The organism is Rubricoccus marinus (genome assembly GCF_002257665.1).
Taxonomy (GTDB): domain Bacteria; phylum Bacteroidota; class Rhodothermia; order Rhodothermales; family Rubricoccaceae; genus Rubricoccus; species Rubricoccus marinus.
In genome coordinates this window covers 1,403,712-1,489,730 of the sequence record NZ_MQWB01000001.1, presented here as the reverse complement: position 1 = coordinate 1,489,730, position 86,019 = coordinate 1,403,712, and the positions used below count along the sequence as shown (strand labels likewise).

Genomic DNA, 86,019 nt, shown 5'->3' with positions numbered 1-86,019 from the left:
CCCTACCGCGATGTCCTCCGCGAAGCCTCGCCAGAGGCCGCGCCGGGCCCGGGTGCGCAGGCCTCTGGCGGGCACCGCGGCGCCGGCGCGCCGTACGCGCCTTTTCCCCCGCGCCTTGCGCCCCGCCATGCTCGTCGTACTCGCCACCATCACCGCCCAGCCCGACCACGCCCATGCGGTCCGCGACGTTCTCAGCGCGCTCGCGAAGACCTCGCGCCAGGACGACGGCTGCGAAGGCTACACGCTTACCCAGAGCGCGGACGATCCCGCCGTGTTCGTCACGGTCGAGCGGTGGCGCGACGCTGCGGCCTTGGAGGCCCACATGAACACGCCCCACATCGCGAAGGCGTTCGAGCGCGCGGGCGGTATGCTCGCGGCCAAGCCGGAGATCAAGCAGTACACGCCTGTCGGGTAAGCCTCTGGCGCGCCGCTCCTGCTGGCCTCTGGCGACAGTTCTGCGCCAGAGGCCGAACGCCTGCCTTCGCCAGAGGCTAGGCGCCGCGGTCCTGCGCCACGAGCAGGCGCCGGAGGATCTTGCCCGAAGCCGACTTCGGGATCTGGTCCGTAAAGGCCACCTGGCGCACCTTTTTGTACGGCGCGATGTTGTCCGCCGTGAACGCGATCACGTCCGCTTCGCTCATCTTGTGGTCCGGCTTGAGCACGACGTAGGCTTTGGGGATCTCGCCCGCCTCTTCGTCCGGGACAGGGATGACCGCGGCGTCCGCAATGGAATCGTGCGACAGCAAGAGCGCCTCCAGTTCGGCAGGTGGCACCTGGTAGCCCTTGTACTTGATGAGCTCTTTGACGCGGTCCACGATCGTGAAGTCGCCATCGGCGTCCGCGACCGCGACGTCGCCGGTGTGCAGCCAACCGTCGGCGTCGAGGGTGTGCGCCGTCGCCTCGTCGTTGCCGAGGTAGCCGCGCATCACGTTCGGCCCGCGCACCCAGAGCTCGCCTCTGGCGCCAGAGGCCACTTCCTCGCCCGTGTCAACATCAACCAGCATTGCGTCCATGCCGGCCACGACCGGCCCGACCGAGCCGTACTTGGTCCAGTTCTGCACGTCCGCCGGCACGAAGTGCGTCACGGGGCTGGCCTCGGTCATGCCGTAGCCCTGCTTGACCTCGCAGCCCAGCCGCTTGTGAACGGCCCCGGCGAGGTCTTCGCCGAGCGGCGCGGCGCCGGAAACGATGCGCTGGAGCGAGGACAGGTCGTACTCGGCCACGAGCGGGTGCTTGGCCAGCGCGACGAGAATCGGCGGGACCAGAAACGCCTTGGTCACCTTGTGATCCTGCATTAGCTGCAAGAACTCCACCAGGTCGAACCGCGACATCGAGACGACGGTCTGCCCGTTTCGCAGCGCGGCGTTGACGAGCAACGTCATGCCGTAAATGTGGAAAAACGGCAGGACCGCGATCAAGACGTCCTCTGGCGTCGCGTCGTCCACCGCCTCGAACTGCACGACGTTGGCGACGAGGTTGCGGTGCGAGAGCATCACGCCCTTTGGAAGCCCCGTCGTGCCCGACGAGTACGGCAGCGCCGCGAGCGCCTCGCGCGGGTCCAAGCCCGACAGGTCCGGCGCCCCGCTCGTCTCCCCCATCAGTTCCGCAAACGGCGTCGCGCCAGAGGCCTCGCCGAACACGAACACCTCCTCCACGCCTGCGCGGTCGGCGGCCTCTCGCGCCGTCTCCAGGAACGGCGGGACTGTGAGCAGAAAGCGCGCGCCCGAGTCCGCGAGCTGGTGCGCGAGTTCGTCGGCGGACGAGAGCGGGTTCATCGTCGTCGCGGTGCCGCCCGCGCGGAGCACGCCGTGGAACGCGATGGGGTACTCCGGCAGGTTCGGACTCAGGATGCCGAACACGTCGCCCGGCCCGAAGCCTCTGGCGGCGAGCCCGGCCGCCACGCGCTCCACGCCAGAGGCGAGGTCGGCGTACGTCACCGTCCGGCCGCTGGCGCCGTCGATGAGCGCGGGCTTGTCCCCGCGAGAGGCCGCGTCTTCCAGGACAAAGGCGTGGAGGAGTGCGTCGGGGACGGAGATCGGGGCGCCGGAATACATCGCGGGAGGGGTAAAGAGAAACAGAGCCGGGCTCGGCCGTCCGACCTCCGGCGTCGCGCCAGAGGCCTCTGGCGGGCTACCCGCGCAGCGCGGAGGCGAAGATGCCCGGCAGCTTGAGAGGGCTGGGACTCGCCGTAAAGTGCGTGAGGCGGCGCGCGGTGGTCTCGGCGGTCTCGTTGGTGACGAACCACAGCGGCTTGGGCGCCGTGTGGGTCTCGCCCAGGAGGACGGAGCGCGGGAATGGCGCGAAGGTGCCTTTCAGGACGGTTTTCTGCGGGCGCGAGAAGAGGTAGGAGTTGTGCACCACGCCCACGCCGCTCTGGATGTCGTCGCGCGTGTGTCCCGGAAACGCGCCCCAGGTGCCCTGCGCCATGAGGAAGCCGACGCCGCTCCACGCGTTGACGCCCACCGTGCCGTAGCGGAGCCGCGCGATGGCATCCCAGAACCGGTCACCCAGTTCGCTCAGCGTGCGCGGGTGGATGAGGATCGACACGCCGAGCGTGCCGACGACCTCGTCGTTGCAAAAGTCGACCGCGCGGTCCAGCCAGTCCCCGGCGTCCTCGCCGCCGGGCAGCGACGTGACGGCGAGGGCGCCGGCGAAGACTTCCTGCTGGAATGCGTACTCGTCGTCGTGCGGGACGTCGGCGATAAAGGCGCGCTCGCCAGAGGCCCCGAGGCGCTCGGCCGTACCGGGGTAGGCCTCGACGATGTCCTCCAGCCGGCCTTCGGCCCCGGGGTAGTACGCCGGGCGGTCGGGCAGATCACCGAGCACGCGACGTACGGACGAGAGGAAGGCGCTGCGCTGCGGCCACGCCTCGGGCAGGATCATGACCTGGCTCGCGATGCAGTTGAACCCCCCGTTGTGCATCTTCTGCGTCGCCACGTGCTCGGCCTGGAAGTCCAGGTCCGGCTCGCTCCAATGCCCCGGCACGACGATCACCGGCGAGACGCCGCCCAACTCACTCGTCATCCGCTTGTGGTTGATGGGCTCATCGCGCCTCTTGCGGGCCGCGCCCTCCTCCCCCGTTCCATACACGATGGCGTCGTGCGTCTGCGCGCTGCCGGTCATGTGGATCTCCTCCACCGCGTCGTGGCCAGTGAGGTACGCGCCAACATCGGCCCCGCCGTAGGCGAAGCGGACGTAGCCCGCGTCCACGAACTCGGCGAAGATGTCCTCGAAGATGGGGCCGAGGTAGCTGTTGACCGGGTTCATCTTGAGCAGGCACACCTGCCCTTCGGCGTACAGCTTGTAGAGCACGTCCAGCGGCGGGATAGACGCGATGTTGCCCGCACCGAGCACGAGCGCGACGGCGCCAGAGGGGTCTTCCTCCTGGTAAAACGTCGCCATCGTGCCCGGCACGTCCTCGGGCGTGACGCCTGGTTCCATCCACACATCCACCTCGGTCCCGCTGAAGAGCAGGTGGTCGTAGATGCCGTCCGGGACGACGCGCACGACGGTCTGCCCGTCGGGCCTCTGGCGCGTTTTCCCCTCCACCATCTCCGCCAGCGTGCCGGAGCGGACGTGCTCCAACGTCGCCTTGAGCGGCGCGATGTAGGAGACGAGCGCCCACGGCCCGCTTACCCACTCCTCGCCACGCAAGGACGACCCGATGGGCAAACCCTTTGCGCGAGAGGCCGCCGTTACCCACTGCCCCGCTACGCGGTCGATGCGTGCACGGAGACGGTCGAGGAGGTCGATCTTGCTCGCCAGAGGCAGGCGTGCCCACTCGGTCCGGTGCGCCACGAGATCGCCCAGCGCGGCGTCGATGGTGGCGTGGTCGGTGTCTGGGGGCGTCGGGACGAGTTCCATGGGGGCGGGGTGCGGTGGGGCCTCTGGCGCCAGGGGCTTGGCGCATGCCGCCGGAATCCTCTGGAAGGGGTGCCGGCGCAGAGGGCCGGTAAACGCCCGGGAGCACGGCCACAGTTCCGCCGCACCGTTCCTGGAAACGCGCCGCAGGGATGCCCTTTCACCCACCGGGCTCCTGCTACGGGAGCCGAGCGGTAGCACGGAAGTGCTACACGATGGCCTCTGGCGGGAACGCCTCGGGGTCGAACGTGGGGGCCGGGAACTGCGGGTCCATCTCCTCCAGCGCCTCGCGGACGATCTGGCTCACGATCGCGTTGCGGAAGTCGCGGTTTTCCGCCGGGACCACGTACCACGGAGCCTCTGGCGTGGAGGTCCGCGCAAGGGCCGTCTCGAAGGCGGCCATGTAGTCGCCCCACAGGGCGCGTTCCTTGAGATCCTCGGGGTTGAACTTCCAGTGCTTGTCCTCGCGCTCCAGGCGGCGCACGAGCCGCTCCTTCTGGTAGTCCTTCGAGATGTGGAGCATGATCTTGACCACCTTCGTACCGCCAGAGGCAAGCAGCCTCTCGAAGTTGACGATGTGGTCGTAGCGCGCCTCGATGGTCTCGCCAGAGGCCCAGCCGTGGACCTTGACGATCAGCACGTCCTCGTAGTGGCTCCGGTTGAACACGCCGATGTAGCCCGCTCCCGGCGCATGCTTGTGGACGCGCCAGAGGAAGTCGTGGGAGAGCTCTATGGGCGTGGGCTTTTTAAAGCTCCACACGCGCACGCCCTGCGGGTTGATGGGGCCGAAGACGTGGCGCGTGGTGGAGTCCTTCCCGCCGGCGTCCATGGCCTGGAACACCACGAGAAGCGACTGCTTGCTCTCGGCGTAGAGCCGCTCCTGCAGTTCCTCCAACGCCTCGGCGTTGCTGGCGAGGATCGCCTCAAGCGCGTCGTCGTCGAGCCCCTGGCTAACGTCGGTGGGGCGCGCGGCGAGGTCGACGGTCTCGCCGGGGGCGATGCGGAAAGGGGCGGTGTCCATGGGCCAGTAGTGTAGAGCGAGGCGAAAAAGGCGGCGCGGGCCTCTGGCGGGAGCAACGATGTGCCGACGCCAGAGGCCCGCCGCTCGCTAGCGGCCGAACAGCTTGCCGAGCGCGGCGCGTCCCGCCTGCGCGATCAGGTCGTCCTGGATGCTGCCGTCGCCGTCCTGGTCGAGGAAACCGGAGAGGTGGCCCAGGATGCCCTCGGGTGCAGCCTGGCGGGCGCGCTGGCTCTCGGCACCGAGGATGCCCGAAAGACCGGTCGAGTCCAGGTTGGACTGCCGCTGGCGCTTGGCGAGCGCTGCCATCACGATAGGCGCGAGCGTCATGAGCAGTTTCGCGACCTGCCCCTTGTCCAGTCCAGAGGCTTGGGCGACGCCCTGCTCTACGGTGTTCGCCTGTCCACCGAGGATGTGGCCGAGGATGCCCGCGCCGTCGGTGGCCTTGGAGCCGCCCATCGCGCCGGAGAGGAAGCCTCCGAGGTTGTCGAGCAACGAGCCGTCGTGGTCGCGCTGGAGCGCGTTTGCGAGGCTCTGCGCGCCCTGCGTGTTGTTGGTGTTGCGGTTCATCGCCGCGAGGATCGCGGGAAGCGCGGCGGCTACGGCCGTCTGCGTTTTGTTCTGGTCCGCGCCGATGGCGTTGGCCAACTGGCCCATGTTCTGGCCGCCGAGGTTGGCGGCGAGGAGGTCGAGGATTCCAGCCATGTCAGTGATTCAGAGGAGTAGTGGGAGATGCGCTCACGGGTCGCGAGCAAGAAGGTTCACAGGCATCACGCCTCGAACCGCGTTGGTGAGCAGGATAGCATCGGCCGTATGCAGGTCCTCTGGCGCCAGAGGCGCCTCACCCGCGCCGTCTGCGATCAGCCTCTGGCGCATTACGCCTCCCAGCCCTCCCGACGAGAGCGGCGGCGTGAGGAGCGCGTCGCCACGGCGGACGAACACGTTGGAGCGCGCGCCCTCCATGACCTCGCCTCTCGCGTTGATCAAAATGGGTTCGTCCACGCCCACGCCAGAGGCCCACGCGAGGGCACGGTCGTAGTGCGCGCGGGCGGTCGTTTTCGACGTGCAGCGCCACGTCCCAGCCTCGGCGATGGGCTCGGGGTACACGGCAACCGTTGTCCAGACCTCTGGCGGCAACGGTGAGGCCGCGACCTCGTGCGTGCCATCGCGCCAGAGGCAGAGCCGGAGCCGGGCGGGCTCTCCAAAGGCAGCGGTGCGTCGGACGCTTTCGGTCACGGGCGCGAGGTCGAGCGCGAAGCCCAGCTCTCCAGCCGAGCGGGCAAGCCTTGCGAGGTGGAGGTCCAGCAGGGTCACTTCTCCCCTCTCGGCGCTCATCGTTTCCAGCAGGGCCGTGCCAGGGGGAACGCGTGGGGATGGTGCTTCTGGCGACGGGATCACGGGGCGTTCGCGCCAGAGGCGAGATCGGTGAGCGGGCGCGCTTTAAGCCAGCACTCGGCCCACTCGCTCGCGGCGTCGGAATCCCACACGACGCCGGAGCCCACCCGGTATTCGCCGCGGGCGCCCCGGAACGTGGCCGTGCGGATGGGCACGTTGAAGGCGGCCCAGCCCAGGCCACCGCCAGAGGCCGGGGCGGCGTACCCGATGGCGCCGCAGTACACGCCGCGCGGCGTGTCTTCGAGGTCGCGGATGATCTCCATCGCGCGGAGTTTGGGCGCGCCGGTGACGGAGCCGCAGGGGAACAGCGCGCGGAACACGTCCGAGAGCGCCGCCTCTGGCGCGAGGTCGGCCTGGACCGTCGAGGTCATCTGGGTCACGGTGGGGTAGCGCTCGGCGTGGAACAGACGCGGAACGCGCACACTGCCAGGAGCCGCAACCCGGCCCAGGTCGTTGCGCAGGAGGTCGACGATCATGAGGTTCTCGGCGCGGTTTTTTTCGTCGGCCGTCAGGCCCGCAGCGAGCGCGTCGTCGGCCTCTGGCGTGGCGCCACGAGCGGCGGTGCCTTTCATGGGGCGCGCGGTGATCGTCCGCCCGCCGCCAGAGGCCTGGATGCGGAAGAACAGCTCGGGCGAGAGTGAGAGCACGTCGAGATCTCCCGAGCGGACGAGGGCACCGTAGGCCGTCGGCTGCGCGGCGCGGAGCGCGCCGTAGAGGCCGAGCGGGTCCCCCTCGGCCTCGAACGCCAGAGGCCACGTGAGGTTGATCTGGTACACGTCGCCGTCGCGGATGTGCTGCCGCACGCGGCCGATGCGCTCGGCGTATGTCGCCTCGCGGAGCCCCGCCGTCAGGTTGGCCACCTTGCCTCTGGTGCCCAGCGCGCGGTCCAAATCGTCCGGCGCGACCTCGGTCGGCGCGTCGTACACGCCGAACCACGCCAGAGGCGCATGGTAGTCCGCGCCGGAGAAGCGCTCCGACTCGAACGCGTACCCGGCTTCATACGCCAGCCAGCCTGCGACGTGGTGGCCTCCGGCGAGCGCGTTATCGACCTGCGCGAGCACCGGCTTCACGTCGGCAAGGGTATCCGCGCGGAGCACTTTGTGCGGGTCCGCGAACAGCCACGCGCCCGCACGGCCGGTGTCGGCATCCGCCAGAGGCCCGTCGAGCAGAACGGTGCCGGTCCTGCGTAGGGTCTCCGCCAGAGGCGTCGGGAGCGCGCGCGTCATGGGCGGTTCACGGCGAGCGCTGCCGGTCCGTTCCCGCCTCTGGCGCAGGAGGCGCGCGCCGGCGAGCGGGCACAAACAAGAGCGGCGCGAGCCCACTGCAGCGATGCCGCAGACAGGCCCGCGCCGCCTCTCTCCTTCGCCTGGAGATCGGGGGCACCCGCGGGTGCTATTGGAGGTTGTCCCAGTTTGGCATCACGTCCGACTCGCCGGAGTCCGGGCCGGTGAGGTTGGCGAGCGCGGGGCCGAGCGCCGCGCGGAAGTCGCGGGCGCGCATCCGTTCGAGGACGTCGCCACGGCCTGCGCAGTAGCCCAAGAGCGCGTGCGGACGCTGCATCTCTTTGAGTCCCTCGCGGACGATCCACACGTGCCACGGACGGCAGTCCTCGGTATCGAACGGGCCGAGCAGCCGCGCATACAGGCGGTTGGCCGCGCGCTCGACAGAGGACTCGTCGGTCAGCTCTCCCATTTCGAGCAGCCGCTGCAGGCCGCCCCAGATGTACCCCGCCAGGAAGTCGTGCTGACCGTCGGAGAGGTCCAGCCGGGAGTGCGGGCCCGAGAACCCGAGGTCTTCAAGCGGCCGCTTGATGCACGCCTCGACATGGGCCACCGCTTCGCGGATCATGGCCTCGACGTATGCGGGGGATTTGGGAGCGCCAGACGGCATCGGATGTGGTGGGCAGAGAGGGAAAACAGGCAACTGCGGTCTCCCCTTGACAACACCCCGCCCCCTCCGCGCCCAACCCATTCAACCGCCACGGATGTCACGCGAGCGTTCCACCACCAGGCCTCTGGCGTGGCACCGTCCCGTTTTGGGCCCAGCTCCCATACGTGAGACATACGGCCACCTCTGGCGGCACCGCGCCAAAGGCGAGGCCGCTGCGCCAGAGGCCGGTGGTTCGCGGCACGGCCTCTGGCGCGATGCTCTACATGTTGCGCCGGTACTGCCCGCCGACCTCGAAGAGCGCGCTCGTGATCTGCCCCAGCGAGCAGACGCGGACGGCCTCCATCAGCTCCGGGAAGACGTTCTGCCTCTGGCGGGCCGCGGCCTGGAGGGCGGCGAGAGCCTGGGGGGCCGCGTCGGCGTTGCGCGCGTGGAAGGCACCGAGGTTGGCGAGCTGGTGCTGCTTCTCCGCATCGGTCCCGCGCATGAGTTCGACGCCTGCGTCGCCGTCGCCAGAGGCCTCTGGCGCGAGAAACGTGTTGACGCCGATGACGGGAAGCTCACCGCTGTGCTTGCGGTGCTCGTACAGCATCGACTCCTCCTGGATTTTGCCGCGCTGGTACATCGTCTCCATCGCGCCGAGGACGCCGCCGCGGTCGGAGATGCGCTCGAACTCGCGGAGCACGGCCTCTTCGACCAGATCGGTCAGCTCGTCCACGATGAACGCGCCCTGGAGCGGGTTCTCGTTTTTGGCGAGGCCGAGTTCGCGGTTGATGATGAGCTGGATCGCCATCGCGCGGCGCACGCTCTCCTCGGTCGGGGTCGTGATCGCCTCGTCGTAGGCGTTGGTGTGGAGCGAGTTGGTGTTGTCGTAGATCGCGAGCAGCGCCTGGAGCGTCGTCCGGATGTCGTTGAACTGGATCTCCTGCGCGTGCAAGCTCCGGCCACTCGTCTGGATGTGGTACTTGAGCTTCTGGGACCGGTCGCTCGCGCCGTAGAGGTCGCGCATGGCGACGCTCCAGATGCGCCGCGCGACGCGCCCGATGACGGTGTACTCGGCGTCCATCCCGTTCGAGAAGAAGAACGAGAGGTTGGGCGCGAAGGCGTCCACGTCCATGCCTCTGGCGCGGTAGGCCTCGACGTACGTGAAACCGTTGGCGAGCGTGAACGCGAGCTGCGAGATGGGGTTGGCGCCCGCCTCGGCGATGTGGTAGCCCGAGATGCTGACCGAGTAGAAGTTGCGCACGCCCCAGTCGATAAACGACTGCTGCACGTCGCCCATGAGCTTGAGCGAGAACTCGGTCGAGAAGATGCAGGTGTTTTGCGCCTGGTCCTCTTTGAGGATGTCGGCCTGGACCGTCCCGCGCACCTTCGTCAGCGTTTCGGCCTTGATGCGCGCGTAGGTGTCGGCGTCCAGCACGCCCCACTCGACGAGTTGGGCGCCCGACGTGCCCAGGAGTCCGAGCCCGGACCCGTCGTGGCCTTCGGGCAGACCGTCGGCCAGTCCGTTGGGGCCGTACGGGACGTACTGCGGCCGATCGTCGCCCAGACGCTTCTGAATCTCGGCGTCAGCATCTCGCCATAGGCCTTCAGCTTTGAGGTACGCCTCCACCTGCTGGTCGACCGCGGTGTTGAGAAACATCGCGAGGATCGTCGGCGCGGGGCCGTTTATCGTCATGCTCACGCTCGTCGTCGGCGCGGCGAGGTCGAAGCCCGAATAGAGCTTCTTCATGTCGTCCAGCGTGCAGATGCTCACGCCAGAGGTGCCGACCTTGCCGTAGATGTCGAGGCGCGGATCGGGGTCGCGGCCGTAGAGCGTGACGCTGTCGAACGCGGTCGAGAGGCGCTTTGCGGGAAGGCCGGTGCTGACGAGGTGGAACCGGCGGTTGGTCCGCTCGGGCGTGCCTTCGCCGGCGAACATGCGCGTCGGGTCCTCGCCCTCGCGCTTGAGCGGGAAGACGCCTGCCGTGAAGGGAAAGAAGCCGGGCAGGTTATCCAGGAGAGCGAACCGCAGGCGCTCGCCCGGCGCCTCGGTCTTGGGCAGCGCCACGCGGGGGACCTTGAGGCCGCTCAGGGTCTCGCGGTAGAGCGGCTGCCGGATGTCCTTGCCGCGGACGGTGTAGACGTACTCGTCCTGCGTGTACTGGTGCGCGAGGGCGTCCCAGTTGTCGAGGATGGCGCGGGAGCGTGGGTCCAGTTTGTCCCACCAGTGCGCCGCCATCTGGTCCAGGCGCTCGGCCAGCTGCTCTTTGTCCTCTGGCGCCCAGTCCTCGACCTGGGCACGGGCGCCAGAGGCCTCGCCCCACTTTTTCGCGATCTCGGCCTGTGCCTCTGCCCACGTCTTGTAGTCGCGGCACGTGTCCGCGATCTCCGCCAGGTAGCGCTGGCGCGACGGCGGCACGATGGAGAGCCCCGCGGGATCGACCTCGGGAAGCGTCTCGGCGTCGAACAGGTTGCTGGCGTGCGTCCAGCCGTGCTCCTGCATCTGCGCCAGAAGCCCGAGGTAGAGGCGCGAGACGCCGGGGTCGTCGAAGCGGGCCGCCATCGTCGGGTAGACGGGCATGGCCTCTGGCGAGACGGAGAAGGCGCCGCGGTTGCGCTGCACCTGCTTGCGGATGTCGCGCAGGGCGTCCTCGGCGCCGCGCTTCTCGAACTTGTTGAGGGCGACCAAGTCGGCCGAATCCAGCATCCCGATCTTTTCCAACTGCGTCGGCGCACCGAAGTCGCTGGTCATGACGTAGAGGCTCACGTCGACCAGGTCCGTCACCTCGGTATCGCTCTGGCCGATGCCTGCCGTCTCGATGATGACGAGGTCGTAGCCCGCCGCGCGGCACACGCCGACGGCCTCACGGAGCGCGGCACTCGTGGCCTTGTGCGCCTGGCGCGTCGCGAACGAGCGCATGTACACGCGGTCGGCGTGCTCGCCATAGAGCGAGTTCATGCGGATGCGGTCGCCGAGGAGCGCGCCGCCCGTCCGCTTGCGCGTCGGGTCGACGGAGAGGACCGCCAGCTTCAACTCGGGGAAGTCGCTCAGGAAGCGCCGCACCAGTTCGTCGGTGAGGGTGGACTTGCCCGCGCCGCCCGTGCCAGTGATGCCGACCACGGGGGCTGGGGACTGGGGACCGGGGACTGCAAGCCGCGCCTCTGGCGCCGCACCATCGCCAGAGGCCACATTGCTCGCCTCAACGGCCGTCAGCGCGCGCGCGACGGTCTGCACGCCCGCGCCAGAGGCCACCGCAACGTCCGTCTCGCCTCTGGCGCCAGAGGGGTCCTCCCCCCCAGTCCCCAGTCCCGATTCCCCGGCCCCCCGCCGGCGCCCCTCGGCGTCGGCGACCCCGATCATGTGCTCGATCATGCCCTCCAGGCCCATGCGCATGCCGTCCTCTGGCGCGTAGATCTTCGCCACACCGTGCGCCTCCAACTCGCGGATCTCGTCGGGAACGATCGTCCCGCCACCGCCACCGAAGACCTGGATGTGACCTGCGCCGCGCTCCTTGAGCAGGTCCACCATGTACTTGAAGAACTCGACGTGGCCGCCCTGATACGACGAGATCGCGATGCCCTGCGCATCCTCTTGGATGGCCGTGTCGACGATGTCCACCACGGACCGGTCGTGGCCGAGGTGGATCACCTCGGCGCCCTTGGCCTGCAAGATGCGCCGCATGATGTTGATGGCGGCGTCGTGCCCGTCGAACAGGCTGGCGGCGGTGACGAAGCGGACGGGAGAGTCAGGCATGGGAGATCTGGAAGCGCTTTGCAAGCTAGAACGCCTCTGGCGAGCCAGCGGTCCGGGCGCGCGGGAGTCGTCTGGAATCCACGCGCAGTCCTCCAGCACAGAACGCCGCCCGCGCAGATGTCACTACCCCGCGAGAGCAAGCGACACCCACACGTCTCCGCGCCGCTCGTAGCGCAGGCGCCAGAGGCCCCCGCCCCCGTCGCGCGCGACGAGCCGCTGGCGCGACGCGTCGTGCTCCGAGAGCGTCACCGAGCGCATCCCCGCGCGCAGCCCCGTCTGGCAGCCTTTGAGGACCGCTTCCTTCAACGACCACAGCAGCGTTTGCGCCTCGTCCGTTGGCCCGCCCAGGGCGTCCAAAAGCGCGTGCTCCTCCGGCGCCAGCATCCGTCGCCAGAGGCCCGGGTGACGCGGCAGAATGCGTTCGAGGTCGAACCCGACCGGCGTCTCCGCGAGCACCGCCCCGCCGATGGCCTCGCCACGTCCCGCGTGGCCGATGGAGACGTACAGCGGTGCGCCCACTACCACTGGAGCGCCCGACGCGGCGACCGCCAGCGGCGCGGCCTCTGGCGCTACCCCCAGCGCCTCACCGATCAACGTGCGCGCCGCCGTACGGCCGAGCACGAAGCCGATCCGCCGGTCGGGGTGCACGAACTCCTCCAGCCGCTCCCGCTCGCCGGGCGAGAGCACGTCGGGCCTCGCGCCAGAGGCGCCGAGCAGGCGGAGGGAAGGCAGGCGGTCCATGGCGCAGAGTACCGCCGCCAGAGGCCTCTGGCGAACCGATCCCGTAACAGGCGAACCCTGACCCGCGCCGTGCGTCACAGCGTTAGCATCCCCACTTCCGACGGCGCCTGTGACGACGGAGGTCGCATGCGAAGGTCGCCGGCTCTATCCCTACATTATGGACATGCCTTCTCGCTCCAACCCGAAGTCCGTCACCGACTACCTCTCGGAGGTGGTCCGCCCTGCGGCCCAGGACGCCGCCGACCGTGCCCGCTTGCGCTGGGATGAGACGACGGGGAAATGGAGCGAGCGCTGGGACGAAGCCAAAGGCGGCGTCCGCGCCACCATCGATGAGGCCTCTGTGGGGCTGAGCGGCTACCTGGACGAGTACCGCGGCCGCTTGCGCAACCTTTTCGACTCGCGCTTGGACCTCGACACCCTCGCGCTTCAGCGCGGCCTCCCGCCGTTCGCGATGCGCGAGATTCGCGGCTCGCGTGCGCTGGCCGATCTCCACGCGCTCGCGGACGATCCTCTAGCGGCCTACATCCCCGCGGAGTACGGCGGGCGCGGCGCGCACATCAAGGAGGGCTTGGCGGTTCTGGAGGCCACAGGCTACGAGTCCCTCCCGCTCTGCCTGATGGTGGGGATCAACGGCGGCCTGTTCCTGCAGCCCGTCGCGAAGTACGCGGACGAGACGTTCAAAAAGGAGGTCTTCCGCCGCTTTCTGGACGGAAAGAGCATGGGCGGGCTCATGATCACCGAGCCCGACTACGGCTCGGACGCGCTCAAGATGAAGACGACCGCCACGCCCAACGGCAACGGCGGCGTGCACATCCAGGGCACCAAGCACTGGGCCGGCCTCACCGGCTGGGCCGACTACTGGCTCCTCACCGCCCGCCCGACGGGCAAGAACGGCGAGCCCGGCCGCGACATCGGTTTCTACGTGGCCGACGTGACGCAGCCCGGGCAGCGAATCACCGTCGAGGAGACGTTCGCCAACCTCGGGCTCTACATGATCCCGTACGGCCGCAACAAGCTCGACCTCACGGTCCCGGCCGTCCAGCAACTCCAACCCACCTCGACGGGCATCAAGATGATGCTCGATATCCTGCACCGCAGCCGCCTCCAGTTCCCCGGCATGGCCATGGGCTTTCTCCGCCGCATGCGCGACGAAGCCCAGCTCCACGCCGAGGAGCGGTTCGTAGGCGGAAAGGCACTGGCGGACTACGATCAGGTGCAGGCCCGCCTCGCCAAGCTCCAGGCCGACGCGACGATCTGCGGCGCGATGTGCCTCTACACGTCTGAGAACGCGGGGCTCGAAGTGGACTCGTCGTCCATGTCGCTGGCGGCCAACTCGTTCAAGACCACGATGTCGGACGCGATGCACGACGCGGCGCAGTCCTACCTCCAGCTCTCGGGCGCGAACGGGTACCGGCAGGACCACCTCGCCGGCCGCTCCGTCACGGACAGCCGCCCCTTCCAGATCTTCGAGGGCTCCAACGACATCCTGTACGAGCAGGTCGCCGACGCCGTGCTCAAGGGCATGCGCAAGGCCAAGATCTCACGCCTCAGCACCTACCTCGCCGAGCGCGAGCCGCTGACGCAGAAGGCCTCTGGCGCGATGAGCGACCTCTTTGACTTCGACGTGGACCTCACCATCTCGCAGCGCAAGACCGTCGACCTCGGCCGGGCGCTCGCTAAGGCCGTCGCCATCGGGACGGTTGTCGAGATGGGCGACCGCGGCTACCCGACGGAATTGATCTCCCAGGCCGTCGATAGCCTCCGTGATCGCATCCAGGGACACCTCGCGCATTTCCACTCGCCAGAGGCCCCCGGTCTCGTGGCGGGCGCGACCTCGTCGCCGTCGTGGCTCGGTTTCGTGCAGTCGTAAAGGGCCCGTAGGGAGCGTTCACGGGGCATCCCCGGGTCCCCTACCGGGGCGGGCCTGAACGTCCGTCAGGGCCGGCGTTTGCCGGACCCGAGAGCGTGCCTGCGCGTGAAGGAGAGGCCCTTCTCCTCCTTCCGTATGCACGTGCACGCCCCGCCGTTAGACCCCGGCAACTGGACCTACGACGTCCGCCCGATGGTCAGGACGAAAACTGTTTTCGTCCACGTCCCCAAGACAGCCGGACTGGCCATCGCGCGAGCCGTCTATGGCTCGGAAGGTGGTGGACACCGGACGGTGCGGGAGTACGAGGAGGAGTTTGGCCCAGAGCTCTTGGCGGAGATGTTCACGTTCGCTTCCGTCCGCGATCCTGCCGAACGCGTCGCCTCTGCTTACCGCTATCTCAAACGCGGGGGAATCAACCCGGCCGACGCGCGAGAGGCCGCCGAGACCGTCGATGGGTATGAGAATCTCGAAGCGTTCGTGCTCGATCCCGAGGGGCTGAAAGCGTCGCTTTCGCATCTCCACTTCCGGCCGCAGCATGAGTTCGTGTGCGCCAGCGGCGGAGACCTGGCGGTGGATCATCTGATCCGCTACGAAAGCCTCCACGACGACTACGAGCGGGTTCGGCGCCGCGTCCGAGGCCGCTCGCTGTTCCACCTGAACGGCACGCATGGCTCCTCCGCCGACGACGCCCAGGCGCTTTCGCCTCTGGCGCGCTGGACCATCGCCGAGGCGTACGACGCGGACTACCGCCTCCTTGGATACGACTTGCCGATATGACCGGACCTCTTCGCATCGGCCTTCTCGCTACGGCCCGGTACCCGATCTGCGAGCCGTTCAACGGGGGCCTCGCCTCCCACGTCGCCACGCTGGCTCGCGGCCTCGCCCGCCGGGGCCACGCCGTCACGCTTTTCGCCGCCGAGGGATCGGACGTAGGCCCGGGGGTACCGGTCCAGTCGCTCGGCCCCGCCAGCGGCCTCGCGTTCTCGGAAGCCGCCAAGCGCGACATCTCCATGCTTGCGGGCCCGTTTATGCAGGAGCACCACGCGTACCTGTCTCTCCTGACGGACCTCGCCAGCGCGGACAGCTTCGACATCATCCACAACCATAGCTTTCACTACCTCCCCATCACGATGGCGCCGGCCATCCGAGCGGGCCACGTCACGACGTTCCACGCGCCGCCGACGCCGTGGCAGGAAAGCGCAGCGCTCTGCTTGCCTCCTCACGAGCGACCGGAGTTCCTGACCGTCTCGGGCTCCAACCAGCGCGCGTGGTCTGCCTCGCTCTCCGGCGTCGGCGTCGTGCCCAACGGGATCGACCTTTCGGATTGGCCGCTCTCGTCGACGGCCTCTTGCGAGCACGCGGTGTGGACCGGCCGTTTGGTCCCAGAGAAAGGCCCGCACTACGCCATCGACGCCGCGCGGCGGGCGGGATTCAAGGTGGTTCTCGCCGGTCCGGCCTCGGACCCGGACTACTTCGAGGCCGAGATCCGCCCTCGTCTTGGCGTCCACGTCGAGTTTGCAGGCCACCTCACGCAGCGAGAGCTCGGGGGCCTCATCGGCGAGTGCGGGGTGGCGCTGAGCACGCCACGGTGGGAAGAGCCGTTCGGGCTCACGACCGTGGAAGCGCTCGCGTGCGGAACACCCGTTGCGGCGTTCGACCGCGGCGCCATGCGCTCCCTGCTGTGCGACCGCAGCGGCCGGATCGCCGCGCCGGACTGCATCGACTCCCTGGCCGCTGCGGCGCTTGAAGCGGTTGGCCTCTCGCGCGAAGACGCCCGGGCTCGCGCCGAGCAGATCGCTTCGGTGGACGGCATGTTGGACGGCATCGAGGCCGTGTACCACCGCGCACTTGGACGCCTTGACTGAGCCCGCGCGGATCGGCTACTACGCGCACCACCACGGACGGGGGCACGTCGCGCGTGCGCTCGCCATCCTCGCCCGGGTCCGCGCCGCGGCCACGTTGTTCACCTCGGCGCCGGTTCCTACCGACGCCCTCCCGCCCAACGTCGGGGTTTGCGTGCTCCCCCCTGACCTCCCTCGCCCTGGCGGTGAAGAGCCCCCTCCGGGCGGCCTCCATTACGCGCCTCTGGCGCACCCAGGAGTTTGCGAGCGGATGGCGGCCATCGCGGCGTGGGCCGCCAGAGGCCCCGCGCTGATGGTGGTGGACGTATCGGTTGAGGTGGCCGTTTTCGCTCGGCTGCTGTCCCTGCCCGTCGTCGTGGTGCGGCAGCATGGAGAGCGGACGGACGCGCCGCACCAGGCGGCGTACGAAGCGGCCGTCGCCTGCCTCGCGCCGTTCCCGGAGGCGTTGGAGTCCCCCGGCACGCCAGAGACCGTCCGGCGCGCGACGGTCTACGCCGGCGGTCTCAGCCGCTTTGCGGGGCGCGCGCGTCCTCAGACGTTCTGCCCGCGCACCGTCTGCCTGGTGGGCGGAGGCGGGAGCGGAGGCCCGGAGTCCAGCCCGGCATGGACCTCCCAGGATGTCGCCGACGCGGCGCGCGCCACACCGGGCTGGACATGGACGTGGGTGGGCGGCGACGCCAGCACCGACACCCCCGCATCGCTCCGCACGCCCGGCTGGATTGACGACCCGTTCCCGCTTCTGGCGAGCTCGGAGGTCGTAGTGGCCTCTGGCGGGCACAACGCCACGATGGAGGCGGCGGCGGCCGGGCGTCCGCTCGTCGTGATCCCCGAGGCTCGGCCATTTCAGGAGCAAGTCCGCAAGGCGGAAGCTCTCGCACGGGCAGGCGCCGCGACGGCCCTGGAGCGCTGGCCGGCGCCAGAGGCCTGGGCGGACATCCTAGACCGCGCCTCCCGGCGTGACCCCGCCCCATTGCGTGCGCTGGCCGATCCCGACGCGCCCGCTCGCGCGGCCCAGCTTTTAGACGATCTCGCCGTGCGCTACGCCGTTTGAGCGTCCCTAAATGGCCGCGCCAGCGTGAACCTCGCGGCCTCGATCTCTTCTTCGGTGGGCTGGCGCACGAGCGTGGCGCGCTCGGCCTCTGGCGACCACTCGACAAGGCCGAGGTCGACGTAGCCCTGGAGCCATCCCTCCATGGGCCAGCGTCCCCACTTGTCGCGGAAGCGCTGCGCGTTGGCGAGCGTGGCCTCAACTTGCTGCACGGGAGGCTCGAACACGTCATGGTGCCGGTGGAACACCGTGGCGCCGCCGACGACCGCGAGAGGCACGCCTGCCTCTCGTGCGGCGACGGCTAGGTCCGTGTCCTCGCCGGCGTAGCCGCCGTAGCCCTCGTCAAAGCCGCCGAGCCGGGTAAACGTCTCGCGTCGGAACGCCATGCACAGGCCCCAGGCGAGTTCGTGCGCGTCGCTCAAGCGCCAAAGGCTCTCCGGTGGGACAGGCCGGGCGGGGTGAGGCCGGCTTTCAGCGTAGAGCGCATCTACGTCCCGAAGGTCGTGCTCTCCAGGCGGGAGGTAGCGGACTTCGGCGATGGCGAGGGCGTCGACGGCGCGCAGCGTGTCGTCCAGCGCGGAGAGTGTGCCGGGGGCCGGCAGGCAGTCGGCGTCGAGGAAGAGGATGTGGTCGGACGTGGCGGCGCGGGCGCAGGCGTTCCGCGCGTGGCTGTACGGGATGCGGTCGCCGTCGCTGCCGATGTCCAGCAGGCGGACGGGGAACGGCGTCTCAGGAAGGTGCGGTGTGGGGTCCTCCCCTCCGCATACGGCCACGACGACCTCGGCGGGGGGATCGGGCGCGTGCGCGAGTGAGTCGAGCAGGCTGGCGAGGTAGGCCGTCCGGTTGCGGACAAGCGTGAGGAGGCTGAGCGGCATGGGTCCGGGGCAGTTTGTGCCCCCTACGCGGGGCGCGCCACGCGGCTCCGGCGCCCGAGGCCTCTGGCGCGAGGTTCGGGGTCTGCCCGGGGAGCTCTCCCAGGCGAGCCCCCGGACGCGGGCGCTACCGGCGGAGGCGCCAGAGGCGGTAGGTTCGGCCATGATCACGCTGGACCGCGATGCCCCCCTTTCCGTCGGCGAGCAACTCGTCGAGCAGCTCCGCTTCCAGGTCGCGGCCGGGCAGTACAAGCCGGGCGACCGGCTACCGTCCACGCGCGCGCTGGGCGATCAGGTCGGCGTCTCGTTCCATACCGTCCGAAAGGCATACCAGCGGCTAGCGGACGAGAACCTCTTGGAAGTGCGCCGCGGCGGCGGCTATTTCGTGTCCCAGCCCGTCCCGCTGTCCACGGCGGAGCGGATGGAGCGCGGTTCGGCGACGGTCCAGGACGCGCTGCAGAAGCTCGTCGCTCTGGGCTTGGACGAGGAGGAGATGGACTACGTCGTGCAAGAGCAACTGGCCTACTTCGAGCGCCCCGGCGCGCGGCGTACGCTCCTGTTCGCGGGTCCGTACCGGGAGCTGGCCGAGGCCGGCGCCGAGCAGGCCAGCGCGGCGCTGCAAGAACGCGTCGAGGCCGTGTTGGTGGCCGACCTTCGCCGTCATGCGGAGGCCGACGCCGTGATCGCGCCTCTGGCGTCGATCCAGGTGGTCAAGCGCGCCGTTCCAAAGGCGGAGGTGGTGGGCGTGGACGTGCGGTTTCCGTACGACACGCTGGAACGCGTCGCGCAGCGCGCGAAGGGCGAGACCGTGGCGCTCATCACGCGCAGCCGCGACGGCGCCGCGCCCATTGAGGCCGCGTTGCGGGAGCAGTCCGGCTTCGACGGGGCGTTTATCGCCATCACGACCGACGAGGAGCGCCGCCGCATTGAGCAGGTGGTCCGCCAGGCCGACCTCGTGTTGTACACGCCCGGCGCCCGGCGCCGCGTACGCGCCCTCGCCCAGACCAACGAGCGCCCGCACGCCGAGGTCGCGCCCGTCGTCACGCAGGAATCGCTGGAACGCGTGCGGCAGACGGTGGGGCGCTAGCCTCTGGCACCAGAGGCCTACATCCAGCGCCGCTTTACGTCATCGTAGGCGTCGCCGTGTTCGTCGCGCAGCCGCTTGACCTCGCGGCGCCGACGCCACACCTCTACGATCGCGCCCACAACGCCGACCGCAGACACGACCACGAGGATCTTGAACAGGCTACTCATTGCCCGAGTCATCGCCCGAGGCTTCATCGGGACCGGCCTCTGGCGCCGTCGAGACCAGCACGCCCTGCATGTACTGGAAGTGGCCGGGGTACGTGCAGATAAACGGGTAGCGCCCGGGGGGCGGCATCGTGAAGACGACGGCCTGGCGCTCGCCCGGTCCCGCCAGAGGCGTGTTGACGACGATGGCCGGGTCCTCCGGGATGTTGTCCGCCGCCCCCGCTGCAGCCTTCCCCACGCGGTCGATGGCGGCGGCCGTGTTGAGCACGACGACGTTGTGGATCATCGCGCGGCTCGTCGTCTCCGTGTTGTCCATCACGAGGCGCACGCGGGCGCCCGCCGGAGCGGAGATCTCGCCGACCGCGTAGGCCATCGCGTTCTTCTCCGCGGGCACGACGAGTTCGACGTCTACCGTATCAGCGAAGATGGCTTCCTGATCCGGGCTCGGGGTCACCTCGCCCCCGCCGCAGGCGGAGAATGCAAAGAAGGCTGTCAGGAGGAGAAGCGCGCGCATGAGCCGTCTGTGGAGTGAGACGGGGAAGGTTGCTGCCTCTGGCGCCAGAGGCAAGGCGCGGCGCTCGAAATCGCGGGGAAAGGGGCGCGACGCCAGAGGCCTCTGGCGGGACTACACGGACGACGTTTGCTCCGCGGCGTTCTTGATCTCCCGACCGCGCGCCGCGATGAGCCGAGCGAGGTACGGCCGGAGTACGGCGCGCTCTACTGCGAGGCCGAGCGGCCACAACGGCGCGGCGAACTGGAGCCGGTCGCGCATGAGCGTTCCGCTCGCCGATGGCTCGAAGATGTGGTCGTGCGCGAACGAGCGGAATGCACCACGCACCATCACGTCGCGAAACTGGTGGGGCTTCTCGAACGACACGATGCGCGCGCGGAGGCGCTGTCGGACGCCAAGGTGCCGTCCCTCGAACTCAACCTCATCCCCCAACTCCAGCAGCGAGTGCTCCGGGCGGTGTGTGACGCGCTCCCCGGTGTGAGCAAGCGAGCGGGCGTGGAAATCGACGTCACGGGCGAGGTCGAAGCAGACCTCGGGCGGGGCGGCGATGTGCGTCTGGACTTCCAGATTGATCATGGGACAAGGCCTCTAGACAGTTGCGGCCCGGTCTCAGTAGTCAACGACCGGTGACGATCGTCTCATGACTCCAGCGGTGTTGATGCTGAGGGACTCATTGCGGTACCAGATGCTACGGCAGCCGAAGAAGAGGCTTACCGCCCATAGAATGACAGCGATTCCAAGCTGAAGAGGTACTTGTAGTCCTCCATTGAGTAGCCGTCAGAATTCAGCATCTAGGCAGCATATCGCAGGGCCGTTTCGCCGCGCCAGACGGCGGCGCCGCAAGGATGAGTGTTGGATACGCCGACGCCCAGACGATCCAGCAATGCTCGCGCCTGGCGTCGGCCTACAGCGGCGGGTTCTAAGCCGCCTTACTCCTCGCCTGCCGCCCCGAAGACACTTCCTCACAACCCTAGCCCGGCGTCTCTCCACGGTCCAGCATGCCCATGAACCCCTCGAACCTCCTCCGTCGGGTCTCGGGCCTCTTCGCCGTCATCAGCCCGATCGCGATGGTGTAACGGCTCGACTTGTTCAGCGTCTCGAACACCCGCTTCGCCTCCGGCCGGTCCTCGAGCGCCGCCACGAAGTCCGCAGGGACCTCTGTCTCGCTCGGTGGCGCGTAGGCGGCCTCCCACCGGCCGTCCGCTTTCGCGTCTCGGACACACCTGAGCCCCGGTTCCTCCATCCGCCCCTCGGCCGTCAGGCGAGCCACGTGCTCCGTGTTCCTCTTCGACCAACGGCTCCGGGCTGTCCTCGGGGTGATCCGTTGGAGATAGGCCTGATCGTCGAACGACTTCTTGATTCCGTCAATCCAGCCCCAGCACAGGCTCTCCGCCACGATATCGTCCCAGGTGACGCTCGGGACCCCGGACCTCTTCTTGAACACCTTGACCCAGAGCTCGCTCTCGGTGGCATGGTTGGCCCTGAGCCACCTACCGAGGTCTCCCGACGAAGCGAAAGCCAGCGTTCTTGCGGGGTCGACTTCAGGCATAGTGCGGACCTGGCGGTAGAACAGTTGGCGGCTCAGCCGCCCAGGGCAGCGACCGCGAGGGTTGAACGAAGCGAAAGTAGCGCCGACGCCCGGACGAGCCGAGGACGCTGGAGCCCTGGGTCGGCCTGCAGCCGCGGGTTATGCTGCCGTGGATTTAGCGATGACTGCGTTGTGATACCTGACGGACTCAGTCGAGAGACTTGGGTGCCGATCAGGATCAAGTTTGACCGCGCCGTAATCGAGGAGGACGTGACAGTTCGGGCAAACGCAAAGGATGTTGTCTCGCACATCGAGGCCAGAGTGAGAGCCACCGAGCGGCCTGACGTGATGAGACTCCGCATATGGTTTTCCTGGACCGAGCAGAAGCCGGATGCCGCAAAGTCCGCACTCGTAGCCTGCCGCCTCCTTCACCGACTTTGCCAGCGCAGTGTCCCGGATGATGCGCTCAGTTACAGAAAGGGCGCGCGGAGGAGGCTCCGCGACGCGACCTCCAATATCAGGCAGCGAATAGTCGCTGGGCTCGGAAGCGGGAGCGTCCGGGTCTGAGTCGCTGCCAAAGAGAGGCTCCCAACGGTTGTAGAACTCACTAACGCGGTGCGTGGACCGCGCCCTACCTGCAGGCTCGAACTCGTGGGTGTCCACGTAAAGCGTGAAGTTCGGCACCTGCTTTTGACCTCCGAGGCTAGCTCCGTCAATCATTCGGGCGAAGTCCTGAACCGGAAAGATGTATGCAGCGGCAGCGGACCCGCAGGCGTAGACGAAGAAGTCAACGGTCGGAGCCTCGTAAAACTCAGGTGTCACATCGAACCAGTACTTGTCCGCCGACTTCTGGCTAGCAGCCCGAAGGTTGACGACATGGAGATCATTGACTCTGTAGTTGAGGGCGCGGCCCGGCATACGGATTACGCTGTCAGCACCGCTGCGGAGTCGGTGAAGAACGTCCTCTCTAATCTCTTTTGCGCTCTGGATTCCGTGAGGCATCTTCTTTCGGTTCGGGCCTGATAGTATCGGCACGACGTGTAGGTGTTCAAGTCACGCAGGGGCGAGGCAGCATAACAAGTGTTAGCAGGCGCCTCGCCGGATAAACCCGGCATAGCGTGCCAGATAATACTTCTCTATTCGCGCCCAGTAATCCGCCACGCAGGAGACCGGGGTTTGTCCCGCCTCCCGCCGGATAGAACAAGCCGCGCCAGAGGCCCGACGCGGCGCCCGTCTGTCACACCGCGAAGGAGGCGCACACGCCAGAGGCCTCTGGCGCTACCCCGCGAGGCTCCACACGCGGTCGTTCTCGGCCGTCCGGCGCCGGGCGCGGTGCATCAGCGTGTCGTGCAACGCGCGGATCGGGTCGCCGGGGGCGGGCTGGCGCTGGGTGTAGCGGCCGTCCGGGCCGAGGTCCCACGCGAGGCGGTTGTCCTCCAGGCAGAACTTGAGCGTGCGCGAGAGGCGGGCTTTGGCGTCCTCGTCCTCTACCTCGGCGATCACCTCCACGCGGTCGTCGAGGTTGCGGCGCATCCAGTCGGCGGAGCCGATGAGGATGTCGGGGTCGCCGTCGTTGTGGAAGTAGAAGATGCGGCTGTGCTCCAGAAAACGGCCGATGATGGACACCACGCGGATGTTCTCGGAGTAGCCCGGAAGGCCCGGCCGCAAGCGGCAGTGCCCACGCACGATGAGGTCGATCTGCACGCCCGCGCGGCTGGCGCGGTACAACTCACGGATGATGCCGGTATCGTCCAGCGCGTTCATCTTCGCCACGATCCGGCCGGTCCCGCTGAGCCGCTGGTGGTCGATCTCGCGGCGGATCAGCCGCACGAACTCACCCCGCAGATCGCGAGGCGCCACGTGGAGCGTTTTGTACACCTGGTCCGGCGCCAGGCCGGTCAGGTGGTGGAACAGCGCGATAAGGTCGGCGCCGATCTCCTCGCGGCAGGTCAGCAGGCCGAAGTCCGTGTATACGCGGGCTGTTTTCGGGTTGTAGTTCCCCGTCCCGACGTGGCAGTACGTGCGCAGGTCCCCTCTCTCCTCGCGCACGACGAGCGCCGTCTTCGCGTGCGTCTTCAGGCCCACAAGTCCGTAGGCCACGTGCGCGCCCGCGCGCTCCAGCCGCTGCGCCCACTCGATGTTGTTCTCCTCGTCGAAGCGCGCTTTGAGCTCTACCAGTACCGCCACCTGCTTGCCGCGCTCGGCCGCGCGAATAAGCGACTGCACGATGGGGCTGTCCTGGCTCGTGCGGTAGAGCGTCATCTTGATCGCGATGACGTGCGGATCGTCCGCGGCTTCCTGGATAAAGCGCTGCGTGCTGGCCGCGAACGACTCGTACGGGTGGTGCACCAGCACGTCACCCTCGCGGATGGCCGCAAAGATGTCGTCCTCGTCCTCGAATTCCCGGTGCCGGAGCCGGATCGGCACGACGGGCTCCCAGGGCAGGTACGTGTGCTCCGGCAGATCCAGCTTGCCCATCTCGAAGAGGCCCGAAAGGTCAATCAGACCATTGACCTCGAGCACGTCCTCCTTGTCCAGCCCCATCTCGCGCGTGAGCAGCTTGCGGGCCCGCTTGGGCATGTCGGACTCGACTTCGAGGCGCACGATGTCCGCGAAGCGCCTCTCGCGGAGTTCCTCCGAGATCATCGAGAGCAGGTCGTCGGCTTCCTCCTCGTTGCGCTCCACGTCCGCGTTGCGCGTCACGCGGAAGGCGTGCACGCCTTCCACCACCATGCCCGGGAAAAGCGCCGAGGCGTTGTGCCGGATCAGCTCTTCAAGCGCGATGAGGTGCTTGGGCTCGCCGGGCACGTTCAAGAACCGGCCTCTGGCGGTCGGCACCTTGAGCCGCGCGAAGTGCTCGGTCTCGCGCGTGGGGTGGCGCAGCGAGAAGGCGAGCGAGAGCGAGAGGTTGGAGATAAACGGGAACGGGTGCCCCGGGTCCACCGCCAGAGGCGTCAGGATGGGGAAGATCTGCGTGAGGAAGTGCCGGTCCAGCTTCTCGCGCTGCTTCTCGGTCAGAGAGTCGTAGCTGCGGATCTCGATGCCCTCCTCGGCCATGCGAGGCAGGAGCGTGTCCGTCCACACGTCGTCCAGAGCGGTCATCATCGTCCGGGCGGACTCGCGAGCGATCTCCAACTGATCGGTCGGCAGGCGGCCATCGGGCGAGAGCTGCCGCACGCGCGCGCCGATCTGCCGCTTGAGCCCCCCCACGCGCTTGCGGTAGAACTCGTCCATGTTGTTGGCCGTGATCGCCAGGAACGTGACGCGCTCCAAGAGCGGCGTCCGCTCGTCCAGTGCCTGCGAGAACACGCGCCAGTTGAAGTCCAACCAGCTCAGCTCGCGGTTGAACAACAGCGCCGGGTGGTCCAGCGGCGCCCCGTCCGGGACGGGCTGCGGCTCCACGGCCTGCGGCAGCGTGGGCTCCATCGTCGCCTTGTCGCCGAGGGCCTCTGGCGGTCCTTCCAGCAGGATCGGGGCGCTCACGTCCAGCGTCGCGACGCCCTCCCCCGCGACGGCCTCGGGCAACGCGCTCGACGCCCCCGCTTCTGCGGGCGCGCCCTCCGGCAGGGTATCGGCGCCAGAGGCGGGGGCGGGGCGGTCGGAGGGGTTCTCGGCGGATTCCATCAAGCGGGGTGGTGACATGAACGGCAGTCTACGCAGCAGCGGCCCGAGGGTGCCCCCGCACCCGCCGATCGCGCGGCCTCTGGCGCCAGAGGCGCTGCCCGGCGGACCGTGCGCCAGAGGCTAGGCGGCGGTGAGGAACTCGCCGCGGTCGATCTGGCTGCGGAGAGTCGCCAGCTCGACGACCTGCTGCTGGAGGTCCGAGGTGTCGCCGCCCAGCCGCTCGGCGTGGAGCAGGTGCCGCTTGGCGTCCTCGATGGCCTCTTCCACGCGAGCCATTTTGAGCTGCTTCATCGCGCTGTTGGCGGCTTTGAGCGGGTGCGGGTCCTTGCCTGCGATCTCCATTCCCATCTTACGCTCCCAGTTGTCCGAAGCCTGGTGCCGCTCGGCGATCGCCTCCACGACGAGCGCTCGGATGGCCTCGCCGTGCTCCCCTTGCACGAATGGCTGCGGGTCCACCTTGGCCTCGTGGAACTGCTCCAACAGCAGCTCCACGGTCTGCCGAACGGGGCCGGGCGCGAACTCCTCCAGGCTCATGTGAGTCAGCACATGCTCCACCATCATGATCCCGTGGCGGAGCATGAGGCGGAGCAGCTCGTGTTCCTGCGGACGCACCGAGACGACGACGGGCGCGGCGGCCTCTGGCGCCAGAGGCGGGAGCTCGGCCTGACGCTTTGGGCGGGGCGCGCGGGCACCGGACGTGCCCTCGAACTGCTGGCGGAGGTCGGCGTCGGGCACGTCGAGGGCCTGGGCGGCACGGCGGAGGTAGCCGTCAAGGAGGATGGGGTTCTTGACGCGGCGGACGGCGGCGAGCACCTTCTCGGCGGTCGCGAGCGTGCCCTCTGGCGTGGCGAGGGCGCCTTCGCGGCGGGCGCCGCTCACCAGGAAGTCCACGAAGTCCATCCGCTCATCGCGGAGGATGGTGCGGAACGCGTCGGCGCCGAACTGGCGGACAAACGAGTCGGGGTCGGCGCCGTCGGGTAGCGAGACGGCGTAGGGCGCGAGCCCGGCGTCCAGCGTCACCTCCACGCCTTTCCGGGCGGCGCTGCGGCCCGCGTCGTCGGCATCGAACAGGAGCACCACGCGCTGCACGTCCAGCCGCGAGAGGCCGTCCATTTGCTGCGGCGTGAGCGCCGTACCGCTCGCGGCCACGACGTTCTGGATGCCCGCCTGCCACAGCGAGACCACGTCGGCGTAGCCCTCCACGACGATGACCTCCTGCTGCGTGCGGATGTCGCGCTTGGCCTGCTTCATCCCGTAAAGCACGCGGCTCTTGTGGTACACCTCCGTCTCGGGCGTGTTGATGTACTTGGCCGGCTTGTAGTCGTCCGAGGCCGTCGGCGTGTCCGGCAAGATGCGCCCGCCAAAGCCCAGCACCTTCCCGATAGGCGAGAGGATGGGGAACATGAGCCGGTCGCGGAACACGTCGTAGTGCCCCCCGCCGTTGCGCGGTTTGGCCAGCCCCACATCTTCCAAGATCTGCGTGCTGAAGCCCGCGCCAGAGGCGGCCGTGACGAGCCCGTCCCACCCCACCGGCGCCGCGCCGATGCCAAAGGCCCGGATGGCCTCTGGCGTGAAGCCGCGGCCCTTGAGGTACTCCAGCGCGCGGGCGCCGCTCTCCTTGCTGAGTTGCTCGTAGTAGAACCGCGCCGCAAAGCGGAGCGCGGCGTGGAGCGAGGCCTTGTGGTCGTCCTCTGGCGAGGCGCCCTCTTCGGCGATCTCGATGCCAGCGCGGTCCGCCAGAAGCCGCACGGCGTCCAGGAAGCCCACGCCTTCCATCTCCTGCACGAACTTGAACGTGTCGCCGCCGCGGCGGCACCCGAAGCAGTAGTACAGCCCCTCGTTGGGGTCCACGGAAAAGCTGGGCGACTTCTCGTTGTGGAACGGGCACAGCCCCACAAACCGGCGCCCCTGCTTTTTCAGTTTGACGCGGTCGCTGATCACGTCCACGATGTCCGACGCGTGTCGGACCTCGTCGATGGTGCTGTCGGAGATGCGGGCCATGGCGGGGGTTCGGGCTTTTGAGAGTAACGCCACACGGGCGGACGAGGACGTGTCAGCCGGGTGAAAGTGAGGCCGGAATTCCACGCCGCGGCCCGTGCCTCTGGCGCCAGAGGCGCGGGGCGTGGAACCGCGAGGGCACGCCGCCGATTCGACAGGCCCCATCTCTGAACCCCTCCCGACCATGGCCGAAGACCAGACTCCCCCCACCGAACAGGACCTCCCCCCCGGCGAAGGGGGCACCATGCACTACGGCGGCACCGACGCCGCGTACGACGGCATGGCTGACAAGAACGAGGGCGACGCCGCCGACGCCGCCAACCGCGTGGACCGCACCGACATGGACGGCCTCGACGAGGACCCGGACCGGACCAACATGGAGTACCCCAAGGGCTCCGCGCCGCCGCACCCGGCCCCCGGCGACAACTCGAACGTCTAGCCCATCCCGGCACCCGTTCTCCGGCCTCTGGCGCCCCGTGCGCCAGAGGCCGCGTTGTGTTCGGACCGTTCTCCTCGCCAGAGGCACAATCCTCTCTGGCAACAGTCCGCCCCGGCGCGGTAGCTTTGGCGCATGTCCGAGACCTCGCCCGGCGCTCCTCCCCTCTCCCCCGGCGACGCCCCCAAGGCCCTCCTCATGGACGCCGCCGACGTCGGGCGCACGCTGGACCGGCTGGCCCGCCAGATCGTGGAGCACCTGGACGACGACGCCGAGCCCGCGGACCGGCTCGCCCTGATCGGGATGCAGACCCGGGGCGCGCACCTCGCGCGGCGCCTGCGCGACCGCATCGAGGCGTTCGAAGGCGTCCGCCTCCCCCTCGGCGTACTCGACGCGACGTTCTACCGCGACGACCTTCGCCTCGGGCCTCTGGCGCCAGCCGTCTCCCCGACCGACATCCCGTTCGACCTCACGGACCGTCGGCTCGTCCTCATCGATGACGTGGTGTACACCGGCCGCACCACGCGCGCCGCGCTGGACGCCCTGCTCGACCTTGGCCGCCCCGCCAGCGTCCGGCTCCTGGCGTTTATCGACCGCGGCTTGCGCGAGCTGCCCGTCGCGCCCGACTTGGTGGGCCGCGAGGTGCCGACCGAGCCCGACGAACGCGTCCGCGTGCGCCTAACCGAAGAGGACGGCGTAGACGGCGTCTGGCTCGTACAAAAGACCTCCTCTGGCGCCCCCCACGCCCCCGCCGAGACCGCATGAGCGACGCGATCCAGACTCCCGCCAGCGGCCGACTCCAGCACCGGCACCTGCTCGGCTTGGCGGACTACTCCGCCGACGAGATCCGGCTCATTCTCGAAACCGGGCGCGCGTTTCGAGACGTCTTGGATCGCCCCATCAAACGCGTCCCCAGCTTGCGCGGCGTGACGTGCGTCAACCTGTTCTACGAGTCCAGCACGCGCACGCGGCTCTCGTTCGAGTTGGCCGAAAAGCGCCTCTCGGCGGACGTTGTCAACTTCAGCGCCAGCGGCTCCAGCGTGAGCAAGGGCGAGACGCTGAAGGACACCGCGCGCAACATCGAGGCGATGAAGATCGACCTCGTCGTCGTGCGGCACCGGAGCGCGGGCGCGCCGCAGTTCCTCACGCGCTGCCTGGACTCCGTGATCGTCAACGCAGGCGACGGGCAGCACGAGCACCCCACGCAGGCGCTTCTGGACGCGAGCACGATCGCCAACCTGGACATTCCGCGCCTGCCCGGCCTCTCGCGCTTCGATTTCTCTGGGCTCCGCGTCAGCATTATCGGCGACATCGCGCACAGCCGCGTGGCGCGCTCCAACATCTACGCCCTCACCGCGCTCGGCGCCGAGGTCACGCTGTGCGGCCCCCGCACGATGATGCCGTTCGGCATCGAAGCGCTCGGCGCGCGCGTCACAGACCGCTTGGATGAAGCGCTGGAAGGCTGCGACGTGGCCATGACGCTCCGCATCCAACTGGAACGCCAGGGCGCGGGCCAGAACGGCCTGTTCCCCAGCCTCCGTGAGTACCACGACCGGTTCGGCCTTCGCGGCGATCACCTGGAGGCCAATCCGGACCTCTGGGTGATGCACCCCGGCCCGGTCAACCTCGGCGTCGAGCTCGCGGGCGAGGTCGCGGAGTCAGATCGCGCGGTGATCCTCAGCCAGGTCACCAACGGCGTCGCCGTACGCATGGCCGTGCTGTACCTCCTCGCCGGCGGGACCGCCGCGCGGATGCAGTCGGCCTCTGGCGGGGGCGAATGACGCGCGCGCTCCACTCCCTCGCCGTTCTGGCCACATTGCTCGTTGTCACCGCCGCGTGCGCGCAGCCCGCGCCGGATTCAGTATCCCCGGCCGCGTCGGCGCCAGAGGCCGGCCGCGCGATGGCGGTCACCATCGACGATCTGCCCGTCGGGCGCGGTCACAACCTCGCGTGGATGCAAAACGTCACGCGCGGCTTGCTGGCCCAGATCGAGGCCTCTGGCGTTCCCGTGGTGGGCTTCGTGAACCAGGAGAAGATCGACCGCGAGGGAGAACGCGAGGCCCGCACAGCGCTTCTCCAAGGCTGGGTAGATGCCGGGCACGAGTTGGGCAACCACACCTACTCGCACCCCTCGCTGTTCAGCACGCCTCTGGCGGACTTCCAAGACGACGTGATCCGCGGTGAGCCCCTGACGCGCGCGCTTCTCCGCGCCAGAGGCTCGGCACCCACGGACTCGCTCCGGTACTTCCGGCATCCCTACCTCAACGTCGGCCCGGACTTGGACACCAAGCGCGCCTTCGAGGCCTGGATCGGCGCCAGAGGCTACCAGATCGCGCCGGTTACGCACGACAACGCGGAGTACATCTACGCGCTGGCCTACGACCGCGCGATCGAGGCAGAGGACGCCGCCCTGCAGGCGCGAATCGCCGACGCTTATATCGCGTACATGGATACCACTGCCGCGTACTTCGAGGGCCTCTCGCGCGACCTCTTCGGCCGCGAGATTCCCGGCGTGCTGCTTCTCCACGCGAACGCGCTCAACGCGGACCACTTCAACCGACTGATGGACGCGTTTCGCGCCAGAGGCTATGCGTTCGTGCCTCTGGCGGAAGTACTGCAAGACCCGGCGTACGCATCCGAGGACACGTATACCGGCCGCGCCGGGATGTCCTGGCTTCAGCGCTGGGCCATCACGCGAGACATCCCGTTCACCTCCGAGCCGCTGCCCGACGGCTGGGTTCAGACCGTCGCCTACCCATGAGCGCCCCCCTTCCCGCCTCTGGCGCTCTCACCACCGTCGGATGGCGCGAATGGGTCGCCTTCCCCGACCTCGGCCTTCCGGCCGTCCGCTGCAAGGTGGACACTGGCGCGGCCACCTCGTCGCTCCACGCGAGCCGCATCGAAACGTTCGAGCGAGACGGCGAGCCCTGGGCGCGGTTCGTCGTGCGGCCTTTTTTCCGCCGGCACCGGCAGGTGAGGGTCCGCTGTGAAGCTCCGATCGTCGATGAGCGACATGTGCGCTCCTCCAGCGGTCACGAGGACCTCCGCATAGTCGTTGGGGTGACGCTCCGCCTCGGCGTGCGCTCAGACGCGCCGCAGTGGCCCATCGAGGTCACGCTCGCGGACCGGGCCAGCATGCAGTTCCCCATGCTCCTCGGCCGCGAGGCCATGAAAGGCCGCGTCGCCGTCGATCCCGGCGCGTCGTTCCTGCTCGGTCACGTGGAGCACGCCGCGGCGCTTTACGAGTAGCCTCTGGCGCCAGAGGCCCGGGCCGCCTACCCAATTCGGCAGGATCCGCGACGCGGCGACCTATGGTTCAGTCCTCACTGAACCGAGATCGCCTCGCTTCGCTCGCGCTGGCACCGGTTTGGATAGGGTGTCTTATGCGCCTGCAGCGCCAGAGGCCGTAGCCGTCGCGGGTTCGGAGATGCGACCGAGGATCAGGTCCGCGGCGCGCTCGGCGATCATCTTGGTCGGCGCGTCGGTGTTGCCGTTGGGGACGGTGGGCATCACGCTCGCATCGACCACGCGGAGACCGTCCACGCCGCGCACGCGCAGCGCGAGATCGACGACCGAGGCGTCGTCCGGGCCCATGCGGCATGTGCCGACCGGGTGGTACAGCGTCTCGGCAGTCTGCCGGATTTGCTCGGCGATCTCGGCGTCCGTGTTCGCGTCTGCCATCGCGTCCATCGCCCGGCCGCGCAGCGTGCGGTACGCCGGCTGATCCGCGATCTCGCGCGCCATCCGCACGCCCGCGACGAGCGCCGCGATGTCTTCCGGCTCCGCGAAGTAGTTGGGGTCGATGTCCGGGTGCTCCATCGGGTCCGAGGAGCGCAGCGTGATCGACCCGCGCGACTTCGGCGTCACGAGCGTCGGCCCGAGCGAGAAGCCGTGGGCCTCTGGCGCCTGGAAGCCGTGCTCGTAGAAGAGCGCTGGCGCGACGTGGAACTGGAGGTCCGGGATCACGCCGCCGCCCGACGAGTGCGCAAACAGACCCGCCTCCGCGATGTTGGACGCCAGCATCCCGCTGCGGCCCAGGAGGTACCGCGCGACCTGCCCCAGCGTCTCGGCGTCCATCAGCGACGTGCCCTCCTTCGCCTCCCATCGCACGCCCACAATCGGGTGATCGTGGAGGTTCTGCCCCACGCCAGAGGCGTCCACGGCCACTTCGATCCCATGCTCGCGCAGGTGCGAGGCCGGGCCGATGCCGGAGAGCATCAGGAGCTGCGGCGTATTGATCGCGCCACCGCACAGGATCACCTCGCCAGAGGCCTCGGCCCGCCGCCGCACGCCGCCTTGCACGTACTCCACGCCTCTGGCGACGCCGCCCTCCACGATCACGCGGGAGACGTGCGCGCCGGTCTCGACGCTGAGGTTCGGCCGCTTCATCGCGGGCTTGAGAAACGCCGTGGCCGCGGAGACGCGCCGGCCGCCGCGCTGGGTGAGTTGGTAGAGACCGGCCCCCTCCTGCTCGGCGCCGTTGAAGTCGTCGTTGAGGTCGTGCCCGGCTTCGCCAGCGGCCTGCACAAAGGCCTGGGAGAGCGGGCTCGGGCTACGCGGGTCTTCCACCCTCACCGGTCCGCCCTGTCCGTGGTACGCGTTTCGGATCCGAGCGTTGTCCTCGGACTTCTTGAAGTACGGCAGCACGTCGGCGTAGCCCCATCCCGTGCATCCGTTCGCGGCCCAGCCGTCGTAGTCCGCGCGGTGGCCGCGGATGTAGATCATCGCGTTGATGCTGGACGAGCCGCCGAGCACCTTGCCGCGCGGCCAGAACCACTCGCGGTCAGCGGCGTGCCTCTGGCGGACGGTGTGGTAGCCCCAGTCGGCGTCGGTCTTGAACAGCCTGGAGAACGTGGCCGGAATGCGGATCTCGGGGCGCGTGTCCGGGCCGCCCGCTTCGAGAAGGAGCACTCGGGCGCCAGAGGCCTCGGTGAGCCGGTCGGCGAGGACGCAGCCGGCGCTGCCGGCGCCGATCAGGATGTAATCGTACATGGTGGGGCGCCGGAGGTAGCGCGTTGTCGCAGTGCGGCAAGATCGCACCGCCAGAGGCCTCTGGCGTCGGAAGCACTCGTAGAACGGCATCATCATACCTTGCGCCGTGCGAGCGTCCACCCTTCGATTTGTTCTCGCTGTCGCGGCGGCCTGTATGCTCCAAAGCTGCCGGACGCCACAACTGCGGACGGTCCGTGCGGTGTGTGGCATAGCCTATTCTGCTGTCCCGGTTGGGCTTCCAGCCGTTTCTGCGAGTATGACCGCTGAGGACCATCCCATTCTCGCCCCGTGGACTCAGGACCTCATCAGGTCCACCGGATACCCCGAGTTCGCGCGGCGAGCCCAAGTAGAGGGTCTTGTTCGCCTCAATGTGCGAGTCAACCCGTCGGGGCGTGCCGACAGCCTATCGGTTCTGCACCCTACCCCACACCCTATTCTGGTCGATGCGGCGAAGGAAGCCGTTCAGAAAATGCGGTTCGCTCCAGGCCCTGTGGACACCACTCACATACGCATCGGCTTGAACTTCAGCCTGTATCCGCCCCCTATCGCTGGCAAAGAGTGACCGCCGATCGCGTCAGAGGCCCCTGGCGCTACGCCCCCGCCTCTGGCGCGACCGGACCTGCGAAACCAGACGGCGAGACTCGCGGCGTGGGCTGAAGCACGCGGTACCGCCCTTTGAGACGGATAAAGAACGACTCGAAGTAGCGGTACGAGAGCGACGCGCCGAAAATGGCGAGCGCCATCGTGAGCCCGTTGATTACGAGGATACTGCCCGCGAAGCCGAACACCTCATCCAGCCGGAACTGCAAGAACACGAACAACACGAAGTTGAGCGCGATCATGTGGTACATGTAGATCCCGTAGGAGATCTGCCCGAGGTAGTCCAACGCCTCTGAGCGCAGCGTAAACAGCTTGTTCGGGTTGAAGCCGAAGTTGAACACGAGGTAGGAGAACAGCCACGCGTCCGCGAGGTGCAGCGCCCACGGCGCGAGCGCGGCCTGGAGCACGCCCGTCGTGTAGTAGAGCATCGCGAGGCCGAGCGCGAGCGCCTGCACGGGCTTCGAGAACACGGCGTGGCTGAAGTCGCCCTGGCCTCTGGCGGCCCACGTCCCGAAGAGTCCGCCCGCGGCGAAGTAGTAGAAGAACATCTTGTACTTCAGGAGCACCGCCGCCAGAGGCGAGAACCAGAACACGGCACCGAAGACGACGAAGAACGCGGCCAAGAACGGCGCGAACAACTGGGACGGGAGGTACTTCGAGAGCGGCCCCCACAGGATGTAGAACTGCTCCTCAATCCCGATGGACCACAGCACGACGAGGATGCCGCCGGTATCGTACGAGTAGGCAAAGATGTTGGGCAGGAACAGCACGTTGTACGCCAGCGCCTCTCCAATGCTGTACTCCACCTCGAACGGCATCCCCACCATCGGCAGGATCACGTTGTAGTAGAGCAACCCGAATCCGAGGACGAGGAAGTACACCGGCCAGATGCGCAGCGCGCGGCGGATGTAGAACTGCCGGATGCTGACCGTCCCGTGCTTCGCCTTTTCCTTGATGAGGAGATAGGTAATCAGGAACCCGCTCAGCACGAAGAACCCGTACACCGCCTCCTCTCCCCGGTTCAAGACGGACAAGCCGCTCCATGACGGCATGCCAACCGTCGCGGAGATGTCTGGCACGTGGAAGACGACGACCAGCGCCGCGAGCAAAAAGCGGACGGGGTCGAGGTTGGGGATTCGGGACAACGGCGGGGAGCAGGCTCGCGAAGCAGACCGCTCGGCACTGTGCCGGCGGCCCATCACTCGTCAGTCTCACCTCAGGAAAGATGCGCGCCAGAGGCCACGCCCTTGCTGTTCACCCCAAGCGATGGGAACAGAATATCCGCATATCGCTCGACCGAACCCGATTTGATCGCCTCACACGTCCCTATTCCTCCACGCCAGAGGCCGTTGTAGGCGCTGCTAGTGCGCCTCTGGCGTCAGATCCTAGGACCAGATCCCGGCGTTAAGCCACGTCCGGCCAGCCTTCGCGCTCGTTGAGCCGCACGGCGCTCTCGCCGCCGAGAAAGCGCAGGATGTCCTCGCCGATGAACTCCCGACGCCAGCCTTGGAGGACGGGGTGCGCCTCTGGCGAGGCGTCGGCGCCGGCCTCCACGAGGTCAGAGAGTTGGGACTTCGTGGCTGCGAGTTGGGGGTCCACGTCATCCAGCGTGCATCGGCCGGCGACAAGCCCCTGCACAACGTTGAGCTGCGCTTGCCGACGCTCCTCGTCGGGACCGGGGCGTCCACGCCTCTCGCGCGGCTCCGAGGGGGCGTTCTCGCCATCGCGCACCGCCTGGAGCAACCCATCGGCGTAGCGGCGGGCCTGGCGCCCGGTGAGCAAGCGGTCCAGATCGTTGGCCGAGCGCGGCCGGCGTTCGGCGACCTTGACCAGGTCGTCGTCGCCCAGCACCATGCGGCGCGTGCGGTCCAAGTCGCGCGCCTCGCGCTCGCGCCAGGCGGCGACGTGGCGGAAGATGGCGCGGCCCTGCGCGTCCAGTTTGCTGGCCCCGCGTGACTTGACGCGGTGCACAGCCTCCATCGGGTCGGCCTCCTCGAAGTTGGCCTCGTCCTCGTAGCGCTCCATCTCCTCCCACACCCAGTCCAGCCTCTGGCGCTTCTCGGCCTCCTCCACGATCTTGTCGCGGACATCGAGCGAGTAGCGGACGTCGTTCTCCGCGTAGTGCAGTTGGGTCTCGGAAAGCGGGCGGCGGAGCCAATCGGACCGCGTGGCGCCCTTGTCCAGCGTCACGCCAGAGGCCCACTCCACAGCGTCTTGCAGCGAGGCCGTCGCGCTCTGCCCGACGAAGCCGGCGGCGCGCTGCGTGTCGAACACGTTTTGCGGCAGGTAGCCTGTGGCCCGCGCGAGGATCTGGAGGTCCTGCAACGCGTCGTGCAGAACGACTTCGGTATCCGGATCGGCCAGGAGCTCTCCCAAGGGCGCGAGGTCGTCGCCCGTGAGCGCGATCGTGTCCACGAGGTGCACGTCGTCACCGCCGAGGCCGATCTGGACGACGCCGAGCGCGGCGTAGTACGTCCGCTCCCAGACGAACTCGGTATCGAGCGCCACGCAGTCTTGCTGGCGGGCTCGGGTGCACAGGTCGGCGAGGGCCTTTGGAGTGTCGATCATGGGAGCGTGCGGGTCAGGCCGCTAAGATCCGAACTCCGCCTCACACAAACCGCCCGGATTCTCGCCTCTGGCGCCAGAGGCTAGCGCGCGCGCTTGATGGTGCACCCGAAGGGCGTCGTGCGCTGGATCTCGACGGATTGCGCCGCGAGGTGCTGGTCCAGCGCCTGCTGGAGGTATTGGATAGTGACGCGCTCCGCGTCGGCCGGGCTGTCGTCGAGGGCGCCGGAGTAGAGCAGGCCGCCGTCGAAGAAGAACGCCTCTGGCGTCTGCGTGGCACCGAGCGCGTCGGCGAGCGTGGCCGTCGGGTCCAGAATCATCGGCGCGCCGACGGCCGCTGCGGTTGCGGCGAGGACCTCTGGCGTGCGCGTCACGCGGTTGGGGTCGTTGCTGGCCACCAAGACGACGCCGATGCCGTTGGCGGTCGCCGTCGCGTAGAGCTGCGCCATGCGCGCCTCGTAGCGGGACGTCCACGGGCAAACCGCGCTCCACATCACGACCACGAGCCCGCTCTCGCCAGCGGCCGCCGCAAGGGAAAGCGAGCCGCCGCCGACGGTCTCGAAGCTCTGCGCCGCCAGAGGCACCGGGTCGCCGATCGCGAGGGAGTCTTGCGCGAGCGCCAGAGGCGCGGCGAGGAGGAGAGCGGCGAGGGCGAGGAGTCGGGTCAAAGTTGCGTGGTGATGTCGATGGTCCCGTCTCGGACGCCCGCGACGAGCTCTGTGATCCGTTCGGGCGAGATCACGCCCATGTGCGCGCCCCGTACGATGCCCTCGGAGTCCATGACGAGCGTGTACGGGAGGCTAGCGGCAAAGCGGGGATTGAACTCCCCGGCCAGAGTCGTGTTGTCCGGCGAGACGTACGAGCGCTCGGTAACGCCCTGCTCATCTAGGAAGCGCCGCACCTTGTCCATCACCTCGGCGTCGTCCACCGACACGAACCGGACCTCGACTCCCTCCCCTTCCATCTCGGCGTCGTACGCCATCAGGTCGGGAAACTCGATGCGGCACGGCGCGCACCATGTCGCCCAGAAGTTGAGCACGGTCACCTCGTTGCCCTCTTCGATCACGTGGTCCACGAGTTGCGTCGCGTTCTCCACCTCGATCAGCGGCGAGCCGGTGGTTTCAACGCCAGAGGCCTCTGGCGTGGCACGATCAGGAGCGTCCGGCCCGCAGGCGGCGAGCGCGAGAGCTAGCAGGGGGATGTACTTGAGCATATCGGGATAACGAGCCTCTGGCGGGAATGAACGCAGCGGCGGGGAAACAGTGCCGGCCGTGGGCTAGGTGAACGGCCACACGAAGACGGGAGCAGTGAGAGCTCAGCCGCTAGCGCGACGCCTGCCAGGGCATACGCCACTGCCCTGAGGCTCCGGTAGAGGTAGGCGACGGCGCCGAGCGGCCCTGCGATGCCGAGTATGAAGCCTCCGGCGACTGTACCTAGCAAGATCACATACAGGCCCGCCTCAGTATCTGTCACGACACCTGACCGAACGAGCGCAGGCTGCGCTTCGCTTGTGAGAACGAACCCGAGCCACGTCCCCAACGCCGCAGTCAGCACTGAAATCACGGCGGCGAACACGACAATCTGTCTTCTGTTCGCGCGAGCATCCGCACGCTCCGTCACGGCTGGACGCGAAGGATGGGGTACGTGCGTCGCTCCGCCAGAGGCACGACCGCCCAGTTCACCACGCCGTCATCGCTGCGTGGCTCCAGGAGCATGAACGCGACGCGCGCCAGGGGTTGGTCCATCCGCACAAAGACGTATCTCTCGGGGTCGAGAGACGCCAGTCCGCCGCTCAGCGGCTCCCACGCGCCCCACGCCTCTTGCGCGCGCACACCTTGGAACGCGCGATCTGCCACGCGCACGCTGTCTATGCGGAAGCGCTGGAGCTCGCCAGGGGCGCCGAAGAAGCCCTGGGTGCGAATCCCGTGTGCCGCCAGGAGCTCTAGCACGGCCTCTTGCGAGCGCGGGATGACGTAGACAGCGGGCACGGTTTCGCGCTCCGTCGCGCCGAAGCGTGAGAAAACCGGCATGACCTCTGGCGTGCGCACCTCGCGCCGCTGGTACATGACCGCGCCCGTCTCCGGGTGGCGGAGCGTGTCCACGGCGCCGAGCAGGATCTCGCGCGTCTCCTCGGGCGCCGTGAAGCCGCCGCGGACCGCGAGCGAGTCGCCGATGAGTCTCTGGCGGTCCACGGCCTCAGTCGTGGCGCGGACGCCAGAGGCGTCGGCCCAGGCGTTGGCGAGGATCTCCTCGACGAAGCGCTTGCTCACCTGCACGCGCTCGTCGAACGGTGCGTAGGAATAGGCTTCGGAGAGGAGACCATAGCGGCCCCGGAGGCCGGCGTAGTTGGTCGAGAAGCGCGGCTGTGGGCTGAACGAGTACCAGCCGCGCGGGACCGAGGTGCCTTCGCCGAAGGCGCCGGGCACGTTACCGTAGTGCTCGGTCGCCATGTCGTCGGTCCGCAGGATCTCGCGCTGGATGGCCGGGATCCACCGCTGACGGAGGTCGCGGTCTATCGCCAGAGGCGTATTGGGCGAGAGCGGCGGCGCGAAGGTCAGGTGATAGCCCATAAACGTGCCGTTCGTCGTGTGGAGGTCCACGACCACGTGCGGGTCCACGTCGCGCATCAGCCCCACGAGGGCGCGGGCCTCTGGCGAGGCGAGCTTCATAAAGTCGCGGTTGAGGTCCAGGCCCTCGGCATTGGGCCGCTGCCCCATCCCGCCGACCGGCCCCAGTTGCGCCGGCCGGTTGCCGTACTCCACGCGCTCGTTGCCATCGGCGTTGTAGATCGGCGCGATCATCACGACGAGGCTGTCCGCCCATTCGGCGTGGGCGCCACTGGCGAGATCGCGCAGGATCATGAGCGCGGCCTCTTTGCCTGCCACCTCGCCGGCGTGGATGTTCGCGAAGACGAGCACGCGCGCTTTGCCCGTCGCGCGGATGGCCTCTGGCGCGACCGACTCGGAGCCCCAGACGGCCAGAGGCAGATCGCGGCCCTCGGCGCTCTGGCCGAAAAACGTCCACGCCACGCTCTCCCCGGCCGGGAGCGTCTGGAGCGCGCCCATGAACGCGATCACGTCGTCGTAGGTGGAGGTCTCCGCGTATCCGGTCGCCTCGGCACGCGTCAGCAGCGCCAGAGGCTGATCCGGGAGGCGCGTGCCGCCGCAGCCGCTGACGAGCGCCGCGAGGGCGATGATTAGGGAGGCGCGCATTAGGGCGTAACGGGGAGATCGGTGGAACTGGCGTTCGCCAGAGGCGCCGGGTCGGGCTCGGTACGCGCGAGGCGGCGGAGCATCCACCCGTTGGCGAGGTAGAGGCCGATCAACGCCACGCCCCACTGGAGCAGGCACGTCGCGGCGGAATACGGCTCGAACGGGTCGAGCGCGTTCTCGGAATAGGCCGTCGCGGCGAGGTATAGCCACCAGCCGAGCAGGACGATGGCCTGCGCCGGAATCGCGTAGGTGATCCACGCGTCCCACAAACGTGGCAGCTTCCAGTCCTCTGGCGTCGCGATGTCCTCGCGCAGACGCGACGCGCCGTAGCGGATGACTGCCAGCGCGATAAAGGCGCCCGATAGCATCAGCGCCACGCCCCAGACGAAATCCTGGTTGCCGAACATGTCGCCCGACAGCGCGCTCGGCACCCCGATCAGGAAGCCGACCACGCCGACTCCGATCACGGCCTTTTTCCGGTCGATCCCGAAGTCCACGATCACGCGCGTCGAGAGCTCGATCATGCTCAGCAGGCTGCTCACCGCTGCAAACGCGAGCGCGAGGAAGAACAGAACCGCCAGAGGCCGGCCCAACGGCATCTCGGCGAACAGTTGAGGCATCCAGATAAACGTCATGCCCGTCCCGCGGTCGCCGCTGCTTTTCATCAGGTCGAGGATCTCGGTCTGGCTCTGCCCCGCCGCGCCCAGGACGGCGAACACGATCCCGAAGATCATCGTCCCCGCCAGAAGCGAGACCATGTTGTTGCCCACGCCGGTCAGGACCGCGTTGCGCACCACGCCGTCCTCGCGGCGCATGTAGGCCGCGTAGGTAAGGATGAGGCCCCAGCCCGCGCCGGTGTCCCACGCGTTCTGCGTCAGCGCGTCCAGCCAGACCTCTGGCGCCGTGAGCGTCCCCCAGTCAGGCGTAAAGAGGAACGCGACGCCTGCGCCAGACCCTGGCAGCGTCACCGCCCGGATCACCGCGATCACGACGATCACCAGCAGCGACGGCACGAGAACCTTGTTGGCGCGCTCGATCCCCTTCACGCCGCCGCTGACGGCCCACACGCCGAGCCCCATCATGAGCGCGTGCAGCGCGACGGGCCACAGGCTGCCCTGAAACGCTTCCCAGCCCGCCATGGACGCCTCTTGCGTGACAGGTAGCCCGGCCAGCGTGCTCTTGCCGAGGTAGAACGCCGTCCATCCCGCCACGACGCTGTAGTAGCACATGATGGCCGCGGCCACGAACGCCACGAACGCGCCCAACCACGCCACCTTGCCGCCCGCGAGCGTGCTAAACGTGCCGACGACGCCGCGCCGCCCACGCTGCCCCAGCGCGTACTCCGCGATGATCAGCGGGATGCTCCACGCGACGAGAAACACGAGCCAGGCGACGAGGAACGCGCCCGCACCACCGTCCCCGGCGTTCGTCGCCGCGATGCGCGGAAAGCGCCAGATGTTGCCGGTGCCGACGGCGATGCCGAGAACGCTGAGGATCAGGCCCCAGCGCGAGGTAAAGCGTTGGGTGGAGGACGATTCGGCCACAGGCGATCGGGAAGGTGCGGCGCTAAGATCGCGAGAGCCGCTTCCCTGCGCACGTCTGGCCTCTGGCGCCAGAGGCGTGGCGCGGGTGCTACGTGTAAGGGTGTAGGTTCGGGCCGGAACACATCTACGAACCCCTATGCGCACGCTCTTTTTCCTCCTCCCCGTTCTAGCTCTTGGCGCATGCTCTGCATCGGCACCGTCCGGCGTCGCGGCGAACGGCTATCCCGTGTTGCACCGCGATAGCGTCGTCGTGTACGAGTCTCGCGATGACATTCCAGACGTTTTCGAGGTGCTCGGCGTGGCTCAAGCGAGTCAGCAGGTGCGCAGCGTCGGCGTCACGCGCGTCGTGTCGGGCGAGGAACTCGCGCAGCTCCGGCGCGAGCCCAACGCTCGGGCACAGCAGAGTAGCTTTCGTCGGCACCGGGTGGAGCAGGCCAAGCGGGACGCGGCAAGGCTCGGCGCCAATGGGATCCTGATCGTCACGGAGGACGACCTGATCGAAGACCCACGCTTCCGTCAGGCGCTGGGCTCCGCTGGATGGGGCCGCGACGACAGGCTGCTGTTCATCTACGTCGGCTCTCCTCCCGCCAGAGGCAACGCCTCAGACCCCGGCTAGCAAGAAACACGGCTGCCTCTGGCGAGACGGCCGCCACTCCAGGGTTGATAGATACAGACGCCCCCGGACGCCGAAGCATCCGGGGGCACAGGACTCTAGAGCAGGGACGCCAGAGGCCTCTGGCGCTAGACCGCTCGGGCCTTCAACGCATCGCGGATCTCGGTCAGCAGCTGCTGATCGGCCGTGAGCTCTGGGGCGGCTGCGGGCTCCTCCGTGGCCTCTTCGGCAGCGGCTTCCTTGGCCCGGTTGATCCACTTCACGAACATGAACACCGCAAAGGCGACGATCAGGAACGAGATCACGGTGTTGATAAACGAGCCCCAGGCCATCACGACTGCCCCGGCCTCTTGCGCGGCGGCGAGCGTCGCGTACGGTGCAGGCGTGGTGCCCTCCTTGAGCACGGTAAAGATGTCGGCGAAGTCGATGCCGCCCATGAGCAGCCCGATCGGCGGCATGAGGATGCCCTCGACGAGCGCGGTGACGATGGTGCCGAACGCGGCCCCGATGATGATGCCGACGGCCATGTCGACGACGTTGCCCTTGACGGCGAACTCTTTGAACTCCTTGAACATGATGTCCTGGGTGGGTGATGGGAGAAACCGCCGGGGCTGAGCGGAGCCCGCAACATACTCTCTTGCAAAACAGGCCTCTGGCGCCAGAGCGCCATCCCCTCGCCTAGCTCACACGCGTGCCCCGCGCTCGCCGCTGCTCAGCCCCGAACGCAACGCGCCCCCGGACGCCGAAGCATCCGGGGGCGCACGAGTAACCCGGTGGTCTCTGGCGCGAGCGCCAGAGGCCGGGACGTTCGCCAGAGGCTAGTCGCGGCGACGGCCACGGCCGCCGTCACGTCCACCGCGGCCGCGTCCGCCACCGTCGCGGGAGCTACGCTCCTCACGGCGCTTGGCCATCGCTGCCTTCTCCTCCTCGGTGGGCTCGGGGAGGAACGGCTTGCGGCTCACGCGGAGCTTGCCGCCGTCGCGGACCTCGATGAGCTGGACCTCGAACTTGTCGCCGATCTGGCACTCGTCGGCCGGATCGTTGACGTAGCCGTGGGCCATCTCGCTCACGTGGAGCATCGCCTCCTTGCCCGGCATGATCTCCATGATCGCGCCGAAGGGCAGAAGGTTCTTGACCGTGCCCATGTAGGTCTCACCGACCTCGGGCTGGCTCACGATGCCACGAATGATGTCGACTGCGGCGTGCGCAGCGTCCATGTTCGGGGCGGCGACGGTCACGAAGCCCTTGCCGTCGCGCTCGTCGATGTTGATCTGAGCGCCGGTGTCGGCCTGGATGCCCTTGATGATCTTGCCACCTGGCCCGATGATGGCGCCGATGAAGTCCTGGTCGATGACGACCTGGATGAGACGTGGCGCGGTCGGAGAGATCTCCTCGCGGGCCTCGCCGATGGTCTTCGCCATCTCACCGAGGATGTGCTGGCGGCCGGCCTTCGCCTGCTCCAGCGCCTCCTTCATCGTGTCCATGCTGAGGCCATCAATCTTGATGTCCATCTGGCAGGCCGTGATGCCGTCCTCCGTGCCACAGAGCTTGAAGTCCATGTCGCCGAGGTGATCCTCCGTTCCGAGGATGTCGCTCAGGATGGCGATCTTGTCGCCGTCCGCGATGAGGCCCATCGCGATGCCCGCGACGGGCTTCTTCAGCGGGACGCCAGCGGCCATGAGGGCCATGGAGCCACCACAGACGGTCGCCATGGAGGACGAGCCGTTGCTCTCCAGCACGTCGGAGATGATGCGGACGGTGTAGGGGAATTCCTCCTCACCGGGCATCATCTTGGCCAGCGCGCGCTCGGCGAGCATGCCGTGGCCGATCTCGCGACGGCCGGGGCCGCGCAGGAAGCGCGCCTCGCCAACGGAGAAGGGCGGGAAGTTGTAGTGCAGGTAGAACCGCTTGTCCTCTTGGTCGAAGAGTTGGTCCACGGCTTGCACGTCCCGGCCGGTGCCGAGCGTCGCCATGACGAGCGCCTGCGTCTCGCCGCGGGTGAAGACGGCGGAGCCGTGCACGCGCGGGAGGTAGTCGATCTCGGTCCAGATCTCGCGGATGTCCGTCGTGGAGCGTCCGTCGAGACGGAGGCCCTCGTCGAGGATCATCTCGCGCATGACGCGGGACTCGGCCTCCTTGAATGCCTCCTTCACGTCGCCCTTGGAGTAGCCGCCGTCGATCTCGTCCTTGGCGTCGTCGCCCTCGCCGAAGAGGTCGGTGAGAAGCGCCTTCTTGATGTCGGAGATGCCGCCGTAGAAGGTCTCCTTGGAGTACTCCTTGCGCAGGTGCGCGTCCACGTCGGACTTGATCTTGCCGTAGACCATCTCGACCAAGTCCGCGTCAGGCGCGACAGTCTCGTAGGTCTTCGGCGTGATCTCGCCACGCTCCTTGACGTAGGTCTCGACGAGCTCGTTGATGCCCGCGACGATAGCCTTGATGCCCTCGTGCGCGAACTCCAGCGCGGCGACCATATCGTCCTCGCTGATCTCGTCCATCTCGCCCTCCACCATCACGATGGCGTCGGCCTTGCCGGCCACGATGAGGTCGATGTCGGACTCAGCGCGCTCGCTGACCGTCGGGAAGAGGATCATCTCGCCGTTCACGCGGCCGACGCGGACGTGCGCGGTCGGTCCGTCGAACGGGGAGCCGGAGAGCGCGAGCGCGGCGGACGAGCCGACGCCTGCGATGACGTCGCCGTCGATCTCCTCGTCTGCGGAGAGGACGAAGTTCAGAACCTGGACCTCGTTGCGGAAGCCGTCCGGGAAGAGCGGGCGGATGGTCCGGTCGATAAGGCGGCTCGTGAGCGTCTCCTTATCGGTCGGGCGGCCTTCGCGCTTGAAGAAGCCACCGGGGAATGCGCCCTTAGCGGAGAAGCGCTCGCGGTAGTCGACGGTCAGCGGGAAGAAGTGCTGGCCCTCGCGAGCCTCGTTCAGCGTGACGGCGGTCGACAGGATGACCGTGTCGCCGAGGCGGATGACGACGGAGCCGTCGGCCTGCTTGGCGAGCTTGCCGGTCTCGATCGACAGCGTTTTGCCGCCAACCTCGATGTTCTGCGTGATTGCAGTCTTATGCATGGTGTGGGGTGTTGAGAGAGCGCGTGGCCTCTCGGGGAGCCAGCCGTTGAGACGCTTCTGGCGTCTCGTCCGGGATTCCTTCGATGGGGGGCGCGGCGGGCCTCTGGCGCCAGAGGCCGGGCCCGCAGAAGCGGGCGGTGCGGCGCACCCTATCGAACGAATCGCCGAGTGGCGGGCGCGGCCCGATGGGGTCTCGCGCGGGAACCGCGCCGGGCTGCGAATCAGCCTCTGGCGCGAATGAAAAACGCCGACTCCCGCTGTGGGAGCCGGCGCAGAGGCCTACTTGCGGAGGCCGAGCTTGGCGATGATATCGCGGTAGCGCTGGATGTCCTTTCCTGCGACGTAGTTCAGGAGTCGGCGGCGCTTGCCGACCATCTTCAGCAGGCCGAGACGCGACGTGTGATCCTTCGTGTGGACCTTGAGGTGCTCGGTGAGGTCGGCGATGCGGGCGGTGAAGATCGCGATCTGGACTTCTGCCTTGCCGGTGTTGCTCTCGGAGCCGCCGTGCGTCTCGACGATTTCCTGCTTCTGCTCTGTGCTGATCATGTAGCGTGGTGTTGATCCTCGTCCGACGCTGCGGTGCGGACGAAGACCCGCCGGAGGCCGGACGATCCGGGCGGCGTGGTCTGTTCAGTAGGTGCGTCCATACGGGCGCAAGAAGCCACAATCTACAGAGATCGGCGCCGTTTTCGCCTCTGTCGTCTCTTCACGGAGGCGCCTCTGGCGCCAGAGGCCTGGGAACGCGGCCGGCGCTATTCCGCCGCGAAAACGGCGATGCCGTACGCGCAATCGTCCGTCTCGCAGCCATACAGCTCCACGCTGAGCGTGTACGTGCCGGAAACGGGCGCCGTGAAGCGGACCTTCTCGTCGGTGCCCTCCCCCTCGCCCGCCGCGAGAGGCTCGACTTCGGGGTCTTCCACGTACACGTCGGGGTCCAACTCGCCCACGATATCTGTCACCACGACCACCAGGTACTCGACGCCAGCTTGCAACCCCACTTCGTGCATGCTGGTGAAGCCTTCGTAGCTGCCGACTTCCATGCCATGCACGAGGCTCATTCCCTCCTCCATCGCCTCGAACTCAGCGACAGCCATGAGCCCGTCTAGGAAATCAGCTGCGTCCTGGGCGCGAGCGCCAGAGGCCAGGAAGAGAGCGGCGGTGAGGACGAAGAAGCGCATGGCGGGATCGGTAGGATGGATCCCAGGCTACTCCCCGCACCGCCTCTCGCGATGGGCCCCAGGGTCTATTTAGAGCCCGCCTCTGGCGAGCCCACCAGCATCCACTGCGCGCGCTGCCGGTCCTCTTTGAGCTGACGCACGAGCGCCTGCGGCCCGTCAAACGGCTTCTCGCCTCGGATCCGGGCGACGACGTCCACACTCAGGCGACGGCCGTACAGGTCTGCGTCGGTTTCGAACAGGTGCACCTCTGCTTTGACCGCTCCGTCCACTTCGAAGGTGGGCCGCTTGCCGATGTTCATCATACCGTGCCGGACGGTTGGCGCCTGGACACGCGCACTCACGTTGTCGCCAGAGGCCTCTGGCGCCAGTGCGCTGCCGGCCACGCTCGCGCGAACGGCGTAGACCCCGATGGCGGGGAGCATTTTGCGGTCGTGCTCCAGCTGCACGTTCGCGGTCGGGAAGCCGATGGTGCGGCCCCTCCCCTCGCCGTGCACGACGGTTCCAGAAAACCGATATGGGCGCCCGAGAAGGTGCGCCGCGCGCTCCACGTCGCCCGTGGCGAGCCGCTGGCGGATCTCCGTGGAGGAGACGGTCACGCCGGTCTCGATCTGCTCCGGGATCACGTCGACCGAGAAGTGGTGCTCGGCGCCGAGGGCGTCCAGCAGGTCGCGATCGCCTCTGGCGCGGCGGCCGAAGCGGTGGTCGTACCCGACGACGATCTCTTTCATGCCGATCTGCCCCAGCAGCACGTCGGCGATGTAGTCCTCGGGCTCTAGGTTCGAGAGGTCGCGCGTAAACGGGAGGACGACAAAGCGCTCGATTCCGAGGGCGCGCGCGAGCGCGGCCCGCTCGTCCATCGTGGTCAGGAGCGGGACGTGGACGCCCGCGATGACCTCCCGCGGATGTGGGTCGAACGTCACAAGCGTGGGCACGCCGCCCATCTTGGCCGCGCGGTCTACCAGGTAGCGGATGATCGCGCGGTGGCCCAGATGGACGCCGTCGAACGTGCCCGTCGTCAGGACCGAGCGGTCGTCGCGCGAGATCTCAGGGCCGACCTCGATCCTCATGCGTCGCGCTCGAACGCCGCCAGAGGCAGCGCTTCGCTCACCTGAAACGGTCCGATGGATTCGCGCCGCAACGCCGTCAGGTGACCGCCGACGCCCAGCGCCGCGCCCACATCGTTGGCGAGGCTGCGCACGTAGAACCCCTTGGAGCTTTCGACACGGAAGTCTACGTCGACGATGCCGAGGCCGTCTTCAGCGCCAGAGGCCCGGACATCGGTCCACGCCAGGTCGTACACGCTCACGTGGCGTGGCGGCACGTCCACGGTTTCGCCGCGTCGAGCCTTTTTGTAGAGCCGCTCCCCGTCTTTCTTGATGGCCGAGTAGATCGGAGGCACCTGCGTGAGATCGCCGACGAACTGCTCGCGGACAGCTTCCAGCGCCTCTGGCGTGACGCCAGAGGCGTCTACCGACTCCTCAACAGGCGTTTCGGCGTCGAAGCTGGCGGTCGTCTGCCCGAGTCGGATCGTACCGGTGTACACCTTGGGTAGGCCCATAAAACGGTCCTGCTGCCGCGTCGCGTCGCGCCCGACGAGGACGATGAGCAGGCCTGTGGCCATCGGGTCCAGCGTTCCGGCGTGGCCCACCTTTTTGACGCGCAACCCCCACCGGACTTTTTTGACGACGCCGAACGAGGTGATCCCGCCCGGCTTGTCCACGAGCACGGCGCCAGAGGCGGGGCTCTCCGGGTTCCCGAACGGGCGTGGCAGCGCGTTCTCGGTCCCGTAAATCGCCAGAGGGTCTTTCTCCGTCACGCCCTAGTAGTCGCCGCGCGCGGGGGCGTCGGTCTCTTCCTCCGTCTCGCCAGAGGCGTCGCGGCCTTCGCGCTCCTCGCGGATCTTGGCGAACAGGTCGTCCATGTGGGCGCGCTTCTGCGGGCCTTCGTCTAGGAAGAACCGGAGCTCGGGGATACGACGGACCTGGTGGCGGATGCGCGCAGCGAGGGCCTTGCGGATCGCGACCGTCTCGGCGTCGAGCCGATTAAACGCCGCCTTCCGGGCCTCTGGCGTGTCGCCGAGGACGCTCACGTTGACGTACGCGATGCCGAGGTCAGCCGTCACACGGGCGTTCGTCACCGTGATGAGGGACTGACTGGCTTCGTGGAAGTCGTGCTGTAACAGCTCGGCGACTTCCCGCTGGATCATGCGCGCGACGCGCTCGGTGCGGATGGACATGGCAAGGGAGATAAGAGAGGCGAGGACTGGGGACTGGGAGCCGGAATGCCAGCCCCCAGTCCCCCAGACTCAGTCCCTTTTAGACTTCGAGGGTGCGCTTCTCCTCCGTGACGACAAAGGACTCGACCGTATCGCCGACCTTGATGTCGTTGAAGTTGCGGATCGAGAGACCGCACTCGAAGCCTCTGGCGACCTCGGAGACGTCGTCCTTGAAGCGGCGAAGGCTGTCGAGAACGCCCGTGTAGACCACGACGCCGTCGCGCAAGAGGCGGACTTTGTCGTTGCGCGAGATCTTGCCCTCGACGACGTAGCAACCGGCGATCGTTCCGGCCTTGGGCACGCGGAAGGTCTCGCGGACCTCGACGGTCGACGTGATGGTCTCCTTGCTCTCGGGCGAGAGCAGGCCTTCCAGCGCGGCGCGCACTTCCTCAATCGCGTCGTAGATGACGGAGTAGGTACGGATGTCGATCTCCTCGTTCTCGGCGATCGTGCGGACCCCGGTTCCAGGACGGACTTGGAAGCCGATGATGATCGCGTTGGACGCGGCGGCGAGCATGACGTCGCTCTCCGAGATCGCGCCCACACCAGCGTGGACGATGTCGACTGCGACTTCGTCGTTGGACAGCTTGAGCAGCGCGTCGGAGAGGGCCTCCGCTGAACCACCCACGTCGGCCTTGACGACAAGGTTGAGCATGTTGATCTCGCCCATCGCCATGCGGCGGGAGAGGTCGGCCAGCGTCACGTGGCGACGCTGGTGCATCGTCTGCTCGCGCTGGAGCTGAACGCGCTTGGACGCGATCTCGCGAGCCTCGCGCTCGTCGTCGAGGACGACCAGGCGGTCACCGACCTCTGGCGCGTCGTTGAAGCCGAGCACCTGGACGGGCGTCGAGGGGCCGGCTTCCTGAACGCGCTGGTCGCGTTCGTCGAACATGGCGCGGACACGGCCAGAGGTCATGCCGCCGACGAAGACGTCGCCCACCTTGAGCGTTCCGTTCTGGACGAGGATGGTCGCAACAACGCCGCGGCCCTTGTCCAGCTGGGCCTCGATCACCGTACCGACCGCGTTGCGGTCCGGGTTGGCCTGAAGCTCCATGAGGTCGCTCTCAATCAGCACCTTCTCCAACAGGGAGTCGACGTTGGTGCCCTTGAGCGCGGAAACCAGCTCACACTGAATCTTGCCGCCGTACTGCTCCACCTGCACGCCCTGTTCGGCGAGCTCGGACATGATCTTGTCCGGGTTGGCCTGCTCGCGGTCGATCTTGTTGATCGCCACGATGATCGGCACCTCCGCCGCCTGGGCGTGGTTGATGGCCTCAATCGTCTGGGGCATCACGCGGTCGTCCGCAGCGACGACGAGGATCACCAGGTCCGTCACCTGCGCGCCTCGGGCACGCATCGCGGTAAAGGCCTCGTGACCCGGGGTGTCGAGGAACGTCATCTCGCGGCCGTTCTCCAGCGTCACCTCGTAGGCACCGATGTGCTGCGTGATGCCGCCGGCCTCGCCGGCAACGACGTTCTCCGTGCGGATGTAGTCCAGCAGAGAGGTCTTACCGTGGTCGACGTGGCCCATGATGGTCACCACCGCCGAGCGCGGCTTGAGGTCCTCCGGCTCATCCTCTTCGATGATGTCGAGAACCTCCTCGTCCTCGTTCATGAACTCGACCTCGAAGTCGAACTCATCGGCGAGGAGCGTGATCTGGTCAGCGTCGAGACGCTGGTTGATGGAGAACATCATCCCCATCGCGAAGCCCTTCGAGATGACCTCGGCCACGTTGACGTTCATCGCCTCGGCGAGGTCGCCGGTGTTGATGAACTCCATGACGCGGAGGATCTGGGACTGCTCCTCGCGGAGTTGCTCCAGCATCTCGCGCTGTGCGGCGCGCTCGTCACGGCGAGCACGGCGGCGCTTCTGGCGCACGCGCTTGCTCCCGCCCCGGCCGGTCGTGGCCGCGACGGTCTTGGCGACGTTTTTCTCGACCTCCGCCTTGTCCACGCTGGGGCGGCCCTTGCGGCCCTTTTTGCGCGAACGCTTGCTGTCGTCCGTGCCGCCAGAGGCGGGCGCAGCGGGTGCGTCGTCGGCCTTTGAGGACTTCCGCTTGCGCTTACGGCCGCTGTCCAATCCGGACAGGTCGATCTTGCCCAGCACCTTCGTGCCGGTCAGCGCGTAGCGGTCGGCGCGAACCACGCCGCCGGAATCGGAAGCCGGGGTCGGCTCGTCCACGGAGAGGTTTTCGGTCTCCTCCGGCGTAGCAGCAGCCTCTGGAGCGGCGGCCTCTGGCGCAACGGCGTCTGCCGGCGCGTCTTCAGCAGCCGTGGCCTCAGGCGCGGCAGCTTCTACTTCCTCGGCCTGGGGTGCCTCGGGGGCAACCGCGTCGGCCTCTGGCGTCTCTGCGACGGCCTCGGGCTCTGGCGTAGCGGCCTCAGGCTCCGGCGTAGGCTCAGGGGCGGCCTCTACAACAGGCTCGGGCGTGGGCTCCGGCGCAGGCGCCTCGCCGACGGGCTCGGTTTCGATGACCGGCTCGGCGGGGGCCACAGGCTCCTCGGCAGGCGCCGTCTCGATGACGGGCTCCGCCGGGGCCACGGGCTCTGGCTCTGGTTCGGGGATCGGCTCGGGCTCAGGCTCCGGCTCGGGGTCCCGGGTGGAGACGCGCTGAGGCTCGTCTTCCGCAGCTTCCTGGGCAGCAGCGATCTGCTCGCGGCGGTCACGAACGCGCGCTTTCGCATCCACGTCGTCGGAGTACGCCTCAATAAGGGCGTCGTACATCGCGGGCTCCAACTTCGCGTTGGGGTCGCCCGCCTGGAGCTTGGCGTCTAGCTCGAACCCCTTCTCACGAAGGTGTTCGACGACGGTCTCCGCGGCGACGTTCATCTCGCGGAGCGCCTTAAACAGGCGGACGCTCTTGGGCTTATTCGACCTCGCTCGGCGCGTGGTTGGCATGCAGGTGTGGGCGTGTTCGTGGCCGCGGACGGCCTAAGTCAATCGTACAGGGTACGGCGCTAGGCCGTGGGTTCGGGGTCCCCCCCGTCGGTCTCAGCAGGAGCTTCTTCCGAGGCCTCGGCCTCTGGCGTGGGCTCCGAGGTTTCGGCCTCGGCGCCAGAGGCGGGCTCGGCACCGGACTCTTCTGGTGCGCTGTCGGTCTCCTCCGTGGCGTCGGCCTCTGGCGAGGCGCCAGCGGCGGCCGCTTCGCCAGAGGCGAGGTCAGCGTCGTCGGCGAGGGCCTGGGCGGCGGCGGCTTGCGCCTCCTCGTCCTGGAACTCGGCCTCCATGAGGATGTGGATCTTCTTGGCGGTCTCCTCGGTGAGCTCGGTCCGGCGTGCGAGCTCGGAGGGCTGAAGCTCCAGCACGGCCTTGGCCGTGTCGCAGCCGATGTCCTTGAGCTTCTGGATGATCGCCGGCGGGATGGCGTCGCGGAATTCGTCGATGTCGACGTCTTCCTCGTCCTCCTTGATGTTGCGGTACACGTCCAGCTCGTAGCCGGTCAGCATCGACGCAAGGCGGATGTTCTGTCCACCGCGGCCGATGGCCATCGAGACCTCGTCGGCCGGGACGGTCACGCGGGCGCGCGGAGGCGTCAGGTCGTTGTTGAGCTCGACGAGAATCGGGTTGGCGGGCTGGAGAGAGCGCTTGATGAGCTCGATCGGGTCGTCGGTCCACGGGACCACGTCGATGTTCTCACCGCCCAACTCCCGCACGACGGCGTGGATCCGGGAGCCCTTCACACCAACGCAGGCGCCGACGGGGTCGACGCGCTCGTCGTGGGAGATGACGCCCATCTTGGCGCGCTCTCCGGGGAGGCGGACGACTTTCTTGATCTCAATGATGCCGTCGTAGATCTCGGGCACTTCGAGTTCGAAGAGACGCTCGACGAAGACGGGATCGGTCCGGCTGATCTTGACCTGAGGGCTGGCGCCCGCATCACGGTCCACGGCGTTGACGACCGCGCGGAGCATGTCGCCCTTGCGGTAGCGGTCCTTCTGGATCTGGCCCTCGCGCTTGAGCACGAGTTCGGTCTTGTTGTGCAGGACGAGGACCTCGCTGCGGCGCGTCTGGTAGATCTCGCCGACGACGATCTCACCGACCAGTTCGCTGTACTCGCGGAAGATGTTGTCCTTCTCGATATCGCGGATCTTCTGGCGGAACGTCTGGAGCGCGGTCTGCACGGCGCGGCGGCCGAAGTCCTCGATCTGGATGTTCTCGGCCACCTCGTCCTCGACCTCGTAGTCGTCCTCGATCTTGAGCGCGTCCGAGATCTCGATCTGCGAGACGGGGTCCTCGAGATCGTAATCCTCGACGACCTCGCGGACGTGGAGGATCTGGATGTCGCCGTTGTCCGGGTTGAGGATGACCTGGAAGGCTTCCGGGTCATCAGCGCCGAAGCGCTTCTTGATCATCGCGCGGAACACGTCCTCCATGATGACCTGGAGGGTGTCGCGGTCGATGTCTTTCTCACGCGCGATCTCGGCGAACGAGGAGACGAGGACGGTGCTCTGCATAGTCGGGGGTTCGGGGCCTCTGGCGGCTACCAGGGGAGTTGGATTCGGGCGTCGGCGATGTCGGCGTGCGCGACCTGGACGGGGTCGCCAGAGGCGACTCTCTGCTTCTTGCTCTTCGTGCCGGTCGTCTCCATCGGCTGGATGGTGACGGAAGCGGGCGTCGCGTCCATGAGCTCGCCTTCTACGGTCTCGCCAGAGGCCAGCCGGAGCGCGACCTCGCGGCCGACGTGGCGGCGGAACTGCCGGGCGTCGGTCAGCGGGCGGTCCAGGCCGGGCGAGGAGACATCGAGCCGGTACTTGTCGGTGATGATCTCCTCGGTCTCGATGAGGAAGCCGAGGCGGCGGGAGACGTCGGCCAGGAGGTCGAGGTCCACGCCGGTTCCGGGCTCGGCCTCGCGGTCGGCGAAGACCTCGACGACCTGGGAGCCTTTCCAGCCGCGGACCGACAGGTCCACGAGGAACAGGTCGGTCTCCGCGAGCACCTCTTCGGCGAGAACGCGGATGCGGGCCTCTGGCGTGGCGCCAGCGGCTTCGTCGGGAGTAAGAGGCGCTTGGTCGGTCAACGCGGGAGGGAGAGACGGAAAACGCCCGTTCTGTCGGAACGGGCGCGGCAAGGGGCGACGCGGAGGGGTGGGACCTGCGCGGCGTCCAGAGACGACGGGTGCTCCGGGGAGCGTGTCTAAGCTACGGACGGCCCCGTACGCTCTGCAATCACATCAACGTCACGAAACAGGCGGGAACCCCGCGCCAGAGGCACGTCGCGAGTGGCGGCATGTGACTTGTCCAGCCTCTACGCCTGCCCTACTCTCCGGACTCGCCCCCTCTGATACATGCGTTCGCTCTTACTCCTATCAGCCGTGTTCGCGACGGGTTGCGCGACTCCCCGCGCTTCTGTCATGGCTCCCACAGATCATGCTGCGCCCGACGCGGGCGCACCGGAGCCTCTGGCGGCAGAAGCCGTGGACTCGGTGCGCACGGCCTTGCCCGCTGACTTGCGTTGGCATGCGCTACTCGGCCGAGATTCCGTACGATCAGCGCTGGGTGAGAGCCTGCGCTCGCCACTGTTGCGCGTGCCAGAGGCGCGCCCATTTCGGATAATCCCAGACTCAGAACGTCTACCACGCGGGACGCCCCCCTCCCGCTGCGACGCGGCGATCCCGATCCCCAACCTCCTACCCCCGACCTATGAGGGCCTTCCGCGAATGCCGGAGGTGATCCCGGAGCGAAGCGGCGCTACGCCGATACCCAACCTCTGCGATCTGGAGTAGCCTCTGGCGCTAACGCACGACGGTTAAGGGCGCGCTGACGACCTCGCCGACCACCTCCGCGCGCACGACGTAGACGCCAAAGGCCTACCCCGACGTGTCCACCTCCAGCGCATGCGTCCCTGGGCCTCGGGCGCCAGAGGCCAGCGTTGTGACCGCGCGGCTTCTGGCGTCGAAGACCGAGACACGTACCTCTGCCTGGGGCGACGCGAGCGTGAGGCGAACCGTTGTGGCCCCAGAGGCGGGGTAGGGCGTGACCCGCAGCGCGCCAGAGGCGTCGGGCGGCGCCAGAGACCATCAGGAGGAACAGGAGAACGGCGCCGCGCATGGTCCAGGATACAGCCTCTGGCGCCAGAGGCTCGCGCGTCACGCCGCCGGCGACACGTCCACGATCGTGTCGTGCACCATCGCCGGGTCCCGCTCTGGGAAGTCCAGCATGTAGTGCAGCCCGCGGGACTCCTGCCTCCGGCGCGCGCAGCCGACGACCATGTGCGCGATGGCGGCGAGGTTGCGCAGCTCACAGAGTTCGCTCGTGAGCTTGGTGCGCTGGTAGAACTCCTCCGTCTCGCGGTGAATGAGGTCGATGCGGCGCGCGGCGCGCTCCAGGCGCAGCGACGAGCGCACGATGCCGACAAGCTCCTGCATCACGGTTCGGAGCTCGCGGCGGTTGGCGCTCACCAGGATCCACTCACGCGGATTCTCGACCCCGGTCTCGTCCCAATCTGGAATGCGGTCCTCGTGCCCGACGCCCCCAGCGTACTCCACCGCTGGCCCTAGCGCGCGGTGCGCGTAGACGAGCGCTTCGAGTAGGGAGTTGGACGCCAGGCGGTTGGCGCCGTGGAGCCCGGAGCAGGTCACCTCGCCACACGCGAACAGGCCGTCGATGCTTGTCCGGCCCTCCATGTCCACGACCACGCCGCCGCAGGTGTAGTGCGCCGCGGGCACGACCGGAATCGGGCCCGTGGTCATATCCAGGCCGTTGGCGAGCAGCGTTTCCTGGATGTTGGGGAAATGCTTCAACACCTCCTCGGCAGGTTTGTGCGAGATGTCCAGCCACACGTGGGGCTCGCCACGGCGCTTCATCTGGTCGTCGATGGCGCGGGCCACGATGTCGCGCGGGGCCAGTTCGGCGCGCTCGTCGTAGTCCGGCATAAAGCGCTCGCCGGCGAGGTTGCGCAGGATGCCGCCGTCGCCGCGCACGGCCTCGGTGATGAGGAACGCGCGCCCCCCGAAGTCGGCGCCCGGCATGTAGAGGCTCGTCGGGTGGAACTGCACGAACTCCATGTTGGCGACCGTCGCGCGGGCGCGGTAGGCCATCGCGATGCCGTCGCCGGTGGCCACGGTGGGGTTCGTGGTGTGGAGGTACACCTGCCCCGCGCCGCCAGCGGCCAGGAGCGTCACGCGCGCCAGGAACGTCTCGATCTGGCCTGTGGCCTCGTCCAGGACGTATGCACCGAAGCAGTGCAGGCCCTCTTTCGTTCCGGGTTCCGGGTTCCGAGTTCCGGGTTGTTCGCTTCCCTCACTGTGTCCGCCTCTGGCGTCGGAGGCGTCCCCGGGCTGGTCTTTCTCGCCGCCAGAGGCGTGTTCCTTCCCGGTCCCCGGCCCCTCGTCCCCCGTTCCCCCCAGGTGGTGCTCCGTGAGCAGGTTGACCGCGAAGTGGTGCTCCAGAAGCTCGATGTTGTCGTTCTGTCGTACAGCTTCCAGCAGCGCACGCTCCACCTCGCGGCCCGTCATGTCCGCCGCGTGCACGATGCGGTCTGCCGAGTGGCCGCCCTCACGGCCGAGGTGGAGGTCGCCTCTGGCGTCGCGGTCGAACTCGGCGCCCCACTCCATGAGTTCGCGGATGCGGTCCGGGCCTTCGGTGACCACCATGCGGACCACGTCCTCGTCGCACAGGCCGGCGCCGGCAACGAGGGTGTCCTGGACGTGCGCCTCTACGTCATCTGTAGGGTCCATGACGGCTGCGATGCCGCCCTGGGCGTAGTTCGTGTTGCTCTCCGCCGAGGCCTTTTTGGTGACCACCGCGACGGTCCCGTGCTGGGCCGCGCGCAGCGCGAAGGACAGCCCGGCGACGCCGGATCCGATAACGAGGAAATCGACGCGAGTGCGCATGGGCCGGGCCTCTGGCGCCAGAGGCGGAAAGGGAGAATCGGAGAGCTATTCGACGCAGCGGCCGCCGACCAGCCGGGGCACCGGGGGCGAGTAGGCCATGCACGTGGAGACCCGCTCGAACTGCGCGTTGGCGCGGATGTCGAGCGCGACGAGGCGTTCGGCGAGCCGCTCCACATCGTCCGCGTCCGAGGACTCGGCGGAGTAGATCGCGAACGACGTGGGGCCGCCGCAGGCCTGCTCGCTTGTCGCGACGACGCGGCACGCGCCCACGTTGGAGGCCTCCGTTTGGATCGCCGCGTCCAGCATCGAGGCCGCCTGGGCGCGCCTCTGGCGGTAGTCCTCTTCGGACGCGAACGGGGCGCCGTCATCGGGCCCGCCAGAGGCCTCTGGCGAGGCGCAGGCTCCAACGGTGATAAGGGCGGCGAGGGTTAAAAGTCGGCGCAGGACGCTCATGTCGTGGGTCCAGATTCCTGGAGGAGGTACGCTTTGATAAAGGCGTCGAGGTCGCCGTCGATCACGCTCTGCACGTCGGGGTTTTTGACCTCGGTCCGGTGGTCGTTCACCATCGTGTAGGGCTGGAAGACGTAGGAGCGGATCTGGCTGCCCCACTCGATCTTTTTCTTGCCGGCCTCCTCGGCGTTTTTCGCCGCCTCGCGGATGGCCTGCTCCAGCGCGTAGATCCGGCTCTTAAGCATCTGCATGGACCGCTCGCGGTTCTGCATTTGCGAGCGCTGCTCCGTCGATTCCGCGACGACGCGCGCCTCTTCGCCGTTGCTCAGCGTGCCGGTCCAGATCAGCCGCGCGCCGGTCTCCACCTTGTTCACGTTCTGGCCGCCCTTGCCGCCCGAGCGGAAGGTCTGGAGTTCGAGGTCGTCCGGCTTGATGTCCACCTCGATCTCGTCGTCGATCTCTGGGTAGACGAACACGCTCGCAAACGAGGTCTGCCGCTTGTCGCCCGAGCCAAACGGGCTCATCCGAACGAGCCGGTGTACGCCGCTCTCGGCGTGGAGATAGCCGTACGCGTATGGCCCCTCGATGCGCAGGCTGGCGCTCTTGATACCCGCCTCTTCCGCCTCCTGGTACTCCAAGAGCGTCGGCGTGTAGCCCTGGCGCTCGGCGTAGCGGGTGTACATCCGGAGCAGCATCTCCGCCCAGTCCTGCGCGTCCGTCCCGCCGGCGCCGCTGTTGATGGTGAGAATTGCCGTGCGGTGGTCGTCCTCGCCGGAGAGCATGCCGCGGAGTTCGAGCGTCTCGATGCCTTTTTCCAGCCTCTGGCGCTCGGCGTCGATCTCGCCGGAGAGGTCCGAGTCCGGGTCCTCGTCCTGCATCTCCTGGAGCGTGAGCAGGTCATCGCGCCGCTCCACGAGCGCGTCGTAGGCGTCGATCCAGCTTTTCTCGGCCGAGATGGCCTGCTCGGTTGTGCGGGCGCGGTCGTTGTCGTCCCAGAAGCCGGGCTCCAGGCGGCGCGCTTTGAGCGTGTCGAGGGTCTCGCGCCGTCCCGCGATGTCGAGGTAGCGCTCCAGGTCGCTGACGCGTTCGATGAGGTCGTCCATGCGCGCAAGCTACCGCCTCTGGCGGCCCGGGATCGCGCGGCGCGATGGAGACGGCCTGCACCCATCCGGCTTGCCGCGCCCCGGAATACAGCCTCTGGCGCCAGAGGCCGCGCCACACAGGGTCGGCGCCAGAGGCTAGAAGTAGACGGACAGGCTGAGGTCGGTCGTGCCGACGCCGTAGCTCCAGCTTTTCGAGGTGCCCGAGCCTCCGCCCGCCACGTCTGGACCCGAGACCGTCGTGGTCCGAGAGGTCTCGGAATAGTCCACCCCGAGGGTGTACGCGCCACCCAGCGTGATGCCCCGGGCGAGTTTGACTTCGGCCCCCAGCAGGAGCGCGCCGCCGACGGAGACGGTCTCGGCGTCCAGCGTTCGCGTGACGGGTGGGCAGCTGACCGTCGGGTCGCACGAGGGCTCAAAGGTGTTGCTGGCGTCCGTGCGGACAAAGCGCGCGCGGGCGCCGAGGCCGATAAAGGGCGACACGACGCGGGAGCGGCCGACGTGCCGCTCGGTCCACAGCGAGACCGACGATCCAAACGTGTCCGATTCGTCGAAGCTCTCGACGTTGTCGGACTGGTTCTCCTGGTCGCGGTCCGCGAACGTCAGGCCAACCGACGCGCCGACAACGCTCCGATCCGTCAGCCGGTAGCGGAGACCGATCCCACCGTCCAACGGGCGGAGCGCGAGATCGTCCAGGCCGACGAGTCCGACGGTGAGGGCGAGGTCGCCTTCTCGCGCCAGCGTCTGGCCCCGGCGTTGGGCCTCGGCATCGGCGGTGAACAGGACGAGGGCGAGAAGGACGAGCAGGACGCGCATGAGAGTCGGGAGAGCGAGGAAGGAAGAAACAGACGCCCAGACCTCGCGGCAGGTCACAAGGCACGCGCCTCTGGCGCTACCTCGCGACCGCGAACCGCACGCTGCGCGACTCGCCTCCGGTGCGGAGCCGCGCGACGTACGCGCCCGGCGCCAGAGGCGCGGCATTCAGCCGCACCGTGTGCTCGCCCGCTGCGCGGTTGCCGTTCGCCAGCATTGCCACCCGTCGGCCTCTGGCGTCGAACACTTCCAGCGCGACTGGGCCGGGAGCACCGAGCGCGAACCGGAACGCCGTGGCGCCAGAGGCTGGGTTGGGACTCGGGGCGTCCAGGCGCAGTCGCGAAGCCTCTGGCGCGGCCGTGGCGGTGCTCGGGCGGAAGGGGTCTTGCCAGCGCTCGTCCGTCGTGAAGTCCACATCGGTCAGCGTGTGGAGAAACGCGACCAGGTCCGCTTTCTCCTGGTCGGAGAGGCCGAGCCGGCGGGGCGGGTTGGCGTTGCCCGTGGGACTGAAGGCCCGTAGCCGGGCGTCCAGTTGCGGGTGATCCTGCACGCCGGAGTCGTAGTGCTCCACCACCTCTTCGAGCGTCGCAAACCGGCCGTCGTGCATGTAGGGTGCCGTTAGACCGACGTTGCGGAGGCTCGGCGCCTTGAACCGCCCCCCTCCTGCCCCGGGGTCCGTCGTGACGGCGTCCAGCCCGTTGTTGCGGGGAATGTCCCCCACGAACAGGTCGCCCAGGTGGCACGTGTTGCAGCGGCCCGCGCGCGTGAACACCCCGAGCCCACGGTTCTCCGCCGCCGTGAATCCCGCCAGAGGCGGATCCGGCCGGCCGGGCGTCGCGGCTCGGGCGCGGTCGTAGCGTGAGTCGGCGGCCACCATCGAGCGCACGAACTGCGCGAGCGCCCGCGCGATGCGGTCGCCAGAGGCCTCTGGCGACCCGAAGGCGGCGGTAAAGAGATCGGCGTAGAACGGCTCGGCGTCCAGCCGAGCGGTGAGAACGTCCAGGCTCAGGCCCATCTCGACTGGGTCCTCGATGGGCACCAACACCTGCTCTTCAAGCGTCGCGGAGCGCTCGTCCCAGAACATCGCTCCGGAGCCGTAATAGCGCGCGAATGCGAGCCCCATCGAGTGGCGCGGCGTCTCGCTCCCGTGCAACCCGACCGACTTCGGGCGCGGATCGCTAAACCCGTTCTCGGCGCGGTGGCACGTGCCGCACGAGACCGTCAGGTTGTCCGAAAGCCGCGTGTCGTAGAACAGCACGCGCCCCAGCGTCGCGCCCGCGTTCGTGATCGGGTTGTCCTCTGGCGTGTTGTCCAGCGCGCGGACCGGCGTGATCGTGAGGTGCGCGGGGAGCGGGATGTCCGCGTACTCCAGCGGCGTCTCCGGCAGGTCGGGCTCCTGCACCACGCGCGACGAGAACGCCGCGAGGAGCACGGCGCCAGAGGTGAGCAGGGTGAGCGCGGCGCGGATCATGCGCGATGGTATCGGCAGGTGCCCTTTCCAGGCAAGCCTCTGGCGCGAGTCCGCGCGCTACTCAAACGGAACGACCAGGCCGAGCGAGACCGCGCCCGCCAGCGACTCGCTCACCACCGCGTAGGCCACAGAGGGCTCTAGGACAATGTGGCCCCCCGCTGTCTCGAGCGTCAGGCCGGCCGCGCCCGAGAAGGTCGCCTCTGGCGCCAGGCCTCCCTTGGTCGGCGTGGATAGCGTCATGGCGGCCTGGGGCACGAAGGAGACGCCAGAGGCGATCGGGCGCGGGAAGCCAGCGCCGCCCGTCACCGAAAGCAGGTACTCCCCATCGCGTTGCGGCAGCGTTTGCACCGCGCCCGAGACGCTCGCCCGCGTCGGACCCGACGGGCTCAGCCAGACCGAGGCGCTCGCGAACAACGACGTGAACCGATCATCCGGAAGCCGCACCACGCCGGCCTGCACGTCCAGCCAGCGCGTGGCGGAGACCACCGCGCTCGCGCCTGGCGCCGCCTCGCCCTGCGCGAACGCGGCCGAAGCGGAAACCGCGAACGAGCGGTCAACGGCGTCGCCGAGGTACACCCGCTGGCCTCTGGCGCCAGAGGCCAGGAGCAGGAGCGCGAGAACCGCGAGCGACCGGAGGGCAGGGCTAGGCATCGCCCCGGACCTTCCGCGCGAACCGGGCGATCCGCTTGGTGGCCTCCTGTACGTTCTCCATGCTCGTGGCGTAGGAGCAGCGGAGGTAGCCCTCGCCGCTCGGGCCAAAGGCGCCGCCGGGCACGCACGCCACTTTCTCCTCCATCAGCAGTTGCTGCGCGAACTCCTCGGACGTGAGGCCGGTGCTCGTGATGTCCGGGAAGCAGTAGAACGCCCCCTCGGGCTCGAACGTGGGCAGGCCCGCCTCGCGCAACCCGTCCACGATGTAGCGGCGGCGCGCGTCGTAGCTCTGGCGCATGTTCTCCACGTCCTCTTGCGCATGCTGGATGGCGGCCAGCGCCCCCACCTGCCCCATCGTGGGCGCGCTCATGACGACGTACTGGTGCGCCTTGTACATCTCCTCCATGATGGGCCGCGGCGCGCAGGCGTAGCCGATGCGCCAGCCGGTCATGGCGTAGTTCTTCGAGAAGCCGCCCAGCAAGATCGTGCGCTCCCACATCCCCTCCAGCGCCGGCACGCTCACGTGGCCGCGCTCGAACGCCTCGCCGTAGATCAGGCGGCTGTAGATCTCGTCCGAGATCACGAACAGGTCGTGCTTGACGACGAGCTTGGCGATCTCCTCCATCGTCTCCTGGCGGAGCACGGCGCCCGTCGGGTTGTTGGGGTAGCCCAGGAAGAGAACCTTGGTCTTGTCCGTGATCCGCGCTTCGATGTCGGCGGCGGTGACCTGGAAATCGTTTTCGGCGCGCGTGGGCACGTAGACCACCTCGCCGCCGGCGAAGAACGCGCTCGGGCCGTAGCTCACGAAGCACGGCTCGGGGATCAGCACCTCGTCGCCGGGGTCCACGAGCGCCAGCATCGCAATCAGCATGGCCTCGCTCGCGCCGATCGTGACGACGATCTCGTTGGACTGGTATTCCAGGCCGTGCAAGTCTTTGAGCTCTCCCGCGATGGCGTCGCGCAGCTCGGCGAGGCCGAGGTTGGCGGTGTAGCCCGTACGCCCGGCGTCCAGGCTGGCCTTGGCCGCCTCGATCACGGGTTGCGGCGACACGAAGTCCGGCTCGCCGATGCCGAGCGAGATCACGTCGTCCATCGTGGCGGCGATCTCGAAAAAGCGCCGAATGCCCGAGGGCGGAACGGTGCGAATGCGGCTAGAGAGGCGCCCGACGAGGCGTGTGGCTTCCTCGTGGCGGTCGGTGGCGGTCTCGGACATATCTAGGGGTGAGGGGAGCGCGAAGTTAGCCCTGCCTCTGGCGCCAGAGGCCGCCCTCCCCTCCCCATGCCCCCGGTCCGCTCGCTTCTCCGCGCCGCCGCGATCCTGATCCCGATCGGCGTCGCGGCCAACGTCGCCATTTCCCTGGCGACGACCGACCGCGCGCTCTTGGCGTCGCTGGCCGACGTGCCTCTAGCGACGCTCGGGCTCGTGCTGGGGCTCAGCGCCGTCCCGTGGCTGACGCAGAGCGCGCGCATGACCGTGTGGTCGTGGTTCGTGGGACGGCCCTTGCGCTTCTGGACGGCGTTTCGCTTGTACGCCGGCGGCGTGCTGGGCTCGGCGGTGACGCCGACGGCCGTGGGCGGCGGCAGCATCCGGTGGGCGCTCGCGACGCGCCACGGCGTGCCCGGCGGCACGGCGGCCACGCTTCTCACCGTGGAGGGCATCCAAGACATCCTCTTCATCGCCCTCGCGATCCCTGCGGCCCTCGCGTTCTCGTCGGCCGGCGAGGACGAGGCCATCCGCGGCGCGCTCGGCCGCTTCGCGTGGGGCGTGGACGCCCCGGCGGTGATCATCGTGGGCTCGGGTGTGGCCCTGGGGCTGCTGTCCTGGGCGCTGTTCCGCGCCGCCGCCAGAGGCCGGCTCGGTGGCTTCTGGCGCGGTCGCGCGTTGCGCCTCGGCGCGCGGCTGCGGCGGCCCGTCGTGCGCGGCGCGCGCGACGTGCGGCGGACGTTCGCGCTCGTAGCCGCCCGCGGCAAAGGCCCGTTCGCGCTCACGTTCCTGCTGACGGCCATCCAGTGGACCGCCCGGTATTCGGTCGCGACGGTCGTCATCGCGGCGCTGGGCGGACCGTTCCAGCCGTTGCTGTTCTGGCTCCTGGGCTGGATGACCTACGCCGTGAGCAGCGCCGCACCGACGCCCGGGGCCGCTGGCGCCGCCGAAGCCACGTTTGCGCTGTTGCACGCGCCGTTTGTGGGCGCGGGCATCCTGGGTCTCACGGCGGCGGTCTGGCGGCTCGTGCTGTTCTACCTCCCGGCCGCCGTGGCGGCGTTCGTGTACCCGCTGTTCGTGGTGCGGGACGCGATCCAGCCGAGCGAGGACTGAGCCTCTGGCGCCAGCGGCGCGCGTGTGCACGTGAGATGGACCAGCGCGCCAGAGGCCTCTGGCGTAGCGCTATGGAGCTAGGCCGAGTGCGGACTCCGTCCGCGGGAGGCCTGCAGCAGTGGGTTCTACCGCATCTGGACGCCAGTCATCCCCCCATCATTGAAGAGCATATCCACGACGATTACAACACCCCACAGCAACATGATTGCGGCCCAGACGGCAGACGCCCGAGCGAACCAGTAAAGCCCCGGTTCGTCGAGCCGGTCGTAAACGCGGTCAGGGAAGCGCCCTTCGCATTTGCGCACTTTGTCAATCGCGTAGACGCTCCACGGAACGCCCACCATGACAATGAGCGCGACGATCTCGCTTCGGCCAGCCAGCGTACCGATCACTACTGCCGCGAATACACCCCAGATGGTGCTGATGAGGCCGAAGCACGGAGGAGCAGACCGTGCCTGCCTTTGGGCGTTTGGCTCCATTTGTTGGGATGCGGTAGAACAGGTGACCGCTCAGCCGCCCAAAGCTGAGGGCTGGCGGGTGGATCGGAGCGCAGGATACGCCGAGGTCCGTTGGAACCGAGAACGCTGACGCTTGGGGTCGGCCTGCAGCGGTGAGTTATGCGTCGCTCCTACATGTGGAGCACCCCTTCACTCTGGCTCCTGTGCCCACCGTACCGTAGGGAAGACCCACGCATCCAGGGGCTGGTAGAGGATGCCGTGTCCGGTCCCTACGTCGACCACGAACTCGTCGTGCCGCCCGATCTCGCGGGAGAACGTGAACAAGTCCTCGCACGAGCCCACGAGGTCCGGCGTGTCGGCTGCGTCCCGGAGTGCAAGCACATCGCCATGAAGGTCGGTCCCCTGCTCGATCATGTACGCCACGGTCTCGGCGTCGCACATCGAGAGGAGGACGTAGCGCACGCTCGGGACCGAGACCCGATGCGACACGAGCGCCGCGATGTACGCCCCCTTCGAGGCTCCGACGACCGTGACGTGCTCCGGGGGCACACCCGCGCCGAGAAGGGAGTCGACCTGTGCGGCGATCCGTTGGGCGTAGAACCCGGAAGGGGCGTCTTTGGGCCGGACTTCGCTGACGACGACGAATCCGAAGCGAGCGAGGCGGTCCAAGATCGCCCCGTATTGATACTCGCCGTGCTCGGGGCTGATGGCGGGTAGCCCTTCTTCCTCGATGACCTTGGCGTGCAGGTAGAACAGATAGCGCGCGCTGGGGTCGACCTGACCAAGGCTGGCCCTGACAGCGCCCCCGCCTTGTCCGGCCTGCTCCACCCTGGCAGGTCCGCCACACCCGGCTAAGAGGCTCAGACCCAGACCTAGGAGGAGGGAGCGGATCATAGATCGGGATTCGTAAGCCGGCATAGCAGTGCGCGATTATACCGCCCCCTGAGAAGCGGGCCGGTACACCAGCCCGGTCGCACCGGACTTGAACGGCCGCGTCTCAACGAGGTCCAGCGTCGCGGCCTCAGTTCCGAACAAACGCTTCCCGCCCCCGAGCACAACGGGGTACACTATCAGCCGGTACTCGTCCACGAGGTCGTGAGCGATCAGTGTCCGGGCCAACTCGGCGCTCCCCCACACGAGGAGGTCCCCGCCCGGCTCCTGCTTCAACGTGCGTACGGCCTCTGCGACATCGCCTTCGAGCAGCGTCGCGTTCCAGCCGACCCGGTCGAGGTCGTCCTGGGTCAATGTCGTCGAGGCGACGTGCTTGTGGAGCGAGTTGATGCGTGGGGCACCGGGGTCCTCGGACGTGGGCCAGACAGCTGAGAACATCTCGTACGTCACGCGCCCGAGGAGGAGGGAGTCGGCGGTGGAGTCCTCCTCTCCTTTGAACGTGGCGATCTCATCGTTCCAGTAGGGCGCGGTCCAGGACGGGTTTTCCATCACGCCGTCGAGCGAGACGAATTCCGAGACGACGACGCGGCGAGGTGCAGTTTCCATGACCAGAGAGGAGGGGTGGGTAGAGATCCCAAGATCGCACTCCGCTCTGTCAGCCGCTGGTCACAGAGCCGACCGCTACGGTTCGAGGGCGGCATAACAGATGGCCGCTCAACCGCGAAGGGCTGAGGGCACGAGAGCGGATCGAAGCGAAAGTAGCGCCGGTGCTTGGACGAGCCGAGAACGCTGGAGCCCATCGTCGGCTTGCAGCGGCGGGTTAGACCGCACGGAGTTACAAGAAGGAGTAAACAGCGAGCGAGAGCGCGATCAGAAACATGAAGCTCACAATTGAGACACTTAGCCAGTAGCTGGAAGGGTTCTTGTCCCGCTCGACGAGTTGGAAGCCTCCGGCAATCGCGGTCGGCCAAGCGAGCCGCGTGTCTAGCATCTTCCAGATTGCGAAGCCAAGCGCAAAGCTGGCGATCAGAGGTAGTGCGGCTGGATGGAAGCTCGATAGAACGGAGCCGACCAGGACGGTTCCAAAGCCGAGGCCCAAGCAGCCGCGCCCCCACTTTTGAGTCTGCGCGTCCATTGAACGGATTGAGGGTTGTTCTGCTTAGTAGTGCGGCCTAACAGAGGGCCGCTCAACCGCCCTAGGTTGAGGGCGCGGCGGTGAATCGAAGCTACGGAAGCGCTGGTGCCCCACTGGGACTGAGAGCGCCAGCGCCTAGGGTCGGCTTGCAGCGGCGGGTTAGCCGTACTCCCAGCCTACGGAGCGCCCGTAGAGTTCTTGCCGATGGTGAGCGCCAGCGCGACGAGGCCGGAAGCGAAGAGGACTGCGCCGCCCACGAAAGGGAAGCCTGCGCCGACGAGGTCTTCCATATTTGCCGACCACAAAAACGGGAAGCAGAAGAGCATTCCGAAGAGTCCCGCCGCGAGCGCGAGGCTGGCGACAATGCGGACGGTTCGGCGGAGAGTGGATTCGCTCACGGTTCGAGCAAGAGTACGGCTAACTAGTACTTCAGCGGCACTGAGTGCCGGATGAAGTCCGGAATCGGGACAAAAGGCGGAAGCTGGGCGGCATGAAGCGACAGTTTCCGCACTTCATGCGTCAGAACATCCGTGAAGCGGAATGTGAAGGAACGCCTGCGCAAACGAGAACGCAAGCACGAATCGCCTCGGCCGCTGTCCAAACGCCGCCCTAGCTCCGGCGTCGTCCTCTCGCGTCGCGGCCGAAACGCCGCACTCGGCCGCGGCCTCTGGCGCCATTTCACACCCGATCCGCGCCCCATCCACCCCGCCTCTGGCGCCAGAGGCGTTCTTATGGGATGCCAGCGCCCCCAGACCTCCTCGCCCTCGACCAGATCGAACTCACCGCGTTCATGCGGGAGATCGGCGAGCCGGCCTACCGGGGGCGGCAGCTCTTCGAGTGGATGCACGAAAAGGGCGCCCGCTCCTTCGACGCCATGACGAACCTGCCTCTGGCGCTGCGCCAGAGGCTCGGCGCCGAGGCGCAGATCGGGCGGCTGGAAGAGACGAGCCGCCAGACGGCGACCGACGGGACCATTAAGACGCTGCTCCGCCTCCCCTCCGGCCGCGCCGTGGAGGCCGTGCTCATCCCGGACGTAGACGAGGAGACCGGCCGCGCCCGCCGCCTCACGGCCTGCGTGTCCTCGCAGGTCGGCTGCGCGATGGGCTGCACGTTTTGCGCGACCGGCCGCATGGGATTCCAGGAGAACCTCACCGCCGGCCAGATCGCCGCCCAAGCGCAGCACCTGGACGCGCTCGCGCACGAGACGTATGGCCGCGGCCTCAGCAACGTCGTCTACATGGGCATGGGCGAGCCGCTGCAGAACATGAGCGCCGTCACCAAAAGCGTCGGGCTCATCCGCGACGGGCTCGGCCTCGCGCCGCGGCGCGTGACCGTTTCCACCGTCGGCCTCGCGCGCCGCATCCGCGAGGTGGCGGACGGGCAGGCTTCTGGCGCCATCCCCGGCTTCCGCCTCGCCGTTAGCCTCCACGCGCCGACGGACGCGCAGAGGAGCGCGATCATGCCCGTCAACCGCTCGGAAAAGACCGACCTCGGCGCCTTGCGCGACGCCATCCGTCACTACTGGAACCTGACCGGCGAGCGCGTCACCTACGAGTACTGCGTCTTCGCGGGCCAGAACGACACCGACGAGGACGCGCGCAACCTCGCCGCCGTCACGCGATGGGCGCCGTCCAAGGTCAACCTGATCGTGTACAACCCCGTCCAAGGGACGGGCTTCACCTCGCCGCCAGAGGCCGAGTTGGACCGCTTCATTCGCGCGCTCGTGCGCGAGGAGGTCCGCGTGACCGTCCGCCGCAGCCGCGGCCAGGACATCGACGCCGCCTGCGGCCAGCTCGCCACGCGGGAAGCCGCCTAGATGGCCTCTGGCGCGAACGGCTGGCCCGTGCCGAGACGTGCCGGCGCTCGACACGCCAGAGGCGCCGTCGTAGACTCACGGCCCCATCTCCTCCGCGCCGCCGTGCCTCTCCCCCGCCCGAAGCCGTTCTCTGTCAGCCCCGCCGACGGCGCGTGGCTGCGCATGGAAGAGCCCGACAACCCGATGACCATCACAGGGGTGATCGCGTTCGGGAGCCGGATGACGCACGAGGACGCGAAGGCCCTGCTGATGGAGCGGTTCGTGCCATTCAACCGCTTCCGGATGCGGATCGAGAACCCGGACTCGGCGCGCGCGAAGTGGGTGCCGGACGACACGTTCGACCTCGACGACCACCTCGTCCCCATCGAACTCCCCGCTCCTGGCGGACACCGAGGGTTGGAAGCGCTCGTGAGCGACCTCATGAGCCAGCCGCTCAGCTTTGAGCGCTCCCCCTGGACGTTCCACCTCGTCCAAGACGTGGACGACGAGATCGCGAGCGCCTTCGTTATCCGCCTCCACCACGTGATCGGCGACGGGCTCGGGCTGATGCCCGTGCTCCTCTCGATGTGCGATGAACGGTTCGACCCCGCCAAGATTCCCGGCACGGCCCTGGCGCCCGCGAAGCCGCCGAGGAAGCCTCTGGCGAAACGGGTCACGCGCACCGCCAGAGGCGCCGTCGAGGAGACGGTGGACCTGCTGACCAAACCCGCGCACCTCTGGCGCCGGCTGAAAACCGTCGGTGGCGGCGTGGGCTCCTTGGGGCACCTGCTGACGATGCCGAAGGACTCCGAGACCGTGTTCAAGGGCGAGGCATCGCCGCGCAAGCGCGCCGCGTGGACCCGCGCGATCCCGCTGCCCACCATCAAAGCCATCGGCGCGGCCACAGGCTCCAAGGTCAACGACGTGCTCATGGCGACCGCGACGGGCGCGCTCCGCCGCTATCTCATCGCCAGAGGCGACTCGGTCCGCGGCGTCGAGATCCGGGTCGCCGTCCCGTTCAACGTCCGCCCGGCCGACCGCCCGTACGACATGGGCAACGCGTTCTCGCTCGTGTTCGTGACGCTGCCGGTCGGGACCATCGACCCGCTGGAGCGGCTGCGGCTGCTGAAAGAGCGCATGAACGCGCTCAAGGACTCGCAGCAGCCGGCCGTGGTCTACGGCATCCTTCAGTCCATCGGCAAGGCGCCCGGCTGGGGCCACCAGTTCGTCGTGGACATGTTCGCGTCCAAGGCCTCGGCGGTGGTCACCAACGTGCCCGGCCCGACTGAGGAGATGCACATGCTCGGCGCGCCCGTCCGCGAGCTCATGTTCTGGGTGCCCCAGGCCGGCGACATCGGCCTCGGCCTCTCCATCCTCAGCTACGACGACAACGTCCGTGTCGGCGTGGCGGTGGACGAGGCGTACGCGTCGGACCCGCACCCCCTCGTAGACGCCTTCGAGATGGAGTTCGCCGAGCTCGCCGCGCAGTACGCCTAGACCAGGGCCTCTGGCGCCAGAGGCTCAGTCGTCCTCGCCTTCCACGCTAAAGCCGCGGAGCCCGCCGAGTTGGATTCCAAAAATCCCGATGCCGATCCCTTCCTGGGGCTTGAGCATCTCTTTCAGTTCGACGCGCCCCAACAGCGCCGACGTGTCGGCCCGGACTTCCAGGCTGTCGAGCGGCATCGACCGCCTCGCGAATCGGTACGGGTCGTTCCCTCCGTACACCCCGGCGGGGCTCCAAAAACGCTGCGTGGTCGAAACGTCCGCCCCGCTTCCCCCAACGCGATGGAGCGACACCTGCGACCTCTGGCGGAACCGGACGGCCGGGAAGTCCATGCCCAACACGCCGGCGTCTACGCGCCCTTCGCGCACGTAGGCAGCTGGCAGCCACAGCGAATCACGCAGCGCCGTGCCCGCCCACACGGGCTCGTACGTCCACCGGTGCTCGGCATCGAACGATTGCACCGCCGCGCCAGAGGCCCCGATGGACGCGCGAAGCGTGGCCTCCGAGACGACCCAGAGCGAGTCCACAACCCGAATGCGCCCCGCTAGGAGTCCCGGTCCGCGCGGCACGATCGCGAAGTCCAGCATCCGCATCCCGTCGACTTCGACGGTCTCGCCCAGGCGGAAGGCGTAGTGGCGGATCGCGTCGGGGTGGCCAGGGCCGAGGATGCGCTGCCCGTCCAGCCAGAGCCAGTCCTCGAAGAGGAGATCTGGAATCGGCCCCTGGTCGGCCCAGCGGAATGGGCCTCCGTCCGGCCGCCGCCTGCGCGCCACGATCTCCTCGCGCAGGCCCGAGACGGGGAGCCACGCGAGGTTGGAGAGCGACTCGGAAAGCCGGATCGGGACCGGCCTCACGTCCAAGCGCCCGTCTCGCACGAGCAAAAAGCGGGTGTACGCCTCGGCGGAGTAGCTGCCGATCTGGCGCGCGAGGGTTGCCTTTCGCGCCAGGACGCGGCGCCAGATGCGCTCGCCCGGAGGCTCGGCGCTGATCGCAACCTCGCCCATGACGTACGGCGCGGGCGAGAGCCGAACCACGCGCCGGATGACGCCATCGCGGGCGTCGCCGGGTTTGAGGGAGAGCGTCGCGCTGGCGTAGCCCACGAACCGAACCACGACGTCGGCTGGTAGCGTCTCCAACGTCAGCACCACGCGGCCGCTGGCGTCCGAGGCGTCCCCTCGGTCTGTCCCCTCCACCTGGGCCGTCGCACCGGGGAGCGGCGTGCCGTCGTCAGCGTCCACGATCTCCGCTTCGAACCGCACCGGTTGCGCCGCCAGAGGCGCGGCGATGCACAGCGCAAAAATGCAGGCGAGAAGCGGCCGAAGGCGTGTCATGCGGGGACGGAGGCGAAGGCACCCCAACGTCGGCTCTCGCGAATTGGTGCGCCTCTGCCTACGCCGCCAGAGGCGCGCGGGGCCTCTGGCGGCACCGCGTCTCTAGGCTGACCACGCGGCCTGCGTATCGGTCACGGCATCCGTCGCGATGGACATGCCAATAGACCCGTCCTGGTTGTGGAGGTCGCGGATCGTGACCCGGCACATCGTCTCGGACAGGCTGCGGACCACGGGGATGATGCTCTCCAGACCGGTCATCGCGAGAGCGTCCAAGCCCGGAGCGGTGACTTTGAGCGCCAGGCCCACGGAGTACAGCTGTTCGTACGCCATCGCGAGGCTACCGGCGTACACGTAGTCGTTCCGAACCATGCGCATCATGGGCGTGACCGCCCCCAACGCCGCCGAGAAGTTGGTCGAGGTGCCGAAAACGCCCAGGAACCCGGCCTCTGGCGGCTCGATGGGCTCTTTGCCTCTCCACGCGGTGTACCACGTGTTCAGGTCCGTCTTGAGGCTCGGGACGAGCGTGTTGAGAGATGCGGTATCGGTGGCAGCCGAAGGAAACCCAGCCGTGACCGGGGATGCGGCCTGGATGGCGATGGCACTCGCAGCGTCGTTCGCGAGGCTCATCACGTTGGCGCACATACGGTGAACGACTTTTCGGCGGTCTAGCACAGGGACGGGGGTAAGGGAAACCCTTAGACCCCTCATCCCGCATCACCTAACAACAGATCCTGCCACGACTTGTACGAACCGCTCCGGGTCCACGAACCGCTGAATGTGAGCCGAGACCTCTGGCGCCGTCAGCGCCCCCACTCGGTCCACGTACCGATCCAGGTACGACAGGTCGAAGCCCCGCTCCGCGTTCACGAGCAGCCGCGCGGCCACCCCGCCCGTCGTCGCCAGCGCGACCGCGTGCTGCCCGATAAGCGTCGCTTGGGTACGCTCCAGTTCCTCTTCGGTGATCCCGCCAGAGGCCCACTCGTCGACAACGGCTCGTGTGGCCTCGATGCCGCGGTCCAGGTTCTCCTGGCTGAGCGAGATTGCGACGCGCACGTCCATATCGTGCTCCACCGCCACGCCGCCCATGCGCGAGCTGACGCCGTAGGTCAGGCCCTGCTCGTCGCGAACGGTCTGCATCAGGCGCCCGGAGAAGTTGCCGCCGAGCGCGAAGACGCCCGCGAACAGCGGCAGAAACGCGTCGTCCGCGCGCGTGATCGGCAACGCGTGGCCGAGGCGGACGTCGAGGTTCTGCTTGTCGGTCATCGGCACCGTCTCGCGTGCCGCCTCTGGCGCCAGCGCGGACGGGACAAACGTCGCCGTAAGGCCGTGCGCGGGCCATGCTCCCAGCGCCTCCCGCACGCGCGTCGCCAGCGGCTCCGGGTCCACGTCGCCGACGAACGACACCAACAGGTCGTCGCTGCCAAAGTGCTCGGCGTGGTAGCGGCGGACGGCCTCTGGCGTGATCGCCTCCAGTGTCGCCATCTCGTCTTCGGGCGAGAGCACATGGTTGGGGTGCGCGGGCCCGTAGAGGCGGCGCGAAAAGGCGCCAGAGGCCATCGCGCCGGTAGACTCGGTCGCGCGGCGGACGCTCGCGATGGTCTTGCGGCGGGCCTTGTCGATCTCGTCGTCGTCCATCGCCGGCTCGCGTAGCTGCTCCGCTAGAAGCGCGAGCACGTCGTCCAGGTCGTCGCGGAGGCAACGGCCCGCGAACCCGGCGCGGAGTCCGTCGGAGTAGAACGAGAGGCGCGCGCCGCGGCCTTCGAGCGCCTCGGCGATCTCGAAGCGGTCCCGGTGTCGCGTGCCCTTGTCGAGCACGTCGGTCACGAGGTCCTGGACCACGTCGTCGTTCGCGCCCAGGTCCGGGCCGGTGTGGAAGGAGCCGCGGAAGGAGACGACATCGCGGATGCCGGTGGGCAGCGCGAGAACGCGCGCGGCGCCCGCGTCTTGAACGGCAACGCGAGAGGCGATAGAGAGGTCGGACATGTTCAGGAGGGGTCCGGGAGGTAATGCCCGACGGTCAGCCGGTCGTCGCTCGCGATGGCGGCGGCGGCGGCTTGCACGTCCTCGGCCCGGACGGCCTCGATGCGTTCGCGGTAGCGGGTGAAAAGCGTCCAGTCGCCGACGGCGATGGCCTCGTTGAGTTGAGCGACGATCGCGTGCGGCCCGTCGCGCCCGTACGCCTCGTCGGCGATCACCTGGCGGCGGGCGCGCTCCATCTCGGCCTCGGTGATCCCGCCAGAGGCAATCTCGGCAAGAGCGGCCTTGAGTTCGGCTTCTACCTCAGCGTGCTCCACGTCGGCGGCGAGGTTGCCGTAGAGGAGGAACAGGCCGGGATCGCGAAGGCGCGGATAGTAGGCGAACGCGCTGGTCGTGAGGCCGCGGTCGGTGAGGCGGCGGAACAGGCGCGAGGACTTCCCGGCGGTCATGACCTGCACGAGCACGTCGAGGGCGTCCGAGGTCTCGCTGAGTCCGGGCGGCGCTTTGTAGCCCAGCAGGACGGAGCCCAGTTCGCCCGCCATGCGGACGCTCGTGCGGCGCTCACCGCGCTGCTCCGGCTCGCGCGTAACCGAGTCCACGATGTCCGCCAGAGGCTCGGCCTCTGGCGCGGTCTCGGGGCCGCGCGGGATCGCGCCGAAGTGCTCGTCCAAGAGGTCCAGAACCGCGCGGCGGTCGAAGCGCCCCGCAACGCTCGCGGTCGCGCGGGAGGGCCAGTAGTAGGTGTCGTAGAAATGCCGGAGGCCGCTGGCGGTGACCGTCTCCACGTCCGAGCGCCAGCCGATCACGGGGTGGCCGTACGGGTGCGCGTGGAAGGCCGACGCGAACACGGCATGGAGCAGCTTGCGGAACGCCTCGTTCTCGCCGCGGTCCAGTTCGTTGAGCACCACAGTCCGCTCACTCGCCAGGTCCTCGTCACTCACGCGCGCGCCGCGCATCCGGTCGGCTTCGACCTCGACCGCCAGAGGCAGGTACGCTTCGGGAAGGACGGCGTAGTAGTTGGTCCGGTCGTACCACGTCGTGGCGTTGATGCTGCCGCCGATGCTCTGAAGCGTCTGGAACACGCTCGTCCCCTTTTCGCGGTTGAAGCGGTCGGTCCCCTTGAACATCAGGTGCTCCAAGAGGTGCGTCGCGCCGGTCAGCCCCGCGCCCTCGTTGCGGCTGCCCACGCGGTAAGTCACCTGGAAGGCGGCGACGGGCGGTGCGGCCTCGCCGCTGGGGTCCGGGGCGAGCAGAACGGTCAAGCCGTTGGCCGTGTGCCGGTACGCCTCGACGCCCCCTTCGGCGCGGTCGAAGGCGAAAGCGGGATGGTCTGTGATCTCGTGCATAACGTCGGGGAAGGGCCGCACGATACCGCCTCTGGCGTGGAGGGTTCTGGGCGTGCCGTCGAAGACTGCGCCGCTAGGGCATCATGCCGCCGGTTCCAGCGGACGCACGTGCCTTCGGGCTCAGGCCTCTGGCGCCAGAGGCCCGAGGGGTGGCTTACCGGTATGCCAGGCTCGGCATAGATCCCCTAAGAGTGCCCTCGCGCAAGAGGCCGTACACAGCCGTGCAAGCCGATCACGACACCGAGGCCGCATCCACTCTGTGCGGGTCCGACGGACCGGTGGTCGCTTCTGCAGGGATACGGACACGGATCGTCGTGCCCTTGTTCAGCTCGCTCTCCACGGCGATCGTGCCTCCCATGAGGTCGACCAGTTGTCCGGTGATCGCCATGCCGAGGCCGCTGCCTTCGGCAGACCGTCCGTAGCCGGTGGACTCTTGCTCGAACGTCTGAAACAGGCGCGGGAGGAACTCCGCGTCGATGCCGCGGCCGGTGTCGGTCACCTGGAGGCGCACATCCCCCTCGCTCGCGTCGATCGATACGGTGACGGAGCCGCGATCGGTAAACTTGATCCCGTTGGAGACGAGGTTGGTGACGACACGCGCAAACGCGTCGGGATCGAGCATTGCAATCACCGACAGCCCTGCTGGGACCACGGCGAGCGCGAGGCCCTTCTGCGACGCCAGAGGCGCAAGTTCTGCGACGACGCGGCGGGCCACCCTTGCCACGTCGACCTCTACGGGCGAGAGGTCCACCTTACCCGAACGGAGACGGGCGACATCGAGCAGGTCATTGACGGTGTGGAGAAGCCGGTTGCCGGCTGAGAGCATGTGATCGGCGAGTTCCTGCACCTCCTCGTCGTCGTGATCGGTGAGGATCTCCGAGAAGCCGAGGATCGCGGTTAGAGGCGTGCGGAGCTCGTGGCTCGTGTTGGCGAGCATAGAGTCTTTGAGTTCGTCGGCGTGGCGAAGCTGGGCGTTGAGGCGGTCGAGTTCATCGGCCCGCAGGCGTTCACCATCAGCGCGGAGCCGGTGGTGCCGACTGGTCGACCACGCGATGGCTGCCACGGCCAAACCGGCGAAAAGCGTTGCGAGCATCGCGGCCCACACGCTCAGGTACCACGGCGCCGGTACCGTAACCGTGACAACTGCCGGCCGGGCTCGGATGCCTTGAGCCGAGAGAGCGTCCACGCGAAACACGTAGGTGCCCGGCGAGAGGTTTGTGTACTCGCGGAACCTCTCGTCTCGCCACGCGCTGCGCACGTCGTCGTGCCCGACGAGCTGGGTGCTGTACAGGGTTCGGGCGGGATCTTGAAAGGCGGTGGCAGCAAAGCGGAAACGGACGGTCTGCCCGTACGGAACCGTCGCGCTGCGGCTCGTGAAAGGAATGTCTTCGTCCGCCTCGATCGCGTTCACGCGAGCACTAGGCACGGCCGCGTAGCGGCCGCTTCCGCTCCCTGTGAGGCGTAGCAACCCCGATGCGGTCGAGACCCAAAGGGTCCCTTCGTCATCCAGAACGTCCATCACTCCGCCGACACCACGAAGAGCGGGAGGCGTGGCGTCTCTCCACCCGTCGCCACGGGCTACAACTGCCTGCATCTGCTCGCGCCCGGCGATCCATACACGCCCGGAAGGGTCCGTTCGCAAGACGTACCCGTCCGAAAGGCTTCCGACCACATTTTCGATGGCCGCAGACAGCGAGCGCATCGGCGTAAAGCTCAAAGGGCTCACGCCAAACGCGAACGGCCCTGACTCGGCAAGCACAGAGAGGGAGTCGTGTATGGATAGGACCGAAGCCAAGCCCTGGGGGACGCCGTCCTCCTGACCGTACGAGGCGATCACGCTGCCATCCTCTCGGATGCGATACAGGCGCCCCCCGGCCTCTGTTACCCATGCACCGCCCTCGATGGGTTTCACAGATCGCACTTCACCCGTTATGCCGGGGGTGCGCGCGTCCACCCGCCACGCTCCGCTGGTGAACCGCAAGGTCGCAATCCCAGATCGGAGCCCGACGTAGGTCAAGGACTCGGATTCGCTATTCGTGCTGGCGAGGGCGAAGGCCGTCTCGGGAAGTACCGGTGTTGCAACCAACCCGTCGATGGCGAACACGCCTCCTGTCCCTGCGACGAGCATACCGGGGTCCTTCCTCAGGAACCCCCATGCCTGAACGATCTCCCCATCCGAAGCCGACACGGGTTCGAATACTGCTGGCGCCTCGCCTGAGGAGGGCATCAGTCGATATACCCCTTGATCCGTTGCGGCGTAGATCCGCCCGTTGTATCGAACCGCACTGTAGACCGCTCCCTTGAGACCCCGATCCGCATCAAACCGTGTCAGGGGAGCCGCTGCATCAATGCGGGCGATCCCGCTCGAGAGAGCCAGCCATAGGCCTCCCTGATCGTCCGTCGTACAACCAAGGATGAGGTCGTCCGGAGTGAGTCCTGCTTCCCTCCCGATCCTCTCGACTACGCTTCCAGTAGCAGACACCACGATCAGCCCTCCGCCCTTTGTGGTCACGGCGAGCGCGCCATCTTGAGGGGGGCCCACACTGCACCCGTGATACGCTCTCGTTTGTTGCAGTGCAGCAGACGCCTCCGAAGGGACGTTTGTAAATGCCCCCGTCTCGGGACGGAGGTGATAGAAATCGCTATCGGTTACGACCAATAGTGTGCCACCGGGATCACCATCCAGGTCGTGTAGTGCGCGGACCGAAAGGTCGGCGACGTTGTGCCCTCCGGGGACGCTGTCCAAGCGGCCATCCTCGTAGGTGAGGAAACCCGTTCCTTCCAGCCGGACATAGGCCACGTTGGCGGCCGACCACGCTTTGTGGAAGCGCTGACCGGTCGGAGCACGCTGCACATCAACCACGCGCGCGTTCTCAGCAGCGATCAGTTGACCGAACGTCTGGAAGAGCACGCCGCGATCCGTTGGTACCGCTGTCCAGACAGTGGCATCGGCCAAGTCTGCGCCTCCTGCGATCTCGCGATAGGCCATTTGCCCGAGCGAGTCCGGTTCGAGAACCCCGATGGTCCCCTCGCCGCCAACGTAAAGGACGCCATCTCCCCCTACGACGACGGCCCGCGCTCGAAAATTGGGCACCGGAAGAAGCCGCCACGCGGATCCGTCGTACTCCAGGACGCCGTCTGAGTTGGCCACGTATATGAGCCCGTTTGCGGCCTGCTCAACATCCCACGACTGGCGGTGCCCGCCGTGCTCCTCCGGGTTGAACCGCACGGAGAAGACAGCGGCTCCCCGTTCGTCACTACGGTCGACTGGTAGGAAGTCGACAGGGTGAATGGCGGTCTCAGAGGACTCGTATGCCTCCTTGCCCTCGATCCCAGGCGATGGCCTCAGCAGAATCACGGCGGCCGCCACCATCGCAGCGACGGCTACGACGAGGCTCAGCGTGAGCGCGTGTTTGGGAGGCATGAGGCGAGCGCATGTTGGAACGACACGCTAGGGGTATCGACCACACGAGGCGCACTATCAAACGGCTGTTGTGTATTTCTTTTGTTCCGTGCTATACTGCTATCCCCACCCTCTCTCAGAGTTATGTACGGCATCCTCTCCCTCCTGTTCAAGTACTTCGCTGCCTCGACCGGCGGTGACGGCCACGAAGGCGGCAACACCCGTCCCGACGGCGAGATCTTGGACTAAAGGCTCTCGTAGCTGTAGAGAACGCCGCGTTCCGCTGGGACGTGGCGTTCTCTTGTATAGGGCGGAGAGGCAGGTCCGCCTGCACGCAACAAAGACGTCCCGCGCGAAGCAGTGAGCTACTTACCGTCAGGCCACACGGCCTCTGGCGGCGATGCGGCTTCCTGAGCCGTTCAGCGTAGGATGCGCGCAGAGCCGAGTGGGCTAGGTGGCGCCGGAGGTCTAGAACGTGATCGCGAGCCCGGCGTGAGCCTCAGCAAGGTCGATCCCGCCTCTGGCGCGAGCCATCAGTCTTAGTTGCGGGCCGAGAGGAGCGTAGAAAAGGACCGTCGCGAACGGACGCGCTACGGTGCCCTTCCCCACTACGGCGTCCATCTCCTCGGCGTAGCGCACGCCGGCACCCAGCGCCAGAGGCAGCCGACCGGGTGCAAAGGCAACCTCAGCGCTGTAGGCGCCCAGAAACTCGTTGCCGGACATCCCCGATGGGTTGCAGAGGTACGCATCTACGTCCGCGCCAGAGGCCGTATCGGTGCACGACTCTAGCGACGCGTTGTAGGCGTAGCCTTCCGCGATTGCGTTGCGGTCGACGGCTGTGGCGCCCAAACGCGCCGCGCCGATCAGGCGCCCTCCGCCGAGCGGGCGCCAAAACTCTAGCCCGACGGATGGGCCCAGGCCGCTGGCGCTGTTGAGCGCCGCGAAGCCGACCGAGGCAGTGGCGCGGATGTCGACCTGAGCCTGTGCCGAGGTGCCGAGCGCGAGCAGGGCGAAAAGGGCCAGCGGATGGAAGCGGGTCATGCGCGTGCGGGCGAAAGGGTGCCCGTCAACACTCGGATTATCAGTCGGTTCTGAGTGGGCGCTACCTCTTGCAGGCCTCTGGCGCCAGAGGCCTGGCGTGACGGGATCGGGCGCGCGGTGCTGTATCCGATGCAGGGCCCCACCTCTCTCCCCTTCCGTCTCACCGCCCCCACAATCCGATGTCTACGTATATGCAGCTACTCCGATGGACCGCGCTGTTCGCAGTGGTCCTCCTCGCCCTCCCCGCCTCCGCGCAGGAAGAGGGCACCCCCAAGTGGTACGAATCGCGCCTTGAAGAGGCCCCTGGAGAGATCCGGGAGCAGCTTCAGCAGCTGAACGAGAAAGCCGACGGGTACATGGTCGGCTACACCACAGCGCTGGACCGCAAGCTGGAAGACCTCGCAGGCGAGATCGAGCCCCGCGACGCCGAGCGCATTGCAGAGCGGCAAAATGAGTTCGTCAAGGAAGCCATCGAGGTGATGCGCGACGAGTTCCCCGAGGAGTACGAGGAGTACCAGCGCAGCCTCGCGGAAGGCGACGAGGTCCTAAAGAGCGCCGGCGGCGAGCGCCTGTTGCGGTCCCCCGCGTACTCCGTCGACGCGATCGCGGAGCTGGGCGCGTTCAACTGGCGCTCGCGGGGCGTGATGACCCCGGTCGTTAACCAGGGCAGCTGCGGTAGCTGCTGGGCCTTCTCCGCCGTGGACGCCTATGAAGGCGCGTGGGTGCGCCGCTACGGAAGCTCACAGCGCAACGTGCACGTCTCCGAGCAGGACGCGATGGACTGCTCGGTCCGCTCCGGCCGCCGGCCCTGCGATGGCGGGTGGAAGCAGGACGTGTATGCGAGGATGCTGACGGAGGGAGTTACCGACGCCTCCACCGCGCCGTATACCGCCCGGAACGGGACCTGCCGCCGCGGCCTCGCTCGCCCCTACGACTCTTACCTGTGGGGCTACGCCACGAGCAACAACGTTTCCCCTTCCTCGCCTCAGACCCGCGCCATCAAGCAAGCCATCGCGCGGTACGGCCCGGTCACGGCGAGCGTGTTCGCAACGCCGGCGTTCCAGGCGTACAGCAGCGGCACGTTCTCTGAAGCCGCCTCCAACTATCCCAGCGGGCGGTCCAACCACGCCGTCACGCTTGTCGGGTGGGACGATGCGCGCGGAGCGTGGCTCATGAAGAACTCCTGGGGCACCGGCTGGGGCGAGCAGGGCTACATGTGGATCAAGTACGGCTCCAACAACGTGGGGCGCTACACCGTCTGGGTGCGGCCGATGCGCGACATCAAAGGCTCGGAAAGCCTCGCGCGGCGCTTCCGCAGCCTCTGGCGCTCCATCTTCGGATGAGCCCCGCAGCGTCCCTGCTACTCCCGGGCCTCGCGCTCGCCGCCATCGGGTGCGGCGGGTGCGGGGCCTCTGGCGGGGGTCCCCGCGCCCGTGCGCCAGAGGCCGCGGTTTCGCCAGAGGCCTCCCAGACGGTGGTGCTCCGTGCTGGCGAGACCATCGGGCCGGTTCGCGCGAGAGTCGGCATGGCGATCACCGTGGAGGGCTCCGCGCGGCTGGGAACGGGCCGCTCGTGGCGGCCGGAGGACCTCCCACCAACGCTCCGCGCCGACGCGCTCCCCACACGCAGCGCGTCAGAGGCCGACGGCGGTGAGGACCTACAAGCGTTCGCACTTCGCGCGTCGGCCGCGGGCGAGTACCGCGTGCGCTTCGTCTACGGCGTGCCGTGGGAGGGCACGCCAGAGGCCGAGTGCGTGGTCGTTCTGGACGTCCGGTAGCCGGCGAGTGGGTTCATCCTCGCCCTCACCAGAGGCCTCTGGCGAAGGCGCCTCGAATCGGGCCGCGTGTGGGATCCCCGCGCGCGCCAGAGGCTATTGGGGACATGGACCGCCACACTCTAGACCGGCAGCGCCGCGCCGCGCGGCTCGCGTGGATCACGCTGGGCTACACCGTTCTCGTGATCCTCTGGGGCGCCGTCGTGCGAGCGACGGGCGCGGGCGCCGGATGCGGCTCGCACTGGCCGACGTGCAACGGCGAGATCGTGCCGATGGCGCCGAGCCTGAACACCATCATCGAGTTCGGGCACCGCGTGACGAGTGGCCTCGCGCTGCCGCTCGTGCTCGCGATGGCCGTGTTCGTGTGGCGGGCGTTCCCGAGGGGCGCGGCAGTGCGGACCTACGCGGTGCTCTCGGTCGTTTTTATGATCATCGAGGGCGCGATCGGCGCAGGGCTCGTGCTCCTGGAATACGTAGCGCTGGACGCGCGGACGGCACGGGCGCTCTGGATCGCCGGGCACCTCATCAACACGTTTATCCTGCTCGCGTGGATCACCCTGACCGCCTGGGGCGCGGGCAACAGGCCGCTGCCAAGGTGGCTCGGCTCGGGCGCCAGAGGCGCGTCCATCGCCGCGGCGCTGTTCGGGCTGATCGTGCTCGGGGCCTCTGGCGCGATCACGGCGTTGGGCGACACGCTCGTGCTCGTCGGCGGGCTCTCGCCAGAGGAGCACGCGCTGGTGGAGACGCTCGTGAGCCTGCGGATCCTGCACCCCACGCTCGCCTTCGTCGTCTTCGGTCTTGTGGCCCTCGCCGTGTGGGCCTCTCGCGAGAGGCCTCTGGCGACGCGCATCGGCAAGGCTGTAGCGGGCGTGTTCGTGTTCCAGTTGGCTTTTGGTGCCCTCAACGTGTGGCTGCTGGCGCCGTTGTGGATGCAGGTCTCGCACTTGCTCATCACGGATGTGATCTGGATCGGGTTCGTGTGCTTCGCGGCGCAGGCTCTGGGAGACCGCGTGGTGGCCCGGGAGGCGGCGCCGGTTCTCGCCTGACGCCAGAGGCGGGCGGCCTCTGGCGGGGCCGTCGTTTGGGACTCGCGGTCTCACGGCTCGCGCTCGATCTTGCCCCATGCGTGTTCTCGTTGCTCTCGTCCTGTTCGGCGCCGTCCCTGCTTTTGCGCAGCCGCGCGAGGAGGCCTCTCGCGTGCTGGCCGAGGCTCGGGCGCTGATCGCCAGTGGCGACGACGGTGCGGCGTACAGATTAGCCGGCCGCGCGTTGGACGGCTCGCCAGAGGACGTACCGCTCCTCGAACTCCGCCTCGAACTCCAGCAGCGCGGCGTCGGCCTCACGGCACGGCCTCCGTTCGCGCGTCGCATCGCGCGCCGTCGCTCCGCCGAGCGCCTCTTGCGCTTGGACTCCACCAGCGCCATCGCGCACGACGAGATTGGGCGCCAGAGGCTGGAGGACTACCTCTTCGACCGCGACTTTATCAAAGTCGGCGGCGGCTTCGGGGACGTGGCGATGCGCCATGGCGACGTGCTGAGCCGAAACGACCGCCGGAACTACCGCCCCGGCACGCGCACGCAAGAGGTCAGATTTAACCGCGGCGGCCGCTACGACCTCGCTGGCCTCCGCGCGACGTACCCGATCCTCGGCAAGCCCGGCATGGAGGATGACCTCCGCGAGGCGCGCCGCTCGCTGAATGCCGCCGTCCGCCACGGCGGCGGGACCTACGCGTGGCCTCTGGCGCGGCTGCTCATCGCCGAGGGCGAATTCGACGCGCTCCTCGCGCTGGGCGAGGCGCAAGAGGACGACCTGTTGCGCGCCGTCGCGCTGTTCCGGCTGGGCCGGACGCGAGAGGCCGCTGGCGCCTTCGACGTGGCGATGGCCGCGATGACCGAGGACGAGCGCCGTGACCTGGACGACCCCGCGCGGGTGCGCCCGGACGACCCGCCGCGCGACGCCGAGCGCTTCTGGCGTGAGCAGGACGTGCGCCTCTTGACCGACGAAAACGAGCGCCTGCTGGAGCACCGCGCGCGCGTCGCCGAAGCCGACCGCCTGTTCGGCTGGCCCACCGAATTGGGACGAGGCGCCACGCGCGGCGAGATCTACATCCGCTACGGCGCGCCAGAGGACCGCGCGACGCTCAGCGAGCCGTTCTACCCCGGCGACGCGCACGTCACGCAGGGCGGCGATGTGATGGGCTCGCCGCGGTTCGTGGTCTGGGAGTACGCCGACGGCCCCCGCTACGTGTTCACCGACCCTTACTGGAGCGGCGACTACGCCATCTACGCCCCGTCCTCACTCGCCTTTTCCGCCTCCGCGAGCGCCGACGCCGACGACTACATCGAGCAGGACGAGCGGTTGCGGCGCGAGATGCCCGACGCCTCGCAGTACGTCCCGCCCACCTCGTGGCCTCTGGCGGTCCTCACCACGGGATTCAAGGGCGCGAACGGAATGGTCGACCTCGTCGTCGTGACCGGACTGGAGGCCGACCGTGACGCGGACATCCGCAGCGCTGTCTTCGCGATTCGTGACGGCACGCCAGAGGCTATGACCGAGACCGCTATCGAATCCGGCGCCTCTGGCGCCACGCGGACGTTCGTGACGACGCTCGCGGTCCCGCCGGGCGAAGTGACTGTCGTCTCTGAGGTAGCCGGCGAGGACGACGAAGGCGGGTGGGTGCGCGAGCGGCAGATCGCTTGGGACTACGGGACGGGCCTCAAGCTTTCCGGCCTGCTCCTCGCCACGAGTGTGGACGAAGGGCGCGCTCCCGAGCCCGGCGAGATCCGCCGCGGGGACGCCATCATCCGCCCCACGCCAGAGGCCGTCTTCGCCTCTGGCGACCCTGTCGCGGTGTACGCCGAGGTCTACGGACTGCGCGTGCGCGACGGGCTGGCGCGCTACAGCGTCGAGGCGGCGCTCGTGCCGGACGACGGGCGCCCAGGCGTGGTCCAGGCTATCGGCGGGCTCTTTGGCCGGGGCCGCCGCCGCGGCGTCGCCGTGCGCATCGACGCGTCCTCTCCCTCCGCCGATGCCGGCATCCCGCTCCTGCTCGACGCGAGCCGCCAGAGACCGGGCGCGTACACGCTCACGCTGGCGGTAATGGACGAGGCCACTGGCGAGACGGTGGAGACCGCCCGGGCGGTGACGCTACGCTAGAGCGGGGTCACTCGGCCACGTGCGGCCTCTGGCGCCAGAGGCCGGACAGGGCGAATGCGCCGTATGCCTTCACCGAAGCGCCGACGCGAGTTCGCTGGCACGGTTAGAAGGACCATGTAGCCCATGTGATCATTGCCGTGTGAAACGCGATGATGAACCAGTAGTGGCCTGGCTCCTTTTTTCGATCGTCGATAGGTCTCCACCCTTGAGGCTTGATCGCCATACCAGTCCCGATCTCCAATAGCACCACGGCGCCGAATGCGACGGCGAAGAATGCCGCCGAGGCCCGAAGCGAAGGTAGGCGCCGGTGCTAAATGGCCCAAGAACGCTGCCGCCCCCGGTCAGTCTACAGCGGCAGGTTCTGCCGCGCGGGGTTGGGCAGAGCTCGCTACCACTCGGAGTCGCTGCAGTACGCCTCGTCGAGTTGGAACGCGAACGTCTGGCCACCCTTGATGACATGGAGAGTGTCGTCCTTCCCCGTCTGGCGCACCGCGAAGGGGACCGGCACTTCCGCGAGCGCACACGATCCTTCGACCAACCCCGTCGCCGCCCAGAGAGGAACGCAAACCGAGGGGTTGAAGGGCCGAAACCCGCCGAAGAGGTAGAGCGAGTCGGCTACCAGCCAAACGCCGTGCTCAACGGGGCCGTCGACCAACGTTGTATCGAGCGCCACATCGCAGCCGAGGTCCCGCGCGTTCGGCCGAGTACAGGACATGAGCACCATGCACGATCCGACGGCGAGGATCCACTTCGTCACTGTGAAAGAAGTCATCAAAGGTGGTAAGGAGCGCAGCAGAACCGATAGCGAGGCAGAGCTATCACCGTACCTCTTCTTGGATGGTACCGCTGTGTATCCCGGTGTAGATCGCACGATGCAGCAAAGCGCCCACCGGCAATCAAAGCACCCGCAGGCGCCTCTGGCGAGCCTGCGCCTCCCTGTGCGCAAATGGGCGGCGCTGGCTCAGGCCGCGTGAACTGAGAGGCCAAGCTGAGGAAGGATGCTCAGGTCCGCTTCGTTCGCCGCCAGAGGCGGGGCGTTCGCTTGACACATGGGCGCCAGAGGCCGGGACCGCAGCGCAGAAACAGGCGTACCTCACGCCCCCCTGAAGAGACATGTCCCACTTCGTCGCCCGCTCCCCCGTCCCCGTCTCCGCTGCCACGCTCTTTGACTGGCACGAGCGGCCCGGCGCCTTTGCGCGCCTCTCCCCTCCCTGGCAAGACGTATCGCTGGAGCGCTTCGACGGCATCCAGCCCGGCGACCGCGCCGTGATTCGTCTGGGCGTCGGTCCCGCAGCCATCCGGTGGACCGCCGAGCACCACGGATACAGCCGAGCCTGCGACGAAGGCGACGCGGCCTGCGAGTTCCGGGACACGCAGATCAGCGGGCCGTTCGCGGCGTGGGAGCACGTGCACCGCGCCATCCCCCGCGGCCCCGAGGCCTCCGAGTTGGAGGACGACGTGACCTACACCCTTCCTCTGGCGCCCGTCTCCACCGCGGTCGGCGGCGGTATCGCCAGAGGCCAGTTGGAACGCATGTTCGGCTACCGCCACCGGGTTACGCAGGAGGACCTCGCGAGGCACGCGGCATGGGACGGCGAGCCGTGGACCATTGCAATAACGGGCTCCACGGGTCTGATCGGCAGCGCCCTCTGCGCCTTTTTCGGCGGCGGCGGTCACCGCATCGTGCGGCTCGTGCGCTCTCGCGAAGACCTCCGCACGTGGGATCGCGGCGAGAACGAGCGCGCCATTCTCTGGAACCCGGCCTCTGGCGAGATCGACGTGGATGGGCTCGCCGCGCTCGCGCCCCAGGCCGTGATCCACCTCGCGGGCGAGCCGGTCTTTGGGTTCCCGTGGAGCACGGCCAAGAAGCGCAGGATCTGGGAGAGCCGCACGCGCGGCACCCTTCTCCTCTCGCGCGCCCTTGCGGCGTTGCCCACGCCGCCTGAGGTGTTCATCTCCGCCTCCGCCAGCGGCATCTACGGCCACACCGGCTCGCGCCCGACGACCGAGTCGGAACCGCCCGGGACGGGCTTCCTCGCCGAGGTCTGCCAGGCCTGGGAGGCCGCAACCGCCGACGCCGAAGCGGCCGGCATCCGGACCGTCCACGCCCGCATCGGGCTCGTCCTTTCCCCCGCCGGCGGGATGCTCGCCACGCTCGGGCCTCTGGCGCAACTTGGCCTTGCGGGCTGGCCCGGCGACGGCTCCGCCTTCTGGCCCTGGCTCGCGCTCGACGACGCGCTCTACGCCTTCCACCACCTCTTGCGCTCCAGCGCCAGAGGCCCCGTCAACCTCTCGGCGCCGACGCCCGCGCCGTCCAAGGTAGTTGTCAAGGCCCTCGGCCGGACGCTTGGACGCCCCACGTTGGGCCGGATGCCGGCACCCGTTCTCAAAACTCTCGGCGGCGAGGCCGCGCGCGAGATCGCACTCAAAAGCGTCCGCATGGTCCCCGCCGCCCTCCGCGCCAGCGGCTTCCGGTACGCCTACCCGACGCTGGACGCCGCCCTCGGCCACCTTTACGGCACAGCCCAGTAAGTCCCACCTCGTCAAAGCCTCTGGCGCCAGAGGCCCGACCACTACGAGACGAACCGGTCCCCGACGCTTCTCATCCCACCCCCTCTATGCACGTCGTCATCGTCGGCGCCGGCCTTTCTGGTCTGTGCTGCGCCCGCACCCTGCTCGCCTCTGGCGCGACCGTCACCGTCCTCGACGCCTCCGATGCCATCGGGGGTCGCGTTCGAACGGATGTCGTCGAGGGCTTCCGCCTCGATCGCGGCTTCCAGGTCCTCTTGACCTCCTATCCCGAGGTCCAACGCGTGCTCGATCTCGACGCGCTCGACCTCCAGCCGTTCTCGCCGGGCGCAGAAGTGTGGCTCGGCTCGGCCTTCGCGACCGTTTCCGACCCGTTCCGTGAGCCTCTGGCGGCACTCCCCACCGCCCTCTCTCCAGTCGGCACGTTTGCGGACAAGCTGCGCGTGCTCAACCTGCGCCAGTCCGTCCGCGCCGGCATCGTGGACGACCTCTGGGAGCGCCCAGAGACGACCACCATCGACGCGCTCCGCAACCGCTACGGGTTCTCCGATCTGATGATCGAGCAGTTTTTCCGTCCCTTCCTCGGCGGCGTGCTCCTGGACCCCTCGCTCGTCGGTAGCTCTCGCGCGTTCGAGTTCTACTTCCGCATGTTCTCCGAAGGCGACGCTGCCGTTCCCGCGATGGGCATGCAGGCCATTCCGGAGCAGCTCGCCACGGCGATTCCGCCAGAGACCATGCGGTTCAACACGCGCGTCGAGTCCGTCCAGGCCGGCCGGGCAACGCTCGCCTCTGGCGAGGTCCTGGACGCCGACGCCGTCGTGGTCGCGACCGAAGGGCCTGAGGCCGCGCGCCTCACCGGAACCGGCGAGACGGAGCGGAAAAGCACGGTTTGCCTGTACTGGGCCGCGGACTCCCCGCCCGTGGACCACACCATGCTCATGCTCGACGGCACGGGCAACGGGCCAGTCAACAACGTGCAGGTGATGAGCAACGTCGCGCCCACGTACGCCCCCGATGGCCAGACCCTGATCTCGGCGTCCGTTCTCGGCACGCCAGAGGCCACCGATGAGGCACTCGAACAGGCGGCCCGCACGCAGCTCCGCGGCTGGTTCGGCGCGAAGACCGAGCGCTGGCGCCACCTTCGGACCGACCGCGTGACTTACGCGCTTCCAGACCTTCTCAGCCTGGAGCCCCCCGAGCGGCCTCTGGCGCTGGACTCCGGCGTGTTCGTCACCGGAGATCACCGCCGCAACGCGAGCATCAACGGCGCGATGGTCGCCGGCCGCCACGCTGCCGAGGCCGTCCTGGCGAGCCAGTAGCCAGTAGCCAGTAGCCAGTAGCCGGTAGCCAGTAG

The 86,019-nt window shown here is 68.1% G+C and carries 76 protein-coding genes; 23 read left to right on the top strand and 53 right to left on the bottom strand.

The features are described from left to right. The first annotated feature begins 127 nt into the window (after window positions 1-127). The gene (locus BSZ36_RS06135) at window positions 128-415 is read left to right on the top strand and encodes a putative quinol monooxygenase (RefSeq protein WP_094547028.1); all 288 of its coding nucleotides are present in this window, start codon (window positions 128-130) and stop codon (window positions 413-415) included. Window positions 416-491: 76 nt separating this feature from the next. Here BSZ36_RS06135 and BSZ36_RS06130 read toward each other — a convergent pair whose 3' ends face one another. From BSZ36_RS06130 to BSZ36_RS06095, 9 genes are all read right to left on the bottom strand, one after another. Further along, window positions 492-2,054 (bottom strand): 4-coumarate--CoA ligase family protein, encoded by a 1,563-nt coding sequence (locus BSZ36_RS06130; protein ID WP_094547026.1) that lies wholly within the window; start codon window positions 2,052-2,054, stop codon window positions 492-494. Between the two features lie 76 nt (window positions 2,055-2,130). After that, window positions 2,131-3,864, bottom strand: coding sequence for an aldehyde dehydrogenase family protein (locus BSZ36_RS06125; protein WP_094547024.1), 1,734 nt, complete (start codon window positions 3,862-3,864; stop codon window positions 2,131-2,133). Window positions 3,865-4,069: 205 nt separating this feature from the next. Then, entirely contained in the window at window positions 4,070-4,882 is an 813-nt protein-coding gene (locus BSZ36_RS06120) for a polyphosphate kinase 2 family protein (protein ID WP_094547022.1), read from the bottom strand. A gap of 87 nt (window positions 4,883-4,969) precedes the next feature. Continuing rightward, a complete protein-coding gene (locus tag BSZ36_RS06115) occupies window positions 4,970-5,584 on the bottom strand; it encodes a DUF937 domain-containing protein (RefSeq protein WP_094547020.1) in 615 nt (204 codons plus the stop codon). A 33-nt stretch (window positions 5,585-5,617) separates the two neighbouring features. Further along, window positions 5,618-6,193 carry an aminotransferase class IV gene (locus tag BSZ36_RS19675; RefSeq protein ID WP_218827582.1) on the bottom strand — a complete coding sequence of 192 codons (576 nt, stop codon included), beginning with the start codon at window positions 6,191-6,193 and terminating at the stop codon, window positions 5,618-5,620. An 80-nt stretch (window positions 6,194-6,273) separates the two neighbouring features. Continuing rightward, a complete protein-coding gene (pabB, locus tag BSZ36_RS06110) occupies window positions 6,274-7,500 on the bottom strand; it encodes an aminodeoxychorismate synthase component I (protein ID WP_218827581.1) in 1,227 nt (408 codons plus the stop codon). 166 nt (window positions 7,501-7,666) lie between these two features. Beyond that, window positions 7,667-8,164 carry a hypothetical protein gene (locus BSZ36_RS06105; RefSeq protein ID WP_143536785.1) on the bottom strand — a complete coding sequence of 166 codons (498 nt, stop codon included), beginning with the start codon at window positions 8,162-8,164 and terminating at the stop codon, window positions 7,667-7,669. Between the two features lie 259 nt (window positions 8,165-8,423). Further along, complete coding sequence (locus BSZ36_RS06100; RefSeq protein ID WP_094547016.1) at window positions 8,424-11,897, bottom strand: methylmalonyl-CoA mutase family protein; 3,474 nt, start codon at window positions 11,895-11,897, stop codon at window positions 8,424-8,426. Between the two features lie 123 nt (window positions 11,898-12,020). Next, window positions 12,021-12,638: a 4'-phosphopantetheinyl transferase family protein gene (locus tag BSZ36_RS06095; RefSeq protein WP_094547014.1), complete on the bottom strand. Its 618-nt coding sequence runs from the start codon at window positions 12,636-12,638 to the stop codon at window positions 12,021-12,023. A 163-nt stretch (window positions 12,639-12,801) separates the two neighbouring features. Between BSZ36_RS06095 and BSZ36_RS06090 the strand changes: the two genes are divergently transcribed. The 4 genes from BSZ36_RS06090 (at window position 12,802) to BSZ36_RS06075 (ending at window position 17,421) form a co-directional block, all read left to right on the top strand. Beyond that, complete coding sequence (locus tag BSZ36_RS06090; RefSeq protein ID WP_179271054.1) at window positions 12,802-14,508, top strand: acyl-CoA dehydrogenase family protein; 1,707 nt, start codon at window positions 12,802-12,804, stop codon at window positions 14,506-14,508. A 135-nt stretch (window positions 14,509-14,643) separates the two neighbouring features. Next, on the top strand, window positions 14,644-15,285 hold the full coding sequence (locus tag BSZ36_RS06085; protein WP_094547010.1) for a sulfotransferase family 2 domain-containing protein: 642 nt from the start codon (window positions 14,644-14,646) through the stop codon (window positions 15,283-15,285). Continuing rightward, entirely contained in the window at window positions 15,282-16,373 is a 1,092-nt protein-coding gene (locus BSZ36_RS06080; RefSeq protein WP_094547008.1) for a glycosyltransferase, read from the top strand. The genes BSZ36_RS06085 and BSZ36_RS06080 overlap by 4 nt, the downstream gene beginning before the upstream one ends. Further along, window positions 16,366-17,421 carry a glycosyltransferase gene (locus BSZ36_RS06075; protein ID WP_143536784.1) on the top strand — a complete coding sequence of 352 codons (1,056 nt, stop codon included), beginning with the start codon at window positions 16,366-16,368 and terminating at the stop codon, window positions 17,419-17,421. The genes BSZ36_RS06080 and BSZ36_RS06075 overlap by 8 nt, the downstream gene beginning before the upstream one ends. Here BSZ36_RS06075 and BSZ36_RS06070 read toward each other — a convergent pair. After that, window positions 17,409-18,293, bottom strand: a complete 885-nt coding sequence (locus BSZ36_RS06070) for a glycosyltransferase family 2 protein (RefSeq protein ID WP_179271053.1) — start codon at window positions 18,291-18,293, stop codon at window positions 17,409-17,411. The two genes, BSZ36_RS06075 and BSZ36_RS06070, sit on opposite strands and share 13 nt — an antisense overlap. A 160-nt stretch (window positions 18,294-18,453) precedes the next feature. On the opposite strand from BSZ36_RS06070, the gene BSZ36_RS06065 reads away from it, so the two are divergent. After that, window positions 18,454-19,377, top strand: coding sequence for a GntR family transcriptional regulator (locus BSZ36_RS06065; RefSeq protein ID WP_179271052.1), 924 nt, complete (start codon window positions 18,454-18,456; stop codon window positions 19,375-19,377). A 17-nt stretch (window positions 19,378-19,394) separates the two neighbouring features. On the opposite strand, the gene BSZ36_RS19305 is transcribed toward BSZ36_RS06065, so the two are convergent. The 7 genes from BSZ36_RS19305 to dnaG form a co-directional block, all read right to left on the bottom strand. Further along, window positions 19,395-19,544: a hypothetical protein gene (locus BSZ36_RS19305; RefSeq protein ID WP_179271051.1), complete on the bottom strand. Its 150-nt coding sequence runs from the start codon at window positions 19,542-19,544 to the stop codon at window positions 19,395-19,397. After that, window positions 19,537-20,055, bottom strand: coding sequence for a plastocyanin/azurin family copper-binding protein (locus BSZ36_RS06060; RefSeq protein ID WP_094547002.1), 519 nt, complete (start codon window positions 20,053-20,055; stop codon window positions 19,537-19,539). Before BSZ36_RS06060 ends, BSZ36_RS19305 begins: the two co-directional genes overlap by 8 nt. 111 nt (window positions 20,056-20,166) lie before the next feature. Next, a complete protein-coding gene (locus BSZ36_RS06055) occupies window positions 20,167-20,628 on the bottom strand; it encodes an SRPBCC family protein (RefSeq protein ID WP_094547000.1) in 462 nt (153 codons plus the stop codon). Window positions 20,629-21,022: 394 nt separating this feature from the next. After that, window positions 21,023-21,601 carry a YdeI/OmpD-associated family protein gene (locus BSZ36_RS06050; RefSeq protein ID WP_094546998.1) on the bottom strand — a complete coding sequence of 193 codons (579 nt, stop codon included), beginning with the start codon at window positions 21,599-21,601 and terminating at the stop codon, window positions 21,023-21,025. 138 nt (window positions 21,602-21,739) lie between these two features. Then, entirely contained in the window at window positions 21,740-22,582 is an 843-nt protein-coding gene (locus BSZ36_RS18855; RefSeq protein WP_143536783.1) for an HNH endonuclease, read from the bottom strand. A 276-nt stretch (window positions 22,583-22,858) separates the two neighbouring features. After that, on the bottom strand, window positions 22,859-25,222 hold the full coding sequence (gene ppk1 / locus BSZ36_RS06045) for a polyphosphate kinase 1 (RefSeq protein WP_218827580.1): 2,364 nt from the start codon (window positions 25,220-25,222) through the stop codon (window positions 22,859-22,861). Between the two features lie 102 nt (window positions 25,223-25,324). Beyond that, window positions 25,325-27,205 (bottom strand): DNA primase, encoded by a 1,881-nt coding sequence (gene dnaG, locus BSZ36_RS06040; protein ID WP_179271050.1) that lies wholly within the window; start codon window positions 27,203-27,205, stop codon window positions 25,325-25,327. 181 nt (window positions 27,206-27,386) lie between these two features. Between dnaG and BSZ36_RS06035 the strand changes: the two genes are divergently transcribed. The 5 genes from BSZ36_RS06035 to BSZ36_RS06015 all read left to right on the top strand — a co-directional run bounded on the left by BSZ36_RS06035 (window position 27,387) and on the right by BSZ36_RS06015 (window position 30,887). Continuing rightward, a complete protein-coding gene (locus tag BSZ36_RS06035; RefSeq protein ID WP_179271049.1) occupies window positions 27,387-27,641 on the top strand; it encodes a hypothetical protein in 255 nt (84 codons plus the stop codon). A 132-nt stretch (window positions 27,642-27,773) separates the two neighbouring features. Beyond that, entirely contained in the window at window positions 27,774-28,403 is a 630-nt protein-coding gene (gene pyrR / locus BSZ36_RS06030; RefSeq protein ID WP_094546992.1) for a bifunctional pyr operon transcriptional regulator/uracil phosphoribosyltransferase PyrR, read from the top strand. Beyond that, entirely contained in the window at window positions 28,400-29,419 is a 1,020-nt protein-coding gene (locus tag BSZ36_RS06025; protein WP_094546989.1) for an aspartate carbamoyltransferase catalytic subunit, read from the top strand. The genes pyrR and BSZ36_RS06025 overlap by 4 nt, the downstream gene beginning before the upstream one ends. After that, entirely contained in the window at window positions 29,416-30,399 is a 984-nt protein-coding gene (locus BSZ36_RS06020; RefSeq protein WP_094546986.1) for a polysaccharide deacetylase family protein, read from the top strand. The genes BSZ36_RS06025 and BSZ36_RS06020 overlap by 4 nt, the downstream gene beginning before the upstream one ends. Further along, window positions 30,396-30,887, top strand: coding sequence for an ATP-dependent zinc protease family protein (locus BSZ36_RS06015; protein WP_094546984.1), 492 nt, complete (start codon window positions 30,396-30,398; stop codon window positions 30,885-30,887). Before BSZ36_RS06020 ends, BSZ36_RS06015 begins: the two co-directional genes overlap by 4 nt. A 132-nt stretch (window positions 30,888-31,019) precedes the next feature. On the opposite strand, the gene BSZ36_RS06010 is transcribed toward BSZ36_RS06015, so the two are convergent. Continuing rightward, window positions 31,020-32,630 (bottom strand): GMC family oxidoreductase, encoded by a 1,611-nt coding sequence (locus tag BSZ36_RS06010; RefSeq protein ID WP_094546982.1) that lies wholly within the window; start codon window positions 32,628-32,630, stop codon window positions 31,020-31,022. 154 nt (window positions 32,631-32,784) lie between these two features. On the opposite strand from BSZ36_RS06010, the gene BSZ36_RS20140 reads away from it, so the two are divergent. Then, window positions 32,785-33,192 (top strand): energy transducer TonB, encoded by a 408-nt coding sequence (locus BSZ36_RS20140; RefSeq protein WP_094546980.1) that lies wholly within the window; start codon window positions 32,785-32,787, stop codon window positions 33,190-33,192. 28 nt (window positions 33,193-33,220) lie between these two features. Here the strand turns inward: BSZ36_RS20140 and BSZ36_RS06000 are convergent, their stop codons facing one another. The 6 genes from BSZ36_RS06000 to BSZ36_RS05975 all read right to left on the bottom strand — a co-directional run bounded on the left by BSZ36_RS06000 (window position 33,221) and on the right by BSZ36_RS05975 (window position 40,551). Beyond that, the gene (locus tag BSZ36_RS06000) at window positions 33,221-34,375 is read right to left on the bottom strand and encodes an acyltransferase family protein (protein WP_179271047.1); all 1,155 of its coding nucleotides are present in this window, start codon (window positions 34,373-34,375) and stop codon (window positions 33,221-33,223) included. Between the two features lie 259 nt (window positions 34,376-34,634). Next, window positions 34,635-35,798 (bottom strand): ribonuclease D, encoded by a 1,164-nt coding sequence (locus BSZ36_RS05995; RefSeq protein WP_094546976.1) that lies wholly within the window; start codon window positions 35,796-35,798, stop codon window positions 34,635-34,637. 80 nt (window positions 35,799-35,878) lie between these two features. After that, window positions 35,879-36,463 (bottom strand): redoxin domain-containing protein, encoded by a 585-nt coding sequence (locus tag BSZ36_RS05990; protein WP_094546974.1) that lies wholly within the window; start codon window positions 36,461-36,463, stop codon window positions 35,879-35,881. After that, window positions 36,460-37,008, bottom strand: coding sequence for a TlpA family protein disulfide reductase (locus tag BSZ36_RS05985; protein ID WP_094546972.1), 549 nt, complete (start codon window positions 37,006-37,008; stop codon window positions 36,460-36,462). The genes BSZ36_RS05990 and BSZ36_RS05985 overlap by 4 nt, the downstream gene beginning before the upstream one ends. Before the next feature lie 403 nt (window positions 37,009-37,411). Then, entirely contained in the window at window positions 37,412-39,007 is a 1,596-nt protein-coding gene (locus tag BSZ36_RS05980) for a M14 family metallopeptidase (protein WP_094546970.1), read from the bottom strand. Beyond that, the gene (locus BSZ36_RS05975; RefSeq protein WP_094546968.1) at window positions 39,007-40,551 is read right to left on the bottom strand and encodes a sodium-dependent transporter; all 1,545 of its coding nucleotides are present in this window, start codon (window positions 40,549-40,551) and stop codon (window positions 39,007-39,009) included. The genes BSZ36_RS05980 and BSZ36_RS05975 overlap by 1 nt, the downstream gene beginning before the upstream one ends. 136 nt (window positions 40,552-40,687) lie before the next feature. Between BSZ36_RS05975 and BSZ36_RS05970 the strand changes: the two genes are divergently transcribed. Continuing rightward, window positions 40,688-41,167: a hypothetical protein gene (locus tag BSZ36_RS05970; protein WP_094546966.1), complete on the top strand. Its 480-nt coding sequence runs from the start codon at window positions 40,688-40,690 to the stop codon at window positions 41,165-41,167. 125 nt (window positions 41,168-41,292) lie between these two features. On the opposite strand, the gene mscL is transcribed toward BSZ36_RS05970, so the two are convergent. The 13 genes from mscL to prfB form a co-directional block, all read right to left on the bottom strand. Next, on the bottom strand, window positions 41,293-41,739 hold the full coding sequence (gene mscL, locus BSZ36_RS05965; RefSeq protein ID WP_094546964.1) for a large conductance mechanosensitive channel protein MscL: 447 nt from the start codon (window positions 41,737-41,739) through the stop codon (window positions 41,293-41,295). A 243-nt stretch (window positions 41,740-41,982) separates the two neighbouring features. Continuing rightward, window positions 41,983-44,238: a polyribonucleotide nucleotidyltransferase gene (pnp, locus tag BSZ36_RS05960; protein WP_094546962.1), complete on the bottom strand. Its 2,256-nt coding sequence runs from the start codon at window positions 44,236-44,238 to the stop codon at window positions 41,983-41,985. 279 nt (window positions 44,239-44,517) lie between these two features. Further along, complete coding sequence (gene rpsO / locus BSZ36_RS05955) at window positions 44,518-44,784, bottom strand: 30S ribosomal protein S15 (protein WP_094546960.1); 267 nt, start codon at window positions 44,782-44,784, stop codon at window positions 44,518-44,520. Between the two features lie 206 nt (window positions 44,785-44,990). Next, on the bottom strand, window positions 44,991-45,416 hold the full coding sequence (locus BSZ36_RS05950; RefSeq protein ID WP_094546958.1) for a PPC domain-containing protein: 426 nt from the start codon (window positions 45,414-45,416) through the stop codon (window positions 44,991-44,993). A gap of 65 nt (window positions 45,417-45,481) precedes the next feature. After that, complete coding sequence (locus tag BSZ36_RS05945; protein WP_094546956.1) at window positions 45,482-46,483, bottom strand: bifunctional riboflavin kinase/FAD synthetase; 1,002 nt, start codon at window positions 46,481-46,483, stop codon at window positions 45,482-45,484. Further along, a complete protein-coding gene (gene truB / locus BSZ36_RS05940) occupies window positions 46,480-47,232 on the bottom strand; it encodes a tRNA pseudouridine(55) synthase TruB (protein WP_218827578.1) in 753 nt (250 codons plus the stop codon). The genes BSZ36_RS05945 and truB overlap by 4 nt, the downstream gene beginning before the upstream one ends. 3 nt (window positions 47,233-47,235) lie before the next feature. Next, a complete protein-coding gene (rbfA, locus tag BSZ36_RS05935; RefSeq protein WP_094546954.1) occupies window positions 47,236-47,652 on the bottom strand; it encodes a 30S ribosome-binding factor RbfA in 417 nt (138 codons plus the stop codon). Window positions 47,653-47,731: 79 nt separating this feature from the next. Next, the gene (infB, locus tag BSZ36_RS05930; protein WP_094546952.1) at window positions 47,732-50,590 is read right to left on the bottom strand and encodes a translation initiation factor IF-2; all 2,859 of its coding nucleotides are present in this window, start codon (window positions 50,588-50,590) and stop codon (window positions 47,732-47,734) included. A 59-nt stretch (window positions 50,591-50,649) separates the two neighbouring features. Continuing rightward, complete coding sequence (gene nusA, locus BSZ36_RS05925; RefSeq protein ID WP_094546950.1) at window positions 50,650-52,146, bottom strand: transcription termination factor NusA; 1,497 nt, start codon at window positions 52,144-52,146, stop codon at window positions 50,650-50,652. Window positions 52,147-52,172: 26 nt separating this feature from the next. Then, the gene (locus BSZ36_RS05920) at window positions 52,173-52,709 is read right to left on the bottom strand and encodes a ribosome maturation factor RimP (RefSeq protein ID WP_179271046.1); all 537 of its coding nucleotides are present in this window, start codon (window positions 52,707-52,709) and stop codon (window positions 52,173-52,175) included. Between the two features lie 1,068 nt (window positions 52,710-53,777). After that, window positions 53,778-55,523: an L-aspartate oxidase gene (locus tag BSZ36_RS19670; RefSeq protein WP_218827577.1), complete on the bottom strand. Its 1,746-nt coding sequence runs from the start codon at window positions 55,521-55,523 to the stop codon at window positions 53,778-53,780. A gap of 45 nt (window positions 55,524-55,568) precedes the next feature. After that, window positions 55,569-55,976 carry a hypothetical protein gene (locus BSZ36_RS05910; RefSeq protein ID WP_094546946.1) on the bottom strand — a complete coding sequence of 136 codons (408 nt, stop codon included), beginning with the start codon at window positions 55,974-55,976 and terminating at the stop codon, window positions 55,569-55,571. Further along, window positions 55,973-57,076, bottom strand: coding sequence for a peptide chain release factor 2 (prfB, locus tag BSZ36_RS05905; RefSeq protein ID WP_094546944.1), 1,104 nt, complete (start codon window positions 57,074-57,076; stop codon window positions 55,973-55,975). The genes BSZ36_RS05910 and prfB overlap by 4 nt, the downstream gene beginning before the upstream one ends. Between prfB and BSZ36_RS19295 the strand changes: the two genes are divergently transcribed. After that, complete coding sequence (locus BSZ36_RS19295) at window positions 57,075-57,215, top strand: hypothetical protein (RefSeq protein WP_179271045.1); 141 nt, start codon at window positions 57,075-57,077, stop codon at window positions 57,213-57,215. The two genes, prfB and BSZ36_RS19295, sit on opposite strands and share 2 nt — an antisense overlap. On the opposite strand, the gene BSZ36_RS05900 is transcribed toward BSZ36_RS19295, so the two are convergent. From BSZ36_RS05900 to BSZ36_RS05885, 4 genes are all read right to left on the bottom strand, one after another. Further along, entirely contained in the window at window positions 57,212-57,889 is a 678-nt protein-coding gene (locus BSZ36_RS05900) for an outer membrane beta-barrel protein (RefSeq protein ID WP_094546942.1), read from the bottom strand. The two genes, BSZ36_RS19295 and BSZ36_RS05900, sit on opposite strands and share 4 nt — an antisense overlap. 76 nt (window positions 57,890-57,965) lie before the next feature. After that, window positions 57,966-59,357: a cytochrome c peroxidase gene (locus tag BSZ36_RS05895; RefSeq protein WP_179271044.1), complete on the bottom strand. Its 1,392-nt coding sequence runs from the start codon at window positions 59,355-59,357 to the stop codon at window positions 57,966-57,968. Between the two features lie 57 nt (window positions 59,358-59,414). Beyond that, window positions 59,415-60,008, bottom strand: a complete 594-nt coding sequence (locus BSZ36_RS05890) for a hypothetical protein (protein ID WP_094546940.1) — start codon at window positions 60,006-60,008, stop codon at window positions 59,415-59,417. Beyond that, complete coding sequence (locus BSZ36_RS05885; RefSeq protein WP_094546938.1) at window positions 60,001-61,221, bottom strand: pyridoxal phosphate-dependent aminotransferase; 1,221 nt, start codon at window positions 61,219-61,221, stop codon at window positions 60,001-60,003. The genes BSZ36_RS05890 and BSZ36_RS05885 overlap by 8 nt, the downstream gene beginning before the upstream one ends. A gap of 66 nt (window positions 61,222-61,287) precedes the next feature. Between BSZ36_RS05885 and BSZ36_RS05880 the strand changes: the two genes are divergently transcribed. After that, the gene (locus BSZ36_RS05880; RefSeq protein ID WP_094546936.1) at window positions 61,288-62,325 is read left to right on the top strand and encodes a lysylphosphatidylglycerol synthase domain-containing protein; all 1,038 of its coding nucleotides are present in this window, start codon (window positions 61,288-61,290) and stop codon (window positions 62,323-62,325) included. 125 nt (window positions 62,326-62,450) lie between these two features. Here BSZ36_RS05880 and BSZ36_RS05875 read toward each other — a convergent pair whose 3' ends face one another. The 5 genes from BSZ36_RS05875 to BSZ36_RS05855 form a co-directional block, all read right to left on the bottom strand. Beyond that, on the bottom strand, window positions 62,451-62,717 hold the full coding sequence (locus BSZ36_RS05875) for a hypothetical protein (protein WP_143536782.1): 267 nt from the start codon (window positions 62,715-62,717) through the stop codon (window positions 62,451-62,453). A gap of 255 nt (window positions 62,718-62,972) precedes the next feature. Continuing rightward, on the bottom strand, window positions 62,973-63,452 hold the full coding sequence (locus BSZ36_RS05870) for a hypothetical protein (RefSeq protein WP_143536781.1): 480 nt from the start codon (window positions 63,450-63,452) through the stop codon (window positions 62,973-62,975). A gap of 261 nt (window positions 63,453-63,713) precedes the next feature. Beyond that, window positions 63,714-64,280 carry a dihydrofolate reductase family protein gene (locus BSZ36_RS05865; protein WP_094546930.1) on the bottom strand — a complete coding sequence of 189 codons (567 nt, stop codon included), beginning with the start codon at window positions 64,278-64,280 and terminating at the stop codon, window positions 63,714-63,716. Between the two features lie 229 nt (window positions 64,281-64,509). Then, a complete protein-coding gene (locus BSZ36_RS19290) occupies window positions 64,510-64,665 on the bottom strand; it encodes a hypothetical protein (protein ID WP_179271043.1) in 156 nt (51 codons plus the stop codon). 320 nt (window positions 64,666-64,985) lie between these two features. Then, window positions 64,986-65,207, bottom strand: coding sequence for a hypothetical protein (locus tag BSZ36_RS05855; protein ID WP_094546926.1), 222 nt, complete (start codon window positions 65,205-65,207; stop codon window positions 64,986-64,988). A 338-nt stretch (window positions 65,208-65,545) separates the two neighbouring features. Between BSZ36_RS05855 and rlmN the strand changes: the two genes are divergently transcribed. Beyond that, window positions 65,546-66,625, top strand: a complete 1,080-nt coding sequence (gene rlmN, locus BSZ36_RS05850; protein ID WP_094546924.1) for a dual-specificity RNA methyltransferase RlmN — start codon at window positions 65,546-65,548, stop codon at window positions 66,623-66,625. 102 nt (window positions 66,626-66,727) lie between these two features. Then, window positions 66,728-68,101, top strand: coding sequence for a wax ester/triacylglycerol synthase family O-acyltransferase (locus BSZ36_RS05845; protein ID WP_179271042.1), 1,374 nt, complete (start codon window positions 66,728-66,730; stop codon window positions 68,099-68,101). Window positions 68,102-68,125: 24 nt separating this feature from the next. Here the strand turns inward: BSZ36_RS05845 and BSZ36_RS05840 are convergent, their stop codons facing one another. The 6 genes from BSZ36_RS05840 to BSZ36_RS05815 all read right to left on the bottom strand — a co-directional run bounded on the left by BSZ36_RS05840 (window position 68,126) and on the right by BSZ36_RS05815 (window position 77,206). Then, a complete protein-coding gene (locus BSZ36_RS05840; RefSeq protein WP_094546920.1) occupies window positions 68,126-69,439 on the bottom strand; it encodes a carboxypeptidase-like regulatory domain-containing protein in 1,314 nt (437 codons plus the stop codon). A gap of 102 nt (window positions 69,440-69,541) precedes the next feature. Continuing rightward, complete coding sequence (locus BSZ36_RS05835) at window positions 69,542-70,066, bottom strand: hypothetical protein (RefSeq protein ID WP_143536780.1); 525 nt, start codon at window positions 70,064-70,066, stop codon at window positions 69,542-69,544. Window positions 70,067-70,153: 87 nt separating this feature from the next. After that, window positions 70,154-71,422, bottom strand: coding sequence for a M16 family metallopeptidase (locus BSZ36_RS05830; protein ID WP_094546916.1), 1,269 nt, complete (start codon window positions 71,420-71,422; stop codon window positions 70,154-70,156). 2 nt (window positions 71,423-71,424) lie between these two features. After that, the gene (locus BSZ36_RS05825) at window positions 71,425-72,762 is read right to left on the bottom strand and encodes a M16 family metallopeptidase (protein WP_094546914.1); all 1,338 of its coding nucleotides are present in this window, start codon (window positions 72,760-72,762) and stop codon (window positions 71,425-71,427) included. Between the two features lie 232 nt (window positions 72,763-72,994). Further along, window positions 72,995-76,186 carry a sensor histidine kinase gene (locus BSZ36_RS05820; RefSeq protein ID WP_094546912.1) on the bottom strand — a complete coding sequence of 1,064 codons (3,192 nt, stop codon included), beginning with the start codon at window positions 76,184-76,186 and terminating at the stop codon, window positions 72,995-72,997. A gap of 447 nt (window positions 76,187-76,633) precedes the next feature. After that, window positions 76,634-77,206 carry a hypothetical protein gene (locus BSZ36_RS05815; RefSeq protein ID WP_094546910.1) on the bottom strand — a complete coding sequence of 191 codons (573 nt, stop codon included), beginning with the start codon at window positions 77,204-77,206 and terminating at the stop codon, window positions 76,634-76,636. Window positions 77,207-77,397: 191 nt separating this feature from the next. Between BSZ36_RS05815 and BSZ36_RS05810 the strand changes: the two genes are divergently transcribed. From BSZ36_RS05810 to BSZ36_RS05795, 4 genes are all read left to right on the top strand, one after another. Continuing rightward, window positions 77,398-78,549 (top strand): C1 family peptidase, encoded by a 1,152-nt coding sequence (locus BSZ36_RS05810; RefSeq protein WP_179271041.1) that lies wholly within the window; start codon window positions 77,398-77,400, stop codon window positions 78,547-78,549. Next, window positions 78,546-78,983 (top strand): protease inhibitor I42 family protein, encoded by a 438-nt coding sequence (locus tag BSZ36_RS05805; protein WP_094546906.1) that lies wholly within the window; start codon window positions 78,546-78,548, stop codon window positions 78,981-78,983. The genes BSZ36_RS05810 and BSZ36_RS05805 overlap by 4 nt, the downstream gene beginning before the upstream one ends. 68 nt (window positions 78,984-79,051) lie before the next feature. Further along, the gene (locus BSZ36_RS05800) at window positions 79,052-80,026 is read left to right on the top strand and encodes a COX15/CtaA family protein (RefSeq protein ID WP_218827576.1); all 975 of its coding nucleotides are present in this window, start codon (window positions 79,052-79,054) and stop codon (window positions 80,024-80,026) included. A gap of 76 nt (window positions 80,027-80,102) precedes the next feature. Beyond that, the gene (locus tag BSZ36_RS05795) at window positions 80,103-82,136 is read left to right on the top strand and encodes a GWxTD domain-containing protein (RefSeq protein ID WP_094546902.1); all 2,034 of its coding nucleotides are present in this window, start codon (window positions 80,103-80,105) and stop codon (window positions 82,134-82,136) included. A gap of 388 nt (window positions 82,137-82,524) precedes the next feature. On the opposite strand, the gene BSZ36_RS05790 is transcribed toward BSZ36_RS05795, so the two are convergent. Next, window positions 82,525-82,908, bottom strand: a complete 384-nt coding sequence (locus tag BSZ36_RS05790; RefSeq protein WP_094546900.1) for a hypothetical protein — start codon at window positions 82,906-82,908, stop codon at window positions 82,525-82,527. A gap of 341 nt (window positions 82,909-83,249) precedes the next feature. Here BSZ36_RS05790 and BSZ36_RS05785 point away from each other — a divergent pair, with 341 nt between their 5' ends. Both BSZ36_RS05785 and BSZ36_RS05780 read left to right on the top strand, forming a co-directional pair. Then, a complete protein-coding gene (locus BSZ36_RS05785; protein ID WP_094546898.1) occupies window positions 83,250-84,668 on the top strand; it encodes a TIGR01777 family oxidoreductase in 1,419 nt (472 codons plus the stop codon). Between the two features lie 86 nt (window positions 84,669-84,754). Next, on the top strand, window positions 84,755-85,984 hold the full coding sequence (locus BSZ36_RS05780; protein WP_094546896.1) for an NAD(P)/FAD-dependent oxidoreductase: 1,230 nt from the start codon (window positions 84,755-84,757) through the stop codon (window positions 85,982-85,984). The last annotated feature ends 35 nt before the right edge of the window (window positions 85,985-86,019 follow it).

Coding starts and splice junctions, on each gene's coding strand:
- BSZ36_RS06135 (WP_094547028.1), top strand. CDS start 128: ATGCTCGTCGTACTCGCCACCATCACCGCCCAGCCCGACCACGCCCAT.
- BSZ36_RS06130 (WP_094547026.1), bottom strand. CDS start 2,054: ATGTATTCCGGCGCCCCGATCTCCGTCCCCGACGCACTCCTCCACGCC.
- BSZ36_RS06125 (WP_094547024.1), bottom strand. CDS start 3,864: ATGGAACTCGTCCCGACGCCCCCAGACACCGACCACGCCACCATCGAC.
- BSZ36_RS06120 (WP_094547022.1), bottom strand. CDS start 4,882: ATGGACACCGCCCCTTTCCGCATCGCCCCCGGCGAGACCGTCGACCTC.
- BSZ36_RS06115 (WP_094547020.1), bottom strand. CDS start 5,584: ATGGCTGGAATCCTCGACCTCCTCGCCGCCAACCTCGGCGGCCAGAAC.
- pabB (WP_218827581.1), bottom strand. CDS start 7,500: ATGACGCGCGCGCTCCCGACGCCTCTGGCGGAGACCCTACGCAGGACC.
- BSZ36_RS06105 (WP_143536785.1), bottom strand. CDS start 8,164: ATGCCGTCTGGCGCTCCCAAATCCCCCGCATACGTCGAGGCCATGATC.
- BSZ36_RS06100 (WP_094547016.1), bottom strand. CDS start 11,897: ATGCCTGACTCTCCCGTCCGCTTCGTCACCGCCGCCAGCCTGTTCGAC.
- BSZ36_RS06095 (WP_094547014.1), bottom strand. CDS start 12,638: ATGGACCGCCTGCCTTCCCTCCGCCTGCTCGGCGCCTCTGGCGCGAGG.
- BSZ36_RS06090 (WP_179271054.1), top strand. CDS start 12,802: ATGCCTTCTCGCTCCAACCCGAAGTCCGTCACCGACTACCTCTCGGAG.
- BSZ36_RS06085 (WP_094547010.1), top strand. CDS start 14,644: ATGCACGTGCACGCCCCGCCGTTAGACCCCGGCAACTGGACCTACGAC.
- BSZ36_RS06080 (WP_094547008.1), top strand. CDS start 15,282: ATGACCGGACCTCTTCGCATCGGCCTTCTCGCTACGGCCCGGTACCCG.
- BSZ36_RS06070 (WP_179271053.1), bottom strand. CDS start 18,293: ATGCCGCTCAGCCTCCTCACGCTTGTCCGCAACCGGACGGCCTACCTC.
- BSZ36_RS06065 (WP_179271052.1), top strand. CDS start 18,454: ATGATCACGCTGGACCGCGATGCCCCCCTTTCCGTCGGCGAGCAACTC.
- BSZ36_RS19305 (WP_179271051.1), bottom strand. CDS start 19,544: ATGAGTAGCCTGTTCAAGATCCTCGTGGTCGTGTCTGCGGTCGGCGTT.
- BSZ36_RS06060 (WP_094547002.1), bottom strand. CDS start 20,055: ATGCGCGCGCTTCTCCTCCTGACAGCCTTCTTTGCATTCTCCGCCTGC.
- BSZ36_RS06055 (WP_094547000.1), bottom strand. CDS start 20,628: ATGATCAATCTGGAAGTCCAGACGCACATCGCCGCCCCGCCCGAGGTC.
- BSZ36_RS06050 (WP_094546998.1), bottom strand. CDS start 21,601: ATGCCTGAAGTCGACCCCGCAAGAACGCTGGCTTTCGCTTCGTCGGGA.
- BSZ36_RS18855 (WP_143536783.1), bottom strand. CDS start 22,582: ATGCCTCACGGAATCCAGAGCGCAAAAGAGATTAGAGAGGACGTTCTT.
- ppk1 (WP_218827580.1), bottom strand. CDS start 25,222: ATGTCACCACCCCGCTTGATGGAATCCGCCGAGAACCCCTCCGACCGC.
- dnaG (WP_179271050.1), bottom strand. CDS start 27,205: ATGGCCCGCATCTCCGACAGCACCATCGACGAGGTCCGACACGCGTCG.
- BSZ36_RS06035 (WP_179271049.1), top strand. CDS start 27,387: ATGGCCGAAGACCAGACTCCCCCCACCGAACAGGACCTCCCCCCCGGC.
- pyrR (WP_094546992.1), top strand. CDS start 27,774: ATGTCCGAGACCTCGCCCGGCGCTCCTCCCCTCTCCCCCGGCGACGCC.
- BSZ36_RS06025 (WP_094546989.1), top strand. CDS start 28,400: ATGAGCGACGCGATCCAGACTCCCGCCAGCGGCCGACTCCAGCACCGG.
- BSZ36_RS06020 (WP_094546986.1), top strand. CDS start 29,416: ATGACGCGCGCGCTCCACTCCCTCGCCGTTCTGGCCACATTGCTCGTT.
- BSZ36_RS06015 (WP_094546984.1), top strand. CDS start 30,396: ATGAGCGCCCCCCTTCCCGCCTCTGGCGCTCTCACCACCGTCGGATGG.
- BSZ36_RS06010 (WP_094546982.1), bottom strand. CDS start 32,630: ATGTACGATTACATCCTGATCGGCGCCGGCAGCGCCGGCTGCGTCCTC.
- BSZ36_RS20140 (WP_094546980.1), top strand. CDS start 32,785: ATGCTCCAAAGCTGCCGGACGCCACAACTGCGGACGGTCCGTGCGGTG.
- BSZ36_RS05995 (WP_094546976.1), bottom strand. CDS start 35,798: ATGATCGACACTCCAAAGGCCCTCGCCGACCTGTGCACCCGAGCCCGC.
- BSZ36_RS05985 (WP_094546972.1), bottom strand. CDS start 37,008: ATGCTCAAGTACATCCCCCTGCTAGCTCTCGCGCTCGCCGCCTGCGGG.
- BSZ36_RS05980 (WP_094546970.1), bottom strand. CDS start 39,007: ATGCGCGCCTCCCTAATCATCGCCCTCGCGGCGCTCGTCAGCGGCTGC.
- BSZ36_RS05970 (WP_094546966.1), top strand. CDS start 40,688: ATGCGCACGCTCTTTTTCCTCCTCCCCGTTCTAGCTCTTGGCGCATGC.
- mscL (WP_094546964.1), bottom strand. CDS start 41,739: ATGTTCAAGGAGTTCAAAGAGTTCGCCGTCAAGGGCAACGTCGTCGAC.
- pnp (WP_094546962.1), bottom strand. CDS start 44,238: ATGCATAAGACTGCAATCACGCAGAACATCGAGGTTGGCGGCAAAACG.
- rpsO (WP_094546960.1), bottom strand. CDS start 44,784: ATGATCAGCACAGAGCAGAAGCAGGAAATCGTCGAGACGCACGGCGGC.
- BSZ36_RS05950 (WP_094546958.1), bottom strand. CDS start 45,416: ATGCGCTTCTTCGTCCTCACCGCCGCTCTCTTCCTGGCCTCTGGCGCT.
- BSZ36_RS05945 (WP_094546956.1), bottom strand. CDS start 46,483: ATGAGGATCGAGGTCGGCCCTGAGATCTCGCGCGACGACCGCTCGGTC.
- rbfA (WP_094546954.1), bottom strand. CDS start 47,652: ATGTCCATCCGCACCGAGCGCGTCGCGCGCATGATCCAGCGGGAAGTC.
- infB (WP_094546952.1), bottom strand. CDS start 50,590: ATGCCAACCACGCGCCGAGCGAGGTCGAATAAGCCCAAGAGCGTCCGC.
- nusA (WP_094546950.1), bottom strand. CDS start 52,146: ATGCAGAGCACCGTCCTCGTCTCCTCGTTCGCCGAGATCGCGCGTGAG.
- BSZ36_RS19670 (WP_218827577.1), bottom strand. CDS start 55,523: ATGCGCACTCGCGTCGATTTCCTCGTTATCGGATCCGGCGTCGCCGGG.
- BSZ36_RS05910 (WP_094546946.1), bottom strand. CDS start 55,976: ATGAGCGTCCTGCGCCGACTTTTAACCCTCGCCGCCCTTATCACCGTT.
- BSZ36_RS19295 (WP_179271045.1), top strand. CDS start 57,075: ATGCGCGCAAGCTACCGCCTCTGGCGGCCCGGGATCGCGCGGCGCGAT.
- prfB (WP_094546944.1), bottom strand. CDS start 57,076: ATGGACGACCTCATCGAACGCGTCAGCGACCTGGAGCGCTACCTCGAC.
- BSZ36_RS05900 (WP_094546942.1), bottom strand. CDS start 57,889: ATGCGCGTCCTGCTCGTCCTTCTCGCCCTCGTCCTGTTCACCGCCGAT.
- BSZ36_RS05895 (WP_179271044.1), bottom strand. CDS start 59,357: ATGATCCGCGCCGCGCTCACCCTGCTCACCTCTGGCGCCGTGCTCCTC.
- BSZ36_RS05890 (WP_094546940.1), bottom strand. CDS start 60,008: ATGCCTAGCCCTGCCCTCCGGTCGCTCGCGGTTCTCGCGCTCCTGCTC.
- BSZ36_RS05885 (WP_094546938.1), bottom strand. CDS start 61,221: ATGTCCGAGACCGCCACCGACCGCCACGAGGAAGCCACACGCCTCGTC.
- BSZ36_RS05880 (WP_094546936.1), top strand. CDS start 61,288: ATGCCCCCGGTCCGCTCGCTTCTCCGCGCCGCCGCGATCCTGATCCCG.
- BSZ36_RS05865 (WP_094546930.1), bottom strand. CDS start 64,280: ATGGAAACTGCACCTCGCCGCGTCGTCGTCTCGGAATTCGTCTCGCTC.
- BSZ36_RS19290 (WP_179271043.1), bottom strand. CDS start 64,665: ATGCTAGACACGCGGCTCGCTTGGCCGACCGCGATTGCCGGAGGCTTC.
- rlmN (WP_094546924.1), top strand. CDS start 65,546: ATGCCAGCGCCCCCAGACCTCCTCGCCCTCGACCAGATCGAACTCACC.
- BSZ36_RS05840 (WP_094546920.1), bottom strand. CDS start 69,439: ATGACACGCCTTCGGCCGCTTCTCGCCTGCATTTTTGCGCTGTGCATC.
- BSZ36_RS05835 (WP_143536780.1), bottom strand. CDS start 70,066: ATGAGCCTCGCGAACGACGCTGCGAGTGCCATCGCCATCCAGGCCGCA.
- BSZ36_RS05830 (WP_094546916.1), bottom strand. CDS start 71,422: ATGTCCGACCTCTCTATCGCCTCTCGCGTTGCCGTTCAAGACGCGGGC.
- BSZ36_RS05825 (WP_094546914.1), bottom strand. CDS start 72,762: ATGCACGAGATCACAGACCATCCCGCTTTCGCCTTCGACCGCGCCGAA.
- BSZ36_RS05820 (WP_094546912.1), bottom strand. CDS start 76,186: ATGCCTCCCAAACACGCGCTCACGCTGAGCCTCGTCGTAGCCGTCGCT.
- BSZ36_RS05815 (WP_094546910.1), bottom strand. CDS start 77,206: ATGACCCGCTTCCATCCGCTGGCCCTTTTCGCCCTGCTCGCGCTCGGC.
- BSZ36_RS05810 (WP_179271041.1), top strand. CDS start 77,398: ATGCAGCTACTCCGATGGACCGCGCTGTTCGCAGTGGTCCTCCTCGCC.
- BSZ36_RS05805 (WP_094546906.1), top strand. CDS start 78,546: ATGAGCCCCGCAGCGTCCCTGCTACTCCCGGGCCTCGCGCTCGCCGCC.
- BSZ36_RS05795 (WP_094546902.1), top strand. CDS start 80,103: ATGCGTGTTCTCGTTGCTCTCGTCCTGTTCGGCGCCGTCCCTGCTTTT.
- BSZ36_RS05790 (WP_094546900.1), bottom strand. CDS start 82,908: ATGACTTCTTTCACAGTGACGAAGTGGATCCTCGCCGTCGGATCGTGC.
- BSZ36_RS05785 (WP_094546898.1), top strand. CDS start 83,250: ATGTCCCACTTCGTCGCCCGCTCCCCCGTCCCCGTCTCCGCTGCCACG.
- BSZ36_RS05780 (WP_094546896.1), top strand. CDS start 84,755: ATGCACGTCGTCATCGTCGGCGCCGGCCTTTCTGGTCTGTGCTGCGCC.